Source organism: Plantactinospora sp. WMMC1484, from assembly GCF_049315195.1.
In the GTDB taxonomy this organism is placed as follows: domain Bacteria; phylum Actinomycetota; class Actinomycetes; order Mycobacteriales; family Micromonosporaceae; genus Plantactinospora.
In genome coordinates, this window is sequence record NZ_CP186055.1 from 6,233,616 (window position 1) to 6,348,958 (window position 115,343).

The 115,343-nt window shown below is 71.9% G+C and carries 88 protein-coding genes and 1 riboswitch (1 of these 89 only partly in view); of the genes, 42 read left to right on the forward strand and 46 right to left on the reverse strand.

Annotated elements, in window-relative coordinates:
* Positions 1-191 precede the first annotated feature (191 nt).
* Entirely contained in the window at positions 192-2,408 is a 2,217-nt protein-coding gene (locus tag ACN28C_RS26880) for a HelD family protein (RefSeq protein WP_422774822.1), read from the forward strand.
* Between the two features lie 24 nt (positions 2,409-2,432).
* On the opposite strand, the gene ACN28C_RS26885 is transcribed toward ACN28C_RS26880, so the two are convergent.
* Positions 2,433-2,834 carry a hypothetical protein gene (locus ACN28C_RS26885; protein WP_422774823.1) on the reverse strand — a complete coding sequence of 134 codons (402 nt, stop codon included), beginning with the start codon at positions 2,832-2,834 and terminating at the stop codon, positions 2,433-2,435.
* Between the two features lie 268 nt (positions 2,835-3,102).
* Here ACN28C_RS26885 and ACN28C_RS26890 point away from each other — a divergent pair, with 268 nt between their 5' ends.
* Positions 3,103-3,492, forward strand: a complete 390-nt coding sequence (locus ACN28C_RS26890) for a hypothetical protein (protein WP_422770299.1) — start codon at positions 3,103-3,105, stop codon at positions 3,490-3,492.
* 178 nt (positions 3,493-3,670) lie between these two features.
* Here ACN28C_RS26890 and ACN28C_RS26895 read toward each other — a convergent pair whose 3' ends face one another.
* Positions 3,671-4,609, reverse strand: a complete 939-nt coding sequence (locus ACN28C_RS26895; protein WP_422770300.1) for a sporulation protein — start codon at positions 4,607-4,609, stop codon at positions 3,671-3,673.
* Positions 4,610-4,809: 200 nt separating this feature from the next.
* Here ACN28C_RS26895 and ACN28C_RS26900 point away from each other — a divergent pair, with 200 nt between their 5' ends.
* Positions 4,810-5,703, forward strand: coding sequence for an LLM class flavin-dependent oxidoreductase (locus ACN28C_RS26900; RefSeq protein WP_422770301.1), 894 nt, complete (start codon positions 4,810-4,812; stop codon positions 5,701-5,703).
* A 134-nt stretch (positions 5,704-5,837) separates the two neighbouring features.
* Here ACN28C_RS26900 and ACN28C_RS26905 read toward each other — a convergent pair whose 3' ends face one another.
* Both ACN28C_RS26905 and ACN28C_RS26910 read right to left on the reverse strand, forming a co-directional pair.
* The gene (locus tag ACN28C_RS26905) at positions 5,838-7,271 is read right to left on the reverse strand and encodes a cellulase family glycosylhydrolase (protein ID WP_422770302.1); all 1,434 of its coding nucleotides are present in this window, start codon (positions 7,269-7,271) and stop codon (positions 5,838-5,840) included.
* Positions 7,272-7,450: 179 nt separating this feature from the next.
* On the reverse strand, positions 7,451-8,905 hold the full coding sequence (locus ACN28C_RS26910; protein ID WP_422770303.1) for a M1 family metallopeptidase: 1,455 nt from the start codon (positions 8,903-8,905) through the stop codon (positions 7,451-7,453).
* Between the two features lie 263 nt (positions 8,906-9,168).
* Here ACN28C_RS26910 and ACN28C_RS26915 point away from each other — a divergent pair, with 263 nt between their 5' ends.
* The 3 genes from ACN28C_RS26915 to ACN28C_RS26925 all read left to right on the forward strand — a co-directional run bounded on the left by ACN28C_RS26915 (position 9,169) and on the right by ACN28C_RS26925 (position 13,617).
* A complete protein-coding gene (locus ACN28C_RS26915; RefSeq protein WP_422774824.1) occupies positions 9,169-10,131 on the forward strand; it encodes a TIGR03557 family F420-dependent LLM class oxidoreductase in 963 nt (320 codons plus the stop codon).
* A 5-nt stretch (positions 10,132-10,136) separates the two neighbouring features.
* A complete protein-coding gene (locus ACN28C_RS26920) occupies positions 10,137-10,259 on the forward strand; it encodes a hypothetical protein (protein ID WP_422770304.1) in 123 nt (40 codons plus the stop codon).
* A gap of 244 nt (positions 10,260-10,503) precedes the next feature.
* The gene (locus ACN28C_RS26925) at positions 10,504-13,617 is read left to right on the forward strand and encodes a BTAD domain-containing putative transcriptional regulator (RefSeq protein ID WP_422770305.1); all 3,114 of its coding nucleotides are present in this window, start codon (positions 10,504-10,506) and stop codon (positions 13,615-13,617) included.
* Positions 13,618-13,732: 115 nt separating this feature from the next.
* Here the strand turns inward: ACN28C_RS26925 and ACN28C_RS26930 are convergent, their stop codons facing one another.
* Positions 13,733-17,362: a protein kinase domain-containing protein gene (locus ACN28C_RS26930; protein WP_422770306.1), complete on the reverse strand. Its 3,630-nt coding sequence runs from the start codon at positions 17,360-17,362 to the stop codon at positions 13,733-13,735.
* A 401-nt stretch (positions 17,363-17,763) separates the two neighbouring features.
* Here ACN28C_RS26930 and ACN28C_RS26935 point away from each other — a divergent pair, with 401 nt between their 5' ends.
* The 3 genes from ACN28C_RS26935 to ACN28C_RS26945 all read left to right on the forward strand — a co-directional run bounded on the left by ACN28C_RS26935 (position 17,764) and on the right by ACN28C_RS26945 (position 21,407).
* Entirely contained in the window at positions 17,764-18,261 is a 498-nt protein-coding gene (locus tag ACN28C_RS26935; protein WP_422770307.1) for a hypothetical protein, read from the forward strand.
* 27 nt (positions 18,262-18,288) lie between these two features.
* On the forward strand, positions 18,289-20,649 hold the full coding sequence (locus ACN28C_RS26940; protein WP_422770308.1) for a histidine kinase: 2,361 nt from the start codon (positions 18,289-18,291) through the stop codon (positions 20,647-20,649).
* Positions 20,650-20,735: 86 nt separating this feature from the next.
* On the forward strand, positions 20,736-21,407 hold the full coding sequence (locus ACN28C_RS26945) for a response regulator (RefSeq protein ID WP_422770309.1): 672 nt from the start codon (positions 20,736-20,738) through the stop codon (positions 21,405-21,407).
* 9 nt (positions 21,408-21,416) lie between these two features.
* On the opposite strand, the gene ACN28C_RS26950 is transcribed toward ACN28C_RS26945, so the two are convergent.
* From ACN28C_RS26950 to ACN28C_RS26965, 4 genes are all read right to left on the reverse strand, one after another.
* Positions 21,417-22,283 carry an endonuclease/exonuclease/phosphatase family protein gene (locus ACN28C_RS26950; protein ID WP_422770310.1) on the reverse strand — a complete coding sequence of 289 codons (867 nt, stop codon included), beginning with the start codon at positions 22,281-22,283 and terminating at the stop codon, positions 21,417-21,419.
* A gap of 29 nt (positions 22,284-22,312) precedes the next feature.
* Positions 22,313-23,824: a phosphatase PAP2 family protein gene (locus ACN28C_RS26955; RefSeq protein ID WP_422770311.1), complete on the reverse strand. Its 1,512-nt coding sequence runs from the start codon at positions 23,822-23,824 to the stop codon at positions 22,313-22,315.
* A gap of 60 nt (positions 23,825-23,884) precedes the next feature.
* Entirely contained in the window at positions 23,885-25,081 is a 1,197-nt protein-coding gene (locus ACN28C_RS26960; protein ID WP_422770312.1) for a YhjD/YihY/BrkB family envelope integrity protein, read from the reverse strand.
* Positions 25,082-25,195: 114 nt separating this feature from the next.
* Positions 25,196-26,176, reverse strand: a complete 981-nt coding sequence (locus ACN28C_RS26965) for a diacylglycerol/lipid kinase family protein (RefSeq protein WP_422774825.1) — start codon at positions 26,174-26,176, stop codon at positions 25,196-25,198.
* Positions 26,177-26,362: 186 nt separating this feature from the next.
* Here ACN28C_RS26965 and ACN28C_RS26970 point away from each other — a divergent pair, with 186 nt between their 5' ends.
* Complete coding sequence (locus ACN28C_RS26970; RefSeq protein ID WP_422770313.1) at positions 26,363-26,875, forward strand: DinB family protein; 513 nt, start codon at positions 26,363-26,365, stop codon at positions 26,873-26,875.
* Between the two features lie 59 nt (positions 26,876-26,934).
* Here ACN28C_RS26970 and ACN28C_RS26975 read toward each other — a convergent pair whose 3' ends face one another.
* From ACN28C_RS26975 to ACN28C_RS26985, 3 genes are all read right to left on the reverse strand, one after another.
* The gene (locus ACN28C_RS26975) at positions 26,935-27,519 is read right to left on the reverse strand and encodes a Clp protease N-terminal domain-containing protein (protein ID WP_422770314.1); all 585 of its coding nucleotides are present in this window, start codon (positions 27,517-27,519) and stop codon (positions 26,935-26,937) included.
* A complete protein-coding gene (locus ACN28C_RS26980; RefSeq protein WP_422770315.1) occupies positions 27,519-27,755 on the reverse strand; it encodes a helix-turn-helix domain-containing protein in 237 nt (78 codons plus the stop codon). Before ACN28C_RS26980 ends, ACN28C_RS26975 begins: the two co-directional genes overlap by 1 nt.
* A gap of 68 nt (positions 27,756-27,823) precedes the next feature.
* Positions 27,824-28,372, reverse strand: a complete 549-nt coding sequence (locus ACN28C_RS26985; protein WP_422770316.1) for a CGNR zinc finger domain-containing protein — start codon at positions 28,370-28,372, stop codon at positions 27,824-27,826.
* A 60-nt stretch (positions 28,373-28,432) separates the two neighbouring features.
* On the opposite strand from ACN28C_RS26985, the gene ACN28C_RS26990 reads away from it, so the two are divergent.
* The 4 genes from ACN28C_RS26990 to ACN28C_RS27005 all read left to right on the forward strand — a co-directional run bounded on the left by ACN28C_RS26990 (position 28,433) and on the right by ACN28C_RS27005 (position 33,925).
* Positions 28,433-29,575 (forward strand): epoxide hydrolase family protein, encoded by a 1,143-nt coding sequence (locus ACN28C_RS26990; protein ID WP_422770317.1) that lies wholly within the window; start codon positions 28,433-28,435, stop codon positions 29,573-29,575.
* A 117-nt stretch (positions 29,576-29,692) separates the two neighbouring features.
* Positions 29,693-30,580, forward strand: a complete 888-nt coding sequence (locus tag ACN28C_RS26995; RefSeq protein WP_422770318.1) for a PP2C family protein-serine/threonine phosphatase — start codon at positions 29,693-29,695, stop codon at positions 30,578-30,580.
* A gap of 150 nt (positions 30,581-30,730) precedes the next feature.
* Positions 30,731-31,576: a universal stress protein gene (locus ACN28C_RS27000; protein ID WP_422770319.1), complete on the forward strand. Its 846-nt coding sequence runs from the start codon at positions 30,731-30,733 to the stop codon at positions 31,574-31,576.
* Positions 31,577-31,579: 3 nt separating this feature from the next.
* A complete protein-coding gene (locus ACN28C_RS27005; RefSeq protein WP_422774826.1) occupies positions 31,580-33,925 on the forward strand; it encodes a phosphoketolase family protein in 2,346 nt (781 codons plus the stop codon).
* On the opposite strand, the gene ACN28C_RS27010 is transcribed toward ACN28C_RS27005, so the two are convergent.
* Complete coding sequence (locus tag ACN28C_RS27010) at positions 33,894-34,103, reverse strand: hypothetical protein (protein WP_422770320.1); 210 nt, start codon at positions 34,101-34,103, stop codon at positions 33,894-33,896. The two genes, ACN28C_RS27005 and ACN28C_RS27010, sit on opposite strands and share 32 nt — an antisense overlap.
* A gap of 394 nt (positions 34,104-34,497) precedes the next feature.
* Positions 34,498-35,133: a disulfide bond formation protein DsbA gene (locus tag ACN28C_RS27015; RefSeq protein WP_422774827.1), complete on the reverse strand. Its 636-nt coding sequence runs from the start codon at positions 35,131-35,133 to the stop codon at positions 34,498-34,500.
* A 639-nt stretch (positions 35,134-35,772) separates the two neighbouring features.
* Between ACN28C_RS27015 and ACN28C_RS27020 the strand changes: the two genes are divergently transcribed.
* The 5 genes from ACN28C_RS27020 to ACN28C_RS27040 all read left to right on the forward strand — a co-directional run bounded on the left by ACN28C_RS27020 (position 35,773) and on the right by ACN28C_RS27040 (position 43,283).
* Positions 35,773-36,375 (forward strand): helix-turn-helix domain-containing protein, encoded by a 603-nt coding sequence (locus tag ACN28C_RS27020; protein ID WP_422770321.1) that lies wholly within the window; start codon positions 35,773-35,775, stop codon positions 36,373-36,375.
* Positions 36,376-36,816 carry a hypothetical protein gene (locus tag ACN28C_RS27025; protein ID WP_422770322.1) on the forward strand — a complete coding sequence of 147 codons (441 nt, stop codon included), beginning with the start codon at positions 36,376-36,378 and terminating at the stop codon, positions 36,814-36,816.
* Positions 36,813-37,169, forward strand: a complete 357-nt coding sequence (locus ACN28C_RS27030) for a PCC domain-containing protein (protein ID WP_422770323.1) — start codon at positions 36,813-36,815, stop codon at positions 37,167-37,169. Before ACN28C_RS27025 ends, ACN28C_RS27030 begins: the two co-directional genes overlap by 4 nt.
* A gap of 472 nt (positions 37,170-37,641) precedes the next feature.
* Entirely contained in the window at positions 37,642-41,256 is a 3,615-nt protein-coding gene (locus tag ACN28C_RS27035; RefSeq protein WP_422770324.1) for a discoidin domain-containing protein, read from the forward strand.
* Positions 41,257-41,462: 206 nt separating this feature from the next.
* Positions 41,463-43,283 carry an HEXXH motif domain-containing protein gene (locus ACN28C_RS27040; protein WP_422770325.1) on the forward strand — a complete coding sequence of 607 codons (1,821 nt, stop codon included), beginning with the start codon at positions 41,463-41,465 and terminating at the stop codon, positions 43,281-43,283.
* On the opposite strand, the gene ACN28C_RS27045 is transcribed toward ACN28C_RS27040, so the two are convergent.
* The 4 genes from ACN28C_RS27045 to ACN28C_RS27060 all read right to left on the reverse strand — a co-directional run bounded on the left by ACN28C_RS27045 (position 43,272) and on the right by ACN28C_RS27060 (position 50,608).
* On the reverse strand, positions 43,272-44,495 hold the full coding sequence (locus ACN28C_RS27045; RefSeq protein ID WP_422770326.1) for an effector-associated domain 2-containing protein: 1,224 nt from the start codon (positions 44,493-44,495) through the stop codon (positions 43,272-43,274). The genes ACN28C_RS27040 and ACN28C_RS27045 overlap by 12 nt on opposite strands.
* A 455-nt stretch (positions 44,496-44,950) precedes the next feature.
* Positions 44,951-48,364, reverse strand: a complete 3,414-nt coding sequence (fxsT, locus tag ACN28C_RS27050) for an FxSxx-COOH system tetratricopeptide repeat protein (RefSeq protein ID WP_422770327.1) — start codon at positions 48,362-48,364, stop codon at positions 44,951-44,953.
* Positions 48,365-48,729: 365 nt separating this feature from the next.
* The gene (locus ACN28C_RS27055) at positions 48,730-49,692 is read right to left on the reverse strand and encodes an ADP-ribosylglycohydrolase family protein (RefSeq protein ID WP_422770328.1); all 963 of its coding nucleotides are present in this window, start codon (positions 49,690-49,692) and stop codon (positions 48,730-48,732) included.
* 124 nt (positions 49,693-49,816) lie between these two features.
* The gene (locus tag ACN28C_RS27060; protein WP_422770329.1) at positions 49,817-50,608 is read right to left on the reverse strand and encodes a hypothetical protein; all 792 of its coding nucleotides are present in this window, start codon (positions 50,606-50,608) and stop codon (positions 49,817-49,819) included.
* Positions 50,609-50,884: 276 nt separating this feature from the next.
* On the opposite strand from ACN28C_RS27060, the gene ACN28C_RS27065 reads away from it, so the two are divergent.
* Positions 50,885-53,326 carry an ATP-binding protein gene (locus tag ACN28C_RS27065; RefSeq protein ID WP_422770330.1) on the forward strand — a complete coding sequence of 814 codons (2,442 nt, stop codon included), beginning with the start codon at positions 50,885-50,887 and terminating at the stop codon, positions 53,324-53,326.
* 98 nt (positions 53,327-53,424) lie between these two features.
* Here ACN28C_RS27065 and ACN28C_RS27070 read toward each other — a convergent pair whose 3' ends face one another.
* The 3 genes from ACN28C_RS27070 to ACN28C_RS27080 form a co-directional block, all read right to left on the reverse strand.
* A complete protein-coding gene (locus ACN28C_RS27070) occupies positions 53,425-54,519 on the reverse strand; it encodes a questin oxidase family protein (RefSeq protein ID WP_422770331.1) in 1,095 nt (364 codons plus the stop codon).
* A gap of 84 nt (positions 54,520-54,603) precedes the next feature.
* Positions 54,604-55,281 carry a hypothetical protein gene (locus tag ACN28C_RS27075; protein ID WP_422770332.1) on the reverse strand — a complete coding sequence of 226 codons (678 nt, stop codon included), beginning with the start codon at positions 55,279-55,281 and terminating at the stop codon, positions 54,604-54,606.
* 109 nt (positions 55,282-55,390) lie between these two features.
* The gene (locus tag ACN28C_RS27080; protein WP_422770333.1) at positions 55,391-56,644 is read right to left on the reverse strand and encodes an FAD-dependent oxidoreductase; all 1,254 of its coding nucleotides are present in this window, start codon (positions 56,642-56,644) and stop codon (positions 55,391-55,393) included.
* 207 nt (positions 56,645-56,851) lie between these two features.
* Between ACN28C_RS27080 and ACN28C_RS27085 the strand changes: the two genes are divergently transcribed.
* Positions 56,852-57,316 (forward strand): PPOX class F420-dependent oxidoreductase, encoded by a 465-nt coding sequence (locus ACN28C_RS27085; RefSeq protein WP_422770334.1) that lies wholly within the window; start codon positions 56,852-56,854, stop codon positions 57,314-57,316.
* Between the two features lie 24 nt (positions 57,317-57,340).
* On the opposite strand, the gene ACN28C_RS27090 is transcribed toward ACN28C_RS27085, so the two are convergent.
* The 3 genes from ACN28C_RS27090 to ACN28C_RS27100 form a co-directional block, all read right to left on the reverse strand.
* A complete protein-coding gene (locus ACN28C_RS27090) occupies positions 57,341-57,718 on the reverse strand; it encodes a VOC family protein (RefSeq protein ID WP_422770335.1) in 378 nt (125 codons plus the stop codon).
* A gap of 58 nt (positions 57,719-57,776) precedes the next feature.
* Complete coding sequence (locus tag ACN28C_RS27095; protein WP_422770336.1) at positions 57,777-59,474, reverse strand: sulfatase; 1,698 nt, start codon at positions 59,472-59,474, stop codon at positions 57,777-57,779.
* A 134-nt stretch (positions 59,475-59,608) separates the two neighbouring features.
* Entirely contained in the window at positions 59,609-61,201 is a 1,593-nt protein-coding gene (locus ACN28C_RS27100) for a glycosyltransferase 87 family protein (protein WP_422770337.1), read from the reverse strand.
* A gap of 205 nt (positions 61,202-61,406) precedes the next feature.
* Here ACN28C_RS27100 and ACN28C_RS27105 point away from each other — a divergent pair, with 205 nt between their 5' ends.
* The 9 genes from ACN28C_RS27105 to ACN28C_RS27145 all read left to right on the forward strand — a co-directional run bounded on the left by ACN28C_RS27105 (position 61,407) and on the right by ACN28C_RS27145 (position 70,995).
* The gene (locus tag ACN28C_RS27105; protein WP_422770338.1) at positions 61,407-62,492 is read left to right on the forward strand and encodes a WD40/YVTN/BNR-like repeat-containing protein; all 1,086 of its coding nucleotides are present in this window, start codon (positions 61,407-61,409) and stop codon (positions 62,490-62,492) included.
* Positions 62,493-62,496: 4 nt separating this feature from the next.
* Positions 62,497-62,772: a MoaD/ThiS family protein gene (locus tag ACN28C_RS27110; protein WP_422770339.1), complete on the forward strand. Its 276-nt coding sequence runs from the start codon at positions 62,497-62,499 to the stop codon at positions 62,770-62,772.
* A gap of 323 nt (positions 62,773-63,095) precedes the next feature.
* Positions 63,096-64,256 (forward strand): magnesium and cobalt transport protein CorA, encoded by a 1,161-nt coding sequence (locus ACN28C_RS27115; protein WP_422770340.1) that lies wholly within the window; start codon positions 63,096-63,098, stop codon positions 64,254-64,256.
* Positions 64,257-64,327: 71 nt separating this feature from the next.
* A riboswitch (guanidine-III (ykkC-III) riboswitch) is annotated at positions 64,328-64,387 on the forward strand.
* Between the two features lie 6 nt (positions 64,388-64,393).
* Entirely contained in the window at positions 64,394-64,675 is a 282-nt protein-coding gene (locus tag ACN28C_RS27120; protein WP_422770341.1) for a CBU_0592 family membrane protein, read from the forward strand.
* A gap of 56 nt (positions 64,676-64,731) precedes the next feature.
* A complete protein-coding gene (locus ACN28C_RS27125; protein ID WP_422770342.1) occupies positions 64,732-65,244 on the forward strand; it encodes a VOC family protein in 513 nt (170 codons plus the stop codon).
* Positions 65,245-65,620: 376 nt separating this feature from the next.
* Positions 65,621-66,850: a D-mannonate dehydratase ManD gene (manD, locus tag ACN28C_RS27130; RefSeq protein WP_422770343.1), complete on the forward strand. Its 1,230-nt coding sequence runs from the start codon at positions 65,621-65,623 to the stop codon at positions 66,848-66,850.
* The gene (locus ACN28C_RS27135) at positions 66,840-67,412 is read left to right on the forward strand and encodes a gluconokinase (RefSeq protein WP_422770344.1); all 573 of its coding nucleotides are present in this window, start codon (positions 66,840-66,842) and stop codon (positions 67,410-67,412) included. Before manD ends, ACN28C_RS27135 begins: the two co-directional genes overlap by 11 nt.
* Positions 67,413-67,473: 61 nt before the next feature.
* A complete protein-coding gene (locus ACN28C_RS27140; RefSeq protein ID WP_422770345.1) occupies positions 67,474-68,250 on the forward strand; it encodes a low temperature requirement protein A in 777 nt (258 codons plus the stop codon).
* A gap of 210 nt (positions 68,251-68,460) precedes the next feature.
* On the forward strand, positions 68,461-70,995 hold the full coding sequence (locus ACN28C_RS27145; protein ID WP_422770346.1) for an NPCBM/NEW2 domain-containing protein: 2,535 nt from the start codon (positions 68,461-68,463) through the stop codon (positions 70,993-70,995).
* Between the two features lie 85 nt (positions 70,996-71,080).
* Here ACN28C_RS27145 and ACN28C_RS27150 read toward each other — a convergent pair whose 3' ends face one another.
* Complete coding sequence (locus ACN28C_RS27150) at positions 71,081-72,346, reverse strand: hypothetical protein (RefSeq protein WP_422770347.1); 1,266 nt, start codon at positions 72,344-72,346, stop codon at positions 71,081-71,083.
* Between the two features lie 294 nt (positions 72,347-72,640).
* Between ACN28C_RS27150 and ACN28C_RS27155 the strand changes: the two genes are divergently transcribed.
* The 3 genes from ACN28C_RS27155 to ACN28C_RS27165 all read left to right on the forward strand — a co-directional run bounded on the left by ACN28C_RS27155 (position 72,641) and on the right by ACN28C_RS27165 (position 76,160).
* Complete coding sequence (locus ACN28C_RS27155) at positions 72,641-73,693, forward strand: LLM class flavin-dependent oxidoreductase (RefSeq protein ID WP_422770348.1); 1,053 nt, start codon at positions 72,641-72,643, stop codon at positions 73,691-73,693.
* Between the two features lie 129 nt (positions 73,694-73,822).
* The gene (locus tag ACN28C_RS27160) at positions 73,823-74,407 is read left to right on the forward strand and encodes a hypothetical protein (RefSeq protein ID WP_422770349.1); all 585 of its coding nucleotides are present in this window, start codon (positions 73,823-73,825) and stop codon (positions 74,405-74,407) included.
* A 178-nt stretch (positions 74,408-74,585) separates the two neighbouring features.
* Entirely contained in the window at positions 74,586-76,160 is a 1,575-nt protein-coding gene (locus ACN28C_RS27165) for a serine/threonine-protein kinase (RefSeq protein WP_422770350.1), read from the forward strand.
* Positions 76,161-76,190: 30 nt separating this feature from the next.
* On the opposite strand, the gene ACN28C_RS27170 is transcribed toward ACN28C_RS27165, so the two are convergent.
* Positions 76,191-76,400 carry a hypothetical protein gene (locus ACN28C_RS27170; RefSeq protein WP_421492061.1) on the reverse strand — a complete coding sequence of 70 codons (210 nt, stop codon included), beginning with the start codon at positions 76,398-76,400 and terminating at the stop codon, positions 76,191-76,193.
* 468 nt (positions 76,401-76,868) lie between these two features.
* Positions 76,869-77,417 carry an RNA polymerase sigma factor gene (locus ACN28C_RS27175; RefSeq protein WP_422770351.1) on the reverse strand — a complete coding sequence of 183 codons (549 nt, stop codon included), beginning with the start codon at positions 77,415-77,417 and terminating at the stop codon, positions 76,869-76,871.
* A 174-nt stretch (positions 77,418-77,591) separates the two neighbouring features.
* Between ACN28C_RS27175 and ACN28C_RS27180 the strand changes: the two genes are divergently transcribed.
* Positions 77,592-79,091, forward strand: coding sequence for a DUF2207 family protein (locus ACN28C_RS27180; protein WP_422770352.1), 1,500 nt, complete (start codon positions 77,592-77,594; stop codon positions 79,089-79,091).
* Here ACN28C_RS27180 and ACN28C_RS27185 read toward each other — a convergent pair.
* Complete coding sequence (locus ACN28C_RS27185) at positions 79,055-79,888, reverse strand: hypothetical protein (RefSeq protein WP_422770353.1); 834 nt, start codon at positions 79,886-79,888, stop codon at positions 79,055-79,057. The genes ACN28C_RS27180 and ACN28C_RS27185 overlap by 37 nt on opposite strands.
* Positions 79,889-80,107: 219 nt before the next feature.
* On the opposite strand from ACN28C_RS27185, the gene ACN28C_RS27190 reads away from it, so the two are divergent.
* On the forward strand, positions 80,108-81,406 hold the full coding sequence (locus ACN28C_RS27190; protein WP_422770354.1) for an aldehyde dehydrogenase family protein: 1,299 nt from the start codon (positions 80,108-80,110) through the stop codon (positions 81,404-81,406).
* Between the two features lie 236 nt (positions 81,407-81,642).
* Here the strand turns inward: ACN28C_RS27190 and rhaS are convergent, their stop codons facing one another.
* The 7 genes from rhaS to ACN28C_RS27225 form a co-directional block, all read right to left on the reverse strand.
* Positions 81,643-82,704, reverse strand: a complete 1,062-nt coding sequence (rhaS, locus tag ACN28C_RS27195) for a rhamnose ABC transporter substrate-binding protein (RefSeq protein WP_422770355.1) — start codon at positions 82,702-82,704, stop codon at positions 81,643-81,645.
* A gap of 74 nt (positions 82,705-82,778) precedes the next feature.
* Positions 82,779-83,807 (reverse strand): ABC transporter permease, encoded by a 1,029-nt coding sequence (locus ACN28C_RS27200; RefSeq protein WP_422770356.1) that lies wholly within the window; start codon positions 83,805-83,807, stop codon positions 82,779-82,781.
* Positions 83,797-84,867, reverse strand: a complete 1,071-nt coding sequence (locus tag ACN28C_RS27205; protein WP_422770357.1) for an ABC transporter permease — start codon at positions 84,865-84,867, stop codon at positions 83,797-83,799. The genes ACN28C_RS27200 and ACN28C_RS27205 overlap by 11 nt, the downstream gene beginning before the upstream one ends.
* The gene (locus ACN28C_RS27210; RefSeq protein WP_422770358.1) at positions 84,864-86,489 is read right to left on the reverse strand and encodes a sugar ABC transporter ATP-binding protein; all 1,626 of its coding nucleotides are present in this window, start codon (positions 86,487-86,489) and stop codon (positions 84,864-84,866) included. Before ACN28C_RS27210 ends, ACN28C_RS27205 begins: the two co-directional genes overlap by 4 nt.
* 667 nt (positions 86,490-87,156) lie before the next feature.
* Positions 87,157-88,674, reverse strand: a complete 1,518-nt coding sequence (locus tag ACN28C_RS27215; RefSeq protein ID WP_422770359.1) for an MFS transporter — start codon at positions 88,672-88,674, stop codon at positions 87,157-87,159.
* Between the two features lie 145 nt (positions 88,675-88,819).
* Positions 88,820-91,594, reverse strand: a complete 2,775-nt coding sequence (locus ACN28C_RS27220; protein WP_422770360.1) for a family 78 glycoside hydrolase catalytic domain — start codon at positions 91,592-91,594, stop codon at positions 88,820-88,822.
* A gap of 163 nt (positions 91,595-91,757) precedes the next feature.
* Positions 91,758-95,135, reverse strand: a complete 3,378-nt coding sequence (locus ACN28C_RS27225; protein ID WP_422770361.1) for a family 78 glycoside hydrolase catalytic domain — start codon at positions 95,133-95,135, stop codon at positions 91,758-91,760.
* 203 nt (positions 95,136-95,338) lie between these two features.
* On the opposite strand from ACN28C_RS27225, the gene ACN28C_RS27230 reads away from it, so the two are divergent.
* The gene (locus tag ACN28C_RS27230) at positions 95,339-96,337 is read left to right on the forward strand and encodes an SEC-C metal-binding domain-containing protein (RefSeq protein WP_422770362.1); all 999 of its coding nucleotides are present in this window, start codon (positions 95,339-95,341) and stop codon (positions 96,335-96,337) included.
* Positions 96,338-96,451: 114 nt separating this feature from the next.
* Here the strand turns inward: ACN28C_RS27230 and ACN28C_RS27235 are convergent, their stop codons facing one another.
* Positions 96,452-97,687, reverse strand: coding sequence for a beta-ketoacyl-[acyl-carrier-protein] synthase family protein (locus ACN28C_RS27235; RefSeq protein ID WP_422770363.1), 1,236 nt, complete (start codon positions 97,685-97,687; stop codon positions 96,452-96,454).
* A 70-nt stretch (positions 97,688-97,757) separates the two neighbouring features.
* On the opposite strand from ACN28C_RS27235, the gene ACN28C_RS27240 reads away from it, so the two are divergent.
* Positions 97,758-98,348 carry a TetR/AcrR family transcriptional regulator C-terminal domain-containing protein gene (locus ACN28C_RS27240; RefSeq protein ID WP_422770364.1) on the forward strand — a complete coding sequence of 197 codons (591 nt, stop codon included), beginning with the start codon at positions 97,758-97,760 and terminating at the stop codon, positions 98,346-98,348.
* Between the two features lie 201 nt (positions 98,349-98,549).
* On the opposite strand, the gene ACN28C_RS27245 is transcribed toward ACN28C_RS27240, so the two are convergent.
* The 3 genes from ACN28C_RS27245 to ACN28C_RS27255 form a co-directional block, all read right to left on the reverse strand.
* Positions 98,550-99,935 (reverse strand): FAD-dependent oxidoreductase, encoded by a 1,386-nt coding sequence (locus ACN28C_RS27245; protein ID WP_422770365.1) that lies wholly within the window; start codon positions 99,933-99,935, stop codon positions 98,550-98,552.
* A gap of 238 nt (positions 99,936-100,173) precedes the next feature.
* Entirely contained in the window at positions 100,174-101,646 is a 1,473-nt protein-coding gene (locus tag ACN28C_RS27250; RefSeq protein ID WP_422770366.1) for a family 43 glycosylhydrolase, read from the reverse strand.
* A gap of 268 nt (positions 101,647-101,914) precedes the next feature.
* Positions 101,915-102,055: a hypothetical protein gene (locus ACN28C_RS27255; protein WP_422770367.1), complete on the reverse strand. Its 141-nt coding sequence runs from the start codon at positions 102,053-102,055 to the stop codon at positions 101,915-101,917.
* A gap of 113 nt (positions 102,056-102,168) precedes the next feature.
* On the opposite strand from ACN28C_RS27255, the gene ACN28C_RS27260 reads away from it, so the two are divergent.
* Together ACN28C_RS27260 and ACN28C_RS27265 are read left to right on the forward strand one after the other, a co-directional pair.
* Positions 102,169-103,713 carry an RICIN domain-containing protein gene (locus ACN28C_RS27260; RefSeq protein WP_422770368.1) on the forward strand — a complete coding sequence of 515 codons (1,545 nt, stop codon included), beginning with the start codon at positions 102,169-102,171 and terminating at the stop codon, positions 103,711-103,713.
* A 101-nt stretch (positions 103,714-103,814) separates the two neighbouring features.
* Positions 103,815-105,356, forward strand: a complete 1,542-nt coding sequence (locus ACN28C_RS27265) for a family 43 glycosylhydrolase (protein ID WP_422770369.1) — start codon at positions 103,815-103,817, stop codon at positions 105,354-105,356.
* 59 nt (positions 105,357-105,415) lie between these two features.
* Here the strand turns inward: ACN28C_RS27265 and ACN28C_RS27270 are convergent, their stop codons facing one another.
* A complete protein-coding gene (locus ACN28C_RS27270) occupies positions 105,416-106,762 on the reverse strand; it encodes an endo-1,4-beta-xylanase (RefSeq protein WP_422770370.1) in 1,347 nt (448 codons plus the stop codon).
* A 194-nt stretch (positions 106,763-106,956) separates the two neighbouring features.
* Between ACN28C_RS27270 and ACN28C_RS27275 the strand changes: the two genes are divergently transcribed.
* Together ACN28C_RS27275 and ACN28C_RS27280 are read left to right on the forward strand one after the other, a co-directional pair.
* Positions 106,957-107,310, forward strand: coding sequence for a hypothetical protein (locus ACN28C_RS27275; protein ID WP_422770371.1), 354 nt, complete (start codon positions 106,957-106,959; stop codon positions 107,308-107,310).
* 3 nt (positions 107,311-107,313) lie between these two features.
* Entirely contained in the window at positions 107,314-108,198 is an 885-nt protein-coding gene (locus ACN28C_RS27280) for a cobalamin-binding protein (RefSeq protein WP_422770372.1), read from the forward strand.
* 72 nt (positions 108,199-108,270) lie between these two features.
* Here ACN28C_RS27280 and ACN28C_RS27285 read toward each other — a convergent pair whose 3' ends face one another.
* The 6 genes from ACN28C_RS27285 to ACN28C_RS27310 all read right to left on the reverse strand — a co-directional run bounded on the left by ACN28C_RS27285 (position 108,271) and on the right by ACN28C_RS27310 (position 114,587).
* On the reverse strand, positions 108,271-109,464 hold the full coding sequence (locus ACN28C_RS27285; protein WP_422770373.1) for a carbohydrate-binding protein: 1,194 nt from the start codon (positions 109,462-109,464) through the stop codon (positions 108,271-108,273).
* A gap of 161 nt (positions 109,465-109,625) precedes the next feature.
* The gene (locus ACN28C_RS27290; RefSeq protein WP_422770374.1) at positions 109,626-110,522 is read right to left on the reverse strand and encodes a carbohydrate ABC transporter permease; all 897 of its coding nucleotides are present in this window, start codon (positions 110,520-110,522) and stop codon (positions 109,626-109,628) included.
* The gene (locus ACN28C_RS27295) at positions 110,519-111,445 is read right to left on the reverse strand and encodes a carbohydrate ABC transporter permease (protein ID WP_422770375.1); all 927 of its coding nucleotides are present in this window, start codon (positions 111,443-111,445) and stop codon (positions 110,519-110,521) included. The genes ACN28C_RS27290 and ACN28C_RS27295 overlap by 4 nt, the downstream gene beginning before the upstream one ends.
* Before the next feature lie 6 nt (positions 111,446-111,451).
* Positions 111,452-112,891: an N-acetylglucosamine/diacetylchitobiose ABC transporter substrate-binding protein gene (gene ngcE, locus ACN28C_RS27300; RefSeq protein ID WP_422770376.1), complete on the reverse strand. Its 1,440-nt coding sequence runs from the start codon at positions 112,889-112,891 to the stop codon at positions 111,452-111,454.
* 17 nt (positions 112,892-112,908) lie between these two features.
* Positions 112,909-113,667 (reverse strand): sugar isomerase domain-containing protein, encoded by a 759-nt coding sequence (locus tag ACN28C_RS27305; RefSeq protein ID WP_422770377.1) that lies wholly within the window; start codon positions 113,665-113,667, stop codon positions 112,909-112,911.
* Entirely contained in the window at positions 113,664-114,587 is a 924-nt protein-coding gene (locus ACN28C_RS27310; protein WP_422774828.1) for a MurR/RpiR family transcriptional regulator, read from the reverse strand. Before ACN28C_RS27310 ends, ACN28C_RS27305 begins: the two co-directional genes overlap by 4 nt.
* A 100-nt stretch (positions 114,588-114,687) precedes the next feature.
* Between ACN28C_RS27310 and ACN28C_RS27315 the strand changes: the two genes are divergently transcribed.
* Positions 114,688-115,343, forward strand: partial view of an N-acetylglucosamine kinase gene (locus ACN28C_RS27315; protein ID WP_422770378.1) — the 5' portion only. It continues 355 nt past the right edge of the window; only the first 656 of its 1,011 coding nucleotides appear in the window; the start codon lies at positions 114,688-114,690; its stop codon lies off the right edge, out of view.

The window sequence follows — 115,343 nt, forward strand, 5'->3', positions numbered from 1 at the left end:
CCCGATGGTTGCCGGCGTGGGAAACGCGCTATCGTTTCTCAGTTCAGGGGAAACAAAAAGAACGGCGAAACGCCGTTCTTTGCTGAGACTAGCAATGGGGAGACGGTTTGTCAAAGCAATCCGGTGTTTCGTGCGGCCAGAGTCTCGGCGAGCCGGTCGACGCCATCCCCGGCGAACAGCGGTACGTCTCCATGCTCTACGGGCGCCTCGACGACCTGCGCGCCCAGGCCGGCCGGCGGCTGCGCGACGCGCTGCGCAACGCCGGCGGCACCCAGCAGGAACGCTCGCAGCGCGACGGCACGGTCCGGATGTATGCCGACCAGGTCGACCGGCTCGGCGCGGTGGAGCAGGGCCTCTGCTTCGGCCGGCTCGACCTCGACGACGGCACCCGGCACTACGTCGGCCGGATCGGCCTCTTCGACGACAGCGGCGAACACGAGCCGGTGCTGCTGGACTGGCGCACCCCGGCGGCCCGGCCCTTCTATCTCGCCACCGCCGCCGCGCCGGACGGCGTACGCCGACGGCGGCACATCCGGACCCGGGACCGCGAGGTGGTCGGCCTCGACGACGAGGTGCTCGACCTGAGCGACGCCGGGGAGGCCGGCGACCACGGCGGGCTGACCGGCGAGGCGGCACTGCTCGCCGCGGTCAACGCCAGCCGTACCGGCCGGATGACGGACATCGTCCAGACCATCCAGGCCGAGCAGGACCGGGTGATCCGGGCCGACCTTGACGGCGTACTGGTGGTGCAGGGCGGGCCGGGCACGGGCAAGACGGCGGTGGCGCTGCACCGGGCCGCGTACCTGCTCTACACGCACCGGCAGATCCTCTCCACCCGTGGTGTGCTGCTCGTCGGTCCGAACGCAACGTTCCTGCGCTACATCTCGCAGGTGCTGCCGACGCTCGCCGAGACCGGCGTGCTGCTGCGTACCGCCGGTGAACTCTTCCCGGGGGTCACCGCGACCCGCTCCGAGCCGGCCGGGCTGGCCGAGCTGAAGGGCCGGCTCGACATGGTCGAGGTGCTGGCCGCCGCCGTACGGGACCGGCAGCGGGTGCCGGACGAGCCGATCGAGATCGACATCGAGCGGGACACCCTGCTGCTGGAGCCCGCCACCGTCGCCGCCGCCCGGGAGCGGGTACGCCGCTCGGGCCGGCCGCACAACCTCGCCCGGCCGCTCTTCGACATCGAGATCGTCCACGCCCTGGCCGACCAGCTCGCCCAGCGACTCGGCGCCGACCCGCTCGGCGGGGAGAACCTGCTCGACGAGGCCGACCTCGCCGAGTTCCGACGCGAGCTGCGGACCGAGCCGGAGGTGCAGGCGGTGCTGGACTGGCTCTGGCCGGTGCTCACCCCGCAGCAGGTGGTGGCCGGGCTCTTCGCCTCCGAGCGGCGGCTCGCGGTCGCGGCGGCGAATCTCGGTGCGGCCGAACAGGCGGCGCTGCGGCGCGAGCCGCGCGGCGGCTGGAGCCCGGCCGACGTACCGCTGCTGGACGAGGCGGCGGAACTGCTCGGTGAGGACGACCGCGCGGCCCAGGCCCGCGCCGAACGACAGCGCCGGGCCGAGATCGAGTACGCCGAGGGCGTGCTGGAGATCGCCGCCGGCTCCAGGTCGGTCGACTTCGAGGACGAGGAAGACGAGTTCCTGCGCGTCACCGACCTGCTCGTCGCCGACCGGCTGGCCGAGCGGCAGGCCGACGGGGAGCAGTTGACCACCGCCGAGCGGGCGGCGGCGGATCGGAGCTGGGCCTTCGGGCACGTGATCGTGGACGAGGCGCAGGAGCTCTCCCCGATGGCATGGCGGCTGCTGATGCGCCGCTGCCCCAGCCGCTCGATGACGATCGTCGGGGACGTGGCCCAGACCGGGTCGCTGGCCGGCGCCTCGTCCTGGTCGCCGGTGCTGGAGCCGTACGTCGGCCAGCGGTGGCGGCTGGAGGAGTTGACCGTGAGCTACCGTACGCCGTCGGAGATCCTGGCGGTCGCCGCCAAGGTGCTGGCGGAGATCGACCCGATGCTCACCCCGCCCCGCGCCGTACGCGACACCGGCGTCCAGCCGTGGGATCTGCGGGTCGGGGCCGGCGAGCTGGCCGGGCGGCTCGTCGAGGCGATCCGCACCGGGGCCGCGGAGGTCGGCGCCGGCCGGCTCGGCGTGATCGTGCCGACCGGACTCGCCGACGAGTTGGGCCGGGTGGTTACCGAGGCGGAGCCCGAGGTGGCCCTCGGTGACGACCCGGCGCTGACCAGCCGGGTGGTACTGCTGACCGTCGCCCAGGCCAAGGGGCTGGAGTTCGACTCGGTGCTGGTGGTCGATCCGGACCGGATCGTCGCGGAGTCCCCGCGCGGGCGCAGCGACCTCTACGTCGCGCTCACCCGCGCCACCCAACGGCTGGGCATCCTCCGCACCGGCTGACCAGCCGGGTCGCGGGAGGGCGCGCTATGTGTCGGTGAAGTTGCCGATCTGGCGCGCCTGTCCGGACGCGTCACTGGTCGACCCCGCGGCCGACGGGTTGATCCCGCCGGTGGTCGCGTCCCCGGTGGTGGTCGGTGCGACCTTACCGCCCGGCCGGCGGGGTTGCCGACGTACGTTCGCCGGGCCGGCCCGCCGTCCGGTTCCGGTGGTGGTGCTCACCCCCCGGTTCCGGGTGGGGCCGCCGTCGCGCAGCACGTCCACGTCCCGCGCCCGGTCCGCCGGGTCCTCGATGTCGCGTTCGTGCGCCTCGCGCCCCTCGTCCACCGGCAGGGTGACCTCCTCGACCGCGCCGGGACCGTACTTCCCGGGCCCGATCCGGTCCTCGGTCCGCCGTGCCGACTTCCGCCGTCCGTCCTCGGCGCGCACGTCCATCACCTCGCCCGACTCGTCGTTGTCCGGGGTGTCCCCGGTGCCCGGGTCGGCAAACACCGGTCACCTGTACGTGAAGGCGTTGTCCCGCCGGCAGACGCCTCACGTACAGTGACGGCCCACCGTCTCGCACGACTGCGGCGAGGGTCGTCGGGGCGGCGTTTGTGGGCCACCCGGCCGGGTAGCCAGCGGGTGCCGCCGGCGCGGCAGCGTGCCGTGACCGGGGGCGGTCGGAAGAGATCTCATCGAATCCGAGGAGGAAAAGATGAGTACGCAGACCCCGTCCAGGCAGCCGATGGGCCAGCAGGTGACGGACATGCAGTCGGCACCGACCCGGGAGATGGGTGCCCAGAACATCTCCAACCAGCAGATACAGCAGACGTTGGCGGAGATGCAGCGCCGGATGGACGAGCCGGTACGGCGGAATCCCGGTAACGAGACCAAGCCCGCCTGGCTGAGTACCGAGTTCTACATCTATCTTGCGGCGGTCGGATTCACGCTGCTGGCCGCGGACCTCGTCGGTACGGACGCAGCCGGCGTCGACCCGTTCCGGGCGCAGCAGGCCTGGTTCTTCATCACCCTGATGACCATCGCCTACCTGGGTAGCCGTGGTCTGGCGAAGCTGGGCAACGCCTGGCGACACGGACGACGGTAACGACGCTCGACCGTGCCCGCCCCGGAGCAGGGTCCGGTCGAGGTCCCGAGCAGTGGTGACCTTGCCACGGGGGGTCGCGGTCCCCGCCGGAAACGGCGGGGACCGCGGCCTTTCGCCTTCCGGGGCTTACTCGCCTTCCGGGGCTTACTCGCCTTAAGGACTTACTCGCCTTCCGGGCTTACTCGTCGCCGAAGTCGCCCTCGAAGGCGTCCTCCAGCATCTCGCCGGCGATCATGCCTCCGGCCAGACCGAGCGCGGCACCGGCGACCATGCCACCCATGCCGTGCCCGCCGTGGTGCCCCTGCTTGCCGGGATGCCCGTGGTGCTGCGCGGCGTACCGGCCGTAGCTCTCCACCGTCTGCGCCAGCCAGCCCTCGACCCGCTGCCGCCAGTCGACCTGCTCGACGCCGACGTGCTCGGCCGTGTACCGGCCGACGGTGTCGTGCCCGCTGGTGAACATCCCGCCGCGCTTGTCGCACTCGATGATGACGTCCACGCCGTGCTGGTTGGTGACGAAGGTCAGTTCGACCTCGCGGATCGCGTGCGCGTACTGCGGCGCCGCGTAGAACTCGATCTCCTGATAGAACGGCAGCGTCTGCTGCACGCCGTAGATGTGCCCGCGTTCCAGGTCCGCGCTCTTGAACTGGAAGCCGAGCTGGGCGAACGCCTCCAGGATCTTCTCGTGCACCGGCAGCGGATGCACGGCGACAGCGTCCAGGTCACCCTTGTCCACCGCCCGGGCCACCGCTAGCTCGGTACGCAGACCCATCGTCATCCCGCGCAGGCGCTGACCGTAGACGTCGGTGATCGGGGTCTCCCAGGGGACCGGAAGCTGGAACGGGATCACGAGCTCCTGTTTGGCTTCCAGGCGCATCGCACCGCTCACCGGCAGCCGGTAGAACTCCATGGTGCCGGCGTACTCGCTGTCACCGCCCTCCATCTCGACCCGGGTGACCAGCGCGACGGTGACCTGCTCGATGTCGGCCGCCGCATCTCCGCCACGCAGGTTCACCTGCCCGTCGAGCACCAGGCCGGGCCGGGTGTTGGGATTGGCCAGCACGGTGTCGACGCTCGGACCGCCGACGCCGAGGGCGCTCAACATCTTCTTGAAGACCATAGAGATACTCCTGTTTACGGCGGACGTTGCCGTGGTGTCTGGGCGTGCATCTTCCACGATGGATCGGCACGCCACTCCGGTGACCCTATTAACCGTAGCTGTGAGGTGGCTGAGAGCATTCGCCCGCTACCGATTCGGGTGACCCGCGGCGCTTCGGCACTGGCCGCCCCCCGTCGACCTGCCGGACTAGGCTGACGATCATGCGCATCGGCATCGTCATCCTTCCCGACCGCCGCTGGTCCGACGCCGAGCGCCGGTGGCGGCAGGCGGAGGAGTGGGGGTTCGACCACGCCTGGACGTACGACCACCTGGGGTGGCGGGACCTCGTCGACGGCCCGTGGTTCGACGCGATGGGGACACTGACCGCGGCCGGGATGGTCACCTCGCGGATCGGGTTGGGCACCCTGGTCGCGTCGCCCAACTTCCGGCATCCGGTGCACTTCGCCCGCCAGGTCACCGCGCTGGACGATGTCACTGCCGGCCGGGTGCTGCTCGGGATCGGCGCCGGCGGCGCCGGGTTCGACTCGGCCGTGCTCGGCGGCGAGTCGCTGTCGCCCCGGCGGCGGGCGGACCGGTTCACCGAGTTCACCGAGCTTCTGGATCTGCTGCTCCGACAGGGGCGCGTCACCTGGCGCGGGGACTACTACGCGGCGGTCGACGCGCGGAGCACCCCGGGCTGCGTACAGGTGCCCCGGGTGCCGTTCGTGGTCGCCGCGAACGGGCCGCGCTCGCGGCGGCTCGCCGCCCGGTACGGCCGGGGTTGGGTGACCACCGGCATCCGCGACGGTGACGACCTCGACGCGTGGTGGCGCTCGGTGGCCGAGCTGGCAGCCCGGATGGACGCGGTCCTCGCCGCCGAGGGCCGCGATCCCGGCACCCTGGATCGCTATCTCTCGCTCGACTCCGCGCCGGTCTTCTCGCTCTCCGGCGCCGAGTACTTCGCCGAGGCCGTCGCCCGCGCCGCCGCACTCGGCTTCACCGACGTCGTCACGCACTGGCCGCGCGAGTCGAGCTGGTACGCCGGCAGCGAGGCGGTGCTCGCGGAGGTCGCCACCGAGTTGCTGCCCCGCCTTCGGCAGGACACCCGAGACTGATCGCCGGAGCGTGCGGTGGCCGGACCCGCCCAGGCGGGTCCGGCCACCGGGCCGGCAGGTCCGGCCTGCCGGTTGTGGCGGAAGTCAGCCGGCCGGCGAGGTTGCGGGGGCAACCGGCCGGCGCGGTTGGCGGGTCAGCTGGCGGTGCAGGTCAGCGTCGGGGCGCTGTTGGTGCCGTTCCACGTTCCGATGAATCCGAACGCGGTGCTGGCGCCGGCACCGAGGTTGCCGTTGTAGGAGACGTTCCGGGCGGTCACGTTCGACCCGCTGCTGCTGACCGTGGCGTTCCAGGCCTGGTTGATCTGCTGCCCGTTGGCGTAGCTCCAGGTCACGGTCCAGCCGCTGATCGCCGTGCTGCCGGCGGTGACCCGCACCTCACCCTGGAAGCCACCCTGCCACTGGCCGGTGACGGCGTAGCTGGCGGTGCAGCCCCGGGTGCCGGCCGGCGGGGTGGTCGGCGGCCGGGTGGTCGGCGGAGTCGTCGGGGGCCGGGTCGTCGGCGGAGTCGTCGGGGGCCGGGTCGTCGGCGGAGTCGTCGGGGGCCGGGTCGTCGGGGGGTTCACTCCGCCGTAGACCGTCGCCTCCCGGGCTGTCTGCCGGATCCCGTTGGCGCCGTTGAAGATCCGCTGTCCCCAGGAGGTGAGCTGGTTGACGTTGAAGTTGGTCACCATGTCGAGGTACTCGACGCCACCGCCGTTGCCGCTCCACGACCAGCCGATGTAGCCGATCCCGTTCTGCTGGGTGTACGACATGATGGTGTCCTCGTCCGGGTTGCCGTCCGAGTGGTCGTGGCCGAACTCGCCCACCACGATCGGCAGGTTGGCGCTGCGGAACCGGCCGAGGTAGTCGGTGATCTCGGCGGCGGTGTCGAAGACGCCGTACATGTGGATCGAGAAGACCGTGTTCCGGTCCGGGTCGGAGTTGAAGACCGACTGCGCGTTGTCCCGCATGATGAAGCGCCAGTCCTGACCCCACATCGGCGCGTCGACCATGATGGTGTGGTCGAAGCCGGCGTTGCGCAGCCGGGTGATCGCGTTGCTGGTGGCGGTCGGCCAGGTGGCGCTGACGCTCTCGTTGTTGCCGAACGGCTCGTTGCCGATGTTGAGGATGACGTAGTTCTCCTGGCCGGTCAGTGCGCTCTGGATGCTGATCCAGTAGCTCACCGCCTGGTCCAGGGTGATCGCGGCGCCCTCTTCGCCGTACCCGGTGGTGTCGTGCACCTCCAGGACGCAGATCAGCCGGTTCGCCTTGCAGAGCGAGATGACGTTGGCGACGTCGCTGGCGCTGTTCTGGGTCCACCGGGCACCGCTGCTCAGCACCACCCGCACCGTGTTGGCGCCGAGTGACTTGATGTTGGCGAATGAACCGGTTTGGCTGGCGTACCAGGCGTGGGGGTGGCTGACGCCGCGCATGATGAACTGGTTGCCGTTCGCGTCGAGCAGCCGCCCGCCGCTGACCGTGAACCCGGCGGCCGCCTGGGCCGGCGGGGTTGCCACGACAAGCGTGACGACGGCGGAGACCAGCAGCGCGAACAGCGCCGATCCGGCGGCGTAGATTCGTCTTCTCATGACCTACCTCAGGGAGAAGCCCCGAACGGGGGCAGAAGCAAGGGATCGGTAACCGCAGCCCGACGGTTACCGCCCGACTCCCTGGGACGCACGGATCAGGGTAGGCCGATGGATCGGTCAACGCAACCGGTTAAGTAGTCCCCTCCGGCACCGGCGGCGGAGGGGCCGTTGACGCGCCGTCACCAGGCGGCCGGCTTGCCCGGGGTGTAGAGCCAGGTCTGGAAGAAGGCGTCGAGCTGCCGGCGGCTGACCTTCTCCGCGAGCCGGACGAAGTCGGCGGTGCTGGCCGTGTCGTCGCGGTTCGCCGCGTACCAGGCACGGAGCAGAGTGAAGAACGCCCGGTCGCCGATCGTCGCACGCAGCGCGTGCAGCGTCATCGCACCCTTGGTGTAGACCGAGCCGGCGAAGAGATTGTCGGCCCCCGGGTCACCCGGCGGCGGGTTCCAGAAGCCGGCCGTCTCCGGCCGGGCGTAGTTCGTGTCGAACCGGGCCTGTGCGGTACGCCCGCCGGTGTGCTCCTCCCACAGCCACTCGGCATAGCTGGCGAAGCCCTCGTTCAGCCAGATCTCCTGCCAGCGTGCCGGGCTGACGCTGTTGCCGTACCACTGGTGGGCCAGCTCGTGCGCCACCGTGGACTCGCGGGGCGGACCGGAGTAGATCGGCCGGGTCTGCGTCTCCAGGGCGTAGCCGGCGTCCGTGTCGTCGTCGACGATCGCGCCGTAGGACGTGAACGGGTAGCGGCCGAAGAGCTCGGTGAAGTACTCGATCATCTCGGCCGTCCGGGCCAGCCCGTCGGCGGCCTCCGGGCCGAGGTCCCGGTCGACGGCGTCGATGATGGGCAGGCCCCGCGGCCCGGTGCTGTGGCGCAGGTCGTAGTCGCCGATCGAGGCGGTCGAGAGATAGCTGGCCATCGGGTCGCGGGCCCGCCAGGCGAAGGTCGTCCAGCCGCGACTGGTCCACCGGCCGACCAGTTCGCCGTTGGCGACCGCGGTCTTGCCGGCCGGCACCGTGATCCGGAAGTCGTAACTGGCCTTGTCGGTGGGGTGGTCGTTGACCGGATACCAGGTGGAGGCCCCTTCCGGCTCGTTCGCCACGAACGAGCCGTCCGGGGTGGAGACCCAGCCGTAGAGCGCCCCCTCGATGTCGGTCGGCCGGCCGGTGGTGCCGTCGTACCGGACCACCACCGTGAACCGCTCGCCCCGGCGCAGGCCGTACCTCGGCGAGATCCGCAACTCCTGGCCGTCCCGGTCGTAGTGCGCCGGACGCCCGTCCACGGTCACCGACCGCACCTCGAAGCCACGCAGGTCCAGGTTGAAGCGGGAGAGCCGGCCGGTGGCCCGGGCACTGATCGTGGCGACCCCGGCGAAGGCCCGGGTGGCCGGCTCGTACCGGATCTGGAGTCCGTAGTGGAGGGCGTCGTAGCCGCCGTTGCCGGCGGCCGGGAAGTAGCCGTCACCGACGCCCGGCGCGCCGGGCGCGCCGGCACCCCCGTGACCCACGCCGGCACCCCCGTGGCCGCCGGCACCGGTCGGATCCTGCGTCCGGCCGGTGGCGGCCGTCGCGGGAGCCGCGCCGAGGGTGAGCGTGACGGTCGCCGCCACGAGTACGGCGCCGAGCTGTCGAGAGGTCGCCATGGTCGGTCACGGTAATACGGCCGTTGACCGGACGGAAGGACCGAACGGAGGGCGACGCCCGGGCAGCGTGGTGACCGACCGCCACGGGCGCCGTCATCCCCACCACAAGGATGAAACACCGGTGATCCTTAACCGGTTAAGAGGAACCTACCGCCACGATTGACAGATAGTCAAGAACGTCACTGTATTGGAGACCGGGTTGAGGGTCGTCAGGCGGGGTAGACAACGGGAACCGGACGACGGAGGAGATGGAGGAGGTCGGCATGGTCGGGGTGGGCTACACGCTGATGTGTGAACAGACCGGACCCAAGGAACTGGTCGACCAGGCGATTCGCGCGGAGCAGGCGGGCTTCGACTATCTGGTCATCTCCGACCACTACTACCCCTGGCTGGCCTCGCAGGGCCACTCGCCGTACGCCTGGTCGGTGCTTGGCGCGGTCGCCCACGCCACCTCCCGAGTGAAGTTGATGACCTTCGTGACCTGTCCCATCCGCCGCTACCACCCGGCCGTGGTGGCGCAGAAGGCGGCGACGATCGGAGTCATGTCCGACGGCCGGTTCACCCTCTCGCTCGGCGCCGGGGAGAACCTCAACGAGCATGTCGTCGGCGCCTGGCCCTACGTCCACCAGCGGCACGAGATGTTGGAAGAGGCCCTGCAGATCATCCGTCCACTGCTCGACGGGGACAACCTCTCCTACTCCGGCAACCACTTCGAGGTGCCCGAGGCGTACCTCTGGGACCGGCCGGCCACGCCGGTCCCGATCGCCCTGGCGGCCTCCGGGCCGCATTCGGTCGACCTCGTCACCGAGTACGCCGACGCGCTCGTCGTCGACAACCCGGACGCGGGCGTGGTCAAGATGTACGACGAGCGCGGCGGCGCCGGTAAGCCGCGGTACGGACAGGCGGCGATCTGCTACGGCCCGGACACGGACGACTGCCGCAAGACGGTGCACGACCAGTGGCGGTGGGCCACCCTGAACTGGTCGGTCAAGGCGGAGCTGCCCGGTCCGGAGTCCTTCGTCAGCGCCACCGAGGCCGTCCGGCCCGAGGACGTCGGGCAGACCGTGCCCTGCGGACCGGACCCGGAGGCACACGTCGCGGCGTTCCAGAAGTACGTCGATGCCGGCTTCACCGACGTGGCGGTCATACAGGTCGGAGTCGACAGCCAGCCGATGTTCCTGGACTGGGCCGAACGCGAACTGCTCCCCCGACTCCGCGAGCTCTGATCACCGTGCGGATCGGTCGGGTCGACGTCCGCCCGCTCGGCGGTGGGCCGGGCTGCCTGCTGATGATCCTGATCTCGATACTCGGTTCGATCGCGCTGACCGTACTGGTCAACGTGGCCCTCCGCTGAGTGTGAGCCCGGCCTTGCGGGATCGCCCGCCGCTGCCCGGGGCTCGCCCGGCGTTTCGGGCGATCCTCCCGGCGGCCCGGGTCAGCTGTCCCTGGCTCTGCCCCGGCGGCTCGACCAGGCTCGGCCTCAGGCAGTCGCACGGCTGTCGCGCGGCGACGCGACGGAGACGAGTATGCGGTTCGAGATCCTGGGTCCCCTGTCGGTCGAGATTGCCGGTGCTCCACTTCGAATCCGGAGCGCGCGGGTGTCGACCCTGCTCGCGACCCTGCTCCTGGAGGCGAACCGGACGGTGCCGACCGACCGCCTGATCGAGGCGGTGTGGGGCTGGCACGCCCCGTCGACGGCCCGCTCCCAGCTCTCCATCGTCGTGTCCCAGTTGCGTCGACTGCTCCTCCGGGCGGGTGCGCCCCGGCCGGTGGTGTTCACCGAGACGGCCGGCTACCGGCTCGTCGTGACGGTCGGCGAGGTCGACGCGCTCCTGTTCGAACAGCACGTCACCGAGGCGGAGCGGGCGGTCGCCGCCGGCCGGCCCGCCGAAGCCGTCGCGTCGTTCAGGTCCGCGCTCGGGCTGTGGCGGGGACCCGCGCTGGCGGGGGTGGGCGGCGGGCTGGTCGGGACGGCAGCGACCCTGCTCGCCGAGCGTCGGGCCGCGATCCAGGCCCGCTGCATCGACCTCGAACTCGCCCTCGGCCGGCACGCCGACCTGGTCACCGAGCTGGTAGGGCTGATCATCGGCGACCCGTTCAACGAGCGGTTGCTCGAGAGGCTGGTGCTCGCGCTCTACCGGTGCGGTCGGGTGACCGAGGCGCTGGCGACCTACCAGGGCTTCCGGCAGCGGTTGGCCGACGAGGTCGGCATCGAGCCGGGCCCGAGGCTCGCGGCGCTGCACCGCCGGATCCTCAACCGGGATCCGGCACTCGACCCACCAGTGGCAACACTCGACCCACCAGCGGCAGTCCACCCGCCGGGGGTGGCGCTCCGCCACCGCGCGGATGACATCGGATCCCGGCCCGAAGGTGCCGGATCGCAACCCGGAGATGCCGGATCGCAGCCCGGAGATGCCGGATCGCCGCCGGGAGACGCCGACCCCCGGCCGGCGCGCGTCGAGCCGCGTCCGGGAGGTGCCGACCCCCGGCCGGCGGACGCGGAGCCGCGTTCTGGAGGTGCCGAGTCGAATCGGCCGGGGCGGCGACCGGGCGGCCCACCGGCCCGCCGTCGGATGGCGGGCCGGCCGCCGCGCCGACCGGGCGGAATTCCCCGGCGCCCCGGCGGGCAACCGGGTGGGCCGGCCCGCCGTCGCCCCAGCGGCCAGGACACGACGGCCGCGCAACCGGCCGCAGAGCTGCCGGCGACGCCCCGACAAGTGCCGCCCGCGGTAGCGGACTTCGTCGGGCGGGAGCCGGAGCTGTCCCGGATCCGGTGCCTCCTCGACAGCGACGCCGACAGGTCCGGGCCGGCCGTGGTGGTCGTGCACGGTCGACCCGGAATCGGCAAGACCACGCTGGCGATCCGGGCGGGCCGGGATCTCGACAGGAGTCATCCGGACGGCTGCCTCTACGCCGACCTCGTCGCCGGAGACGGCGTACCGGTGGATCCGCACGACGTGCTCGGTGCCTTTCTGACCGCCCTCGGGGTAGCCGAGGGAGCGGTTCCGAGCGGGCGCACCCAGCGGCGCGACCTGTACCGGTCGATGGTGGCGGGGCGCCGGCTCCTGGTGCTGCTCGACGGTGCGGTCGAGGCAGACCAGGTACGACCGCTGCTGCCCACCGGAGCAGCCTCGGCGGCGTTGGTCACCGCGCGGCGTCCGCCGGCCGGTCTGGACGGGGCCCACCTGGTCGCGCTCGACGTGCTGCCGGTCGAGCCGGCGGTACGGCTGCTGGCCGCCATCGCGCCGGAAGGGGTGGCCGGCGACCTTCCGGCCGCGCACCGGGTGGTGCAGCTCTGCGACCGACTCCCGCTGGCGATCCGGGTCGCCGGAAACCGGCTCGCGGCTAGCGCAGACCGGTCGCTGGCGCAGACCGCCGAACGACTGTCCGACGGAGTACACCGGCTGGACCGGCTCGCCGACGGCGATCGGGACGTACGGCGAGGGCTGCTGCACGCGTACCTGGGGCTCGACACGGCTCCGGCGACGCTGCTCCGGCGCGTCGGCACACTGCCGGTGGCCGAGTTCCCCGGCTGGCTCGCCGTCCCGCTGCTGGACAGCGACCGGAGCACCGCCGAACGGGCCCTCGCCGACCTGGTGGACGCCGGACTCGTGCATCCCGTACCGGACCGCCGCACCGGACTGCCCCGATACCGGGTGCCCGAGCTGGTCCGGCTGTACGCCCGGGAGCGGGTCGACTCCGACGATCCACCGCCGTTGCGGGCGACCGCACACCGGCGGGCGTACTGGTGGCTGCTCGACCTGGCGCTGCGGGCCGACAGGCAACTGCCCGAACAGCTCTTTCCGGCGGGCGCGCTCGGCCTGCCGCCGCGGTACGGGCCGGACACCGAACTCCTGCACGCCGTCGACGCGGACCCGCTCGGCTGGCTCACCGCCGAACGGCACCTGGTGGTCGGTGCCGCCGGGCAGTCTGCCCGGGTCGGCGACACCGAACTGGCCTGGCGACTCGCCGTGGCGCCGACGAACTTCCTGTACCTGCGCGGGCTGGTCGAACTGTGGCAGCGTGCCCTCGAACACGGGCGCGCGGCCGTGCCCGACCGGTCGGCCGGTGGCCGTGGCCCCGCCGGCCACGGCAGGAGCGGTGCCGGCCTCGCGCAGGCTCTGCTCTCGCTCAGCAACGCCCTCCTGCTGCTTTCGGGGGCCGAGACGGCGGCTGCCTGGACGGCGGCCCGTAACGCCCGGCGGCTCTTCGACGAGCTGGACGATCCGAGCCGGGCTGCGGCCTGCGCGACGGTCGGCTGGCTGGCCGGCCAGCCGCGAAGCGGCGGTCCTGCGACAAGTTTGGCCGACCCGCACACCGAGCCGACCGGGGCGTATACGTCGACCGGGACGCCTCGGGAGCTGGCGGGTGCGCGGCCCGCGCCGGTCGCCGGGGCACGCACGAGTCCGCTGGGCGAGCGCGATGTCACCCGGCTCGGCACCGACGGGGCCGCGCCGCCGAGGACGGCGGGGACCCTGCGGGGTATCGTCCGGCGGATCGGCGTCGCACCGCGTGTGGTCCCGAGCCGCTGTCCCACCGAGCAGCCCGAGCCGCTGCCGCGCCGGACGGGTGGCGGCCATCCCGCGCCGCGCCCTGCGCCGGCCCCGCGAGCACCGCAGGGTTCGCTAGCACCGCAGGGCCTGGGAGCGCAGCCCCGGACGACGGCCGGACAACCCCCGGAGGCTCTCTCAGCTGCCCGGCAGCCGCCGTAGCCGAAGGACCCTTCCCGACCACGACCACCAGCAGACCCGTGCATGTGTCGTTCCTGAGTGGCGGTTTCAGTCTGGGTGGGTTCAGCGGTGTTTCAGCCTGAGTGGGTTCAGCGGTTCAGTCCCCGGAGTCGGCCGACACCGACCGGCCGCTTAGACCGGCGCCTGCGGGAACCGGCAGGCGCTCCGGATCGGGGTGGAAGAGCCGGGGGCCACCGACGCGCAGCCGGACCAGGAACGCCAGTTGCCCGGCCGGATCGGGTATGCCGGTGAATGACGATGCTGACCCGTCGAACGACGATGCCGGGCCGTCCCACGACGATACCGGCTGGGCCCACCACCCGTCCGTGAGCGCCGACCGGGACAGCACCGTCGCCGACGTACTCGTGCCGGCCCCACCGGTCGTCCAGCAGCTCGCGGCGACCGCCTCGGCCCAGCCGGCGTACCTGAGGTCGCCGGTGGCGCGGGCGAGGTCGAGCAGGAATTCGCCGTCATCGGCCGGTCCCGCGCCGTCCCCGGGCACGGATCCGTCCCGCCCCAGCTCGTCCGCCGGACCGGGGCCGCCGTACCGGCTCCACCGGCCGCGAATCACCGACCTGGCCGCGGCCACCGCGGTATCCCGGTACCGGACGTCGCCGGTGTGCAGGTACGCGCGGCACAGGAAGGAGCCGATTCCGGCCGGGTCGTCCGAGCGGGCCGGCCAGTGCGGCGCGGCGCCGGAGCGCGGGTGTGGCCAGCGGGCAGCCCCGTCGACGCACCGGGCGGCGTCCAACAGGGTCTCCGCGCAGCGTATGGCGGCGGCGGTCAGATCCCTCCGGCCGAGCAGCTGCCCGACGGCGAGCAGGAACCCGCCGATCCCGGCGGTGCCGTGCCCGAGGTCGTACGAGCGGTGCCCGGCGCGTACGGACTTGAACGAGGGATCGACCGTCCACAGCATCGCGCCGCCGGGGTCGACCGTGTCGAGCAGGTGTCCGGCGGCCGCCGTCACCCTGTCCCGCAGCGCCGGAAGGTAGGTCTGCTGCCACAGATGTAGCAGGCCGGTGCCGAGGCCCGCGACACCGTGCCCGAGCCCCGGGTCCGGCCAGCGCACCGGCAGCCCGAGCGCCAGTTCCACGGCCCGGTCCAGAAGGTACGGCCGGCCGAGCAGCCGCCCGGCGTCACAGAGCGCCCAGACGGCGGCGGCGCAGCCGGCGGAGAGTCCCGGCAGCCGGTGCTGGTCCCGGTCGAGGGAGCACAGCAGCCGGTCCAGCAGGAGTTCCAGCACCCGTGCCGTCCCGCCGGGGCGATCGGGTCGACTGCCGGCCACCCCGACGGTGACATCGAGCTGTTTCTCTGCCACCACCAGCCGGGTCAGCGCCCCTACCGAGCGGGCGACGCCGGCGCAGTTGCGGTCGAGGCCGATCTGCCACTCGGGCCCGCTCGACCGCCAGATCGGCCGGTACGGCTGGCGGCCGTTCCGGCCGTTCCGGCCGTGCCGGGCATACCGGCCATTGCCGGTCAGGGGCGTACGGCGGACCGCGCCGGCATCGGGCCGGCCGCCGGGCGCGAAGACGGGACCCGGCTCGGGTGCCGCACCGAGCCGGGCCACGATCTCCCCGACCAGCCCTCGCCAGGCCGGCTCGGGCAGTGCCCGCGCCTCCGAACGGGCCACCGGCCGGGGCCCGGAGTCAGAGTCACCTCGGCCGCCGCCGATCCCGGGGCCGGAGTCGGTGCCCTGTGCCGCATCCCGTCCAGACGCGCTCGCCTGGCGGGACGCGCTCGCCTGGCGGGACGCCTCGGCGCAGAGCGTGATCACCTCGTCCAGGCCGATCCGGGCGGCCGGTTCCGAGCGCAGCAGACCGGTGACGATCCGGTGCAACGGTGCCGGCACGGGCAGTCCACCGAGGGACGGCTCCAGCAGCTCGCCCACCCACTCCTCCGGTGGCCGTACCGCCGGCGTTCCTAGGCCGGCCGGGGAGACCCGTCCGGCCAGCCACAGCGCCACCATGCCGAGACTGAACAGGTCGGCCACCGGATCCGGCTGCACGTCCCGCCACTGCTCGGGAGCGACGAACCCGACCGAGCCGGAACACCGAATGTCGTGGTAGGACCAGTCGTCCGGTCCACCGGTGCGCAGCGCCGCCAGCTCCAGGTCGACCAGCCGGAGTTCCCCGTCCGGCAACAGCAGCACGTTCTCCGGCGCCAGGTCCCGGAGCACCACCCCGACGGAGTGCACCGATCGGAGCAGTCGGGCCAGCCGGACCAGAAGGTCGTACCAGGCCGGTCGATCGCGACCCGCCGTCACGGGGTCCGGGGCGTCGGCGTGGAGCGGGCGACCCGGCAGCAGTTCCTCGACGAGAAACCGGTGGTCACCGTGTACGAATTCGCGCAGTGGCCGGGGCGTCACGCCGAGCGGAAGCAGGTGCCGCAGCACCCGTGCCTCGTGCCCGAGCAGGTCGCGCACATCCCGGCCACGGGTGTCGGTGCCGACGTACGGCCGCGCTTCCTTGATCAGCACTGCGACGCCGGTACGTAGGTCACGCGCCCGGTAGACGCCGCCCTTGTTCGCCTGCCGGAGGGCACCGCTCACCGCGTACCTGCCGCCGATCAGCACCCCGGCGGGTCCGGTCGGGTCGACAGGCCCCCACGACGCTGTCGACCCGACCGCCCCCGTTGACCCGACCGCCCCCGCCGGCTCCGCCAGGCCCCCCGACCCGGCGGTACCCCCCGACCCCGCAGGCTCCCCCGACCCGGCCGGGCCCCCTGAATCGGCCGAGCCCCCCGACCGATCAGGTACCCCCGGCCCGGCCGGGCCCCCCGGCCCGCCCCCCGCGGACCCGGCCGTCCCCGCCGACCCGGCGACCGGATCGGCGGCGGACGTCCCCAAGACCTGCGTCGGCGCGACCGACCGCCACGACGCGGTCACCTCACCCGGCGCGGTCACCCCACCCGGACCACTCAGCCCGCCCTGATCGAACGGATCGCCTTCCACGCTCAGTCCGCTCAGTCCGCTCAGTCCGCTCAGTCCGCTCAGTCCGCTCAGTCCGGCCGGACCGAGCGCCGCGGTGAACGCCGCCGGCTCCGATCGCCCCGGCAGCGGGCCGAACGGTAGTTCTACCCAAGCCGGGGGCGGGGCGCCTGGCTCGCACCGGTCCTCGACCAGATGGCCGTCCGGATCGACCAGACAACGGCGGTACCGCCCGTCGTTGTCCAGCAGCCCGATGCCGGAGAAGGCGCCGTACCGGTAGTGCACCACCCCGCCCAACCGGTACGGCCGGTCCGAGAGGACGGCCGGCCCCACCATCCCCACCGTCGCCTCGTCGAGCCGCTTCGCCAGCTTCCGGAACACCTCGTCGCTCACCGGGTACGCGGTCAGAAACTTCCCGGACCTTGCCCGCGACGCCCGTGGACCGTTCAGTGCCGCGAGGCCCGCCGCGGTGGCGACGAAACCGAACGCGGTAGCGGTCTCGACCAGCACCGGTACGCAGGCGGCAAGGACCTCTGCCGCGTTCCGTGGCGTAGCCGACACGTGCAGCTTCCACCCCTGCACCCGGTTGTCCGGCACCGCCGGTGCGACCAGGGTGCGTCCGCCCCGCTGCCGGACGGTCCAGCCCGCGAGACTGAGCCGCTCCAGCAGAGGGGTGACGAGGGCGGCCGGCTCGCACTGCCCGGAGCGCGCCGCGTCGGTGACCGGGACATGGAACTGCCCGCGCGGCGGCCCGACGCGACCGGAAGTCCGGCTCGCGATGACCGATGACTCGGGCGTCATGCGTCTCCCCATCTCGCGGTTGATGAACTGCCGGCCGTGGTGAGTGGCGACCGGCACCGCCGACGAGCGTGCCGGTACGGCGTATCGTCCGGGCATCGAGCGGATATCGAGCACCCGCAGGACACGGGCGGACGCTCCGCCGACCCGGAACAAGCGCCGAACCCCCTCCTCCGGTCGGGTAAGCGTCCGGGACGCGGTCGGGTACCGGACCGTAGGCAGACGTGACGAATTTTCCCGAGTGGACTGGGACACCGGTCCCGGGCTTCCGGGACGCCGGACGGGACATGATGCGTTGCCGACGGAGGATCCCGCGCCCCGTTGAAGACCGGGCCTAGGCTGCGGGAGGAAAACCGTCGCCACCAGCGCCTGAACCGTCGAGATTGGATTACGAGGGGAGTGTCATGACCGCTAAGCCGATTCGCCCGGTTCCGGGTACGGAGATCGAACCGATCGTCATCGCCAGCGACAACAGCTTCGCGCACGCCTACGGCAGCGTGGCCGAGATGCTGGGCGAGAAGGACATCGGCGCCAAGGCCCAGGGCGGCCTGGAGTTCTTCGACAAGGCGGGCCGCCGGCTCGCCCCGGTGCTCAGCCACGCCTGGGAACTGGAGGGATTGGTGCCCACGCTCGACGATCCCGAGCCCGAGCTGATCCAGGAGCGGCTGCGGGCCGTGGTCCAGCACGTCGGGGACTACATCCGCCGGCACCCGGAGATCGTCGCCGACTCCGGACTGACCCCCGAGGGGGCGATCCAGTCGCTGCCGCAGCTCGGTGGCGGCACGCTGGCCGAGGATGCCGCGCACTTCCCGGGTGGCGACGCGCCCTCGGGTGGCATGCGGCTGATGGACCGGGGCGGGTGGTTCCACAACTCACTGCACGCCGCCGGCTGGACACACTGAAAACTTGATCGGACAGGGGTCAAAGGGGTGACGTCCACCGAGGACACCACGGGACGATGGTCCGTACGCCGGATCGGCGCACTCGTCGGGGCAGCGATCGTCGTCGCGCTCGTGGTGACCGGGCAACTGATCAGTTCCCGCGGGCTGTGGGTCGAACAGACCGGAGAGACCGCGGTGATCGCGCTCACGTTCACCACGATGGGCGCGCTGGTGCTGGTCGGAACACCCGGCCATCTCGTGGGCCGGCTCATGCTCGCCGCCGGGGGGGCGGCGAGCGTGGCCGTGCTCACGGAAAGTTGGGGAGCATGGCTGCCGCTGGCCTGGCTGAGCCAGTGGACCTGGTGGCCACCGTACGGGCTGATTATCCTTGCCCTGCTGTTCTTCCCGGACGGGCGACTTCCGTCACCGCGGTGGCGGCCGGTCGCCGTGGTGATCGTGGCCTCGGCGACCATCGCCGCCCTCGCTTTTGCGATCGCCGCCCTGGACGATCCCTACAGCCTGGTCAGCGACCCTGAACCGGCCCCGACGCAGACGGCCCGGACGCTGGTCCTGGTCGCGCTACTCGCCATCGGCGTGACGGTGCTCGGGCTGATCGCGGTGCTCGTCTCGCTGGTGCTGCGCTGGCGCCGCGCCGACGGTGAGGTCCGGGCTCAGTTGGCCTGCCTGCTGGCGGCGGCGATCCTGCTGCTGCTCGGGCTCGTGCTGGAGGCTATCAACCTCCCGGGAGCCTGGTTGATCATGGTGGTGGCGCTGCCGATCGGGATGGCCGTCGCGGTGCTGCGTTACCGGCTCTACGGGCTGGACCAGGTCATCAACCGCACCATCGTCTGGCTGGTGATGAGCCTGCTGGTGATCGCCGCCTTCGTCGGGCTCATCGCTGTGCTGCGTGACCTGGTGATGTCGGGCAGCACCTCGAACGCCTCGCTGGTGGCGACCGGGCTGATCGCGGTCGCCTTCGAACCGGCCCGGGGCCGCGTGCAGCGGGGGGTCAACCGGCTGCTCTACGGCGACCGGGACGACCCGTACCAGGTGATCGCGCGCCTCGGCGACCTGCTCGGCCGCACGGTCGAGCCGGGCGCGGTGCTGCCGCTGCTGACCGGCACCATCGCCCGGTCGCTGCGGGTGCCGCACGTGGCGGTCGAGGTCGAGGGGCGGGAGGGGCCCCGGGTCCTCGCCGCGCACGGCACCGCGAGCACCCCGGTCGAGGCGTTCGACATGGTCACCCGGGGGGAACGGGTCGGCCGGCTGCTGGTGGCGAACCGGAGCGTGACGAGCCGGTTCACCCCGGTCGAGCGGCGTCTGCTCAACGACCTGGCGCTGCACGCGGCGGTGGCGGCCGACGCCGTGCGGCTCATCCACGACCTTCAGGAGTCCCGGGAGCGGCTGATCACCGCCCGTGAGGAGGAGCGCCGGCGGCTCCGCCGCGACCTGCACGACGGTCTCGGCCCGACCCTGGCCGGCATGGCCATGCAGGTCCGGGCGGCGCACAAGCTGGTCGCCGGGCAGCCCCGGACCCTCGGGATCCTCGACGCGCTCGCCGCGGACCTGCAGACCTGCACCGCCGAGGTACGCCAGCTCGTCGACCAGCTCCGACCGCCGGCGCTCGACCGGGGACTCGCCGCGGCGCTACGCAACGAGTGCGCCAGGTTCGACAGCCAGAACCTGTCGGTCCGGTTGCAGGTGGACGGCAACCTCCAGGGGCTGCCGGCGGCGATCGAGGTGGCCGCGTACCGGATCGTCGCGGAGGCGCTGAACAACGTGACGCGGCACTCGCAGGCCAGCACCTGCCAGGTCAACGTACGCCGGGACCGGGCGATGACGGTGGAGATCATCGACGACGGCGTGGGGCTGGGCCCGCGTCGGCCGGGCGGCGTCGGCCTCGATTCGATGCGGGAGCGCGCCACCGAGCTCGGCGGGGAATTCGACATCACCCCGACGGATCCGCACGGTACGTCCATCCGGGTGCGCCTGCCGTTTCAGCCAACCACGCCCGACCCGGCGACCGGCACCCCACCGCACGACCGTCCGGCTACTCTCGACCGGGCGGCCACCGATCCACCCGGCACGGAACGTCCCGCCGCCGACCGCACGGGCAGCGACACGGGGACCGATTCCGACTCCGGCGGCCCGGACGGCCGCTGGGCGGTAACCCACCGATCCGCCGAGGCCGACCCGGAGTCGGGACTGCCAGAGCCGCATGGCGGGCTGCCAGAGCCGCATGGCGGGGTGACACAGCCGCGCAGCGGGGTGACACAGCCACGCAGCGGGATGACACAGCCACGTGGCGGGGTGACGGAGCCGCGCAGCGGGGTGACACAGGCCGCCGGCAGCGCCTCGCCGACCGCCGACCGCCAGACACCGGACAGCGGCGCGGACCGGGTCGGCTAGCCCGCTACGCTGAACCCGCGATGGACGGGCGGTCGCGCGGTTCCAGCTCTCTGCCGGGAGCCGCTGCCATCGCCGGAGAACGCGGCGTGCGTGCAGAGGCGGCGACGAGCATGGTGCACGGTGGACGGATCCTTATCGTCGACGACCACCCGGTGGTGCGTCGTGGGCTGCGCACCATGCTGGAGGGCGAGCCCTGGGTGAGTGAGGTCTTCGAGGCCGCCACCTGCGCCGAGGCGGTCAGCGCCGCGGTAGGCGAGCGGATCGAGGTGATCGCGATGGACGTGACGCTGCCAGACGGTGACGGCGTCGACGCCACCGCGCGCATCATCCACTCGCGCCCGGAGACCAAGGTGCTGATGCTGACGATGGCGAACGACGAGGAGATCGTGGCTCGGGCACTTCGCGCCGGAGCCCGCGGCTACGTGTTGAAGGACACCGACCCGGACGCCGTCATCGACGCGCTGCGTACCGTCGCGCAGGGTGGTGTGGTGCTCGGGCCGGGGATCGGGCCGTCGGTGCTCACCGCGCTCAACCGCGGACCGGCCGAGCTGCCCGCACCGTTCAACCAGCTCACCTCCAGAGAGCGGGACATCCTCGGCCGGCTCGCCTTCGGCGACACCAACGCGAAGATCGCCCGGCACTTCGGGCTCAGCGAGAAGACCGTACGCAACCAACTCTCCGCGATCTTCGCGAAGCTCGGCGTCGCGGACCGGGTGCAGGCGGCCCTGCTCGCCCGCGACGTCGGGCTCGGCACCTGAGCCAGCCGGTCAGCGCAGCCGCATGTCGAAGTCGACGACCAGCGGATAGTGGTCCGACGCCGTCTCTGCCGACCCTCCGGTGACCACCCGCGGCTCGTCCGCCAGCCGGGCCAGCGGCGGTGTGCCGAAGAGATAGTCGAGCCGCATGTCGGTGAACTCCACCCCACCGCCGCCGCTGGTCGGCACGGTCTTCGGCGGCTCGTGCCCCGGCTGTCCCGCCGCCCTCTCCTCGGCTCCCGAACCGCCCTCGCGTACCGGCCAAAACAGGTCCACGAATCCCGCCCGGTGCAGCGCGGCGATCACCCGGGTGTCCACCGTCCTGCCGTCCGGCAGCAGGTGCCTCCCCCGGTACGCCGGTGGAAGCCCGGCGATCCGCTCGGTGTGCCGGCCGTCCGGATCGAGCGAGTTCAGGTCGCCCATCAGCAGCACCAGCCGGTCCGGGAGCGGCCTGCGGTCCGGCCCGCCCCGGCCGGCCGCGCCGACCAGCCAGCCGGCCTCGCGCAGCCGGCGCCGCCCGGAGTACGGATGCAGGTGCGTGCCGAGCACGGTCAGCGGCCCCCGGTCGGTCCCGAGCACGACCCGCTGCGCCCCGTGGTGGAACGGCCGGCGGACCGGCGCAGCCGCCTCGACCTCGACCGGCGGCCGCACCAGGATCGCCACCGGCTGCCCGAACCACCCCCCGGCCAGATGGGCCCGCATCCCGAGCCGCCGCGCGATCTCGTCGAGCCGGCGGCGGTCCCTGCGGAAGCCCCGGAGCTCCTGTAACGCCAGCACGTCCGGCCGCTGCTCGGCGACGACCCGGAGCAGCCGGTCGAGTCGGGCTGGATCGGCACCGTCCCAGCCGCCGTTCTTGATGTTGTACGTCATCGCTCGCATACCACCGTCCCCCGCTCCGCATCGACGGGTCAGTCCCGCCGGGCCGACCGGACCAGCTCGTCGTCGAGGTCGGACAGCTCGGCCGGAGCCTGCGGATGGGGGTCAGCGGCGGCGGTTTCCCCGGTGTGCTCGGTCAACTCCTCGTTGGGGCGTACCACCAGCCAGAGCAGGCCGATCCAGAGCCCGGTGAGCAGCATGGCCCCGACGAAGTCGCTGGGATGGTGCATCCCACGGTAGATCCGGGAGGCGGCGACGACCAGCGGCATGACGACGGCGAGCGCCACGGTCAGCCAGCGCCACCTGCTGTCGGTACGCGGCATCACCAGCAGGGCGATCGCCAGCCAGAGACACATGGTCGCCGCGATGTGCCCGGAGGGAAAGGACGAGGTCGGCAGCGGGCCGTCGAGGTGCGGGACGTCGGGGCGGGGCCGGCCCACCGCGTGCGACGACGCGAGGAAGAGGCTCAGCTCGCCGAACATGGTCAGCGCGACGAAGAGTACCGGGCGCCAGCGCCGCCAGAAGGCCAGGGCGAGCGGGCAGAAGACGAGCGAGACCAGCAGGATCGCGTGGGTGTTGCCGGCCATGCTGGCGAGATGACTGACCTGGTTGAGCGTGTCGGTGCGGTGCGCGGCGAACCACGCCGGCACCTCCCGGTCGAGCGTCTCGACGAACGTGCCATCGACGTAGTAGCTGACCAGCATGCCGAAGGCGTACAGCGCCCCGAAGACCAGTACCCAGCCGGTGAGCACCTCGGCGACGGCAGCCCGGGGGTGCGGCAGCACGTGTTCCTCGGCCGGTGCCGGTGCGATCTCCCGCCCCGCCTCCGGCTCCAGTCCGGCGACGAGCGGCCGGAGCGGGCGGCCCCGCTCGCGGCGCCACAACCGGAAGGCGTACGCGGTGACGCCCAGCCAGGCGAGCCCGAGCAGCCAGCCGGCCACGACGTCCGAGACGTAGTGCACGCCCAGCGCGATCCGGGTCAGCCCGACCGCCAGGACGACCGCGATCACGACGGCGATGGCCAGCCGGTGCCAGCGGGGCCGCATCGCGGGCAGGAAGACCAGCAGCAGCGCGCCGTAGGCGACGATCGACCCCAACGCGTGCCCGCTCGGGAAGCTGTTCCCGGGCGCCGAGGCGACCGGGATGTCGACCATCGGGCGGAGCCGGCCCACCAGCTCCTTGAGCGAGGGGTCGAGCAGCAGGGCGCCGACGCCGGTGACGATGAGAAAGACGGCGAGCCGGCCCCGTCGGCGGATCAGCAGGCCCACCACGGCGATGGTGACCAGCCAGAACATGATCGGCCGACCGCCGAGCGAGCTGACCGCCCGGAGCACGGTGACCAGGTCGCCGTTTGCCGAGACCACCCGGTTGAACCAGGCCGCCGTCTCGTGGTCGACGGCGTGCAGCGGCTCCCAGCGGAGGCGGACCAGCAGCAACAGCACGCCGAACCCGACGCCGGCGCCGGTGACCAGGGCCCAGCCGGCCAGGCTCCGCTCGGCGAAGTGTCCGATGGGACGCCGCAAGACTTCGCTGACCGTGGCCACGCCAGAACTCCCTTCGTCCTGGCCAGCCCGGTACCCGCCGCGCGGAGGGCCTACACCCCGTCAGGCGTCGTGCGGCTCCCCCGCGCCGACGGCACCGGTCACCCGCTCACCCGCGGGCCGGGGCGCGGACACGGTTCGGCCGAGCTCCCCGGCCGGATCGATGTCGGCCACGTCGGCGTGTCCCGGCACGCGGTCGGGGTCCCGCCCGTCCGGCCCGGCCTCGTCACGATCGGGATCCCGCCCCTCCGGCCCGGCCTCGTCACGGTCGGGATCCCGCCCCTCCGGCCCGGCCTCGTCACGGTCGGGATCCCACCGGTCCGGCTCGGCCGGTTCGTGGTCGCCGAGGCGCAGCGCCTCCAACTGGGCGGCGAAGGCGAGGCCGCCGAAGAGCGCGATCCCGGTCAGGTTGGCCCAGAGCAGCAGCGCCATCATCCCGGTCAGCGCGCCGTAGGTGGCGCCGAACGCGTCGCTGTAGGAGACGTAGCCGGCGAGCAGCACGCTCGCCAGCCACCACAGCGCGATGCTGAATCCCGCTCCGAACAGCAACCAGGACAGGCCCGGTTGCCGGCGCCGCGGCGCGTGCCGGAACAGCACCGCCACGGCGAAGACGGTCAGCCCGAGGCTCAGCGGCCACCGGACCAGGTCCCAGGCGAGGTGCGCCGGCGGCCCCCACCAGTCGTAGTGCCGCTCCATCGAGCGGCCCAGCTCGCCGCCGCCGACCAGGATGAAGAAGCCGGCCAGCGCCGGTGCTCCGGCCGTGAGCGCCAGCACGGCGGCGCGGACGTACTTCGCGAACGCCGGCCGGTCCCGCTCTACACCGTAGATCCGGTTGGCCCCGCGTTCCACCTGGGCCATCGTCGTCGTCAGCGCGACCAGGCCGGTGAGCAGGCCGAGGGCCAAGGCCAGCTCACCGGCGTCCTCGGTCTGCTCCGAGTCGACCAGCAACTCCGTGACCACCCCGTCGCTGGCGCCCGGCGTCAGCGCGATCACCGTGTCCGCGACGACCAGGCCGCCCTCGTCCGCCCCGAGGTCGCTGATCAGACCGGCCAGCGCGATCAGGAACGGCACCACGGCCAGGCAGAGCTGCAGGGCGAGCGCCCGGGCGTGGCTGAACGCGTCGCCGTACCGGAACCGGATGAAGGCGTCCCGGACCAGGTGCCAGCCGCCGTACCGGCGCAGGGCGTGCCAGGCGTCGTCGGCGGAGAGCTCCTCGTCCGCCATGCACCGCGTCTCGGGGACCAGCCGGGTACTGCTCACCGTGCTGCCTCAGTTCGTGACTGCGGGGCTCGCAACCCCGGCTCACTCCTCGCACTCACCGTGCTGCCTCAGTTCGTGACTGCGGGGCTCGCAACCCCGGCTCACTCCTCGCACTCACCGTGCTTCCTCGACCCGGCGCTCGCCCCGCTCCCCTGCCGCGTCGGCGTCCACCGACAGGTCCGGTTCGGTCTCCGGTTGCGGTACGCAGAGCCAGAGCGCCTGCGGGCGTACCGACACCTTCAGCGAGCGGCCGGGGGGAATGAGGTCGCCGTCCAGTTCCCGCGGTTGGGCCTGGTTGCTGGTGATGACCACGCGCCGGCCGCGCAGCACCTCCATCCTGGGCACCCGCCGGCGGCGCCGCAGCACCGCCCAGCCGAGGGAGAGCCAGTGGTTGAGGGTCCGTGGCGTGAGCACCGCGACGTCCAGATAGCCGTCGTCCGGCTCGGCCTCGGCGAGCAGCCGTACGCCACCCTGCAGGCGCCCGACGTTGGCCACCAGGACCGTCCGGGCCCGGCGCCGCAGGGGCGGGTCGTCGTCGATCCGGATCGACACCCGCATCGGCCGGTCCCGCAGGTGCCGCAGCGCCCCCATCACGTACGCCGGCCAGCCGACCCGGGCCTTCGTCGTCTCGGAGGTGTCGGAGAGCATCTGGGCGTCGAAGCCCATCCCGGCCATCACCACGAAACACTGGTCGCCACAGGCACCGACATCGATGCGCCGCCGGCCCCGTTCCACGGCGACCTCGACACCGGCGACCAGGTCGTCGGAGAGTCCCAGGTTGGCGGCGAGCAGGTTGCCGGTGCCCGAGGGGAGGATGGCCATCGCCACATCGGTGTCGACCAGGGCACCGACGCAGGACATCACGGTGCCGTCGCCACCGCAGACGAAGATCACCTCGGCGCCGGCCTCGATCGCCGCCCGCGCCTGGCCCTGGCCCGGATCGTCCACCGTCGTGGTGAACCAGTCCGGTTCCGGCCAGCCCGCTGCGGCCAGCACCTCGGTGACGGTCCGGCGCAGCCCGTCGAGGTCGGGCTGCTTGGCCGGGTTGACCACCACGGCAGACCGCGGGCCGCCGGCACCGCCCGTCCGGTGCACGGCCGTCGCACCCTGGGTACGTCCCTCTCGCGCCTTCACGGCCGCCAGTGTGCAGCAGCTTGCCGCCGGGGGCGAGCCGGACGGAGGTGACGTGTCGCGCACACCGGCGACGTACCGGCGCCGCCCAGCACGCCGGCCACTACAGTGAACCCCCCGACCCGCAACCGAGAAGGGCCCGACAGTCACATGGTCGATCCGCCGCTGGCACCAGAGGAAGCGGCCTCCACCGGCGGCGAGCGGGCGGTGTGGGAGGCGTTCCTCGACTGCCAGCGGCGAGAGGTCGCCGAAAAGATTGCCGGGGTGTCGGAGGAGGATGCCCGACGCCGGCTGGTGCCGTCGCTGACCACCCTCGGCGGGCTGCTCAAACACCTGTCGGCGGTGGAGCGGAGCTGGTTCCAGCGCCGGCTGGCGTCGCGGGAACCCGCCGACATCGCCGGTTGGGTCGACGGCGGCGACCCGAGCTGGACCCTCGGCCCCGACGACACCGTCGAGCGGCTGCTCGCCGAGTACGCCGAGGCGTGTGAGGAGTCGCGCCGCGTCGCCGCCCGGTCGGCCCTCGACTACTCGGTGCCGCATTCCCGGCTGGGCCGGGTCTCGCTGCGCTGGATCTACGCCCACATGATCGAGGAGACCGCCCGGCACGCCGGGCACGCCGACATCCTCCGCGAACAGCTCGACGCCGCCCGGCCGACCCGCTGAGCCCTCACCGACCCGCTGAGTCCTGACCGGCGGGATCCGGCCCCGAGCAGTCGGGGTTCTCAGGCCGCCCTGTCGCCGAAGGAGCGCAGGGTCCGACGGCGCAGCTCGGCGAGATCCACCCCGGCCTCGGTCAGCACCAGCGCGGCCAGCCCGTTGCCCTCCCGGACCAGGCCGAGCAGAATGTGCTCGGCGCCGATCTCCCGGTGCCGCAGGTTGACCGCCTCGCGCAGGGCCAACTCCAGCACCGTCCTCGCCCGGGAGGAGAAGCGGTTGGAGAGTTCCCAGCCGCGGAACGGCCAGCGCCGGGACGGCCGCGACGGCGGCCCCTCCAGCGCCCCCTCGCCGAACGACTCCTCGAGCTTGGAGCGAACCGCCGCCAAATCGATGCCGATCGACAGGAGCGCCTCCGCGTCGCGGTCGCCGAACTCCGCGGTGCCGCGCCCGACCTTCCGGTCGATCACCTCGGTCACCAGCTCGGTGTGCACGCCGGCCTCGTGCAGCAGTCCGGCAACCGAACTCGTCTTCTCGTCGACCAGGGCCAGCAGTAGGTGCTCGGTGCCGACCGTGCGGTGACCCAACCGCTCCCGCGCCGCCACCGCCCCACGGACCACCTCCCGGGCCTGCGCCGTGAACCGCTCGAACATCACTGCCCTCCCTGGGTACTCGCCGGCGCCCGGCCGGCGTGCTTCTTGTGGACTCCCTGCCTGCTGACCTCGAGTGCGTCGGCGATCTCCTGCCATGACCAGCCCTGCCGCCGGGCGTTGTCGACCTGGACGATCTCCAGGCGCTCCAACAACCGGCGCAGGGCCACCACCGCGCGCAGCCCGACCCGTGGGTCGGTGCTGCCGGCCGCCGCCGCCAGATCCGTTGCCTGACTCATGCTGTCAACTTAGGTTGACAGCACGGCGCTTGTCAACCGCAGTTGACAACAGGGAGGCGAGCCGCCGGTCAGGCCGTCCGTTGCCGCTGCCGGTAGCTGCGGGTCTTGGCGCGGTTGCCGCAGACCGCCATCGAGCACCAGCGCCCGCCGCCGCTGCGGGAGACGTCGTAGAAGACCCAGCGGCAGTCGGGCGCGGCGCAGATCCGCAGCCGGGCCCACGATCCACTCACCACGGCGGTGGCAACGGCCTCGACGATCGGCGCCAGCCCGGCTGCACCGGTCGCGGCGAGCCGCAGCGCCCCCTCTGCTCCCGGAACGAGATGCAGCGGGAAATCGACGAAGACCGCCACCGTCTCGCGTTCCGGCGCCGCCGCGAGCAGGGCCTGCCGCAGCGCGGTACGCAGCCGTATGCCCTCGGCCAGGTCGGCCTGGCGCAACCGGGTGCCGGCCGGCAACAGACCGTGCCCGGCCAGCCATTCCGACAGTGCGGCGGGTGAGGCGAGGCGGTCGCCCCCGGCGTGTGCGGTGCCGTGCCGGCGGAACGTCCGTTCGTCGACGGTGTTGAGGAACTCCTCGATCAGGCGCATGCCGTCGGGCATCTGGGAACGCTCGGTCACGACACCACCATAGCCCCAAGCCGGTGTTGACAACCACGACACCATTGTTATCGTTCACTGGTGTCTGAGACTGAGCTGGAACCGTTCACCCTGCACGTTCGCGAGCCGGAGCTGGAAGATCTGCGACGGCGACTGCGCGACACCCGGTGGCCCGCGCCGATCCCCGGGCCCGGCTGGACGGCCGGCGCCGAGCCGGAAACCATGGCACACCTGGTGCGGTACTGGGCCGACGGCTTCGACTGGCGCGCCCAGGAGGCAGCCGTCAACGCCCTGCCACAGTTCACCGTGCCGGTCGGCGGTGCCCGGATACATCTGGTCCGACTGCACGGCGAGGGCAGCCGGCCGATGCCGATCGTGCTCACCCACGGCTGGCCCAGCACCTTCCTGGAGCTGACCCGGCTCGGCGACCGGCTCGCCAACCCGAGCCGGTACGGCGGCGACCCGGCCGACGCCTTCGACGTGGTGATCCCGTCGTTGCCCGGGTTCGCCTTCTCCGAGCCGCGGCCGGGATGGCCCGCCGAGCCGCCCACCCACGAGCTGTGGCACACACTGATGCACGACGTGCTCGGATACGAACGCTACGGCGCGCACGGCGGTGACCTCGGCGCCGGAGTGAGCAGCCGGCTGGCCGCCGCACACCCGGAGAGCGTGGCCGGCCTGCACCTGCTGGCCGCGATGAACCCGCCGGTCGCGCCGGACGAGCCCCTCGGCGACGACGAGCGGGACCACCTCGCCCAGATGGCGCTGTGGCACGCCGAGGAGGGTGGCTACGAGCACCAGCAGCAGACCAGACCCCGCACGCTCGCCCACGGGCTCAGCGACTCCCCGGCCGGGCTGCTCGCCTGGATCGTCGAGAAGTACCGGGCGTGGAGCGACTGCGGCGGCGACCTGTCGGCCGCGTTCACCGACGACGAGATCCTCACCCAGGCGAGTGTCTACTGGTTCACCAACACGATCGCCACGTCGTTCCGACCCTACGCCGAATACCATCGCTTCGGCCGGGACTCCTGGCGGCGGGTGGAGGTGCCGACCGGCATCGCCGTGTTCCCGTACGACCTGACGCGCCCGCCACGCAGTTGGGTGGAGCGCACCTACCGGCTCACCCGCTACACCGCCATGCCGCGCGGCGGCCACTTCGCGGCACACGAGGCACCGGACCTGCTCGCCACCGATCTCGCCGCGTTCTTCCGCGACCTGCGCTGACTGTGCGGCTGGCCGGGCGATCCGCTCCGCACCCCGGAATCGGGATGAGAACGCCGGTTCGTGGTGATTCGTATATACCGCCCAGGCCGGTAACCAAACCCTGCTAACGTCGCCGCCATGCACCGTAGCCCTGTGACGGGTCCGGACCGGATGCCCGCCGAGGGCGACGTCGCCCGTAGTTATCCGCTCGCCGGCCATCGCCTCGAAGCCGCCGGCGGCAGCCGGGTGGGGAAGCGCTACTCGGCCAACTTCGACGTGCTGCACCTCGATCCGGTGCTGCCCTTCGTCGCGGTGGCCGACGGAATGGGCGAAGGGCGGGGCAGCAGCATCGCCGGCGGCACCGCGATGGAGACGATGGTCGCCGGGGTGCGGACCGCAGCGCCCGACATCGGGCCCGAGCAGCTTCGCGCGGCCATGGCCGAGGCACAGCTCGCGGTCCGAACGGCAGCCGCCGACCTGCCCGAGCTGACCGGCTGCACCTTCACCGGTCTGGTCGCCACCACACCCTTCGCGGAAACGGGATCTCGGCACGGCGCACCGATCGCCCGGTCGGCACCGGGCAGCGACGATCGGGTCCGGTCGGGCGAGCCCTCCGGCCCGCTTCCCGCCTGGATCGTGCAGATCGGCGACTCGCGCGCCTACCGGCTCCGGGACGGCCTGCTCGAACTGCTCACCGTCGACCACACCGCCGCCTGGCTCGGCGCCGTCTACGGCTGGTATCCGGCGGACTCCCCGGAGGCAGCCGCCGCGCGCTACCAGCTCACCCGCTACGTGGGTCACCCGAGCATGCCCGAGCCGGACCTGCTGCACGTCACGCTCCGCCCCGGCGACGTCTACTGTCTCTGCACCGACGGGGTCGCCGAGCAGCTCGACTACCAGCGGCTGGCCAGCCGCCTCGGCACGGGCGCCGGGCTCGCCGAGATGGTCCGGGGGATCCTCGCCGACACGCTCGTCGCGGGCGGCCGGGACAACGCCACGATCGCCGTACTCCGGGTCGGGCGCTGACCGACCATCCACTGTGCGGCCGCAGTACGCCGTACCGGGCTACCCCGTTCCGGTCCCCTGCACCGCGATGCCCGGTTACCCTCGACAGGTGCGGACGATACGCGACCCGGCCGGTGCCGGGCCGGTGGCCGAGGTGACCGCGGGGCGGCGGTGAACGCCCCGTCGGACGCCCTGGTCGTGGTCGGGGTCGACGACTCCCGGCTCAGCCTGAGCGCCGTACGACTGGCGGCCCGGGAAGCGGCCCTGCACTCCCGCGCGCTGCGCATCGTGCACGCGTTCAACTGGGCGGCGAACCCGTCGGAACCGATGCCGGAGGAGCCGCGCCGGCCCGCCGAGGAGTTGCTGGAGCGGGCCCTCGGCACCGCCAGGCGTGTCCAGCCGGAGATCGAGGTCACCACCGCACTCATCGAGGGGCCGGTGATCACCACTCTGCTCCGCGAGTCGGGTTCGGCCGCGCTGCTGGTGATCGGTGACGGCGGACTGGCCCTGGATCCCGACGTACCGGCCGACTCCGACGCCACCTCGGTGCAACTCGCCGCCCGCGCCGGGTGCAGCGTGCTGGTGGCCCGGGAGACGCCCCCCTCCAGCGGGCCGGTACTGGTCGGCGTGGACGGCTCGGCCAGCTCGCTCGGCGCCCTCGACTACGCCTTCGACACCGCCGCCCGGCACCGGACCGACCTGGTCGTGGTGCAGGTCTGTGACCCGGACGGCGCGACCGGCGGCCCGCCACCCGAGATCGTCGAGCAGCTCGCCGAGGCGGTGGCGCCGTGGCAGCGGAAGTATCCCTCCGTCCGGGTCGACCAGCAGGTGCGGCTCGGCGACCCCGAGTCCGCGCTGGTGCAGGAGACGCGCCGGGCCGAACTCGTGGTGGTCAGCGCCCGCGGCGACGAGCCCTGGCGCGGCATGCTCGGCGCGGTGAGCCAGGCGATGCTCTACCACGCGCCGACCCCGGTGATCGTGGTACGCGGCGCGCACGGCCTCTACGTGCAGGAGTGAACCATACTGACCGACGAGAACCTGGGCCGGATCGACGCGTACTGGCGCGCGGCCAACTATCTGAGCGCCGGACAGATCTATCTGCTGGCCAACCCGCTGCTGCGCGAGCCGCTGGCGCCAGAGCACGTCAAGCCCCGGCTGCTCGGGCACTGGGGCACGGACCCGGGGCTGAACCTGGTCTACGTACACCTGAACCGGCTGATCGTGGCCCGCGACCTCGACGCGATGCTGGTGACCGGTCCGGGACACGGCGCCCCGGCCATCATCGCGAACACCTGGCTGGAGGGGACCTTCACCGAGGTCTATCCGTCGGTGGGGCGGGACGAGGCCGGGATGGCCCGGCTGTTCCGGCAGTTCTCCTTCCCCGGAGGGATGCCGAGTCACGTCGCGGCGGAGGTGCCGGGCTCGATCCACGAGGGCGGTGAGCTGGGCTACGCGCTCGCGCACGCCTACGGCGCCGCGTTCGACAATCCTGACCTGCTGGTGGCCTGCGTGATCGGCGACGGCGAGGCGGAGACCGGCCCGCTGGCCGCAAGCTGGCTCTCCAACGCCTTCCTCGATCCGTCCCGGGACGGTGCGGTGCTGCCGATCCTGCACCTCAACGGCTACAAGATCGCCAACCCGACCGTGCTGGCCCGGATGCCACAGGACGACCTCCTTGCCATGCTGCGCGGTCACGGCTACCAGCCGTACCTGGTCGCCGGGGAGGAGCCGGCCCGGGTGCACCGGGACCTGGCGGCCACCCTGGACCGGGCACTCGACGAGATCACCGAGATCCAGCGCCGGGCCCGGCGCGGCGCACCGGTCGAGCGGCCGCGCTGGCCGGTGCTGGTGCTGCGCACCCCGAAGGGCTGGACCGGGCCGGACGAGGTCGAGGGCGAACGGGTCGCCGGGACGTTCCGGGCGCACCAGGTGCCGCTGGAGGAGGTACGCTCCGATCCCGCTCACCTGGCCCAGTTGGAGCGCTGGCTGCGGTCGTACCGGCCGGAGGAGCTCTTCGACGCGACCGGCGCGCCGGTCGCGGCCCTGGCCGAGCTGGCACCGCGCGGCGACCGGCGGATGAGTGCCAACCCGCACACCAACGGCGGCGTCATGCTCCGCGACCTGGTCCTGCCGGACTTCCGCGACCACGCCGTGCCGGTGGAGCGGCCCGGCAGCCCGCAGGGCGGGGCGACCAGGATTCTGGGCGGTTGGCTCCGGGACGTGATCGCGGCTAACCCGGACCGGTTCCGGCTCTTCGGCCCGGACGAGGTGGACTCGAACGGGCTGTCGGCGGTCTTCGAGGTCACCGACCGGACCTTCCTCGGCCGGACCGAGCCCGGCGACGAACACCTCTCCCCCGGCGGCCGGGTCATGGAGGTGCTCTCCGAACACCTCTGTCAGGGCTGGTTGGAGGGCTACCTGCTGACCGGCCGGCACGGCGTCTTCACCAGCTACGAGGCGTTCATCCACATCGTCGACTCGATGGTCAACCAGCACGCCAAGTGGTTGAAGGTGACCCGGGGCATCCCGTGGCGCCGCCCGGTCGCCTCGCTCAACTACCTCCTCTCCAGCCACGTCTGGCGGCAGGACCACAACGGCTTCTCCCACCAGGATCCGGGCTTCATCGACCACGTCGCCAACAAGAAGGCGGAGATCGTCCGGGTCTACCTGCCGCCGGACGGCAACACCCTGCTCTGCACCATGGACCACTGCCTGCGCAGCCGGCACTACATAAACGTCGTCGTCGCCGGAAAGCAGCCCGCCCCCAACTGGCTCTCGATCGACCAGGCCGACCTGCACTGCCGGCGCGGCCTGGGAATCTGGGACTGGGCCAGCACGGACGACGGCACCGAACCCGACGTGGTGCTCGGCTGTGCCGGCGACGTGCCGACGCTGGAGACGCTCGCCGCCGCCGACCTGCTCCGCCGGCACCTGCCCGAACTCAGGGTCCGGGTGGTGAACGTCGTCGACCTGATGCGGCTGCAACCCGCGAGCGTCCATCCGCACGGCCTGACCGACCACGAGTTCGACACCGTCTTCACCCGGGACCGGCCGGTGATCTTCGCGTACCACGGCTATCCGTCGCTGATCCACCGGCTCACCTACCGCCGCGCCAACCACGCCGACCTGCACGTCCGGGGTTATCAGGAGGAGGGCACCACCACCACGCCGTTCGACATGGTCATGCTCAACGACCTCGACCGGTTCCACCTGGTCATGGACGTGATCGACCGGGTGCCGGGGCTGGCCGTCCGGGCGGCGCACCTGCGGCAGGCGATGACCGACGCCCGGGAGGAATGCCGCGACCACACCCGGCGGTACGGCGAGGACCACCCTATGATCGCCGAGTGGCGCTGGCCGGGCTGAGACGGCCGTACCGCCGGATGTCCATGTGGTCGAAGCTGGTCTTCACGGTGCCGTCGGCAAAGACGACGTCCCGGCTGAAGAGGTAGCCGACCATCGGGCCGTTGGCCTTGTAGCTGAGCAGCACCCGGCCGGGCCCCATCCCGGTCTGCGCGTGGCTGTCCTCGGCCGCGGTCCGCACCCGGTTGACCCGTAACTCCAGGCGCCCGCCGAACCCGCCGGGGGGCGAGCGCGGCCACGAGGGCCGCGAAGGCGATTGCTGTCGTGGCGATACGTCGCCGTCGGCCGGTCATTGCGGACACATCGCACTCGACAGGATCCAGCCGCGCTTCTGCGCGTTGCCCATGGGTGTAGTCGGCGCGGGCGGCCGACGCGCCACGGTGAGTCCCAGCAGCACTGCGGTGGCCAGCGCTCGGCGGTGGCGCCCATCACCAGGGCGGAGGGGTCGACCAGCGCCGCCGTTCGGGCGATCCGTCCCATCGAACCGCCACGATGATCGAACGAGCGAGGCGCACGCCCGCAGCCTGCGATCTTGACGATTTGTTGCTGTCGGAGCGACAAGAACTCGTCTAGATCTACTCTCGTACGCGTCCTGGATCGAGCTGCGGGTCGGCGTGCGGGCGACCCTTCAACTCGTGGAAGCCGGGGATTCCGGCAACCAGGAGCGTGCCGTCCCAGAGCCGGCCGGCCGGCTCACCGGTGGGAATGCGGGAAATCACCGGACCGAAGAAGGCGACCCGGGCGCCGTCGACGCCGGTCGCCGCGATGATCGGGGTGCCGACATGCTCTCCGACCAGCCCGATCGCCTCGGCGTGCGAGGCGCGCACCACGTCGTCGTACGCCGAGGAGCTGCCGGCCTCGACCAGTTCGGCCGGCAGGTCGGCGGCGGCCAGCGCGGCGTGCAGGTCGCCCAGCCAGTCGCCGTCGCCCCTGGCGGTGGTCCACATCGCCGTGTAGAGCCGGGCCATCGCCTCCGGGCCGTGCTGCTGGCGCACCGCCGCGCAGATCCGCACCGGCACCCAGAGGTAGCCCTCGGGGTCACCCTCCGGATCGTCGTCCCGCCCCTCGTTGAGCACCGACAGGCTCATCAGGTGCCAGCGCGGCTCGACCGGCCGGACCTTCGCCACCTCCAGCAGCCAGCGCGAGGTGGTCCAGGTGTACGGGCAGGAGGGGTCGAACCAGAAATCCGCGATCGTCGTCTCCGCCGTCATCGGCTCCTCTCCCGTCTCCTCGGAGCCTAGCCGGAGGCGGTCCCGGGCGATTCGCAGCCGGGGTGCCGCCCAGCCCAGGAACCGCTGATGCATCGCCTTCGGATCGGGACCGGGATGCGGGTGGAGCCGGTGCAGGTCGGCCATTGCCTCCTGCATCAGCCCGGCGAGGTAGACCGCCAACCCGACCGGGTCCGCGACGTAATCCAGCGGCAGCAGGGTGCGGGCCGTCAGGCACGGCCAGTCGGTGGCGCAGATCCGGCAGAGCCAGATCGGCCGCCGCGGCAGATGCGGCCAGCCGCACCGGTCGGTCGCGGGCAACGGGGGACGCCGTGCCGCCGCCGATGCCCGCCGCGCCTCCTGGTGTCGCCCGGGGACCGGGTGTCCGTTCCGGAGACTGTCGAGCTGCCCCGCCTGTGCACCCGCCGGCTCCGATTCGTGGTGTCCATCGGTGCTCATCCGCGTCTCTCCTCTCATCCCGACCCTGACTACGCCTATGCACCGCCCGGTTGGGCGCCGGCCGAGTAGAGGCGAGCAGCTCAGCGATATCGACCGGACGCTTGCGTTCCAGCCTGGAGGCGAATCGCATACGCTCGGGAGTCGAACCCATGCGGCAACAAACGTGCGGCAACCGGAGTAAGGATGAAGACCGGGGCACAACTGCGCCAGGCGAGACGGGCCGCAAATCTCACACTCGCCGAGGTCGCGCGGCTCGGCGGGCTGTCCGCAAGCCATCTTTCACGTATCGAATCCGGGGAACGGCCGGTCACCCCGGCCACCGTGGACCTGTACCAGCGGGCGATACGGGGAGCCCTCGGCGGGGTTCCGTCGCCTACCGTGGACGACGTGAGACGATCGAATTTTCTGGCGCTCGTCGGCGCCACCGCCGCAAGCGTCGCCGCAGGCACGCCATCTGCCGCCGATCCGGATGAGTGTGCTCGGTGGATCGCCTGGGAGATGTGGCGCGAGGGCGGCGAACTGCACGAGAGCCAGATACCGGCCGACCTACGGCCTGCCCTGGTCCAACTCGTCCAGCGCCGACAACTGATCCAAACCGTTACTGGAAACGTACGCTTCTCGCATCCTGGCCTGCTCGATTTCCACTTGGCGTGTCGCGTGTTCGACGGAATCGCATCGGGCACGAGCAGACGACTCGAGACGGTGCAGACGAGCCATGCGACCGACCTTGTGATCCGGGAGTTTGTTCAGGAGGACGCGGCCAGCGAAGCGACCCTCGACCGCTAGATGACGAAGGACTCAACCGAGGTACTCCGAGTGAACGCGGCTGGCATCCTGGCGAAGGTCGACGCACCCGGGACAGTCGACCGGGTGATCGCAGCGCTTCGCGGGGACGAAGCGATGCGGGTGCTGTACCTGACCGCGGTCGCCAGCCGGGTCCTCGGCCTACCATGGGCACTCGCCACGCAACTCGCCCAGGGCGCGGCCGTTCCCGGGCCGGACGCAACATCGAAGCTCGCCGAAGAGCTGCGTAACCCTCACGACGCGGCGGCGAGGTGGTGTAGCGCGATCCTCCTACACCGCGCCGGCGCATCGGGCCGTGAGCCGGTGAGGGCGGCCGTAGCCGACGCCCTGGGGGTCGAGACCGCACCCGAAAACCTACGCGCCATGGCCGCGCTCCTGGCCGGTGCCGACCCGATCACAACGACAGCAGAGAGGCACCGATGATCCTCGTTTCCGTCCAGCCCGGACAGGAAGTCATGGCAACGCTGACGGCCGAGCTTCGGGCACGCGGCGTGGCCAACGGCGGCATCGTGTCGCTGATCGGAGCCGTCGAGGGTTGCGCGATCTCAACGATGGCGACCGACGACCACTCGAAGGACATCGTCACGGAGTACAGCGAGCCGATGGAGTTGACCGGGACCGGCGAGGTGCGGGACGGCGAGGTTCACGTCCACGTCGTGCTCGGTCGCCAAGGCGACGAAGCGAAGGCCGGACACCTGCACTGGGGCAAGGTCGAACACTTCTTCGTCAACGCCTACGTCGTCCCCCTGTCACCCGAGGGCATCCAGGTCGGCTGATCCGATCTGCGCTCCCCGGTCGTGGTTGATTACCACTCCGTCGGCGCGGACCACCGGCAGGGAAGCCCTCGCGAGGGCCGGCAACCTTCGCCGGGAGTGCCGGTCTACGCAAATGACGATCGGTCCAGATAAATCTCGCTGAACCGTCCGCATCGACCCGGACTGATCGGGCCGTAGGTGTTGACGGCGACATAGCATGTCTGCAACATTACGACGACAGCACGCAAGTTTCGGGTGATCGGTTGCTGGATAGCTTCCTGGTCTCCGGAATTTCTGGACCGGCGTTCTCTGTGCTCCTTCCCCGGCTGCCTCGGGGATCGACCCTCGGCGGGGTCGTGGCGGCGGTGGGCGGGCGGACGGACGGCGCCACCGCTCGCCTTCGGCGGCGGGCGGCAGCCGGGTCAGCCGCCGACCAGGCCCGGCCGCTCGCAGCACCTCCAGTCGGTTCCGACCAGCGCCAAGGACACCGCAGATGAGACAGCTACCACCACTACCGCGCCCGGTCGCGGCGACGCTCGCCACCGGGCTGCTCGTGGCCGCCGGATCGCTCTTCCCGACCCCGGCCGCCGCCCGTCCGGACGACGGGCCCGCGCCCCAGATCGCCGTCGCCGCCAGCCTGACCGCCAGCAGCTCGCATCCCGAGTATCCGGTCGGAAACGCGGGCGACGGCAACCAGGCCAGCTACTGGGAGAGCGCCAACAACGCATTTCCACAATGGATTCAGGCCGATCTGGGCTCGGCCGTCGCCGTGAACCGGCTCGTGCTCAAGCTACCCACCGGCTGGGGCACCCGGACCCAGACCCTCTCCGTGCAGAACAGCGGCAACGGCACGAGCTTCAGCACCCTCGTCGCCGCCGCCGGCTACACCTTCAACCCCTCCAGCGGCAACACCGTCACCGTCAACCTGCCGGCCACCACCACCCGCTACCTGCGGCTGCACATCACCGCGAACACCGGCTGGCCGGCCGGGCAGCTCTCCGAGCTGGAGGTGCACGGCCCGAGCGGCGGCCCGGACAACCAGGCCCCGACCGCACCGACCAACCTGGCCTACACCCAGCCGGCCAGCGGACAGATCCGGCTCACCTGGAACGCCGCCAGCGACAACGTCGGGGTCGTCGGTTACGACGTGTACGCCAACGGCGCGCTGCGGGCCAACGTCGGCAACGTGTTGACGTACACCGACAACCAGCCGGCCAGCGCGACGGTCTCCTACTACGTCCGGGCCCGGGACGCCGCCGGGAACGTGTCCGGGAACAGCAACACGGTCACCCGCACCGGCACCGGCAACCCGCCGGCCGGCACCAACCTGGCGGTCGGCAAGCCGATCACGGCATCGTCGACAGTGCACACCTTCGTCGCCACCAACGCCAACGACGACAACGTGGCGACGTACTGGGAGGGGGCCGGCGGGGCGTACCCGAGCGTGCTCACCGTGCAGCTCGGCGCGAACGCGACCGTCAGCTCGGTGGTGGTGCGGCTGAACCCGGATTCGGCCTGGGGCCCGCGCAGCCAGACCATCCAGGTGCTCGGCCGCGAGCAGAGCAGCTCGTCCTTCACCTCCCTCGCTGCGGCGACCTCCTACAACTTCAACCCGGCCAGCGGCAACAGCGTGACCATCCCGGTCAGCGGGAACGTCGCCGACGTCCGGCTCGCCATCACCGCGAACAGCGGTGCCCCGGCCGGCCAGGTCGCGGAGTTCCAGGTCTTCGGGGTGCCGGCACCGAACCCGGACCTGACCGTCACCGCCGCCACCTGGAGCCCGACCAACCCGGTCGAGACCACCGCGATCACCGTCTCGGCCACGGTCCGCAACGCCGGCACCGCCGCGTCCGGCGCCACGAACGTCAACTTCTACCTGGGTACGACGCTCGTCGGCACCGCCGCCGTCGGTGGACTCGCCGCCGGGGCCAGCAGCACGGTCACCGCGAACGCCGGGCCCCGCAACGCCGGCACGTACCAGTTGACCGCCAGGGTCGACGAGTCGAACACGGTGGTCGAGCAGAGCGAGACCAACAACAGCTTCACCAACCCCTCCGCGCTGACCGTCTCCCCGGTGGCCAGCTCGGATCTGGTGGCGACGCCGAGCTGGTCGCCGAGCACCCCGGCGAACGGCCAGACCGTCACCTTCTCCGTCACCATCCGCAACCAGGGCACCACGGCCTCGGCCGGTGGGGCGCACGGGATCACGCTGACCGTGCTGAACGCCAGCGGCACGGCGGTGCGTACCCTGACCGGCTCCTACTCCGGCACCATCGCGGCCGGGGCCGGCACCGCACCGGTGAACCTCGGCACCTGGACGGCGGCGAACGGCCGCTACACCGTCCGGACCGTGCTCGCCGCCGACGGCAACGAGCTGCCGGTGAAGCACGAGAACAACACCAGTGACACCCCGTTCTTCGTCGGGCGCGGCGCCAACATGCCGTACGAGATGTACGAGGCCGAGGACGGCGTACTCGGCGGCGGCGCGGCCATCGTCGGGCCGAACCGGACCGTCGGTGACCTCGCCGGTGAGGCGTCCGGCCGGCGCGCGGTCACGCTGAACAGCAACGGCGCCTACGTCGAGTGGACCACCCGGGCCCCGACCAACACCCTGGTGACCCGCTTCTCGATGCCGGACGCCCCCGGCGGCGGCGGAATGAACTCGTCGTTGAACATCTACGTCAACGGCAGCTTCCACAAGGCGATCGACCTGACCAGTCGGTACGCCTGGCTCTACGGCGCCGAGGCGAGCCCGAACAACTCGCCCGGCTCGGGAGGCCCCCGGCACATCTACGACGAGGCGAACGTGATGCTCAACTCGTCGATCCCGGCCGGCAGCCGGATCCGGCTGCAGAAGGACCCGGCCAACAACACCACGTACGCGATCGACTTCATAAACCTCGAACAGGTCTCGCCGAGGGCGAACCCGGACCCGGCCCGTTACACCACGCCGGCCGGCACCAGTCACCAGGACGTCCAGAACGCGCTGGACCGGGTCCGGATGGACACCACCGGCAACCTGATCGGCGTCTACCTGCCGCCCGGCACCTACAGCACGTCCAACAAGTTCAACGTCTACGGCAAGGCCGTCCGGGTGGTCGGCGCGGGCATGTGGTACACCCGCTTCCAGACCCCGCAGACCGGCTCGAACACCAACGCCGGCTTCCAGGTGGAGAGTTCGGCGAACGGCTCGACCTTCGAGCACCTCGCCTTCTTCGGCAACTACGTCGAGCGGATCGACGGTCCCGGCAAGGTCTGGGGCGAGCTGATGAACGTCTCCAACCTGACCTTCGACAACGTCTGGGTCGAGCACACCGTCTGCATGTTCTGGGGCGTACACGTCAGCAACATCACGATCAAGAACTCGCGGATCCGGAACACCTTCGCCGACGCGGTCAACATGACCAACGGCAGCACCAACAACCTGGTCAGCAACGTCGAGGGACGCGGCAACGGCGACGACGCCTTCGCGCTCTTCTCGGCGACCGACTCGGGTGGCGGGGCCAACACCGGCAACGTCTTCGAGAACCTGACGGCGACGCTGACCTGGCGGGCCGCGGGCGTGGCCGTCTACGGCGGGCAGGACAACGTCTTCCGCAACATGTACATCGCCGACCAGCTCGTCTACTCCGGGATCACCATCAGCTCACTCGACTTCGGCTATCCGTTCGTCGGGTTCGGGCCGGGGCTGACCCGGGTGGAGAACGCCTCGATCGTCCGGTCCGGCGGCCACTTCTGGGGCGCGCAGACCTTCCCCGGGATATGGGTCTTCTCCGCGTCGAAGGAGATGCGCGGGATCCGGGTCAGTGACGTCGACATCGTGGACCCGACCTATCACGGCATCATGTTCCAGACCAACTATGTGGGCGGTCAGCCGCAGTTCCCGGTCACCGACACGATATTCACCAACGTCTCGATCAGCGGTGCGCAGCGCAGCGGCGACGCGTACGACGCCAAGTCCGGCTTCGGCATCTGGGCCAACGAGATGCCGGAGGCGGGTCAGGGCCCGGCACGCGGGTCGGCGACCTTCAACAACCTTCGGATGAGCAACAACTACCAGAACATCCGCAACACCACGTCCACCTTCACCATCACCGTCAACCCGTAGCCCGAGCGGTGTGGGGTGTTCCGGAGGCAACCGCCTCCGGAACACCCCACACTCGCTTCGGGGGAATGTCGCCGAAGTGCCACCGAGCCGTTATCTGATCGTCGACGCTCGATGTATCGCCCCACTGGGTGACGGCGGTAAAGTCTCCTGCACGGACCATGGACGTGACAGCGCTGTCCACGCAGGACGAGGCGAGGAGCGAGTCAGTGGTGGATCCTGTCGAGCCGCAACCGAGCCTCCCGCACCATCGCCTGTCCCGCAGACATCTCGACGCGCTCTGCGCCGGCGGCGGCGGACCCGACCTGGTCCGGCAACTGTGGCAGACCCAGCGCAGCCGACGGCTTCTCCTGTTGCACGCGGTCGTCGAGGCGGCCCGCGCCGAGCCGCGGCTGCTGGGTCCCTTACCGACAGCCGACACCGCCCTGGAGGCACTGGTCCGTGCCGAGCAGGCGGCGCCGGCCGAGTTCACCGAGTTGCTACTGCAGCCGCAGATCGGCAACTGGGCCGCGTACGCGCTGCGCCGCCGTCGCGGCGGCGCACACACGCATGCACCGATCTGGATCGACTTCGGCGCGCTGCACTCGGTGGCGCTGGTGGCCGCCGCCCGAGCCGGCCTGCACTGGCGTACCCGGCTTCCCGTGCGCACCGGTCGCGTGATGCTGCCCTCGCTCGGGATGGCAGTACTCTCCGAGCGGACCGGTTGGGGCCAGGTGGTGGCGGAATGCGCCGACGGCACCATCCGGATCGGTGCCCGCGGCGAGGGGCCGACCGTCCCGGTCGCCGCGATCGAGGAGGCCATCCCTGGGTGGTGGAACCTGCGGCAGCTGACGATAGGTTCCGATCCCGGACTGCGCATCGTGCTCGACGACATCGACCCGTACCGCGAACTCGCCGACCCGGTCGCCCCGGATCGGCTCGATGCTACGGCCGTCGCGCGTTGGTCGGACCTCCTGGCCGGTGCCTGGCGGATCCTCTGCACCCAGCACGGGGAAGACGCTGAAGCGATCGCCGCCGGTCTGGTCTCCGTCGTGCCGCTGCCCGGAGACGACAACGCCGAGACGCGTAGTGCGTCGACCGGTGAAGCGTTTGGCCTCGTCCTGGTATCGACACCACCGGACGAGTTGGCCCTCGCCGTCTCGCTGGTCCACGAGTTCCAGCACATCAAACTCGGCGGCCTCATGCATCTGCTCGCCCTCAGCCACGAGCCGGACGACCAGACATGTTACGCGCCCTGGCGCGACGACCCACGGCCGCTGAGCGGCCTGCTACAGGGTGTCTACGCGTTTGTCGGCATCACGAGGTTCTGGCGCGCCCGACGGCTGAACTGTTTCGGTACGGAGCGACAGATCGCCGACCTGGAGTATGCCTACGCACGTGCGCAGGTACGCGAGGCGCTGGTCGGCGCCCGGCAGTGCGGCGGCCTGACGCCCTGGGGAGAGCGGCTCCTCCTCGGTCTGATCAACCGGATCGAGCCCTGGCTGGGCGAACCACTGCCCGCACGAGCCGTGCGGGCTGCCGAGCTCGTCGCCGCCGATCACCGCACAGGGTGGCGGATTCGTCATCTGCATCCGTCACGTGATGACGTCCGACGGCTGGCGCGGGCGTGGTCGGATGATCGCGGCATCCGTCTCGACTCCTACCGGCCAGATCTCATCCCGCACCAACAGGCCCGCTGGTCGCAGGGATTGCTTGCGCTGGCCCGGCGGTACGTCGCAGGTGATTCGCTCGCGCTCGGTCCCCGACTCCGTGCCTCTGGGCTGTCCGAGGCAGATGTCGTGCTCCTGCAGGGCGACGACGCCCGCGCCCGAGACGGCTACCGGACCCGGATCGCGGCGGACGCCGACGACCTGCGGGCCTGGGCCGGGCTCGGCCTCACCGACCTCGGCGTCGACCCCGGCTCCGTCCTGCTACGCCATCCGGAACTCGTCCGCGCCGTGTACCTCGAGGCCGTCGAAGCAGGAGCCGCACCGGATCCGATCGATCTGACCGCATGGTTGGAACATGCTACTGCGACGCTAACGGCCTGACCAGTGACGCAACACGACCGCGCCGACCCGCTGGAACTCCGGATCGTCCGGCCCGAGGGTCAGCCGGAGCGCGTCGAGCAGTGCGCTCCGACCGTCCGGGAAGTACTCACAGGTTTGCACGATCCCGATCACGTGCAGTCGGCCGCGCACACTGTCCGGCACGGCGTTCCGAATGTGCGCCGGCAGAAGGGCGATGATGGCTCGTCGCTGGTAGTCGTCACGGATGGCAGGAATCTCCAACAGGGCGTCGACGACCAGCTGGAGTTCGGTCGGCGTCCAGCCGCCCCGATGATGGCGCTTCGCGCCGAACGGCGACGCCTCGGAAAGCAGTGCCCGGACGTACGCTGCGGCAACAAGTGCCGCGTACGGATGCCAGGCGTCGGTCTTCGTCCTATCGTCACAGTGGTCAGCCACGCCACGGACCATGAACCACTGCCGCTCGTTCAGGTCGGCAGCGACCGCGATTCCCGAGCCCTCCATCTCGACCGCCCGGATCGAATGCTTCAGCGCCAAGGCGTCCCGGCGAGCCGCGTCGCGCAGGAGCCGATCGGCGCTACCGATTGCGCCACGGTGCACCCGGGGTGACCCGTCCGCCCTTCCATCGGCCGTGTCCAGGTGCGGGCCAACCGGTATGTCGGGAGAACCTCGACCGGAGTTCCGGCCAGGCCGGCTGAACATCGATCCGCGAATCTCCGTCCTGTCCAGCAGTCCACGCAGTGGCTGTTCGCCGGTCAACTCCTTGATCTGCAACTCCCGGTCCGCTCGCAACAGTGTCGTCGACGGCCGCTGTACCGGCCGACGAACCGTTTCGGCCCCATCGACGGTCCGGACGTGGTCGTAGTCGACCACGCCCCCGGTCGCCACCACGACATCGCCGAGCCGCACGTGTCGATCGGGATGATGGGGTGCCGGCACGCCACCGGCTATTCCACACATCACGAACACCGCGAGGCCGGGGAAGCTACGGGCCATGTCGGTACAGATCGCCGCGGCATTACGGGTACCGTCCTCGGCCTGAACGGCGACGACAACCCGGTGCGGGTGTTCGGAATCCCTACTGGGCAGCGTTCCGACCCGATAGTGGTTGAGGTCGCCGGGCACAACAAGATCAGCCAGCCCGTTGACCATCAGCCGCACCGCGGCGCATTCCACGGGTAACGCCGTCACTATGCCGACCCCGACGTCGCCGGACGGGTCAGAAGATCTCGACATGAGGCGGCCTCCAAAACCAGCATCCCACTGGATCCTCCAAAAAAACAGGGCGCCTGCGACGACTGGCGTGGACCCGGCATGTGGGAAACTGATGAAACCGCCCGGCCGAGGTGATCAGCTCCCGCCACCGACGGCCGCTACCCCAGCCAACTGGCGATCATGCGGCCTCTGTCAGCAGGAAGGAACGGCGAGTGGATAAGTCCCTCACCCGAGACATCGAGACGGAGCTGGTCGACCTCGGCGATGGCTCCCTGGCCGCATTGGCTGAATGTGACAAGGAGCTACTCGCGGGCCCGCTCCGACGGGTAATGCGGCAGGTCGAGCGCCCGCGCAGCAACATCGGTGGTAGCGGCCCTCCCGGGCGGGTGGACTAATCGACACCCCTCGGCCTCGCTCCTTCCGGCAGGAACTGGCCAGAAGGTTTGGATCACCAGGTCCGGCGGGGCCCCGATCTGTCACAACGGCATGGGATCGACGTCGCAGTCGGCCCGCACACTCTGAATTCCATTGAGGGTCGCAGGGTGACGCTCGCCCAACCCCCGCCGGAGCCTGGCCATGGTATCAGCGAGAATCTTGTCCGCCTCGGCGGCCCGCGCCAACGCGCGCAGGTCCAATGCCAGGTTGACACTGCAGGCGAGGGTGGATGGATGTTCGACCCCGAGGACCCGTTCGGACCTGGCGAGGGTGTCCGTGTCGCATTCGTAGGCCTCTTGCGCGCCACCGAGGGCGTAAATGTCACTGGCGAGGTTCGTGGCACACGTCAACGTGACCGGATGATCATCTCCTAGCGTGACCCGAAGCAGTTCCAATGCCTCTCTGTTCTGTTGGTACGCGGCCTCGACATCGCCTTTCAGGCGTAGCACGATTGCAAGGTTCGTCTGGGCAGACAGTGTGTAGGAGTGGCGTGCACCGAACATCCGGTTATAACGCTGCAGGGTCACCTCACCCAACTCGAGGGCGGTGGTCAGATCGCCCGCGTGTCGCAGATCGATGGCATAGTTAACCGCCGTCGCAATGGTGTCCGGGTAATCGTCGTCGTAACGGCGGCGATACTTCTCCAGAGTCTCCTCGGCGAGCGTGCGTGCGCGGGAATGGTCGCCAGCCTTGCGACGGGCCACCGCCAGCGTACGGGCGGCGCGGAGCGTGGCCGGAGCGTCCGGACCGAACACGGCCAGGTGCCGGGAGTACAGCCCCTCCTGCCGCCGACGAGCCTCGAGGTACGCTCCCGACTCGCGTATGTCGATGAACAGCCCGTTGAGAGTGTTCAGGGTAGCTTCGTCGTCCGGCCCCAGGACGGTCGCCCTGCGATCCGCGGTGTCCCTGTCGACCTCGGCGGCGCGCTTGAACTCGCCGGTGAGCCGCAAGCTCACGGCGAGGCTGTTCGCACAGACGAGCGTCGCCGGGTCATCCTCGCCGAACTCTCGACGGGCGACCGAGAGCGCTCGCTCGTCCAGCTCTCTGGCCTTGACGAACTCTCCGCTGGTCCGGAGGTCGATCGACACCATGTACATGGCGTCGATGGTGCCCTCGTCCTCGTCGCCAAGCGTCTGGCGATACAACTCGAGATTGTGCCGGTTCAGATCCCGGGCCTCGCGATATTTGCCGTTGATCCAACGCATCCAGCCGAGCCACTTGGCCAGCCGGAGTGTCTCGGGGTCCGTCTCACCGCGATTGCGCTTCCACAACCCGTGCGCTTCTTCGGCCAACTGCTCACTGCCGGCGTGATCGCCCCAGTGGTAGAGGAACTGCACCAGACCGAAGACAAGCTCCTGGACTCGCGGATCGCTCGACTCCACGGCTCTCGACACGGTGATGTGTGGCCGAATTGCTTGATAGTTCTGCCATTGATCACGGCGGCTCGGATTGTTTGGGTTACCGTTCGCCAGCAGCGTGTGAGCGCCCCGGCGCATCAGCTGCCGCTCGTCGTCGTCCATACCACCGACCAACACGGCCTGGATCAGTCGGTGAATCTGCAACGTGTTCCGGCTATGATCGATCTTGGCGAGCGCGTAGCGGTGGATGTCGCGGATCGCCCGGCTGAGCCGAAACTTGTCACTCAGGGTCGCGTCGAGCGCGGACGTGATGGGAGCTGTCGGTGAGCCCGCGAAGAGGTCGCGTGAGATCGGCTCGGGGGCGAAGAAGGCACATACCTGCAGAAGCTGAAATGCGCCTTGGTTGACGTCGTTCAGCTTTTCCAGTGACAGTTTCCAGGCCGCCGCGACGGACCGCTTGTAGTCGGGTGACGGGGAAGCGTCGAGCAACTCGAGGCGCTTCTCCTTGAGAAGCGCGAGGTAGTCGTCCACCGGCATGCCGGTCGCCGCCCGCCAGGCCGCGGCCTGCTCGATGGCGAGCGGCAGATCTCCCAGCGCCTCCGCGAGCCGGTCTGCGTCGGCGTCCGACAACTCAGGGTTACGCCTCCGCAGGAACGCCTGACTCTCCTCGCGGGTGAACACGTCTACCTCGATCGCCCGACTCACCCGTGCCCAGTCAAGGTCGCGAGAGGTGACGAGGATCTTTCCCGCCCCACCCGTGGGGAAGTATCGCTGCACCTCGTTCGGCGTCTCCGCGTTGTCGAAGACGAGCAGCCACCTCTCGTACGGCACCTGACCAGTGCTCAACGCCTCACGTACGGCGGGCACCGCGCTGTTCGCCTCGGGACTCACGTCGAGATCCAGCCGCTGCGCGAGTTTGGTGAGGGACGCGAGAATCTGGCCCTCCTGTTCGGAGGGGACCCACCAGATCAGATCATAATCACCGCTGTGCTGATGCACGTATTCGATGGCGACCTGTGACTTGCCTACGCCACCCATACCGTGCAGTGCCTGCGGCAGCACCGCAGTCTCACGCGACGTCTGCAACTCGTCGTGCAGATGTTCGAGCAGAGCCTTCCGGCCGGTGAAGTTGGGATTCCGTTGTGGCACGTCGCCCCAAACCTGCGGGAGCTGGACTGTGGCCCGCTGTGTCGGGGCGACGGGAGGCATCGGATCTCCTCGCAGTAGGCTCACGTCGCTCTCGAATGACACGGACAGGTCGGCGACGTCGGTCGGTCCAATCTGTGCCAGCCCGACCGATTCGTCCGGACTGTTTGTGTGGATTGTATCAATCTTGCCCGTATCAGGGGGGCCCGCTGCAATCTCGACAGCCTCGTCCTCGCAGTGCGACGGCGACGGACCGGCCGGCGCCGCAGCGTACGATGTTACCGGCCGATCCGACTCGGCATGGCCGTCGAACGGTTGCCGGAGTAGGTGGAATTCGTCGAGCACTTCCAGTCGTTCGGCCTGTCCCTCGGCCCAGCTCGACAACTCGACCGCGATCGGACCGTCGAGCTGCGCCGCGACGTCATTGACCAGAAGCAGGGCTGTCGGCACACGTTGCTGCCCGTGCGACTGGCCGGCGAGGTAGTCGAACGCCACCGGTAGGCTGCTGACCGTCTCCGGCAGTTGCAGGAGGGACGGGTCCAGAGCCGGACGCCACCAGCCCGTCTCCGCACGCCCCTCCTCCGCCCTGCGCAGCAGGTCGTGCACGCGTTTGACATCGCTGTCCGACAACAGATTCAGCAACGCAGCCGATTCGATCAACTGGATGACGCGTTTCGTGGCGGGGGCATCGGGAGCCATGGTCGACAGCGCGGTCACCAAAGCTCGGAGGCCGCCTCGATTGCCCAGGCAGGCCAACACGATGTCGACCACATGCAGCCGAGCGTCGGGGCGTTCCTCGATGTCCGGGAAGTAGGTGACGTCGCGCCTGACAAGATTTATGAGTAACCGCCGGTCGGGAAGCGCATTCATGAATTGCACGTCGATCAGCGCGGCTACCAGGGCACCTCGCAGCTCCGTTGCCGGATCCTTCTTGATCGCGCCCTGAGCCACGCTCTTCCCCCATCAACTGCTCGGAACAGCCGGACCGGATAGCCCATGATGCACCGACGCAAAGGTCCAGGGCAATTGACCGAGCGCATCGAGTATGTGCATGCACCTCCTGTGGCATGGAGCTTAGGGGTAGGGCATGCAAAGGTCCAGAGATCGCCGCCAGCACCACCCGCTCGAACTGAACCAGGCCACAAAAGACGAGGCCAGCCTCTGGTTACGGATTCGACTCGCTCCCATCGCACGTCCAAGTCTCGGAACGGCCGTACTACGGCTGCTCGTGCCGTGGCGCCGACGCCATGCGTGACGCGCCTTCACCGTTGGACAGGCCGATCCCAAACATGGCTGCCCTGGACGGCCGGGCCCGGTCAGGCTTCGCCGGCCGGCTCCGCCTCCCGCCCGGCCCAGTCCGGCAGCGGCTCGCGGGCGGCCAGCCATGCCGCCGGCACGCCGGCCACGTCGGGCCGGTCACCGAGCCCGGTGTACGCGCCGACCACGCCGCCGACGATCGCCCCGGTGGTGTCGACATCCCCACCGGCGGCCACGCAGGCGGTGATCGCGGCCGGATAGGCGGCCAGCCGCGTAGCGGCGACCCAGAGCGCGAACGGGACGGTGTCCTGGGCGGTCACCCGGGAACCGTTGCCCAGCTCGTACGCCGCCTCCGCGACGCTCACCCCCGTGCCGGTGAGCATCCGGCGGGCCCGCTCGACTCCCCGGCGCAGCTGCCCGTCCACCAGATACGGCTCCAGCCGGTCGATGAACGTGCGGGCGGACGGGCGTACCCCGTCGAGCCGGGCCTGCGCCGCGTACGCGGCGGCGACCGCGACCAGGATCGCCCCGGCGATCCCCTCGGGGTGGGCGTGCGTCACCTCGGCGGACCGGATCGCCTGCTCGGCGGCGTGGCGCGGCCGATCGGCGTGGTAGGCACCGAGCGGAGCAACCCGCATCGCGGCGCCGTTGCCGCAGGAGCCCTCCCCGCCGAACGCGGCCCCGGCCGCGTTCCGCCACGGCACGCCGTCCCGGATCTGGTGCAGGATCGCCACCGCACCCGCCCCGTAGCCCCGGTACGGTTCGCAGCGCTCCGCGAACGCGGCGGCGAGCCGGTCCTGCCCGATCTCGCCGTGCGCGCCGAGTTCGGCAACCACCGAGCAGGCCATGTGGGTGTCGTCGGTCCACTCCCACGGGCCGGCCGGCGGCCGACCTGCCGCCAGCTCGTCGAGCGACCGGCCGATCATGAAGAACTGGGCACCGAGCGCGTCGCCGACGGAGAGCCCGTGCAGGCTGTCGTAGCAGAGGTCGAGGCGGGCCGGCTCGCGCAGGACGAATGACATCGCATCGATGATGCCCCACCCGGCGCGGCCCGGCCGGCGCCGCGCCCGGAACCCGGTCCCGAGGGCGACGGGTCCGCCGCCTGGCAGGCGGCGGACCCGTCGCGGGTGGGCCAGGGAGTCGCTGTTACTGGAGCATCGGCAGGACGGTGAGGGCCACCGCCCGGCTGGTCTGGTTGCTCGTCGCGTCCACGATGTGGGCGTACGCGCTGTAGGGGATCGAGAGCGGTCTGCCGCGTTGTCCCTGGACGATGATGAAGTCGGTAGTGCTGGCGCCGGGGTACGAGGTACATCGCACGTTCACCTCGACCGGTCCCCAGCCCGGTGACGCGTCGCCCCAGAGCGGGGTGAACGTGCACTGCGGTTCGAGCTTCGGGATGACCGTGCCGTTGGCGTGCCGCAGCGTGCCGAGCAGCCCGTCGGTGCTGAATCCGGCCCTGGCCCGGGCCGCCAGGGCGATCGGGCCGGCCGTGTTGAGCGCCAGGCCGAGCAGGTCCGCCTGCGCCTTGTCGCCGACCACGTCGATCAGGCTGTCGATCCTGGTCACGCAGCCGGTGGCGTCCTGTGCCCACCGTTGCAGCGTCTCGGGGCTGAAGCGCTCGATGTCGGCGAACTCGATGACGTGGTGCCGGGCGCACGCCCGCGCGTCGGCGGTGGCGATCGCGTCGATGTGCGACAGGATCTGGGTCTTGGACGCTTCGATCGCGGCGAGGATCTGGCGGACCGCGTCCTTGATCGCCTCGTCGGATCCACCGCCGCCGAGGACGTCCTTGATCAGCGAGTACGCCCTACTCGCCAGGTCGAGATACTGCGTGATGACGGCCGGGTTGAACGCCTGCGCCGGACGGGCGCCTCCGGGCAACGTGACGACGATCGCCATGAGCGCGGCGGCCACCACCCGCAGCAGTTTCTTCCGCATCGGACCTCCTGTCTCTCCACCGGTGCCCAGCCTGGGCACCAACACCCTTGTCCGCCCGGGTATCCACGGTGTTCCATGACGGACAGATCCGGCGGGGGCGCCGGACCGTGCTGGTTGCCGGCGCCGGCGTCGGCCGCCGCACCGGACAGCGCCGGACAGCGGTCTTCACCCCGGCGGACGGCGGCGGACCGGGTCGCGGCGGACCGGGTCGCGGCGGACCGGGTCGGCGGACGGGCGGTTCGGGGAGGGGAAGCCGGTGCGGGGAGGGAGAAGCTGGTGCAGGGGGACGTGTCCCAGGCGATGTTGCAGGAGCTCTGTGCCGATCTGCGGCTGACCTGGCGGCAGGCGGGCGGCCCCGGCCTGCGTACCCTCGGCGCGCAGGTGCGCCTCGGCAAGAGCCAGGTGGGCGCGATCCTGAACGGACGGATCCGGCAGCCGCCGGCCTGGGACGTGGTGCGGAGCCTGATCGACAGCATCCAGACGTACGCCCGGGAGCATGGCACGCTGTCGAACCTGTCGCTGCGGATGGGCGTGGAGGAGTTCTGGAGGCCGCGCTACACCGTATTGGAGCACGCTTTCCGGCAGGAGCAGCGGCGGGTCGGCGGGCGTCTCGCGACGCCCGCCGCGGGCCTGGCGGGCGTCGCCCGGCCCGGTCCACCCGGGCGTGGCCCGGCAGTGGTGCCCCGGCAACTGCCTCCGGTGGTACGGAACCTCGCCGGGCGGTCGGCCGAACTGCGGGCACTGACGAGCCTGACGGATCGTTCGACAGCGCCCGCGGAGGCGACCGTGATCGCGATCATCGACGGCACGGCGGGGGTCGGCAAGACGACCCTGGCGGTCGCCTGGGCGCACCGGGTAGCCGACCGTTTCCCGGACGGGCAGTTGTACGTCAACCTGCGCGGCTTCGACCCGGCGGCCCCGGCAATGGACCCCGCCGAGGCGATCGGCGGCTTCCTGGACGCCTTCTACGTCCCGGCACAGCACGTTCCGGCGAGGCTGACCAGCCAGGTCGCGCTCTTCCGCAGCCTGGTGGCGGGCCGACGGCTCCTCGTCGTGCTCGACAACGCCCGGGACGCGGACCAGGTACGTCCGCTGCTGCCCGGCGCACCGGGCTGCCTCGTCGTGGTCACCAGCCGCAACCGGCTCACCAGCCTGGTCGTGAGCGAGCAGGCCCACCCGATCACGTTGGGGCTGCTCTCCGGGACCGAGGCGCGGGACCTGCTCGCCGGCCGGGTCGGCGCGGAGCGGGTCGCGGCCGCACCGGATGCGGCGGAGCAGATCGTCGCCGCGTGCGACCGGCTACCGCTCGCGCTCTCCATCGTGGCCGCGCACGCGGTGACGCAGCCGGCGGTGCCGCTCGACCGGATCGCCGCCCAGCTCCACCGGGCAGCCAGCAGGTTGGACCTGCTGGACAGCGGCGAACCGGACGAGGATCTGCGGGCGGTCTTTTCCTGGTCGTACCGGACCCTCAGTCCGCCGGCCGGCCGGCTGTTCCGGTTGCTGGGGCTGCCCGTCGGGCGGGAGATCAGCACCGTCGCGGCGGCGAGCCTCGCCGGCATCCCCGTCCGGCAGGCGAGCCTGGCCCTCGCCGAGCTCCACCAGCGGCACATGGTGGGCACGCCGGCTCCGGGCCGGTACGCGCTGCACGACCTGTTGCGCGCCTACGCCGCCGAACTCGCCCAGCAGGTGGAGCCGGCCGTCGAACGCGACGACGCCGTACGACGCCTGCTCGACCACTACCTGCACACCGCGTACGCGGCCGTCCGGCTGTTGTACCCGCACCGCGGGCCGGTCGACCTGGTGCCGGCCGGTACGGGGGCCGTCGTCGACGCCCCTGCCGGGATCCCGGCGGCGCTCGCCTGGTTCGCCGTGGAGCACGCCGTGCTGACCGATGCCATCCGCTGTGCCGCCGACGCCGGCCTCGGCGACCACACCTGGCAGCTCGCCTGGAGCGTGTCGGACTTCCTCCAGCGTCGCGGGCACTGGTACGACTGGCTGACCAGCCTCCGCACCGGGCTGGTCGCCGCCCGGCGGCAGGCCGACCTGCCGGGCCAGGCGCATCTGCACCACCATCTCGGTCTCGCCTGCGCGATGCTGGGCCGGCACGACGAGGCGCTGGCCCACCTGCGTCAGGCGCTCGAACACTTCGCCGGCCTGGGTGACCGGGCCGGAAGCGCCGCCACCCACCTCGGCCTGGGCAGCCTGCTGGTCCGGCTGGGCAGCTACGACGAGGCGCTCGACCACGACCGGCGCGCGCTGCACCTGTACCGGGTCGCCGGACACCGGGTCGGGCAGGCGCTGACCCTGAACAACACCGCATGGAAGCACACCCAGATCGGGCAGTACCGCAGAGCCATCGAGTACGGCGAGCAGGCGCTCATCCGGCACGACGAGGCCGGCAACCCGCAGGGCGCCGCCGATGCCTGGGACACCCTCGGCTACGCCTACCACCGTCTCGGCGAACACCGGCGTGCCGTCGACTGCTATCTGCGGGCGCTGGATCTGTTCCGTGGGCGCGGTGACCGCTACTACGAGGCGGGGACGCTGACCCGGCTCGGCGACACCTACGCGGCCGCCGGAGACGGCGGGGCGGCCCGTACCGCCTGGGAGGAGACGCTGGACATCCTCCACCGCATCGGGCATCCCGACGCCGACCAGGTGCGCGCCCGGCTCCACGCGGGATCGGCGGTGGGTACCGCGACACGGGCGGCAAGCTGACACGACAGCGGCCGACACGACAACGGCTGGTACGACAGCGGCTGGTACGACAGCGGCCGACACGACAGCGGCTCCGGGGGCGCCATTCACCGGACAGCTCACGACTCCGTCAGCGGCCGGATCGACTCGGCGACCAGTCCTGGCAAAGTGCCGTCGCCGCTGCGGGCGTAGGTGTCGGCAGCGGTGTCGACAAACTTGATCGCGTGCTCGTCGCCGGAACGCACCGCACGGCGCCACACCTCGTCGAACCCCCGGTCCGCGCGTTCCTCAAACCGCCGGTCGGCGCGCCCGTCCCCGACCGGGCGGGGCCCGGCCGGCTCGCTTGCCCCGGTGACCGCGCGGGGCCCGGCCGGCGAGTAGGCGGCGGTCACCGCCGCCGTCGCGGCCCAGGCGGCGGCGAGACTCGGCTGCCAGAGCGGTACCGGCAGCGCGGGCAGCGTCCGGAGCACCGCGTTCGGCGCGGTCGCGGCGTGCACGAGCATGACCGGGCTGGCGTAGCCGTGGCTGCCGTACCGGAGGACGGCGGCGTCGACGATGGCCGCCAGCCGGGCCGGCACGGTCGCGTCCGGACTCCCGGGGACGGTTCCGGCGGTGGCCGGCCACTCGGGCACTCCGGCGAGCTGGGCGAGTCGGGCCCGGATCCCGAAGCGTTGGTCGGGGACTCTCGGCACCCGATCGAGCGCGGTGCGCGGATCGGTCGCCGGGTACGGCCCGGCACCGGGCGGAGCGAGCGGCTGCCACCGGGCCGCCCAGTAGCCCAGTCCGGCGCCGAGTTCGGCCACCCGGGCCGGCGTCTCGGCGTCGAGCAGCGCACGAACGGCGTGCCCCACCCGGATGACACCGTGGGTGGCGCCGGCGGCGATGCCGGGCAGCAGGCGTGGCCACCAGCGCGCCAGCACCGCCCGCCAGGGCTCGTCGGCGAGTTCCCTGGCGAAGTAGTCCAGCCAGTCGCCGGTGCGGGTCGGGTCGCCGAGCGGATCCCGCCACTGTGCGGCCGGAATGGCCGCGATTGCACGGGGTCGCTCCGTCAACCGGTCGGCGTACCGGTCCAACCAGCGGTGGACCTGCGCAGCGTACCCGTGCCGGACCAGCGCCTCGGCCGCCATCGGAGCGTGGTTGGAGAGCCAGCCGTCGCGTTCGGGACCGGTGTGCCGGAGCCGCTCGTACGCCTCGTCGATGGTGAAGTTTTCCATGCTCACCAGGCTGCAAGGTGAAGCGGACTCGAAGTCAACCCGGCGGAACCGCAGGTCCGCCTCCAGGCTGGAGCCGGTCGAGGATCAGCGCCGGCAGGCCCTGAGCGGGGTGCTGGTCCGGGCCGTCCGGGTCGAGCCGTCCCTGAACTTGGCCGTCGCGGTGACGGCGATGGTGCCGCCCGCCGCGTTGCGGGGCTCGGCCCGGAACGGTCCCAGCATGGCCAGCCAGCTCTCCCCGCCGTTGCCGATGCTCCGGGCGGAGCCACTGCCGTCGAAGCGCACCGGGGTGTTCACCTGGTAGCGGAACGACACCGACGAGACGTTGTCGCCCGCACCCACCCCGATCTGCACCAGCCCGAAACTGGGGTTGCCACAGCCCTCCTGGTGCAGGCCGCTGAAGTTCTGCGACTGGCCGAAGCCGCCACTCACCCGCGCCGTCATAGTCGTCTGGTCAGCCATGGTGCGGGCCCTGCGGGTCGACGCGGCCTTGGTCGGCGGCCGGGTGGTGCGGGCCACCGTGGGCCGGGGCGTGGGGGTGGGAGTCGGAGTCGCCTCGGTCGGGGTGGGCAGGTCCGACGAGCCATCGGTGGCCGGAACGCCGTCGGCCCACTGTGGGCGCTCGACGCCGCGCCCCGCGCAGCCGGCCGAAAGCGGCAGGAGCATCGCGCCGGCCACCGCGAGTGCGACGCCTGATCGGGTACGCCGGAGGTTGAGGAGTGTCACGGTGATCCCGTCGGTCGTGTTGGCCCCATTTCGCGGCATCAGCCGGCCTTGACCGTAGTGCCATCGCTCGATGGCGCCAAATCCAGACCGGAAAGTGGGACAAGTCCCCACCGGTCGGGCCACTTTCTTCGCCGTGCACGCAATCGGGCTACTCGTCTTCGCCGTGCACGGCAATCGGGGGTCGCCGGGCGAACGGTGGCGCGTGCTCGGGGCGTACGCCGACGCCGATCAGGTAGGCCGGGCCGAGCGAGACGGCCGGAATGCGCCGCAGCACGGCGAGCACCGGCCGGGGCGGACCGGCCCGCCGCCCCTCGACGATCGGGGCGACCAGGTTCCGGTGCAGGAAGTGCTGCAACCGCTGCACCAGGATGGTCGGCAGCAGCCGTCGGGAGCGGACGGCGGCCAGGTCGGCCTCGGTGACCGCGCCACGCCGGAGCGGCTCGGCGAGCAGCGTCGCGGCGGCGACCGCGTCCTGGATGGCGAGGTTGATCCCGACCCCGCCGACCGGTGACATCGCGTGCGCCGCGTCGCCGAGACAGAGCAGCCCGGCGGCGTGCCAGCGGTCGAGCCGGTTCAGGCGTACGTCGAGATGCTTGACCTCGTCCATCGAGGCGATCGCGTCGACCCGGCCTGCGAAGTCGGGCGCCATCCCGGCGACGTTCCGCCGGAACTGTTCGACCCCCTCGGCCCGCAGCCGTGCGTCGACGCCCTTGCGGGCGATGTAGGCGATCTGGAGGTAGCCCTCCCGGGGGATGACCACCGCGAACCGGCCCTGGGCGGCCCGGGGGGTGAGGCCGGCCGGCTCGTCGTGCGGGTCACGCGGCAGCCGGAACCACCAGGCGTCGATCGGCACCGGAAACTCCCGCACCGGCAGCTCGGCCTGGGCCCGGGCGAGCGACCAGCGGCCGTCGCACGCCACGGTCAGGTCGGCGTGCAGCTCGGTCGTCGTGCCGTCCGCCGTCCGGTAACGCACGCCCCGGACCCGGCCCTCCGCCCGGATCAGCTCGGTCACCTCGGCCCGCATCCGCAGCGTGAAGGTGGGCTCGTCGGCCCCCGCCTCGGCGAGCAGGTTGAGCAGATCCCACTGCGGCACCATCGCGATGTACGGGTGACGGACCTTCAGCCGACGAAAGTCGGCGATGACGACCTGCCGGCCGTCGGGCAGCGGGAAGGCGACCTCGTCCAGCCGGCTCTGCGGCAGGGCGGCGAACCGCTCCCCCAGTCCCAACTCGTCCAGTAGTTGCAGGGTGGACGGATGCACGGTGTCGCCCCGGAAGTCACGGAGGAAGTCGCCGTGTTTCTCCAGGACCGTCACGTCGACACCGGCGCGGGCGAGCAGCAGGCCGACGACCATTCCGGCCGGCCCGCCACCGATGACGACACAGGTCGTGCGTTCGGGCACCGTGATCACCTGACTTCAGACAGACGGCATTCCGACGGGTTGGCATGTCACGACACTAAATTTCAACGGATGAATTTCAACGGACGGTGAATTATATGTCCCACCGTACTCGCGGGGCGGCGACGACCGCAACCGTCCGCGCCGCGCCGGCTTCCGCCCACGCCCCCGCCGGTGCCCTGCGGTGGGCGACGCTGATAGAAACGGGCAATGAGCCGCTCCATCGCCACCAACAACCGGGTCGACCGGGCCGAACTCCTCGACTTCCTCCGGACCCGGCACCGCGCCATCCTGATCACCACCCGTCCGGACGGCCGGGCGCAGTCCTCCCCGGTCACCTGCGGCGTCGACGCCGACGGCCGGATCGTCATCTCGACCTACCCGGAGCGGGCGAAGGCCACCAACGCCCGGCGGGATCCCCGGGTGTCGGTCTGCGTCCTCTCCGACGACTGGAACGGTCCGTGGGTCCACCTCGACGGCACCGCCGAGGTGCTCGACCTACCGGCCGCGCTGGAGCCGCTGGTCGAATACTTCCGCTGCATCTCCGGCGAACACCCGGACTGGGACGAGTACCGCGAGGCCATGCGCCAGCAGGGCAAGTCGTTGATCCGGGTCACCATCGACAGCTGGGGGCCGGTGGCCACCGGCGGCTTCCCCGCCCGCCTCGCCGACTGACGGCGTGGACGTGCCGCCGGGAAACTAGCCGAGATAGAGGCAGAAGGGGTGGCCGGCCGGATCGAGATGCACGAGGACATCGTCCTGCGGCTGGTACTCGGCGCGGGTGGCGCCGCACGCCACGGCGTGCGCGGCGGCGCTCTGCAGGTCGTCGACCTGGATCTCCAGGTGCATCATCATCTGCTGGTCACCGGGGCGGGCCGGCCAGATCGGCCGGGCGTACGCCGGCTCGGTCTGCACGGCCAGCCCCACCCCGCCCGACGGGTTGCGCAGCACCACCCAGTCCGGCTCCTCCTCGGTGATCGGCCAGCCGAGCAGGCGCTCGTAGAAGCGGGCGAGCGCTCCCGGATCGGGAGCGCTCAGGTTGACGGTGGTCAGCGTCAGCGCGGGGCTGTCGGGCATGTGCCGGTCCTCCAGACGATGTCGACCTGTCGAGACGATCGCTACGACCCGAGGACCGCTACGACCCGAAGGCGGTCAGGAAACGGTCCCGGAAGTCGCTCATCCGCCAGACCGGGGTCTGCGGGCCGGGCTTCAGGCCCTCCTGCCAGCCCCAGCCCGAGATCCGGTCCAGCACGGCCGGGTCCCTGGCGACGATGGTGATCGGGACGTCGTGGCTGGCGTTCTCACCCGTGACCAGCGGCGCGGGCTGGTGGTCGCCGAGGTAGACGAAGACCATCCGGTCGTCGCCGTACCGCTCCAGATAGGAGACGATGCTGTTCAACGAGTACTGGACGGCACGCCCGTACTGGGTACGCACCCAGCTGTTGTCCTGCCAACCGTCGCCAGGCGAGTCACCGGCGCGGGCCATCGGGCCGAAGATCGACCCGTCGCCCAGTTCCTCCCAGTCGACGAGTTCCGGCAGCGGGTTCCAGGGTGCGTGGCTGGACACCAGCGGAATCGTCGCCATCACCGGCGGGTGGTCCGGCCCGGCGTGCTCGCGCTGCTCGAAGACGGAGAGCGTGTACTGGTCCGGCATCTGGGCCCAGCTGAACTGCGGGCCACGGTAGCCGAGCTCCTTCGAGGCGTGCACCTCGTCGTAGCCGAAGAAGTTCCCCTCCGGCCAGGTCTGGGTGATGCCCGGCATCACGCCGACCGTGCGCCAGTCGGCCCGCTGAAAGGCACGGTTGAGGGTCATCCGGTCGGTGGCGACGAGGTGGGTGTAGCGGAACTGGTTGTCGATCCAGAGACCGGAGAGCAGCGTGGCGTGGGCCAGCCAACTCCCGCCGCCGGTGGTCGGTGAGGTGAGCCAGCCGCTGCGGGCCGCGTAGCCGGCCGCGCGGAGCCGGGTGTAACCGGCGTCGAGGGTCGTGCCGACCTGCGGGGCGAAGAAGGGGTCGTCCACCGCCGAACGGCCGTAGCTCTCGACGAAGGCGACGACCACGTCCTTGCCGCGCAGGCCGGTCAGCAACTGCTCGCCCGGAGTGTCGCGGAACGCGTCGACCCGGGCCTCGGCGGCGAAGACCTCGTGGTCACGCAGGGCCGCGCGCACGTGCTGCACCCGATCGTAGGTCAGGGTGCTTACCGGCACCTCGGGCACGATCTGCACCCCGAAGACGGCGCAGACGACGCAGGCGGCACCGAGCACCGCGACGGTGTGCGTGGCCACCCGGCGGTGCCGGGCCACCAGCCGGGTCAGGCGCAGCACGGCGAGCGTCATCAGGACGAGCAGCCCCACGGCGAGCAGCGCGGCCCCGACCACCGCGACGACGGCGCCGGTCCGGCCGTACGACTCCTCGACGAAGTCGGTGCCGGCCTCGAACGAGATCCAGTCGAAGACCGGGTTGAAGGGCCGGGCCAACACCGCGAAGAACCCCATGTCGATGACCTTGACGATGGCCAGCAGGCCGAGGAGCACCCCGACCGGCACGGCCACGGCCCGGCGCGCCCAGGCCGGCAGGACGAGCACCAGCGCGACCACGAAGAGCGCCTCGACCGGCAGCCGCAGGAACGCCCACGGGGTGAAGAGGCTGAGCTGGTTGGGCGCGAGCAGGGCGAAGGCGATCAGCAGCAGCGCCAGGATGCTGGTCAGCCAGGCCGCGACGCTCCGGACCCGGCCACGCCGGCCGCCGCCGTCCGCCGATGCTCCGGCCTCCGGGTCGGTGGGGGTCGGCGCGGCGGCCGTGGTCGACGGAGCGTCGCCCGACAGCCGTCGCAAGCGCGTGAAAACCGACAACCGAAAAGCCCTTCCCTGCGAAGTCGGTGACGCCCGCTCGCCACTGGATGACCGACCCGCGCCGCCGTCGTGAGCCGCGGGCCACGGTAACAGACCCGTCTGACCCGAACCCGACCTCACCGGACGGCGAGTTCCTCGCTGTAGACCGCGATCGGGTGGCCGTCCGGGCCGTACGCGGTCAGCCGCCCGTGCGCCAGGTTGGCCGAGCGGAACGAGAAGAGCCACTGCCCCGGATAGACCTCCAGCAGCGGGATGCTCCGGGCGGCACCACCCGGCGCCGACTGGTACTCCAGCCGGGCCACCCGGGCGTCGGTCACCCCGTTCACCCGTACCTTGGTCTTCTCGGCGGTGACCCCGAAGGTGATGGGCGCGCCCGCGCCGTACGCCGCGCACTCCGCCACGCTGCGGCAGACGAAGAAGTAGCGCGGGTTGTGCACGTCGGCCATCGAGTACGCCTTGAAGGTGGGATCGGCCCCCGCCGGCAGTGGCTGTACGGCGAAGAAGGCGATCGCGCCCACCGCCGCGCCGGCCACCCGCAGCCAGCTCCGGGCTGTCGGCGTACGCCGGCCGGTGGCGACCGCCGCGACCGTGACCCCGCCGACCCCGGCCAGGCAGACCGTGATGGTGGCGAGGGCGCGGGAGTTCTCGAAGAGGAACTGGAGTCCCGGCGTCATCGAGACCTGGCTGAGCAGTGCGCCCAGCGACAGCACCATCACGACCAGCAGCGCGACACCTGCCACCCGGCGCGCCACCCCGTACGCCCCGATCAGGAGCATCGCGGCCAGCACCGGCCAGATCTGGTGGTGCGTCCAGGAGACCGGGGAGGCCGCCACCGTGGCGCAGCCGACCAGCACGGCCGCGTGTGCCGGCTGCCCGGAGAGCGCCATCTGCCGCGCGCGCAGCAGCGCCATGCCGCAGACGACCAGCACGAGGCCGGCCCAGAGCAGCGGGAAGGTCTCTCCGGCGGCACCGGCCCGCAGCAGCATGCCGTGCAGGGACTGGTTGCCCAGCGAGGCGAGGTTGCCGATCCGGGAGGTGTTGAGGAAGGTCCCGGTCCAGAAGGTCCAGCTCTCCGCCGGTAGCACGACCGCGCCGACCAGGCCGCAGGTGACGAAGGCGGTGACGGCCCGGCCGGCGTCCCGCCAGCGGCCGGAGACCAGGAAGAAGAGCACGAACAGCAGCGGGGTCAGCTTGATCGCGGCGGCGGCCCCGACCAGCACGCCCCGGTACCGGGCCGGGGTGAGCCCCATCCCGTCGACCAGGGCCAGCAGCACGATGAAGACGCTGACCTGACCGAAGCGGAGGTTGCTCTGCGCCGGCGCGGAGACCATCAGCGCGCAGGCGATCGCCGCCGCCACGACCGGTCGCGGGTAGCGGGTCGAGGGGACGGCGCGACCCGCCGCGACCGCGATGGCGGCGATCGCCGCACAGGTCAGGACGAGCCAGCACAGTTGGACGACGCCCTCGGGCAGCAGTCCGATCGGCGAGAGGACCAGGGCCGCGAAGGGCGGGTACGTGAACGGCCCGCCGTTCGCGGCGACGTAGTCGTAGAGCGGTTGGCCGGCGTGGAGGTGGCGGATGGCCCCGTGGTAGATGTGCAGGTCCGACAGGCGATCCCAGTCGGGCCGGTGCCAGACGAGCACCGACGAGACGACCGCGATGAGGCCGAAGACGATCCAGGCTGCCGCTGCCACCCCTCGATCGCGCACGGCGTGAGTCTAGATCGCGCATCGCGCGAGACGGGCGCGAGACGGGACAGTCGGGCGAGCCGGCCGCTCCGGCCGACAATTCCCCCACCACTCTCCCCCACCACTCCGCTGTCACCGGCCCGGTCGGGCCGGATTCTGTCGGTGCCGCTCGGCATACTGGCCGCCGGACGACGACGGCACACCTCTGCCCACCGGAGGGATGATCATGACAGCCTTGTTGGCGATCGGCACCGCCAAGGGCCTCTTCCTCGCCACCAGCAGCGACGGACGCAGGAGTTGGCAGGTCGACGGCCCGCACTTTCCGATGACCGGGGTCTACGCGGTCGCCGTCGACAGGCGGCGGGCAACGCCCCGGCTGCTCGCCGGGGTGACCAGTTCGCACTTCGGCCCCAGCGTCGCCACCAGCGACGATCTCGGCGTCTCCTGGCAGGAGCCGGCGGAGCCGCCGGTCGCCTTCCCGGCCGGCGCCGGGGCGAGCCTGGAACGGGTCTGGCAACTCGCCCCGGGCCCGGCCGACGAGCCCGACGTGGTCTACGCGGGCAGCCAGCCGTCCGCCCTGTTCCGGTCGGTCGACGGCGGCATCCGCTACGAGTTGGTCCGGTCGCTCTGGGACCACCCGCACCGCGAGCAGTGGGGTGCCGGGTTCGGCGGGCAGGCGATCCACAGCGTGCTGCCGCACCCGGACGATCCGGCGCAGATCCTGGTCGCCATGTCGACCGGCGGGGTCTACCGCAGCGGCGATGCCGGCGCGAGTTGGCAGCCGCAGAACACCGGCATCCGCGCCTACTTCCTGCCCGACGAGTGGCCCGAGTTCGGGCAGTGCGTGCACAAGGTCGCCCGGGACGCGGCCGACGCCGACCAGCTCTACGCGCAGAACCACCACGGCGTCTACCGCTCCAAGGACGGCGGGCTGAGCTGGCAGTCGATCGCCGACGGGCTGCCGAGCGACTTCGGCTTCCCCATCGTCGCCCATCCGCACCGGGGCGGCACGGTCTACACCTTTCCGCTGGTCGCGGACGCGGAGCGCTTCCCGGTGGACCGGCGCTGCCGGGTCTTCCGCTCGACCGACGCGGGCGACACCTGGCAGCCGCTGAGCGCCGGGCTGCCGACCGGGCCCTTCTATCCGGCGGTGCTGCGCGACGCGATGTGCGTCGACGACGCCGAGCCGGCCGGGGTCTATTTCGGCACCCGCTCCGGCGAGGTCTACGCCAGTCGTGACGACGGGGACTCCTGGTCGCTGGTCGCCGCCCACCTGCCCGACGTGCTCTGCGTCCGCGCCGCGCAGGTCTGAGCCGGTGGCCACCCTTCTGGTGCCCGCCGCGCTGCGCGCCGAGACGGCCGGTGTCGGCCGGCTGGATGTCGGCGCGGCGGGCACGCTGCGGGCGGTGCTCGACGAGGTCGCCATCCGGTGGCCCCGGTTGGCCCGGCGGATCCGGGACGAGCAGGGCGAGCTGCGGCGATACGTCAACGTCTACGTCGACGGCGAGGACTGCCGACAGACCGGCGGCCTCGACACCGCCGTACCCGAGCGGGCGGAGATCCAGGTCATCCCCTCCGTCGCCGGCGGCTGACCACCCGCACCACCCCGGGGCCGGACCGACCGTTGTCCGCGACTCGGGGTGCGAACGCCCGCCGCTCCGCCTACCGTGGGGTTGGTCGGCGTTCCGTGCCGTCGGCCGGCGCTCTGCCGTCCCTCGGCCGGAGGCTCTGCCGTCCTCCGCCGGAGGCTCTGCCGTCCTCCGCCGGCCGCTGTCGTCCTCGCCAGGGGCGGGCGTGGGACGGGGCGGCGGTCCGGGCAGGTGGTCGACCGGGACGTGATCCACTCTTCCGTGGGGTTCCCGCACGTGTCGGTCCCCGCACCTGTCGCATGTCGTCGTCGCTGTGGAGGCTGCCCGTGTCCGACTGGCGTTCGCGTGCCCTGCGTCCGGCGAAGCGGGCCCTGCGCCGCTCCCAGGACCGGTATCCGCAGTCGCCGCCGGAGCTGTCGATGGATCCCCGGGCGGGCGAGCCGGGCAGCGCGCCGGCGCCGGTGGAGGAGAGCGTCGTCACCTCCGCGATCTATCGGGACGGGCACCGGATCGACGGCCCGCCGAACCTCGCGGAGACCTGCCAACGGCTCCGGGAGCAGCCCGGGACGATGGCCTGGATCGGGCTGTACCGCCCGACCGAGGCGCAGCTGCTCACCGTGGCCGAGGAGTTCGGGCTGCACGAGCTGGCGATCGAGGACGCCATCGTCGCGCACCAGCGCCCCAAGCTCGAACGCTACGGTGACACGCTCTTCGTGGTGCTCCGGGCGGCCCGCTATCTCGACGAGGCCGAGGAGGTGGACTTCGGCGAGGTGCACGTCTTCGTCGGGGCGAACTTCGTGCTGACCGTACGGCACGGGCAGGCACCCGATCTGACCGCCGTACGCCGCCGGATGGAAAACGACCCCGACCTGCTGCGGCGCGGCCCGGAGGCGGTGCTCTACGCGATCCTGGACAGCGTCGTGGACGGGTACGCCCCGGTGGTCGGCGGACTGCAGAACGACATCGACGAGATCGAGACCGAGGTCTTCGGCGGCGACCCCCGGGTGAGCCGCCGGATCTACGAGCTTTCCCGCGAGGTGATCGAGTTCCAGCGGGCCACCCGGCCGCTGCTGGACATCCTCCAGGGGCTCACCGCCGGCTTCGAGAAGTACGGCACCGACGAGGAGCTGCGGCGTTACCTGGGCGACGTGGCCGACCACGCCACCACGGCCTCGGAGCGGGTGAGCGAGTTCCGGCAGATCCTGGCGGACATCCTCACCCTGAACGCCACGCTGGTCTCGCAGTCGCAGAACGAGGAGGTCAAGAACCTCACCGTGGCCAGTTACACCCAGAACGAGGAGATCAAGCGGATCTCCGCCTGGGCCGCGATCCTCTTCGCACCGACCGTGATCGGCACGGTGTACGGGATGAACTTCGACCACATCCCCGAGCTGCACTGGGTCTTCGGCTATCCGTTCGCGCTCTTCCTGATGCTGGTGGTCTGCACCACGCTCTTCGTGGTCTTCAAGCGCCGCGACTGGCTCTGACCTGGAGCGCTCTGGACCGGCTCCGGGGCACCCGGCGCCACCCGAGCTATCATCGGTCGTCAGGCGGCGCCCTTCCGCGACCGCCCCGGACGAGAGCGCTGCCGTACCCGGCCCCGCAAAGACGGCGCGCAGAGATCATGACACCTGTCGACCTGATCGAGATCGTCGGTTCGCTGCTGATCCTCTCGGCCTTCGCCGCCGCCCAGACCCGCCGACTCTCCCCGCACTCCGCCCGCTACCTGCTGCTGAACATCGCCGGTTCGGCCGTACTGGCGGTGATCGCTCTGCTGCACCGGTCGTGGGGCTTCCTGCTGCTGGAGGCGAGCTGGGCGGTCATCTCCACCGTGTCGCTGGCCCGGCGGCACGGCCGGGACCGGCGGCACGGGCACGAGGCGGAAGGCACCGGTTTACACCCGTGAGACCCCGGGAACTCCGCCGCGACCCGGCTGCCTACAAACCCGCCGGAGGAGGCACGATGGGTAGCGCCGTTCCCGATCCGTCGACGGTGTCGATCGGACTCGACACGGCCGCGCACGTCGGGATCTCCGTCGCCGACCTGGACCGCTCGGTCGCATTCTATCGGGCGCTCACCGGAATCGAGCCGGTGGTCCGGGACGAGAGCATGCACGGCGCCGGGTTCGCCGCCGCGCAGGGGCTGCCCAGCACCCGGCTGCGGTACGCCACCTTCCGGCTACGCAACCTCGACATCGACCTGATCCAGTTCCGGGAACCGGCCGGCGAGCCGGCCCAGGTGGCCGCGAACCGGCCGGGCTCGATGCACCTCTGCTTCGAGGTCGACGACCTGCCGGCCGTCTACGACCGAATGCGGGCCGCCGGCATCGACTTCCTCGGTCCGGCCTACACGTTCATCCCGGACGAGGTCTCGCCGCCGGACGCCGCCGGCACCCGGGTCGCCTACTTCGACGACCCGGACGGCACCAACCTGGAGATCATCGCCCCCCGGGGCGGTTTCGCCCGGCCGGACTGACCGTCCCGTCCGCCGGGCCGGCCGTTCCGGCGGCTGGAGCGGGCTCCGGCCGTTCCGGCGGCAGGGAAGGGCTCCGGCCGTTCCGGCGGCCGGGTCGGCGCTGCCTTCCCGACATCGTGCCGCTGGATCGCCCGGGCCACGTCGGAGTGCAGTTGTGGCGCCCGCCCGTGCGGATCGTGCGGCCTCAGGTAGTAGTCGGGTCGCCCGCCCAACCAACCGGACCCCCGGTGCATGTCGGCGGGATCACCGGGGTCCGTAAAATCGCCGCACCGGCCGGGGTGTACGACGTACAGCTCGGGCCGCACTGCCCGCTCGGGCTGCTCGCGCTGGCCGAACCTCCCGCGTGACCCTGCACTGCAGCGCAGAAAGGCAAGTCGTGAAGATCGTCGCCGCCGACGTGAACGTCACCAGTCCGGACCGCAACTTCGTCACGCTCAAGATCACCACCGACGAGGGGATCACCGGGCTCGGCGACGGCACCCTCAACGGACGCGAGCTCTCCGTCGCCTCCTACCTGGCCGACCACGTCGTACCACTGTTGATCGGGCGGGACCCGCACCGGATCGAGGACACCTGGCAGTTCCTCTACCGGTCGGCGTACTGGCGGCGCGGGCCGGTCACCATGGCCGCGATCGCCGCCGTCGACGTCGCGCTCTGGGACATCAAGGCGAAGGCCGCCGGGATGCCGCTCTACCAGCTCCTCGGCGGCGCGTCCCGGACCGGGATCATGGCGTACGGGCACGCGTCGGGCCGGGACATCCCCGAGCTGTTCGACTCGATCCGGCACCACCTCGAGCTCGGCTTCCGGTCGATCCGGGTGCAGACCTCGGTCCCCGGCATCAACGCGGTCTACGGCGTCGCCACCCAGCCGAGCGTCGGCGGCACCCGCTACGACTACGAGCCGGCGCAGCGCGCTCCGCTCCCGGCCGAGGAGGACTGGGACACCCGCTCCTACCTGCGGCACCTGCCGACCGTCTTCGAGGCGGTCCGCAACGAGTTCGGCCCGGAACTGCCGCTGCTGCACGACGGGCACCATCGGATGACCCCGATCCAGGCCGCCAGGCTGGGCAGGGCGCTGGAGCCGTACGACCTGTTCTGGCTGGAGGACTGCACCCCGGCAGAGAACCAGGAGGCGCTGCGGCTGGTCCGGCAGCACACCATCACCCCGCTGGCGATCGGCGAGGTCTTCAACACCGTCTGGGACTACCAGACGCTGATCCGCGAGCAGCTCATCGACTACGTACGCTCCGCCGTCACGCACACCGGCGGGATCACCGCGATGCGCAAGCTGCTCGACTTCGCCGCGCAGTACCAGATCAAGTCCGGGATACACGGGCCGACGGACATCTCCCCGGTCGGGATGGCCGCCGCGCTCCACCTGGACCTGGCGATCCACAACTTCGGCATCCAGGAGTACATGCGGCACGGCCCGTTGACCGACGAGGTGTTCCGGCAGTCCTTCACCTTCACCGACGGCTACCTGCACCCGGGTGAGCGGCCGGGGCTCGGCGTCGAGCTGGACGAGGAGGCGGCGGCCCGGTTCCCGTACCAGCCGGCCTACCTGCCGTTCAACCGGCTGCAGGACGGCACCGTCCATGACTGGTGAGGCCGGCGCCGGGTCGTCCGGCGGCGCTCCGGTCCCCGGTGCGGCGACCCGACACGTGGTGGTGATGGGGGTCTCGGGATCGGGCAAGACCACCGTCGCCGTCGGGATCAGCGCGGCGACCGGGCTGGTCTTCGCCGAGGCGGACGAGTTCCATCCGGAGTCCAACGTGGCGCTGATGCGCGACGGGGTGCCGTTGGAGGACGTACACCGCTGGCCCTGGCTGCGCGAGCTGGCGAACTGGATGGCCGGCCGGGCCGCCGAGGGGGTCTCCACCGTCCTGGCCTGCTCGGCGTTGAAGCGTTCCTACCGGGACCTGCTCCGGCAGGGGCCACCGAGCGTCGAGTTCGTGTTCCTGCACGGGTCGGCCGAGGTGATCCGGGAGCGGATGTCGCGGCGGACCGGACACTACATGCCGGCCAGCCTGCTCGACTCGCAGCTCGCCACCCTCGAACCACCGGGGCCGGACGAGCACGTCCTCACCCTCGACGTCGCCGCGACCCCGGAGGATCTGGTCACGGCCGCGGTCGACGGCCTCGACCTGAACCGCATCGTCCCGGGCTAAGTCCTACCCGCCCGTCGATCGTTCGGATATAGGTGGGCGAAGGCAGCAGGGCGAACGGCGAGTGGTGGCGCGGCAGCTCGATGCCGAGCGACGAGGCCCGCAGGCTGTTGCGCTCTCCGGGGCACTCTGGCTGGCCGGCGCGTTCCTGCCGAACTCGGCCAGGATCGTGCTCTGGGGCGTCGCCCTGCTGATCGACTACGTCGCCGCCGTGCTGCGGTATCCGACTCCCCGGCTCGGCCGGGTGCCGCTGGACCAGTACGAGAAGGCCAGCGTGCATCTCGGCGAGCGTTACCAGCAGTTCGTGATCCTCGCGCTCGGCGACATCATCCTGGTGCCGCTGCTGCTCATCAACCGGATCGACCTCACCGTCACCCGGATGGGGATGCTGCTGCTGGCGTTCGTCACCATGCTGTTGCTCTGGCAGATCTACGTGCAACGCGCGGGCTCGCTCCTGCAGGTGGCGATCAGCGAGCGGCCGGCCCGGGCGACCCGCTGGGCGCCGTACACCCATCTGGTCATGGTGGCCGGGATCGTCTCCACCGCTGCCGGTTTCGAGATGCTTGTCGGCCACTCCCGTGCCCGGGCCGGGTTCGGCCTGGTCGCCGTGGTCATCGGCGGGCCGACCCTCTTCCTGCTCGGCCGCATCGTCTTCGCCTACCAGGTCTTCGGCCGGATCGCCTGGTCCCGCCTGGGCTGGCTGGTGCTGCTGGTCGGCACGGCGCCAGCCTTCCTGTCGCTCCCCCCGATGGCCCTGGCCGGTTACACCGTCGCGGTGCCGCTCGGGGTGGCCGCTTCGGACACCGCCCGTACGCTCGGCAGGCGCGAGCACAGATATTGATGGGCGTTACTGGCAAACATATTGACGAGCGTTGAGGAAAGCGCTTACCGTTTGGCGCATTGTGGATCCACCACGGTACGGGCCCAGAGTCGCACGCGCCGATGGCCGCCGTCCGGGACACCACCCGTGCCTCCGGCAGCCGTCAGTCCACACCACTTTCCCGACGCGACCGCCCGGTCGGCGGTCGCCGCCCTCCGGAGGTGCTGTGCGATGCACGCAGCCAGGTCCCGAACACTGGCCGTCCTGGCCCTGATCCCGTCCCTGCTGATCTCCGCCACCGCCGCACCCGGCGCCGTGCGCGCCGGCGCCGCACCCGACCCGCCGCACGCCGCCACGGCGCCCGGATCCACGCCCCGGACGCTCGCCCCCACCCCGCCGATGGGCTTCAACAACTGGAACGCCTTCGGCTGCGACGTCAGCGAGACCCTGATCAGGGAGACGGCGGACGTCCTCGTCTCCTCCGGGCTCGCCGACGCCGGCTACGAGTACGTCAACATCGACGACTGCTGGTCGCTGCGGGAACGCGGTCCGGACGGCCGGCTGGTGCCGGACCCGGTGAAGTTCCCGAACGGGATCGCCGGCCTCGCCGACTATGTGCACGGTAAGGGCCTGAAGCTGGGCATCTACGGCGACGCCGGCACGGCCACCTGTGCGGGATACCCCGGCAGCCTGGGACACGAGATGATCGACGCGCAGACCTGGGCAGACTGGGGCGTCGACTACCTGAAATACGACAACTGCAACAACCAGGGTGACGGATCGCAGCAGGACTTCGTCCGGCGCTACACCGCGATGCGCGAGGCGCTCGACGCCACCGGGCGACCGATCGTCTACGCGATCTGCGAGTGGGGCCAGTCCCAGCCCTGGACCTGGGCCGCCGACGTCGGAGACCTGTGGCGGACGACCGGTGACATCAGCGACAACTGGGCCAGCCTCCGATCGATCATCGCGCAGAACGCAGCGCTGGCCCCGTACGCCGGGCCGGGCAACTGGAACGACCCGGACATGCTGGAGATCGGCAACGGTGGGATGAGCGACCTCGAGTACCGCACCCACATGAGCATGTGGGCGATGATGGCAGCGCCGCTGCTGATCGGCACCGACCTGCGGACCGCCACCCCGGAGACGCTGGCGATCCTCGGCAACCGGGACATCATCGCGATCGACCAGGACCGGCTCGGCGTGCAGGGCGCCGTCGTCTCCGACCAGGGCGGGCTGATGGTGCTGGACAAGCCGCTGGCCGGCGGCGACCGGGCGATCGCGCTCTACAACTCGACCGACGCGTTGGCCACGGTCAGCATCCCGGTCCGGGAGACCGGGCTGCGCCGGGCCGGTGCGTACCGGTTGCGGGACGTCTGGACCGGGCAGGTGACCCAGGCGGAATCGGTGATCTCGGCCGGCGTGCCGGCGCACGGCACGGTGGTCTACCGGGTGCGACCGCTGGCCGACCCGGCGGCGGTGCCGCCCCAGGTCGCCGTCGGCGGCACGCTCGGCAACCTGATCCCCGGCGGGCTCGGCGACGGCACCCTGGTCGGCACGGTCACCAACCGGGGCGTCGGCGCCCTGCGTGACGTCCGGGTCACGGTCTCGGCCCCCGGGGGCTGGACGGTCGACGCCATCGGCGACACCAGGCGGCGCAGCCTGGACAGCAACGCCTCGTTGAAGACCACCTGGACGGTCCGGGTGCCCGAGCAGACCACCGCCGGCCGCTATCCGATCGTCGTCACCGCCGACTACCGATGGGGTCCGCGACAGCGTACGACCAGCACCGCCAGCACCGTCGTCTCGGTGGTGATCACCCCACCCGGGCCGGGTCGGCGCCACCTGAGCACCGTCGCTCCGGTCAGCACCGGCAACCGCGAGGGTCCGGTGGAGACGGACCAGAGCAACGGCGGCGGCGCCGACAACGACGGCAACCTGATCACCATCAGCGGCCGCGTCTACCACCGGGGACTCGGCACCACCGCACCCAGCGAGCTCGTCTACCTGCTCGGCGGCGCCTGCACCCGGCTGGTCACCGACGTCGGGATCGACGACGGGTCGACCAGCGGCACGGCACCGGTCACCTTCACCGTCTACGTCGATGACACGGCGGTGGCAAGCAGCGGCCCGGTCAGCCTGGGCGCCGCCCCGGTCACCCTGACCGCCGACCTGACCGGGGCGCTCTGGCTGCGCCTGGTCACCACCGGCGGCGACGGCGGCACCGGCGGCGCTGCGCATGCCGACTGGGCCGCGCCGATCCTGAGCTGCGGCGACGCCGGACCGGACGATCCGGTCCTGCCCACGGAGCGCACCATCTACTCGTTCGAGTCCGGCACCGAGGAGTTCACCGTCGCCAACCCGGGCTCCGGCGGCACCGTGGCGCAGACCAGCACCTTCCACACCGAGGGAAGCCACGGGCTGACCGTCTCGACCCCGAAGGACGGAAACTGGTTCGGGCGGACCTTCGCGGAACCGCTGGACCTGAGCGGAGCGGACCGGCTGCGCTTCGACGCACGAGCCGGCGGGCTCGGCACGGTCGGCGAGATCGCCGTACAGGTCGGCCCCGACTTCGCCTGGTGCCAGGGCGGGCTCTGGACCTGGATCAACCCACACGCCAGTCGGACCGTCACCGAGGAGGTGTCGGACCTGAGCTGCCCGGCCGGGGTGACCCTGGACCTCTCCCAGGTACGGGCGGTCTGGATCTTCCTCAACGGCGGCGGGGAGGTGCACGTGGACAACGTCCGGGCGGAGTACCCCGAGTAACGGCCGGCAGAACCGCAGGAGGTCGAGTCCGCACCGGGATCCCGACGCCGGTGCGGACTCGACCCTTCCTGCGGGCGGAGGTGCTTCAGCTCACCGTGATCGCTCCGCTGCCGGAGCGGACGCAGGAGACCGCCCGGTTCGGGGTGACCGCCGCGCCGCTCAAACACTGCCCGAGCACCGCGTGCCCGGCCGCGTTCGGGTGCCACGACTCCTGGCAGGTCTGGAAGTACGTGACACAGGCGTTGGCGATCCGCTGGATGGCGATCTTGTCGTAGCCGGAGAGGCTGGTCACCGGGACGCCGGTCGGCCCGTCCTGCAACCGGATCGGGGTGGCCAGCGCACCGGTCGGGCTGGATCCGGTCTCGCAGAGCCGGGCGCCGTCGAAGGCGCGCTGCACGTTCAGATAGACCAGATCGTCGCCGGGGAACTCGCTGCGCATGGCGCCGTGCACCGACTGGACCAGAGTGCCGAGGCCGGTGGAGAAGAGGTGACCAGCGGCCAGACTTGCCCGGTGCACCGGGCAGCCGGCCGCGTACCGCTCGGCGCCCAGCGCCCGGAACTTGTCCCGGCTGTCGTCCCGGTTGTCCTCCTCGTGGAACCGCGCCTCGAAGTCGAACGGAAGCGGGTTGGTGTAGTCCTGGAAGACGATCCGGTGCTGCCCGTCCGCGTCAACCTGGTCGAGGGTGGTGAGCAGTTGCCGTACCGCGGCAGTGGTCTCGGCGGTCGCGGCCGCGAACTCGGCCGGCGTGCCGAGATCGTTCCCGGCACACGGCGCCTGCTCGACCGGACCGCCGAGATACGCCCAGAACTCCCACCAGCCGGTCCAGGCGTCCGCGATGAAGCGGTTGGCGCAGTCGGAGGCGACGTCTCCGAAAGTGAACGAGCTGTTGTTGGAGCCGAGCCCGAGCAGCACCAGGTCGATGTCGTGGGTCTGTGCCACCGCCCGGAGCTGGTCGAGCTGCGCGGCGACCGTCCGCCCCTTGGTCCGGCCAACCGAGGCGTTGGTGATGTCGTAGGGCTGCCCGCCGGAACAGGCCAGGTTGAACCGGGCCTGGATGCCGGGCAGGCTCGCCCGGTGCAGCGAGGCGTTCGCCGACCGGTGGCAGAAGAAGGCGTTGCTGTTCGGCGCGGACCAGCCGGGGAAGCTCTGCGCCGTGCCGTTCATGTCCACCACGGGCTGGTAGCCGCCGGCTCCCTCGCCGCTGACGAAACTGTCCCCGAGCGCGACCGCGGCGGTCGGCAGCGCCGCCGTGGCCGTACCCGGAGCGGTGACGATGCCCGCGAGCGTGCCGGCCGAGGCAAGGCTGAGCGCCAGCGCTGCGGCGAGCGCGGGTCGACGGAACCGGTACATCTTCGACCCCCAGGAGCATGTGATCGGATATCGAGGTTCGTGCGTCCGCGAATTTGATCACGCACCCGACCAGGGGTCAACGAATGGCACCGATCCCGGCCGACGTCCTCGCCGCACCAGCGGCAGCAGTCCGGGCTTCGACAGTCCGGGCTTCGAGAGTCCGGGCTTCGTTCGGATCGACCCAGGTGGCGTTTCGCACACCCTCAGGCGGGAATGCGGTCATCTGCATCGCCGTTGCACGGCCCGGAGAGCCGGTCGCACGGACCCGACCGGCGACCGGTGAAGGAGGACGAGATGGCGACCGCCGTGGAGTTCGGTCTGGACAGCTTCGGCGACGTCACCGCCGGTCCCGACGGCGACAGGGTGTCGTACGCCCAGGTGATCCGCAACGTGGTCGAGGAGGCCGTGCTGGCCGACCGGCTCGGCATCGACGCCTTCGGGCTCGGCGAGCACCACCGGGACGACTATGCGGTCTCGTCTCCGGAGATCGTGCTGGCCGCGATCGCAGCCCGGACCGAGCGGATCCGGCTCGGCACGGCGGTCACCGTGCTGAGCTCCGACGATCCGGTACGCGTCTACGAGCGGTTCGCCACCCTCGACGCCCTGGCCCGCGGCCGGGCGGAGATCATCCTCGGCCGCGGCTCGTTCACCGAGTCGTTCCCGCTCTTCGGTTACAACCTGGCCGACTACGACCGACTCTTCGAGGAGAAGGCCGAGCTGATGGCGGAGCTGCTCACCGAGGACGCGGTCACCTGGCAGGGCACGGTCCGGGCGCCCCTGGCGAAGCAGCACGTCTATCCGAAGACCGACTCCGGCCGGATCCGCACCTGGATCGGCGTCGGCGGCAGCCCGGAGTCGGTGGTCCGGGCCGCCCGGCTCGGCTTCCCGCTGGTGCTGGCCGTGATCGGCGGAGAACCAGCCCGGTTCGCCCCGTATGTCCAGCTCTACCATCGCGCCCTCGCCGAGTTCGGCCGAGAACCGCTGCCGGTGGCGGTGCACGTGCCCGGCTTCGTGGCCGACACCGACCAGGAGGCGGCCGACCTGCTCTGGCCGCACGCCCGGGCAATGCTCGACCGGATCGGCGCCGAACGCGGCTGGCCGCCGATGACCCGACAGCGCTTCGACAACGACATCTCCAACGGGGCCTGGCACGTCGGCTCGGCCGAAACCGTCGCCCGCAAGGTCGCCCGTACCATCCGCGTCCTCGGGGTGCAGCGCATCGACCTCAAGTACTCGGCCGGCACCCTGCCACACGAACACCTGCTGGAGACGATCGAGCGGTACGCCGCCGACGTGGTCCCCCGGGTCCGGAAACTACTCGCGGCGGAGACCACCTCGACGTCCTGACACCGGGCGCGCCGCCCTCGCACTCCGTGGGTGCCACCTGTCGGGTTTCCGGCAGCGACGGGGCCGAACAAACCATGCCGCCGCAGGGACTAACCGGATGACAACACCAGTCAGACCGGAGGGTCCACCATGTACAGATCAGCACGACGTCGCGTTGCCGGCCTGGGTCTCCTGCTCGCCGGACTCCTCGTCCTCGTCCCGGTCGCGCCGACCGGGGCCGCTGCAACGCCCACGACCGAGCCGGCCCGCACAGCCGTGAGCCGGCCCGCGCTCACGGCCAACGGCATCGGTCCCTACCGGATCGGGGTGTCGACCCGGACGGGACTGGTCGCCACGGGTCGGGTGATCAACGTCGAGGAGGCGCAGACCTGCGCCGGTTACTACTACGCGGAGGCCACCGGCCGGTACGCCGGCAGCCTGCTCCTCAAGTTCCAGGGCAACCGGCTGGTGCAGATCATCACCACCGATCCGGCGATCCGGACCCGGGCCGGTGGACGGGTCGGCATGACGCTGGCCGAGCTGGAGATGCGGTACGGCCAGCGCGGCGCCGTCGAGCACGGCAAGTGGACGCTGCGCGCATACGTGGTGCCGGGCGGCGGCGACCGGATCATCGCCTTCTTCGAGGGCTTCTCGAGCGAGTACGTCCACCAGGTTTCCAGCGGTGAGCGGGATCGGGTGCTCGCCTCCTTCGTCGGCGGCGACGACCAGTGCTGACGCTGGCCCGATGAGTCCGGAGCCGCTCGGATGTGGAGCATCGCGGCGGTACACCACTTACCGCCCAGACCGTCCCGACCACATCCGAGCGGTCCGCTCGCCTGGAAACCCGGCGTTATCCTGGCCGGGTGACCAGCGGTTCTCGCCTGGTGACCCACGACCGCCACCGGCCGTTCCCGTGAATCCGCCCCGGCGGATCGGACCCTACCGGGTCGAGCGGCTGCTGGGCTTCGGTTCGTTCGCGACCGTCTGGCTGGCACACGACCCGGCCCTGGACGCCCGGGTGGCGATCAAGGTGCTGGCCGAGAACTGGTCTCACGACCTGCGGGTCCGGGAACGTTTCCTGGACGAGGGCCGCCTGCTGTGGCGGCTCGACCACGAACGTCTCGTCCGGATCCACTCGGTCGGCGAGTTGGCGGACGGCCGACCGTACCTGGTGATGGCCTGGGCGGCGGGGGGTAGCCTGCGGGACCGCCTCGCCGCCGGCCCGATGCCGGTCGAGCAGGCTCTACGGGTACTGCGCGAGATCGCCGCCGGGGTGGGCGTGCTGCACGCGAGCGGCGTCGTGCACCGGGATCTGACCCCGGGCAACGTGCTGTTCCGGGCGGTACCGCCCGGCGGCGCACCGGCCGGCGCCGGGTCCGGTCCGGCCGGACCTGCCGAGTCGGTCCTGATCGCCGACCTCGGGCTCGCCAAGGCGCTCGCGGCGGCCTCGGGGCTGACCGCCCGGGCCGGTACTCCCGGATACATGGCCCCGGAGCAGGACTCCCCGGCTGCGCTCGTTGACGCCCGGGCCGATGTGTTCGGGCTCGGCCGCCTCGGCGCGACGCTGCTCTGCGTCTCCGATCCGGTGGAGACCACCGATGCCCCGGTGCCGCCGCCGCTGCGGGCCGGCGTACCTCCGGCGGTCGCGACCGTGCTCCGCCGGGCGACGGCACGGTCACCGGCGGAGCGCTATCCGGACGCGAGCGCCTTCGCCGCCGCGCTCGACCTGGCGACCGGCGGCGGACCGGCCGGACCGCCGGACCGCCGGACGGCACCCCGGCACGGGCGCCGACCGCTCCGGGCCGCCGCGGTACGGAAAACCGCCGTACGGCGCAGAGGCGCTCTCCGGCGCAGGGCCTTCGTACTGCGCAGGGCCTTCGTACTGCGCAGAGCCCGCGTACTGCGCAGAGCCCGCGTACTGCGCAGAGCCCGCGTACTGCGCGGCGTCGCCGTGTCGCTGGGAGCCACCGTGCTCGCGGGGGTGGCGTTCGCCACGCTCGGCCCGGGCTGGCCGGATCGGCACAGCCGGTTCGGCACGGACTCGAGCGGCCGGATCACCGTCGCCCTACCCGAGGGCTGGCGCGCCACGGGGTCGGGCTGGATCGGCCAGCGTGGTCCGGACGGCGCCCTGGAGCCGGCCCTGGTGATGTCGCCGGACCCGGAACGCTGGCCGACGGATCCCAGGGTGCCCGGGGCCTTCGTCGGGCTGTCACGGAGCCTGGCCGAGCGGCACGATCCGGCCGGGTACGTCGCCGAGCATCCGCACGCGGAGTGCCTCCCGGCACCGGTACGGAGCGTACGGCGTGGCACCGTCGACTGGTACGTCGCCAGGTTCACCGCCTGCCGCACCGGCAAACCGGTGATCGTCGAGGCCGCCGGGATCGCCCCGGGCGGGGCCGGCCTGGTGTACGTGCAGGTCGCACCCCCGACGGACGCATCGACGGACTTCGTCGACACGCTACTGGCCGGAGTACGGCTGCGTCCCTGACGCGCCCCCCGTAGGCGGTCGACCCGCCGGTCACTCGACCACCAGCACGGTGATCGTGTGGCTGCCCTGCTCGCCCGCCACCTCGACCGTGACGGTGCCCGGACTCAGCATCCGACAGTCGACCACGCCACCCTCCCAGTGCCGGGCGACCTTCTCCGCCGGTACCGCCGTCACGGTTCCCGGCCCGACGTTCTGCACCCGCAGGATCGCGGCCACCGTCAGGCAGAGCGCCCTGGGCATGGCTGCACTGTCCGAGCCGTCCACGGTGTAGATGACGGCCGGAAGGCAGGCCGGGGAGAGTCCGGCGGTGGGAGACGTCCGGGGCGGCGTACTGCCACGGGGACGGCGGGGTGTGCCGGTTGCGGGCGGAACGTCGGCAGGACTGGCCGCCGGTCGCCCGGCGTCCGCCCGGGACGGAACACCGGTCGGCGGGCCGCCGGCCGCCGGGCCACCGGTGGCGCTGACGGGAGGCGTACGGCTCGGCCACTCTCCGGGCAGTGGTGCGACCGGCGGCGAACCGCATCCGGCCACCACCAGCACCGGGGCCACGAGCAGGCCCAGCACGCCCGGCGCGCTGCGGCGGGCACCACCGACGGAGCCGCCGGAGCCCGGAACCGGGCCGGTTGCACCGGAGAACCAGACTCGGCGGGCTCGCCGGGCCGGCGGGCGGTACATCGACAGGCGGCACCACGGCGGGCGGCGCACCTGTCACGCCCCTGTTTCGGTGAGCCGCCCGCGCAACTGCCGCCGCCCCTGGTGGATCCGCGACTTGACGGTGCCCTCGGGAAGGTCCAACAGCACCGCGATCTCCCGGTAGGGCAGGCCCAGGACGTCCCGCAGCGCGACCGACTCGGCGAGCTCGGGGCCGATCGCGTCCAGCGCGTCGAGCAGGTCCAGCCGGGTACCGGCGACCACGCTGGTGCGGCGCGGATCGGGTAGTTCCGGCATCGGCTCGTGGTGTGCCTCGGCCTCGAACCGCCGGCGCAGTGCCGCGTACGTCGAACGGGCGCGGTTGGCGGCGACCCGGTGCAACCAGGTCCGGAACGCCGACCGGCCGTCGAACCTGGTTATCCCCCGGGCCACCGCGAGCAGGGTGTCCTGGCACGCCTCCTCGGCATCCTCCCGGTTTGGCAGGAAGCGCGCGGACATCCGTAACACATCGGGGCGAACCGCGACGAGAAGGCGGTCCAGGGCGTCCCGGTCACCGTCGGCGGCGGCCCGGGCCAGCACGTCGAGGTCGGTGACTCCGGAGGACACGAAGCCGAGTCTAGGTAGCCACGTCCAGCGTCAGATCTGCTCGGCCCGGTTGCGGCGAACCCGGAAGCCGGTCCGGCCGGACGGACGATTGGCCGCCTTGACGCCGTCTCGCAACATCAACGTGGCGACCGCCAACTGCCCGGCAGGTCCGTCCGAAACGGAAAGGTGATGCCCGTGAGCGCCGCCGACCTGGCGGTCGAGGCCGGTCTGCCGGCGATCGGCCTCGCCGTCTGGATCGCCACCTACTGGATCGCCCGGCTCGCCACCCGTCCGGCGAGGATCACGCCGGGCGCGCCGACAGCGGATCCGCCCGGTCCGGAGTCGCCCGCCGTGGTTAGCCTGCTCGCCAACCGGTGGCGGTTCACCCCGGACGCTGCCCGCGCCACCCTGCTCGACCTCGCCGCACGGGGACATCTCGAGCTGCGGCAGGCCGGCTCGGATCCGGCCGGGACCACGGTGCGTCCCACCGGCCGCCCCACCGACGACCTCAACCGCTACGAGCGGCTCGTCCTCGCCAGGGTCGTCGAACGCGCGGTCGGCGGTACGGTGCCGCTGACCGCCCTCGCCCTGCATGACGAGCGTCGGGCCGGGTCGTGGACGACCTCGTTCCGCCGGCTGGTGGTCGCCGACGCCCGGCGCCTCGGGCTCTCCCGACGACGGTTCCCCGCGTCCCTGGTCGCCGCGCTCGTGGCGCTCGGCTGTGCCGCCTCGCTCACCGTGGGGGTGGCGGTCTGGCACTACCTGGCCCGGACCGGCGGCACACCGGACGGCGCCGAGGAGGGCAACAGCGCGTTCGTCGGGATCGCCGCGCTCGTGCTCGGCGCGGTCGCGCTCGGCACCGTCGCCCGACGGGACCTCGGCGAGCGGGACACCCCCGCCGGCCGTGGCGTCGCCGCGCGCTGGTCCGGGCTGCGGGCCTGGCTGGCCGGGCAGCCCGGCTTCGCCGATCTGCCACCGGCGGCCGTCGCCAGCTGGGGGCGCCGGCTCGGCTACGGCACCGCGCTCGGGCTCACCCGGGTGGTCTCCCGGATCGTCCATCTCGGACTCGCGCGCCGGGAACTGCTCTGGTCCGCGTACGGCGGAGGCTGGCGGCAGGTCCGGGTCGACTATCCCGGCAACCGTCTCCGGTACGGGCAGTCGCTGGGCTGGATCGGGTTCCGGGCGTTCCTCGCCGCGATGGTGGGCGGCACGTTCACCGGCGTGCTCGGCTCACTCTCGCTGGACCCGAGTGGCGTGCGCCCGGACGCCGGAGACTCCGGCCTGGTCGGCGAAATCCTGGCGCGGTTCGCCGGCGACCCGATCGTGCTCGGGTTCGCGCTCGCCGGAGTCCTCGCCCTCGGCTACGCCGGATACCTCGCCATCCGGGTGCTGCTCGACCTGGTGGCGCCCGTCGGCGTGACCGGCGAGGTGATCTGGCACCAGGTCTGGCAGCGCAGGGTGGTGGAGGGAAGCGGCCGGACCTACGTACCGGTGAACCACTACCTGGTGATCGACGACGGCCGCTCGGGCCGGACCCGTGCCTGGGTGCTGCCCGAGGAGATCGCCGGCCGCTGTCGCCTCGGCGACGTGGTCACCGCCCAGGTTCGGCCGTGGACCCGTCGGGTCCGGGACGTCACCGTGCACTCCCGGCCGACGGCTCACTCCCGGCCGACGGCGCCGACCGCCGCCAGGTAGTCACCGACCGATCCCGGTCCCACCACGGCGACCCGGCACCAGTCGACGAGCAGCAGGTCAGCCTCCTGCATCACCCGCGCCAGCCCGGTGACCAGACCCGGCTGCGGCGCCGGGTCGGGTTCGGCCTTCACGGCCAGCACGGCGACCGAGTCACCGTCGGTGAGGCCGTAGAGCCGCACCCGACCCACGGCCACCGCGAAGGAACTGGGCACGATCCCCCGCTGACCGCGGAAGCCGATCCCGCCGAGGTCGCGGGCGCCCGGCGGCAGCAGGTTCAGCAGCCGGTTCCGGGAGACCGGCCTGGACAAGGGCCGGACCGGGCGGGTCCGGACGTGGATGCCCCGGAACCCGTGGATCCGGCCCTGCTCGTCGCGTCGGGCGTGCTCCTCGAAGCTCCGTCGTACCGTTCGCAGCTCGGCCTGGACCTCGTCGCCGAGATCGGCGCTGACCAACTCCACCTGCCGCCAGTCGTCCTCGTGCAGTTCGAGGCGGTCGGCGCCGGCCGGCGCCGCGGCAACCGCCGGCAGGGTGGCGCAGAGCGTCGGCAGCGAGTACAGGATGTCGTCGACCGGGACGGACTCGATCCGGCGCAGCGTCAGGGTGAGGGCGCCGGTCGCGGCGAACTGGGCCGCGGTCGGCGGCTCGGCTCGTTCGACGACCCAGGTAGCGTCGGCCAGCTCCAGGGTGGTCGCCGGTTGGAACGTCTCCGGCAGTTGCCCGACGGGCAACTCGGTACGACCGATCCGCGCTCCGGTGTCGGCGTCGATGAAGACGACCCGCACCAGGTTCTTCGACATGGCGGGGACCCTATCCGTACGCCGATCTTGTACCTCCGCAGGGCTTGGACCGGCCGGTGACCGATCGGCGGGTGGGCGGCGAATCGGCGGCGAGTGGGCGGGTCCTGAATAGCGGACACCATTGCTCCCTCGTTGAACAAACGTGCCAGACTCGGTGGCTGTCATCAGCGCACGGAGCGCGTGGCGGCGGCGGACGAGGACGGCGAAGGAGACCGGACAATGGTGTCGAGCGAAGCGACCGGCGAGGCACCGGGTGGCGGGGACGACCAGGTCCAGGCGCTGGTCGCCGAGTGTGGCCGGCGGGCCCGGGCGGCATCGGCCGGACTGACCGAGGCCCCCGACCAGGTCGTCGATGCCGCGCTGGGCGCGATGGCCGAGCACCTGGTCGCCGCCGAGAGCCGGATCCTCGCCGCCAACCAGCAGGACGTCGAGGCGGCCGGCGCCGCCGGGATGAGCCCCGCCCTCCAGGACCGGCTCCGCCTGGACGCGGCCCGGCTGAAGGGCATGGCCGACCAGCTCCGGCTGCTCGCCGAGGCGCCGTTCCCGGCCCGGGAGACGCCGCTGCGGTCCCTCCCGGGCGGGCTGCGCCTCGCCGAGCGGCGCCGGCCGGTCGGCGTGATCGGGGCGAACTTCGAGGCCCGCCCGAACGTGACCGTCGACGTCGCCTCCCAACTGGTGAAGTCCCGCAACGCCGGAGTGCTGCGTACCGGCTCTGCCGCGCTCACCTCGGCCGAGGCCCTCTACCGGCACGCCATCGCCCCCGGGCTGCGCGACGTCGGCCTCGATCCCGACCTGATCCAACTGCTGCCGGACGCGAGCCGGGCCAGCGCGGTCGCCCTGGTCCGGCAGACCGACCTCATTCCGCTTGTCATCCTCAGAGGCAGTGGTGACGCCACCCGCTCGTTGGGCGCCGAGGCGGCCCGGCACGGCGTGCGTACGCTCGCACACGCCGACGGCGGCGGGGTCCTCTACGTCGACGCCGCCGCCGACCTGGCGGTGGCGACCCGGCTACTCGTCGCCGGCCTGGACCGGCTCGGCGTCTGCAACCGGGTCAACCTGCTGCTGGTCCACCGGGACCTCGCCGGGGAGGCGGTGCCGCACTTCGGGTCGGCAATGGCCGAGCTGGGCGTGCGCGCCTCGCTCCCGCCCCATGACCACCCGGTCGGCTACGAGTGGGCGCTGGACAGCGGCCGGGAGGCGACCGTGACCATCGCCGAGGTGGCCGACCTGGCCGAGGCGGTGGCGATCGCCAACACCGAGACTTCCGGACTCGCCGCGACGATCGTCACGGAGGACCGGGCCGCCGCCGAGCGGTTCATCGCCTCCGCCATCGGCACCGGGGTCTTCTGGAACGCCTCCACCCGTCTGCTGGACGGCTTCAAGCTGCACGGAGTGCCGGAGACCGGGATCAACGTGGACCACGTGCCGGGTCCGCGTGGGCCGGTCACCTTCCAGGATCTCTACCTGCGGCAGTACGTGGTCACACCGGCCGGTCAGTCCGGCGGCCTGCCGGACTGACCGGCCGGGCCGCCGGACCGACGGTCTCGGCAGCCCCTTGGCGAGCAGGCGTAGCAGGGCCGGTTCCGCTCCGTCCGGTTCCGCTCCGTCCAGCCGATGTCGTTTGCGCGACCGGTACGGTCACGGACGCCATTCCTTCCTCACGGAGTGTCCTGCCCGGAGCCGCGGGCCGGACCCCGGAGCCGCGGGCCGACCCCCGGCACCGCAGGACGGCGGTCGGCGGCACCCGGAGGAGGCTAGAAGTCGAACTGGTCGATGTTGCCCGCGTCGAAGACGGTCGGCGGGCCGAGCACCACGACGCCGTCGGCGCCGACCGTGTACTCACCCAGCTTGCCGGCGGTGAACGTCTCGCCCTCCTTGCCCGTGATCATCCCGGAGGCGAGGGCGGCCCCGGCGTACGCGGCCAGATAGCCGAGGTCGGCCGGGTTCCACAGCGCGAAGCTCTGCACCGTGCCGTTCTTGACGAACTCCCGCATCTGGTTCGGGGTGCCCAGGCCGGTCAGGGCCACCTTGCCCTTGTACTGCGATCCGGAGAGGTACCGCGCCGCCGCGGCGACGCCGACGGTGGTCGGCGAGATGATCCCCTTCAGGTCGGGGTGGGCGGAGAGCAGTCCCTGGGTCTCCTGGAACGACTTCTCGTCCTTGTCGTCGCCGTAGACGGTCGCGACCAGCTCGATCCCGCCGTACTCCGGCTTCTGCAGCTCGGTCTTCATCAGCTCGATCCAGGCGTTCTGGTTGGTCGCGTTCGCGGTCGCCGAGAGGATCGCGATCTTGCCCTGACCACCGATCGCCTCCGAGATCAGCTTGATCTGGTTCTCCGCGATGCCCTGCCCGGTCACCTGGTTGACGAAGAGGTCCCGGCAGTCCGGGTTGGTGTCGGAGTCGAAGGTGACCACCTTCGCACCGCCCTGCCGCGCCTGGTTGACGGCCCCGCAGATCGCGTTCGGGTCGTTCGCCGACACGACGATCACGTCGCTGCCCTGCTGCGTCAGGGTGTTGAGGTAGCTGACCTGCGAGGAGGCGCTCGCCTCCGAGGGACCGACCTCCTTGTACTCGCCCTTGAACTCCTCCACCGCCGCCTTGCCCCCGTTGTCCGAGACGGTGAAGTACGGGTTGTTCACCTGCTTGGGCAGGAAGGCGACGCTCAACCCCTCCTTGATCGAGTCGCCGCCACCGGCGGAGGAACCGCCGGACGGGGTGCCGTCGTCGTCACTCGCACAGCCGGCGGCGAGCACCAACGCCGCCAGGGTCGCCGCGGCGGCGCCCATCCGTACGCCTCTGGATCGCAGAACGGTCATGACCGGTCCTTCCTCACATCGCACTGCCCACATTCGGGCCGGTGAAAAGGGGTGGTTACAGGGTTGGAAAGTGGTCAGGCGCCTTCGGCGCCCGCCACCGGCGGTGCGGTGGGTCGTCGGCGGCGCATCCGCGCCCGGAGCATGCCGGCCACGTTCGGCCCGACGACGGAGACGATCAGCAGGGTTCCGGTGACCACGGTCAGGGTGTCGGCCGGCACGTCGGCCAGTTGCAGGGCGTTGCGCAGGGTCGTCAGCAGCAGTACGCCGGCCAGCACGCCGACCAGCGTCCCCCGCCCGCCGAAGATGGAGACGCCGCCGAGCAGCACCGCCGCGACCACCGCCAGTTCGAGCCCGCTCCCGTTGTCGGCGCGGGCGCTGGCGTACCGCATGGTCCAGAAGACGCCGGCGAGGGCGGCGATCGCGCCGGTGCCGACGTAGAGCCAGAACTTGGTCCGGGCCACCGCGATGCCGGCGAAGGTCGCCGCCTGCTCGTTGTTGCCCATCGCGTAGAGGCCCCGACCGATCGGGGTGGCGTGCAGCAGCACTCCGAACCCGATCGCGAGTACGGCAAGCGGCACCACCACCCAGGGCACCGTCGTGCCGGGCAGCGCCTCGATGGAGTTGCCGGTCCAGCCGATCGGGAAGTCCGCGACCGCCCGGTCGCCGAGCACCACGTAGGCCAGGCCCCGGTAGAGCGCGAGGGTGCCGATCGTCACCGCCAGCGACGGCAGGCCGAACCCGGCGACGAAGAGTCCGTTCACCGCTCCCAGCACGGCACCGAGCAGCACCACCAGTGGTACGGCCAGGGCCAGCGGCACCCCGGTCACCCAGAGCTGGCCCAGTACGGCGCTGGAGAGGCCGAGCATGCTCGCCACCGACAGGTCGATCTCCCCGGTGATCACTATCAGTGTCATCGGCAGGGCGATCAGCGCGATCGGGACGATGTCCAGCAGCAGGAAGCCCCAGAACCGGGCGGTGGCGAACCCCTCGACGAGCACCGACGCGCCGACCACGACCAGGGCCAGCACGACGACCACCAGGACATCCCAGGTGCCGAAGGCGGAAAGCCAGCGGGCCGGCCGGCCCGTCCTCTCAGGCGCCACGGGCCCTCCTTCCTCGTAGCCGTCGGGCCACCCGCGCGGCGAGCGCCCGGTCCAATCCGATCGCGGCCAGGATCAGGGCCCCGACGACCGCCTGCTGCCAGAAGGGGTTGACCCGCAGCACCGGCAGGGCGCTGCCGATGGTGCTCAGCAGGACGGCGCCGAGCGCCGCTCCGTACACCGAACCGCTGCCGCCGAAGATCGCGACTCCGCCGACCACCACCGCGGCGACCACGCTGAGCTCGATCCCGCTGCCGGCGGCGGCGTCCAGGGTGCCGAACCGGGCCGCGTAGAGCACCCCGGCCAGGCCGGCCAGCCCACCGCTGACGACCAGGGCCCCGAAGACCCGCCGACCCACCGGGATGCCGGAGAGCCGGGCCGCCGCCGGGTCGGAACCGATCGCGTACAGCTCCCGGCCGCTACGGTACGACCGCAGGTAGAAACCGGCGACCAGGAGCACGGCGACCGCGAAGAGGGCGAGCAGCGGGAAGCCGAGCAGGGCGGCGCTGCCCATGCTCTTGAAGCCCTCGGGCATGTCGGCGGCGTTGATCTGCTGGCCGGCCGCCCAGGAGTAGTCGATGCCCCGGAACACGTAGAGGGTGCCGAGGGTGACCACCAGGGCCGGCACCCGGGCCACCGCGATCAGCGCCCCGTTCACCGCGCCGCAGAGCAGGCCGACCCCGATGCCGGCCAGGATCGCCAGCACGATCGGCGCGTCCGGCATGGCCAGGAAGAGCTTTCCGGTGGCGAAGGCCGCCAGCCCGAGTACCGAGCCGACCGAGAGGTCGACGTTGCGGGTGATGATCACAATGGCCTGGCCGACCGCCAGCACCACCAGGATGGTCGCGCCGAGCAGTAGATCGCGCCGGCCCTGACCGGAGAGGAAGCGCGGGTTCACCGCCGTGGTGATCCCGATCAGCAGGAGCAGCGCCAGCCCGATCCCGACCTCGCGGGCCACGAAGAGCCGGCGGCCGAGTCTGATCCCGGCCCGGCCACCCCTGGCCCCGGGCCCGGTCTCGGCGTCCGCATCCGACGCCGCCTCCGGACGGATCGTGGTCGTCACAACTGTCCTCCCTGGCCGTGGCCTCCCTGGCCGCCGCCTCCCTGACCGCCGCCGATTCCGGTGGCACCGATTCCGGTGGCACCGACCCCGGTGGCACCGACCTTCTCGGCGCCGGCGGCGGCACCGGTCGCGGCGAGCATCACGGACTCCTCGGTCGCCGCACTCCGGGAGAGCTCGCTGACCAGCCGCCCCTCGTGCATCACCAGCACCCGGTCGGCCATGCCCAGCACCTCGGGCAGCTCGCTGGAGACCATCAGGACCGCGACGCCCTCGGCGGCGAGCTGCGACATCAACCGGTGCACCTCGGCCTTGGTGCCGACGTCGATCCCCCGGGTCGGCTCGTCGACGACCAGCACCTTGGGCGTGGTGGAGAGCCACTTCGCCAGCACCACCTTCTGCTGGTTGCCACCGGAGAGCGTGGAGACGGGGTCGGCGAGCCGCGCCGCCTTCACCCGCAACCGCTCGGACCAGGTCTGCGCGGCGGTCCGTTCCGCGCCCCGGCCGAGCAGGCCGAACCGGGCCAGCGGCCAGCGCCGGGTCAGCGTGGCGTTCCGCTCGATCGACAGCTCCATCACCAGCCCTTGCTGGCGGCGGTCCTCCGGCACCAGCGCCACGCCGGCCGCCATCGCCGCCGCCGGCCTGCGCCCGGGCAGCCGTACGCCGTCGACCAGCACCTCGCCCTCGTCGTACGGGTCGATGCCGAAGACGGCCCGGACCACCTCGCTGCGACCGGCTCCGACCAGGCCGGCAAGGGCCACGATCTCGCCCCGGCGCACCTCGAAGCCGACGTCGGCGAAGACGCCGCGCCGGGTCAGACCGCGCACCTGGAGGATCACCTCACCGGACTCGGTCTCCTGCTTCGGATAGAGCTGTGCCACCTCCCGGCCGACCATCCGGCGTACGACCTGGGCCACGTCCAGGTCCTCCGTCGGGTCGGTGGAGACCCAGCGCCCGTCCCGCATCACGGTGACCCGCTGGCTGAGCGCGAAGACCTCGTCGAACCGGTGCGAGATGAACAGGATCGCCGCGCCGGCCTCGCGCAACGACCGGACGACCGCGAAGAGCCGCTCCACCTCGACGCCGGAGAGCGCCGCCGTCGGCTCGTCCATCACCAGCACCCGGGCCTCGAAGGAGAGCGCCTTGGCGATCTCCACGAGCTGCTGGTCGGCGATGGAGAGTCCGCGCGCCGGTCGGTCCGGATCCAGCGGTACGCCGAGCCGCGCGAAGAGCTCCGCCGTGCGCCGACGCATCGCTGCGCTGTCGATCCGTCGCAGGCCGCGCAGCGGTTGCCGGCCCATGAAGATGTTCTCCGCCACCGACAGGTCCGGGAAGAGCGTGGGTTCCTGGTAGATGACGGCGATCCCGGCCGCCCGGGCGTCGGCCGGTCCGTTCAGGATCAGCGGCGCACCATCCATCCTGAGCACCCCGGTGTCCGGGGTGTGCACGCCGGCCAGGATCTTCACCAGGGTGGACTTGCCCGCGCCGTTCTCTCCGACCAGTGCGTGCACCTCGCCGGCCCGCAGTTCGAGGCGCCCGTCGACCAGTGCGTGCACCGCCCCGAACGACTTCCGCACGTCGGCCAGGACCAGTCGTGCCACACCCTGGTCCGCACGCTCGGACATCGGGGCCCTCCCAGTCATGAAACGTTTCAGACGACGTGATGAAGACGCTAGAGGCAGCCTTCCGGGCCGGTCAAGAGTTTCACGGCGGTTACCGAATCGTTACTCGCCAGTAAGCCCTTTCCTGGTCCCAAAGCCGCTCTGGGCAGGGCTCTTCCGCCGGCTGTCACCCACACCGGATCGCACTACATCCCGCTCCGGCCGTCCAGTTGCGCCATGCGCCGCCGCGCCGCCGACCACCCCCGCCCGGCCACCCTCCGCCGCCCGATCCGAGCGGCATCCTTGACACGATTCAGTCGCGGGATCCCGAACAGAGGAGCACGACGGCGTCCCGCACCCACTCACCTGTACACCAGAGGCATTGTCAGTGCGTGGTTACGCCTCTGGTGTACAGGTCGGAGCGGGAGGACTGCCTGTGATGGTCGGTCCGCGCAACCGGCAGCGTGGGAAGCGGGCCCATGCGGGAACGGGTCAGGAGTCCGGGCCGACCGGCAGCGTCAGCCGCAGTTCGGCAAGCCGCCAGGCACCCGGGTCCGGTGCGCGTCGCGCCCCGCCGTAGGTCAGTGCCAGCACGGGATGCCACGTTCGGCCCCGACGCGCGGCCCCGACGTTCAATGCCGGCGCGCACCCCGACGCCCAATGTCGGCGCGCAGCCCCGACGCTCGGCACGCTACCGGGCCGCGCCGGACGGGCTCAGCTCCCCCGAGCCCGCGTCCGGATCCGAGGCCGCGTCCGGATCCGAGCCCGCGTCCGGATGATCCGGGGTGTCCGGCGATCCCGCCGCGTACCGCCCGCTCAGCCGCCGGTAGGGGCGGCTGCGCAGCGCCAGCCCGGTGGCGATCATGCCGACGATGCCGGTCAGCACGAAGACCAGCGCGAGCCCGCGGTCGGCGCCGGTGCCGAACCAGCCGCCGATCGCCCGGGCACCCGCCCCGTCCGTCATGAACGGGATGAAGAAGAACTGCGCGATCGGGGAAATCAGGAAGGCGGTCAGTGGCGAGGCCGCCTGCTCGACGCTCTGCGCGAAGCCGAAGACCCGGCCCTGCCGCTCGTACGGCACCACCTTCTGCAGGATCGTCTGCTCGGCAGCCTCCGCATACGGCACGACCAACATGTAGACGTACATCCCGGCGGTGAGCAGGACGATCGAGGACTGTAGCGGGAAGAGCAGCGTGACGGTCCAGAGCACCATGTTGACCAGCAGCAGCAGCCGGACAGGGTTACTGCTCAGACCTGTCCGGGCGATGAGCAGCCCGCCGACGATGAAGCCCGTGCTCAACAGCCCCCAGAGCAGGCCCCAGGTCTGCACCGAGACCAGCGACAGCCCGTAGGCATCCATCAGCGCCATGAAGATGCCGCCGAGGAAGTTGTTGAAGGTCGAGAAGAGGATCAGGGCGGTCAGTCCCGGCACCTCGCGGATCACCCGGATGGTGCCCCGCAGGTCCACCGTCCGCTTCGCCGCCACGGCCGGCTCGGCGCTGACCGCCGGAGCGGTGGCACGCGGCGGCTCCCCGGTCAGCGGTGACGCGGCGGCGATCGGTGCGGGGGCGGCGGGCGTCGCCTCGGCGGCCGGTGCCGCCGGACGGTGTGGTATCGGCACGAGGGCCAGGTGCGCCAGGGCGACGGCCAGCACCACCAGCGCCAGGACCAGCACCCAGAACATCCCGCCGATCGCCACCAGGAGACCGCTGATGACCGACGTCACCAGGAAGGTGACCCCGGAGGTGGTGCCGACCAGCCCGTTGGCCCGGTCCCTGGTCTCCTCCTCGATCAGCACGGTAACCAGGGTCGGCAGCGCGATCGTCCGGATGTTGCCCGCAATCACGCCGAACATCAGCAGGACGATCATCACCCAGAGCGGGACGCTCGCCGGATCGGTGAACGACTCTTCCGGGGTGACCTGGTAGACGGCCAGCGCCACGGCGTAGAGCGTGAGCGACACGGCCGCCGACGCCTGCATCACGGTCTTCTTGGAATGGTGGTCGACCAGGCTGCCGAACCAGATGCCGGTCAGCGCCGTCAGCACCAAGAAGATCCCGGAGACCACGCCGGTGGCGAAGACCGAGCGGGTCTGGAGGTAGACGTAGAAGGTGATCGCGAACCAGACGGTGAAGTTGATCACCGACACCAGGAGGGTGTTGACCAGCAACTGGTAGAAGGTCTTCCGGTCTCCCCGGATTGTGCTCATGGACCTGACCCTAGGATCTCAAGCGAGGTTGACGTCCAGGAATTTACGGGTCAGGTGCGACACTCTGGCCCGGCAGGCCCGACCCGCACACGACGGTGGCCCGACCCCGCGCGAGGCTGGGCCGGGCCACGACGGCGGAAGTCGATCAGTGGCTCCGGCCGGTCGGGACGAAGCTCGACCGGCCGGAGCCGACCTCGAAGAGCGCCCGGCCGTCGTCGACGCCGACGAAGGTCGCCCGGCTCGGCCCCGACGCCCGGTACGCGCTGCCCGGCGCCACCGGCAGCGCAACCCGGGCCGTGACGTTGACCGGCACGTCCAGTTCCACCCGCACCCCGGCACCGCTGCGCCGCCACTGCACGGTTACCGGACCTCGCTGGGTGTGCACCGTCCCGGTGGCGTACGCCAGGCCGGTCGCCGGGGGCACGACGTCGACCCGACCGGCACCCGGGGTCGCGGTGCGCACCCCGAGCAGGGTCTCCTGCACGTCGACAAGCGCCTGCGCGCCCCAGCCGTGCGACTGGCTGAAGTTGGTGCCCGGATCGAGGGTCCAGGCCTCCCAGGTGAAGGTGCCGCCCTGGGCGAGGATGTTCGCCCAGCCCAGGTCGTCCGGATCGGTCAGCAGGTCGAGTACGGCGTCCGCCCGGCCCGCCTCGCCGAGTGCGGCGAGCAGCCAGTGCGCCGTCATCGGCCCCTGCTTCATGCCCATCGACGCCAGATGGCCGGCGAGTGCCGGACGGTCCGCCTCCGGTGCCACACCGTGCGCGATCGCGTACGAGGTGCTGTGCTGGCCGGCGTGCGTGCTCTGCTCGCCGGTGGCGGAGAGGCCGTCGACGTAGACGCCGTCGGGGCGGCGCAGCCTGGCGTTCATCGTCTCGATCAGCGCCTGCGCCCGGGCCCGGTAACCGGTCGCCTCCCCGGCCGGTCGGCCCAGTGCCTCCGCCATCCGGGCGGCGGTACGCAGCACGTCCACGCCCTGGGCGTTGATGGTGGTCCGGGCGGCGGCGCTCATGTCGTAGCCGAACCGGCCCGGCTCCGGCCAGTCGACGATGCCGTACTGGTAGGCGCCGCTGCCGCCGGAGAGTCGGGTCACCAGGCCGGCGGTCGGACCGTCGGCCGGGATGTGCCGGAGCACGTAGTCGGCGGTGTGCCGGATCGACGGGTATGCCTCGGCGAGCAGCCCGGCGTCCCCGGTCTCGGAGTAGTAGCGCCAGACCCAGTCCACGAACATCAGCGAGTAGTCGGGGATGTCCCGCTTGCCGTCGCCGTTCGGATAGACCGCGTTGTAGCGCCCCAGATCGTTGCCGCTGTTCCAGAACCGCTCCGCCGATCCGAGGAACTCCCGGATCGCCTGCTGGGTGGCGTCCCGCTCGGCGAAGCCGCCCATGGTGGCGTACGAGATGTCGGCCGCGTCGCCGAGGAACTGGCCCTTCTCCCGGGTCGGCGTGTCGACGAACGCCTCCTGCACCGAATAGATCGCCGACCGCTTCAGCATCTCCCACACCCTGTCCAGGGTGCGGTCGGAGCTGCGGAAGCTGCCCTCCCGGCCGGCCGGGGTGTCGGTGTGCACCAGCACCGCCGAGACGTCGCGCCGGTCGATCCGCTCGCCCGCGTCCGGGATCTCCAGATAGCGGAAGCCGAGGTGGGTGAAGGCCCGGAACTCCTGCCCACCCTCCTTCTGCGTGTAGGGGAAACTCATGTCGGTGCCCTGGGAGAGCAGGGTGGAGGTCTCGACCCGGCCGGTGGCCGGGTTCAGGTTGTAGCCGGCCCGGATCGGCACGGTCCGGCCGGCGACACCGGCGTCGAACCGTACCGCCGGGCGGGCCGGGACGACGACGCCGAAGTCCGCGACCACCGTGCCGTCGGCGGCGGTGGTCAGCGCGACCGGTGCGACGGTCCGCTCGGCCAGCCGCGTCTCCTGGCCGATCAGATGCGGGTACTCCGTCGTCGGGTGCGCCCCGACCACCACCGCCGGTGCCCAGGACGCGGTCGAGTCGTCGTACCCGGGTGAACTCCAGCCGACGATCTCGGCGCGGGCGTCCTGGCGCTCGATCCGGTCGCCCTCGCCGTTGCGCCGGCCGGAGCCGGCCGGGAAGAGTCCGTCCCGGGTGACCCGCCACGACCCGTCGGTGACGACGACCCGCCTGGTGCCGTCGGCGTGCTCGACGACCAGCTTCATCAGCACCCCGGGAGCCCCGGCGGGGCGGCCCTGGCCGCCGCCGTACCAGTGGTAGCGGATGCCGATCGCGAGCGGCCTGCCGGCCCTGACCAGGTCGGTGACGTCGGCGGCCTGGTAGTAGTCCTCGCCGGGGTAGCCGAACGAGGTGCCCCGGTCGGCCCGCCGGCCGTTCAGGTAGAGCTCGAAGGTGTGGTCGGCGGCGGTGTAGGCGCGGGCCCGGACCACCCGGCTACGCCCGATCGACACCTCGGTGCGGGCCAGCGTGTAGTCGTCGGCGTCCCCGGTGACCCGGCGGATCCAGTTCGCCCCCTCCCACTCGGCGTCGGAGATCCCGGTCTCGAAGCTGCCGCCGGCCGGCGGCGAGCTCCGGTCGTTCCGGTCCCAGGTCCGGACGCTCCACCGGTACGCCGTGCCGGGCGCCAGCGCCGGGCCGGCGTACGGCACGTAGGACTGCGCGGCGGAGCGGACCTTGCCGGAGTCCCAGACGAGCCTGCCGCCGGCGGTCGAGACCGTCAACCGGTACGCGGTCTGCACCTCGCCCGGGTCGCGGTCTCGGGGCAGCCAGCCGAACCGGGGCATCCCCTCGACGTTCAGCGGCCGTGCCCGGTCGTCCACGGTCAGCCCGGTCGGCGCGTCCGGCGCGTGTCCCCGGCCCGGCGTGCCCGGCCCGTGTCCCCGGGTCGCCATCGCCGGTGGCGCACCGGCGAGCGTGCCTCCCGCCAGGAGTACGGCGGTGACCAGCAAAGCGCTGCCCAGCCTGGCGAATCGTCGTCGTGCGAATCGCCGTCCTGCCAATCGCTGTCGTGCCAATCGTCGTCCTGCCACTGGCTCTCCTCGGTGCGGTGCGGGTCGTAACCGTCTCGGGGTGCGGGGTCGTAGCGTCGCGGACCTGGTGCGGGCGGGCCGCTCAGCGTCGGGCTGGCCAGGTGAGCTCGGTCGTGCCGGGCTCGACCCGGGTCAGCACGAGCCGTCCGGCGGCCACCTCCCGCTCCGGTGCCCGCCCGTCGGAGCGCACCCGGAGCCGCCGGACGTCGACGACGCCGAACACGGCGAGGTCGAGCTCGATCCGCCCGGTCACGTTCGGCGGCAGTGTGACGGTCAGGTGCGATTGCTCTGGCCGCCCGGGCTGTCGCTCTGGTCGCCCCGGCCGCCCAGGTTGCCGGTCGAGCCGCACCCGGACCGGTCCGCGTACCGTCGGGACGGTCGCGCGCAGCCAGCGCAGCGGGCCGGGCTGCGGGGCGACGAGCAGCTCGCGGGCGCCGGGGGCGAGCGGTCGTACCCCGGCGACGAACCGGGGCACGATGTTGGCCGGCGCCGAGCCCCAGGCGTGCGAGAAGGTGGTGTTCGGCTTGATCGACGGGTCCCACGCCTCCGTCAGGATCGTCGCGCCGAGGTCGTCGATCATGTGCAGCCAGGAGGACTGCTCCCGGCTGGTCAGCAGGGCGTGGGCGGCATCGGCCAGACCGGCCCGGTAGAGCGCCTCCAGCAGGAACTGCGCGCCGTAGACGCTGACCCGCATGCCACCGGCGGCCAGCCACTCACCCAGCGCCCGGACGTGCCGCTCCTCCGCGACCCCGAGCGCGAGCGGGAACGCGGTGGCGTGCTGCGCCCGGTGGTCGGTGCCGATCCCGTCCCGGTAGGCGCCGACGTCCGGATCGAGCAACTCGGCGTTGAGCGCGCCGCGCAGCCGAGCGGCCAGCCCGGCGTAGCGCTCCCGGTCGGCGGGGCGGTCGAGGACTCCGGCGATCCGGCCCAGCGCCTCGAAGGCGGCGTACTGCCAGGCGTTGACCACGGTGTTGACCCGGGTGAAGACGTACCCGTCGCGGTTGCTCGCCGGCCAGTCGACCAGGTCGGCGTTGGACTGGCTGGAGCTTCCCGGGTCCTTCTCCACCAGGCCGGCCGGGTTCAACGCCTCGTCGAGCTGCCGGTCGACGAAGAGGTCGTAGTCGGCGGCCAGGTTCGACGGGTCACCCGTGGCCAGGTAGTCCTGCCAGGCGGTGAGTACGGTCTGCAATCGGTACTCGGCCGGCCAGGTGGGACGCCGGGCCAGGTAGGAGGTGGAGTACCGGGCCAGCGCGTACGACCGCTGGGTGGCGTACTCGGAGAGCTGGTTGACGATGGCGTCACCCTCGTACGGGCCGCGTTCCCGGGTCGGGGTGTCCTGGTAGAGGTCCTGCCGGGTCGCCTCGATCGAGTACCGGCACATCTCCCAGACCCGGTCCAGGTCGGGGTCGGAGCTCTCGAACGCCGCATCCCCGTCCCGCCACGGCAGGGTCAGCACCGCCGCCTCGACCGAACGGGTCAGCTCCAGCGCCGGGTCGGCGACCAGCTCGACCCAGCGGAAGGCCCGGTAGCCCCAGTGTTCGAGCCGCTGCCAACCGTCCCGCAGGGTCCAGACCTCCCGATAGGTCTGCCCCGCCCGCAGCTCGTACCGGGCACCGGTCTCGGTGCGTTCCTCGCCGAGCCGGACCTCGACGGTCTGCCCGGCCGTGCCGGCGACCGAGAGCCGGAGGCCACCGACCACCTCCCGGCCCAGGTCGAAGAGCCAGCGCCCCGGTTCGAGCCGGTGCACCTCGACCGGGCCCCGGTAGCGGTATTCCAGGTTGCCGACCCAGGCCGGCTCCAGCGGCCGGGTCAGCGGGGCGGCCGCCGCCGGCTGCCAGCCGGAGTCGTCGAAGCCGGCCCGGGTCCATCCGACCGGCTCCCGCCGGGCGTCGAGGTACTCCTGCGGCGCCTGGTAGTAGCCGCCGCCGGTGAAGCCCGCCGGTGGCCGCCACGACCCGGCCCGGCGGGCGCGCCAGCTCTCGCCGGTGCCGAAGACCTGCCGGGTGCCGTCGGTGTAGACCACGACGAGTTGGGCGAGGAAGGCTCGTTCCCGGGCGGAGTAGCAGAGCGCGGCGAGCGCGTTGCGGCCGGGCCGCAGCAGCCGGGTCACGTCGTGGGTGGCGTAGCGGGCCTCCCCCGCCATCGCCCGGACCGGGCCGACCCCGGCGATCTCGTCGTTGACCCGGAGCTGGTAGACGTACTGCCGGGCCGGCTCGGGCGACTGGCCGGTCGCGTAGACGTAGCCGGCGGCCACCGGCTTTGCCGGCAGCACCACCTCGGTACGCAGCAGCGCCCAGTCGTTGCTCTCGCCGAGCGTCGCCAGCACCGAACGGCCCCGGTCGAGGACCAGGTCACCCTCGCTGACGGCGCCGCCACCGGGTGCGAACACCCCCGGTCCGGTCGAGAAGTCCTCGTCGACCAGCACCGCACCGGTCGGGTCGGTGAAGGTGGCGGAGTGGAACCGCTGCGCCTCGGTGCTGCCGTTGCGGAATCCGATACTGCCGGCGCCGTACGTGCTGTCCACGGTGGTGTCGACGAGCACGTCTCCGAGGTAGGTCCGGATGGTGGGGCCGGCGAGGTCGACCCGCAGCCGCAGTGGCGTCCCCACCGGCACGGACTCGGGCAGCGGCCTGTCGGCCAGCACCGTGTAGCTGCCGTTGCGCTGCACGTGCGTACGCAGCACCCCGGGCGTGCCGGCCCGGAGTTGCCAGAGATAGTTGTTGGCGGTGTCCTGCGCCCGGAACCAGAGGCTGGCGGCGACCGAGGTGATGGTCACCGAGACCTCGAAGGTGCCGTCGCCGAGTCGGAGCGTGCCGTCGGGGGCCCAGATCGGCTCGGCGGCCCAGGTGTCCCCGGCGGCGGTGACGACCCGCTGCGGCGCGGACCACGCCGAGACCCGTCCCGGGTCCGCCCAGGTACGCACCCGCCAGTGGTAGACCGAACCGGGACGCAGCGGGGGCCCGGCGTACGGCACGGCGGTGGAGTCGGCGGAGACGACCCGGCCGCTGTCCCAGACCACCCCGCCCCGGCGGAACAGTTCGGGCGCGGCATGCGCGACCTGCACCTGGTAGGCGTACTGCCGGGGCGCGCGGCCGAGCGCCGGCACGATCCAGCTCAGCCGGGGACGGTCGGCGGCGATCCCGAGTGGATCGTCCAACAGAGAGGTCAGCAGCCCCGCCGGGGCGGACGGTCCGCTGGGACCGGTGGCTCCGGCAGCGGTGGCCGGGGTGACGGCGGTGCCGAGCACGGCTCCGGATGCGACGGTGGCGCCGAACGCGGATCCGGAGGCGGTGGCGCCGATGGCGAGGGCACCGCCGGTGCCGAGCAGCCCTCGGCGGGACAGCCCCGAGGTCGCAGCGGCGGCGCGCTCGGCGCTCCGGTCAAGGCCCTGCGGGCGGTTCTGCTCAGGGTTCTGCGCGCGGTTCTGCTCAGGGTTCTGGGCGGCGTTGGGCTGGTACACCCCGACCTCCTGCCTGAATCGTTTCAGGCAGGTTAACGCCGCGGGCGGCTCCGCCGGAAGACGCCGGGCTGGCCGGATCCGGCCAGGCCCCGGCAGCCGCCGGCCGTTGCGGCGCTCCGCCGCGGCCTGTCGCAGGGGCCACGTGAGGCGGGTTACCTCCGGACCGGGCCGGCCGGGCCGGTTTGCCGCAGTACCGTGAAGCCGTGCCAACGAAAGACGTTCTCACCAGCGCAGACCTGACCGAGCTGCAGCAGTCCGCACTCGGCACGGCCGACCCGCTGGGCATCGCCGCCGAGCTGGCCGAAGCGGTCGAGCAGGGGCGGCTCGCCGACCCGGCCGACACCGGCCGGGCCCTGACCCTGGCCGCCGAGATCGCCGAGACCAGAGCGAGGCTCGACGCCGCGCTGCGGTACGCGGACCGCGCCGTGCAGGCGTACGCGGAGCACACCGGGCCGGACGCCGGTTTCGCCCGGGCCCTGCACGCGCGGATCCTGTTCCGCACCGGCCGGTCCGACGAGGCGCTCGCCGAACTCAGCGCGCTGCGCCCGCTGCTCGACTCGCAGCCGGACGCCGCCGCCTACCTCAGCGCCGCGCTGGAGGTCGGCGGCCGGACCGACCTCGCCGAGCAGTGGCTCACCGAGGCGGTGGAGACCGCACTCCGCGACCGCACCGCCGAACCGACCGCGCAGGAGGCGGCCGGACTGCTTTTCTTTCTGCTGCAACAGCGGCACCGGGTGCGCCGCGAACTCGCCCTGCCGCACGACCAGAACGACAACCTGGCCGACCGGCTGGAGAACGAACTGTTCCGCACCGCCACCACGGCGACCGAGCCGGACCCGGCGGAGCGGCTCTTCCTGCCCCGCGAGGAGTTCGGGGCGCTGCTGGCGCGCTGGCCCGGCTCGGTCGAGGCGTACGGGCGGGACTGGGACGAGCACCGGGCCCGGATCCAGCGGGAACTGGTCCGGTTGGCCGACTCGGGCCGGGTCGGGGTCGGCCCGCTGCGCGGCGAGGTCGACGGGCTGGCCGGGCACGCCGAACGAACCGGTGCGGATCCCGCCGGAACGTCGACCCGGGCCGGCTACGCAGCCGAGCTGGTCGGACGAGGGGCGCAGCTCCCGTGGCCGCCGGAGCGGAACGAGGCGTGCTGGTGCGGGTCGGGTCTCAAGTACAAGAAGTGCTGCCTGCCGCGTACCCGAGGGTAACGGCGACCCGTTCGTTCCTGCCTGATCGGCGCGGCGTGGGACGAGCGCCCCGCCGCGCCCGCGAGGCGCCGGGTCCAGCACGGCATCTCCGGCCCGGCCGGCCGCGTGACCGGGTCAGTTGGCGGTGAAGAGCAGCGAGACGTTCTGCCCGCCGAAGCCGAACGAGTTGCAGAGCGCCGCGTCGATCCGCTGCTCGCGCGGCGCACCGCTGACGACCTCCAACTCGACCTCCGGGGCCTTGTGGTCGAGGTTCAGGGTGGGCGGGATGACGCCGTTGGTGACCGAGAGCAGGGTGAGGATGCCCTCCACCGCGCCGGCCGCGCCGACCAGGTGACCGAGACTGGACTTCGGCGCGGTGAGCACGACCTCGACACCGAGCGCCTGCTGGATGGCGCTCGCCTCGCCGACGTCGCCGACCACGGTGGAGGTGGCGTGGCAGTTGACGTGGCCGACGTCGGCCGGTTGCAGCCCGGCGTCGGTCACGGCGTTACGGATCGCCCGGATCTGTCCGGCGCCGCTCGGGTCCGGACCCGTGATGTGGTGGGCGTCGGCGGTGATGCCGTAACCGGCCAGCCGGCCGATCACCCGCGCGCCCCGCGCCGCCGCGAAGTCCGCCCGCTCCAGGATCATCACCCCCGCCCCCTCGCCGAGCACGAAGCCGTCCCGGTCGACGTCGAAGGGGCGGGAGGCCCGTTCCGGCTCGTCGTTGCGCTTCGACAGCGTGCGCGCCTGGGCGAAGCCGGCGATGGTCAGCGGTGCGATGGCCGCCTCCGCGCCACCGGCGATCACGACATCGGCCTCGCCGGAGCGAATCAGCCGGACGGCCAGCGCCAGCGCCTCGGCGCCGGAGGCGCAGGCGGAGACGGTGGTGTAGACGCCGGCCCGGGCGCCGTACTCCAGGCTGACCCAGGCCGCGGGTCCGTTCGGCATCAGCATCGGCACGGTGAGCGGGGAGATCCGGGCCGGCCCCCTCTGCTCCAGCACGTCGTCCTGGGCCAGCAGCGTGGAGACGCCGCCGATCCCGGTGCCGATCACCACGGCGAGGCGCGCCGGATCAACCTCGGGGCCGCCGGCGTCGGACCACGCCTGCCGGGCGGCGACCAGCGCGGCCTGCTGGCAGCGGTCCATCCGGCGGGCCTGCACCCGGGGCAGCACCGAGTCCGGCGCGACGGCCATCGGGGCGGCGATCTTCGTCGGCAGGTCCTCGGTGTGTGGGAAGGAGGCCATCATGTCGTCGACGCGGCGTACGCCGGAGCGGCCGGCGAGCATCCCCTGCCAGAGAGAGTCGACATCCCCGCCGAGCGGGGTGGTGGCGCCGAGTCCGGTGACGACGACCTCCCGGCCGCTCATGCTGATCTCCTCGTCGTGTCCGCGGTGCGTCCCCTTGTCCTCCGCAAGTTGTATCGCATACAACTAAGAGATGTCCACCGAGCCGCCCAGGGCCCGTGGCCGGCGTACCCGCGCGCAGATCCTCGAACATGCCGCCGCCCTCTTCGCCGAGCGCGGCTTCGACGCCGTCAGCGTGGCCGAGATCGCCGCCGCCGCCTCGGCCCACCCGCACCAGATCACCTACTACTTCGGCTCCAAGGACGGTCTGTTCGTGCACGCCGCCTTCATGCTGCTGCTCCGGGACGCCGAGCGGTTGGAGCCGGTCGGCCTGCGCCGACGCACCCCGGCGGCGTTCCGCACGGCGCTGGCCCGCAGCGCGCTGACCCTGCCGGCGGTCCCCATCGCGGTGCAGGCGATGTCGATCACCAGGCGCCGCCGCGAGCTGCGGCCGGTGGCCGAACAGAGCCTCGCGGTGCTCTTCCGCAAGGCACAGAGCTACCTCGCCGCGATCCTCGACCGGCACGGCTGGGTCATCGACCGCCCGGCCGACGTGGAGGCCCGCACCTTCTGGAGCACCGTCCTCGGTGCCCGGTTGATCTCGGAGTCCGGTTTCGACGGCAGCGCCGACGACATCGACCTGGCCGGCGTGCTCACCGTCCGCGCGCCGACCGATCCGGACTGACCGGTGGGCTGGGCGCGATCCGGATTGACCGGTGGGCTGGGCCGCGACCGAATTGACCGGTGGGGCCGGCAGCGGTGCTACCGGCGCGCCAGGTTACCGGCGCGGCGACGGCGAGGTCACCTGCGAGGCGGGGCCAGGGCGTGACGACAGCGGGGCTACCGACGTGACGACAGCGGGGCTACCGACGTGACGACAGCGGGGTTACCGGCGTGACGACAGCGGGGTTACCGGCGGGGCCGACAGTGGCGGGCGCGTCGGGCCGCGGAGCACCCGCAGCGCCACCCTCGGGTGTGCCAGCGCCGCCGGCGGCCTGACCAGGTGCTGCACGTCGGTCAGCACCCGCAACACGTACGGGTCCCGGTCGGCCACGTCGGAGGCCCGGTCGAAGTACCAGTGCGAGAGCCGGCCACGGCGCCCTGGCCGGACCGCTCCGGCGGCGGCGAAGCGCAGGTCCGTACCGGTGGCGATGGTCCACGCGGTGGCACTGCACCCGGCCACGGTGACCTGGGCGGCCCGCCCGAACCGCCCCCGGTGGGTCCGAAGGTGGTCACGGAGCACCACCGCGGTCTGCGCGGCGACACTCATGCCCTGGCCGTAGACGGGGTTGAAGGCGCAGGCCGCGTCCCCGACCACCAGGAAACCCTCCGGCCAGCGCGGCATCGTCTCGTAGTGCCGGCGGTGGTTGGCGGTCCGCCGGAAGCCGTGGATCGGCCCGTCCGGCTCGGCGTCCCGGATCGCCTCGTAGATCAGTGGACTGCGCAGGTTGCGGGTGAACTCCAGGAAGCCTGCCTCGTCGGTCGGCGGCGCCTCGGCCCCGAAGCCCCCGAGGGTGACCATCCAGCGGCCGTTCTCGATCGGATAGAGGACACCGGCGCGGCTGATCTGCGGCGGCTTCGGCATCACCATGATGTTCTTCCAGCCGTCGGCGACACCCGGAGCCAGCCGGTACCGTCGGCTTGCATAGCCGAGCCCGGCGTCGATCCGGGTCTCCTCCGGGCGCCCGTAGCCGAGCCCCGCCAGCCAGTCCGGCGTACGGGAGCCTCGGCCGCTGGCGTCGACGACCAGGTCGGCGACGCAGCGGAGGGTCCCGGACCCGCCGTTGCGGACCCGGAACTCCACGCCGACGATCGACGCGCCGTCGTCGCCGGGGAGCAGCCCGACCACCTCCCGGGCGGCGAGGAACCTGATCCGGGGGTCCGCCGACAGTCGCTGCCGAATGGTCCAGTCCAGCAGTTCCCGGCTCGCGCCGACCAGGGTGTGGGTGGCCGGGAAGCGCTCCCGCCACCCGTTCGGACTCAGCGACAGCAGGTCGGTCGGCGCGGCGACCGGGACGGCACCCCGGTCGTACAACTCGGCCATCAGGCCGGGGAAGAGCCGGTCCAGGGCCCGCTGCCCGGAGGTGATCAACACATGCAGGTGCCGCGCCTGCGGGATGCCGGTACGCAGCCGCGGTCCGTCCGGAAAGCGGTCCCGGTCGAGTACGGTCACCTGCTCGACATGGTCGGCGAGGGTACGCGCGATGCAGAGACCGGCGAAGCTCCCACCGATGACCACGGCGGAACGGGGCTTTGACAGCGGCGATGACATACCTCCATCCTTACCGACACCGGCCCCCACCAGCACAAACCCTCATCGACGACGTGCCGGAGAGTCGTGATGCCGACTCTCCGGCACGGTGCGCAACCTCGTCGGCGGACCTCTACGGCGGACCCGCGCCGGCGCTACGGCGCACTCGGGTCACCGCTACGGCGGACCCGCACCGCCGCTACAGCGCATCTGCGACCGCTCGCGAGGTGGACGGAGCCTCGCCGGGGGCGCACGGACGTCACTCCAGGTGGAAGGTGGCGGATGCCTGTTCGGCGCTGCTGCTCACCGGCTCGACGTAGACCAGCCCGGACCGGTGCCGTAGGTACCTGCCGGCGAAGTTCCCCGCCTCCAGCGAGATCCCTGCGCTGCTGGCCAGGCCGGCCCGGCGGGTGAAGCTCGCGTCCGCGCGGAACTGCGCCGAGCCGTCGTCACGCTCCACGAAGACCTCGTAGTTGCGGTGCCGGAGGTAGTAGCCGGGGAAGTTCGTCGACTCCAGCGACACCGAGCCGGAGCCGGCGAGGCCGGAGACGATCCGGAACTGCGAGTCGGCCAGCGGCGACACGTTCGCCTCGACCCGCGCCCGGTAGTCGTAGTGTCGCAGGTAGGAACTGCCGAGATCCTGCGGGCGGAGCCGGACCGGAGTGGCGCCGTCCGGCACCGGAATGCCGAAGTTGGGGGTGCCGTCGGCGTTCCAGTACACCTTCTGGATCCGGGTACGCCGGTTGGGGTCGTTCAGCGGGTCGCCGTTGATGTCCCGGTAGCTGCGGTCGTGGTAGACGAGGATGTCGCTCTGGCCGTCCTCGGAGACGGTGAAGGAGTTGTGCCCGGGGCCGTACTGGCTGGTCGCGGCGTTGCTGGCGAAAACCGGGGTGGAACTCTTGGTCCAGGCGGAGGCGGAGAGCAGGTTCGCGCCCGCCGAGGCGGTCAGCAGGCCGACGCAGTAGTTGGCGTCGGTGGCGCTGGCCGAGTACGTCAGGAAGATCCGGCCGTTGCGCTGGATCACCGCCGGCCCCTCGGCCACCCGGTAACCCCGGGTCTCCCAGTCGTACGTCGGCACCGTCAGCCGGGTCACGGTGCCGGTGATCTGCCACGGGTTCGCACCCATCCGGGCGAGGTAGAGATTGGAGTTGGTGTTGATCCCCGGCTCGGACTGCGCCCAGACCAGGTAACGGACGCCGTTGGCCACGAAGGTGGAGGCGTCCAGCGAGAAGGTGTCCCAGGGGGTGCTGATCCGGCCGCGTTCGGTCCACGAGCCGGTCAGCGGGTTGGCGCCGGCGTTCTCCAGCACGTACATCCGAATCCGCCAGACGTCGTCGGAGCGGCCGGCGGCGAAGTAGACGTACCAGCGGCCGTTGATGAAGTGGATTTCGGGTGCCCAGATGTGCGCCGCCATCTCCCCGCTGGTGTGCCGGCGCCAGATCGTCGTCTCGGTGGCGCTGGCCAGTCCCTGCAGGGTGGTGGCGCGGCGGAGCACGATCCGGTCGTACTGCGGGACGGTCGCGGTGAAGTAGTAGTAGCCGTCGGTGTGCTTGAAGATGTGCGGGTCGGCGCGCTGGTTGGCCAGCGGGTTGGTGTAGTTCACCGCCGGAGCGGCGGCGGCCGGCGTACCGACCGGCAGCCCGGCGAGCAGCGCCAGCACCATCGCCAGCACGACGAGCAATGGCGTCGCCGTCCGTCGTCGCGGAGATCCGCTGCGGCACTTCGGCGTCATGACCAGCAACCTTTCGTCGATTCCGGCGAGCGTCCGGCCTGTTACCCCGGCATTACGGGAGAGTGTTACCGCTAACATGCTGGGCAGTCAAGGTTATCCATGGATCGTGAAGAAAACGCATTCCGGCTTGACATCGAAGAGTGTGACCGCAAACATCATCGATAGTCCGGGCCCAGCAGTGCCAGCAGCTTCCGCAGTCCTGGCCGCCGTGCCAGCGCCCCCGGCACAGGCAGCGGTGCCAGCACACCACGTGGTGCCGCAGCGCGTGTCACCGCAGCGCGTGGTGCCGCAGCGCGTGGTGCCGTACCGCGCGGCGCTGCGGCGTGGTGCCGTACCGCGGCGCTGCGGCGTGGTGCCGTACCGCGGCGCTGCGGCGCGCGCCTGGACTGGAGACTGCGTGGCGCCGCATCGCGTGCGGGCACTGACACACACCTCGACACACCTGTCAACCCGCGGCGTGCCGCCGTCCCCGGCGCCGCGGGCCGGCACCGTCCACCGGACGGACCGACGGAAGGAAGACTCATGGAGGCTCGCGCTTCCCTCCGGCCCGCCCCGCCGGGCCGGACCGGGCTCATCCGCACCACCACCGCGCTGGTGGTCGCCACCGCGCTCGCCGTCGTCGCGATGACCGTACCGACCCGGTCGGCCTCGGCCGCCACCGTCGACCCGAACGCCTGGTACGTCCTGCTCTCCCGGCACAGCGGCAAGGCCCTCGACGTCTACGACCGGTCCACCGTCGACGGTGGCCGGATCGTCCAGTGGAGCCGCAACGACGGCAACTGGCAACAGTGGCGGTTCGTCGACGCGGGCGGCGGCTACTACCGGGTGCAGTCCCGGCACAGCGGCAAGGTCCTCGACATCCGGGACTCCTCCACCGCCGACGGCGCGGAGGTGATCCAGTGGACCGACCAGGGCAGCACCGACCAGCAGTTCCGGCTCGTCGACTCGGACGGTGAGCACGTCCGGCTGATCAACCGGAACAGCGGCAAGGCCCTCGACGTCTGGGAGTGGTCCACCGCCGACGGCGGCCGAATCAGCCAGTACGCCGACCAGGGCGGCGCCAACCAGCAGTGGCGACCGGTCCGGGTCGGCTCGACCGGCGGGCCGGGAGGCCCGACCCCGACCCCCGGGCCCGGCACACCCACCCCCACCACCGGGCCGGGCACCCCCGGCTCGCCGCCGGCCGGCTATCCGGCGCCGATGCGGGTGACCGGTGACGTCGGGGTGCACGACCCGACCGTGGTCCGCCGGCCCGGCGGCGACTACCTGGTGGCGCACACCGGCAACAACATCTCGCTGAAGACCTCCACCGACCGGGTCGCCTTCCGTAACGCCGGATCGGTTTTCCCGAACGGCGCGCCCTGGACCACCGGCTACACCGGGGGCAGCCGCAACCTCTGGGCGCCGGACATCTCCTACCGGAACGGCCAGTACTACCTGTACTACTCGGCCTCGACCTTCGGCTCCAACCGGTCGGCGATCTTCCTGGCCACCAGCCCGACCGGCGCCTCCGGCAGTTGGACCGACCGGGGCCTGGTGATCGAGTCGCAGACGTCCGACAACTTCAACGCCATCGACCCGAGCCTGATCGTGGACGACCAGGGTCGCTGGTGGCTCGCCTTCGGATCGTTCTGGTCCGGACTCAAACTGGTCGCCCTCGACCCGGCGACCGGGAAGCGCTCGGACAACACGATCCGGGCCATCGCCGGTCGGAACGGCGGCGCGATCGAGGCACCGACGCTGGTCAAGCGGGGCTCCTACTACTACCTGTACGTCTCCTTCGACCGCTGCTGCCAGGGCGCGTCCAGCACCTACCGGGTGATGGTGGGTCGCTCCACCAGCGTGACCGGCCCGTTCGTCGACCGGAACGGCACCGCGCTCACCTCGGGCGGCGGCACGCAGGTGCTCGCCTCGCACGGCGACATCCACGGCCCCGGCCACCAGACGGTGCTCGCCGACACCGACGGGGACTTCCTCGTCTACCACTACTACGCCAACAACGGCGCCTCGCTGCTCGGCATCAACCGGCTCGGCTACGACCAGGCCGGCTGGCCCTTCGTCTACTGAGAATCCCCACCACGACCGCCGGCCACAACTGCCACCGCACCGCGAGCACGACATATCGAACCCGCGCATCGACCACCGCATCGACTACAGGGAGCATCACCATGACAGCGCTGGATCCCCGCCGGCTCGTCCCGGCCCGGCGGCGAGGCTGGCGAGCCGGACTCGCCGCCGGGCTGGCCGCCGTGGTCGCCGCTGCCGGCATCCTCGTCGCCGGCCCGCCGGCCTCGGCCGCCACCGCCGACCCGAACGTCTACTACGTGCTGGTCAACCGGCACAGCGGCAAGGCCCTCGACGTCTACGACCTGGCCACCGGCGACGGCGCGCCGATCAACCAGTGGGCACGCAACGACGGCAACTGGCAGCAGTGGCGGTTCCTGGACGCCGGTGGCGGCTACTACCGGGTGCAGTCCCGGCACAGCGGCAAGGTGCTGGAGCTGCCGAACTCCAACGACGGCGTGCAACTGGTGCAGAACGCCGACGACGGCTCCACCCGGCAGCACTTCCGGCTCGCCGACTCGGCCGGTGGCTACGTACGCCTCGTGAACCGGGCCAGCGGCAAGGCCCTGGACGTCTGGGAATGGTCCACCGCGGACGGCGCGATGGTCTCCCAGTACCAGGACCTTGACGGCGCCAACCAGCAGTGGCAGATGGTCAACGTCGGCTCGGTCGGCGGCGGCAACCCGAACCCGACCCCCGGCACCTTCACCAACCCGATCAAGCGGAACGGGCCCGATCCGTGGCTCCAGCACCACAACGGCTACTACTACCTCGCCACGACCACCTGGAACTCGACCATCACCATGCGCCGGTCGCGCACCCTCGCCGGCCTGGCCAGCGCCGCCGACCAGGTGGTTTTCAACCTCTCCGGCCGGCCGAACGGCTGCTGCAACATGTGGGCGCCGGAGTTTCACCTGATCAACGGACCGAACGGCAACCGGTGGTACCTGTACTACGTCGCCGGCCAGAACGTCAGCGACTTCAACCCGACGCAGCGGCTGCACGTGCTGGAGAGCGCCGGCAGCGACCCGATGGGGCCGTACACCTTCAAGGCCGACCTGGGCAGCGACTGGCAGCTCGACGCCAGCGTGCTGCGGGTGAACAACAACCTCTACCTGCTCGGCACCTACAACGCGGGCGGCAGCTACGGGCAGAGCCTCTTCATCACGCCGCTCAGCAACCCCTGGACGATCAGCGGCTCCCGGGTCAGGCTCTCGTCGCCGACCCTGAGCTGGGAGCGGCAGACCCATCCGGTGAACGAGGGCCCGGAACCGCTCTACCGCAACGGCCGCACGATGATCGTCTACTCCGCCAGCGCCTGCTGGGGCCCCGACTACAAGCTCGGCCTGCTGACCCTCACCGGCAGCAACCCGCTGAGCGCGTCGTCCTGGACGAAGAGCGCCAACCCGGTGTTCCAGCGCAGTGACGCCAACAGCGTCTTCGCGCCGGGCCACAACGGCTTCTTCAAATCACCGGACGGGACCGAGGACTGGATCGTCTACCACGCGAACGACTCGGCGGGCGGCGGTTGCGACATGAACCGCTCGACCCGGGCCCAGAAGTTCACCTGGAACAGCGACGGCACCCCCAACTTCGGCGCCCCGGTACGGCTCGGCACCCAGCTCCCCGCCCCCTCCGGCGAGTAACACCCAGGTGTAAGAAAGGGCCCCCGCTACAACAGAAAACGATATGCGGGGGCCCTTCCTTACACCTCGACGGTGAGGGCCGTCGTGCCTGGCTCGTCGAGGCGGAACGTCGCGGTGCGGCCGGCGGCCGACACCTCGTATTCGCCGAGGAAGCCGGTGAACCGGAGCCGGCCGTGCTCGTCGGTGCCGAGGGGGGTCGGTGGCAGCCACCACTCGTCCCGGACCAGCGAGCGGAGTGCGGCGTAGGACGGCTTCGGCGTGCCGTCGGCCCGGACGAAGCCGCCCGGTGCTCCCAGCCAGCCGCCGTCCACCATTCCCCAGTACGTGCTCGCCCGTACCGACGGGTGGGACAGCAGGGTCTTGTAGTGCCGGACGATCTCGTCGGCCTGCCGCTCCTCCCCCGCCGGGGTGCTGGGCCACTCGGTGGGCTGGTAGTCGTTGAGGTCGATGATCTCCGGCGGCATGAGGTGGCCGGAGAGCAGCGTCGTCTCGGTGAAGTGGATCGGCAGGCCGTAGCGGGCGAACCTGTCGACGATGCCGAGCGTCTTCTCCTCGCCCCAGTAGCCCTGGTGCATGTGGCTCTGCAGCCCGAGCGCGTCGATCCGGATCCCGGCCTCCAGCACCCCCTCGATCAGGCACTCGTAGGCGGCGGACATGTCGAAGTCGTTGAGCAGCAGGGTGGCGGACGGGTTCGCCTCGCGGGCCGCGTCGAAGACCATCCGGACCAGCGGGATGCGGCCCAGCTCCCGGCAGATCCGGGTCAGGCCGTTGTCGTACCTGTCGAAGATCGGCATGATCACGACCTCGTTGATCACGTCCCAGGTGTCGATCAGGCCGGCGAAGTCGGTCACCTCCCGGCGGATCCGCTCCAGTTGCACCTGCGTGATCTCGGGGTTGGTCAGCTCGGTCAGCCACTCGGCGGTCACCGTGTGCCAGGCCAGCGGGTGTCCCTTCACCAGGCAGCCCCGGTCGGTGAACCAGCGCGCCGTCTCGCGCAGCCGGCGGGTGTCCGGCCGGCCCCGCTCGGGCTCGAAGCGTCCCCAGTAGAACGGCAGGGTGGCGAAGTTGAACAGGTCGAGCCACTGCTCGGCCAGCCGCTCGGCCGGGCCCGTTCCGGCCTCCACCGGACCCGCCCCGGCCTCCACCGGACCCGCCCCGGTCTCCACCGGACCCGCCCCGGTCTCCACCGGACCCGCCCCGGTCTCCACCTGGCCCACCCCGGCCTGGAGCAGCTCGCCGTTCGCCAGCGGGATGAACTCGAAGCCCGTGCAGCCGAACAGGAACGCGTGTGCGCGCTGGGTGACCACCACCTCCTGGCCGGCGAGCGGGACTCCCCCGCTGGTGACGGTCAGGGTCGCGGCGGCTGTCCGGTGCTGCCGGATCAGGGCGTCGGTGTCGGACGGCATCGCGGTCCTCCATCGGTCGGTAGACGATACGGCCGGCCTACCGTACGCCGGGTGAAGCCACCGTCGACCGGTGCGCGGCCGGATGGGCAATGATCGGACGCGAGTCGTCCGGCAAGTGCAGATGCACGTGCATCTGCACTTGCATCGATCTTTCGACGCCGGCAGAATTTCACCATGTCGATTGAGGGAACCGGATGACCGCGACGCGGACACCGCAGCGTACGGGGACGGACGGATCGGCTGGACCGACGGCACGGGCCGTGGCCGTCCTGCTCGGCGTCGAGTTGCTGCTGACCGCGCTCGCCATCGGCGCGGCCGCACTGGAACAGCCTGCCCTGGCCGTCATGGCCGGCACCGCCGCCATCACCCTGGCCGGCGAGATCGTGCGCCGGTTCCTGACCCCGCCTGCCGCCCTGACTCCGCCGGCCACGGAGAGACAGGGCGGCCCGGCCCGGGCCGAGACCGACCAGGTAGCGTCGACCGGCGTGGGCGACGCACCGGACCCGGGCCGTGGTGCCGGTGGACCGGCGCAGGGCAGGAGCGGCTGAGCCATGCGCCTGGTGTCGCTGCTCCCCTCCGCGACGGAGATCGTCTACGCCCTCGGCCTCGGCGACGATCTCGTCGGCGTGACGTTCGAGTGTGACGAGCCGCCGTCGGCCCGGACCGACAAGACCGTCGTGGTCGGGGGTCGGGACACCCGCGGCATGACCCCGGCCGCGATCGACGACTATGTCAAGGCGCAGATGGCGGCGGGTGCCGACCTCTACACCCTGCACGCCGACGCGCTCGCCGGCCTGGCGCCGGACCTGATCCTGACCCAGGACCTCTGCCGGGTCTGCGCGCTGCCGTCCGGCCACGTCACGGACGCCCTCGACCATCTCGGCTGCCGCGCCGACGTGCTGTCACTGGACCCGTACTCGCTGGAGGAGGTCTTCGGGACCATCCTGGCGGTGGGCGAGCGGACCGGCGTGCCGGATCGGGCCGAGGCGCTGCTGGCCGGGCTCCGGGACCGGCTCGCGGCGGTGGCCTCGGCCGTGCGGGGCCGGCCGCGGCCCCGGGTCGCGGTGCTGGAGTGGGTCGAGCCGCCCTTCACCGCCGGGCACTGGGTGCCGGACCTGGTCCGGGCGGCCGGTGGCGAGCCGGTCGCCGCCCGGCCCGGTGCCCGCTCGGTGCAGACCACCTGGCAGGAGTTCGCCGACGCGGCGCCGCAGGTCGTGCTCGTCACGCCCTGCGGCTTCCACCTGGCGGGCGCGGCCGAGCAGGCGGAACCGGTGGCCGGCCACCTGCCCGGCGTCGCGGTGTGGGCGGTCGACGCGGACGGCCTGGTCGTCCGCCCCGGCCCCCGACTGGTCGACGGCGTCGAGGCGATCGCCGCGATCCTGCATCCGGACGCCGTGCCCGAGCCGCCCGAGGGCGCTGTCCTCCGGATTGCCTAGTGGCGACCTGCCGGCCCTCCCCCCGCCGGCTCTCGCCGTGGGGCCATGGGGGGAGAGCCGGTCGGCATTCGTTCAGCAGGGGCCGAGGTCACGCCACTGGGCGGTCAGCCCCGGCTCGGATCCCTGGGTCCACCAGTTCGCCTGCCAGAGTCGCCCGTTGTGCCGCACCCGGGCGCCCTCCAGGTAGACCGTTCCCCAGTTCCACGCGGGCGCACCCGCGCAGTTGGCCGGCGGCGGGGTGGTCGGCGGAGTCGTCGGCGGCCGGGTGGTGGGCGGTGGCGTCGTCGGCGGCCGGGTGGTCGGCGGAGTCGTCGGGCAGGCACCGCCGCTGCCCACCGTGTCGACGTGGCCGGTCCCGGCCGACCGGTACGCGGCGACCCGGTTCTTCGCCTCGGCGGTGCTGATCACCTCCCGGTCGGTGTAGTAGAGGTAGTCGACCTGCTGGATGTAGCTGGCCAGCCCGGTCCCGGTCCGTCCGGTCAGGTCGATGAACCAGAGGTTGAAGTTGATCGACATGGGGGTTTCCGGGTAGTACCGGTCGCCGTGGTCGGCCACCTGCTGGCCGTCCACGTAGTACTTCACCCGCCCGCCGGAGACGGTGAAGACCAGGTCGTGCCAGCCGGCGAAGCTGGACCGCTGGGCGGTGTGCGTGTTGTCGGCCTGCCAGGGCTCGTTCTGGTAGGTCTCCCAGGTGGTCTGGTAGAAGATCGGCCCCTGCTCGCCCCACCCGCCGTTCGGCAGGTACTCGAAGTCGATCTCGCCGTAGTTCGGGTCGAGCGGCCGGTCCAGCGGCGTGATGGTGAAGAACGTCTCCACCAGGTGGTCACCGTCCGGCCCGGACTGCGGTGCGTCGGTGAACCGGACCCGGCTGGCATAGGTGCCCTCGTAGAACTTCCGCTGGTGGAAGAACTCGGCGTGGCTGGTGCCGCCGGCCGTCCCGTCGGTCCGGGCGGCGAGCTGGAGGACCTTCTGCCCGCCGTCGGTGGGGAAACTGACGTTCGACGCCGGCCAGGCCGCGCCGGGCACGCCCGGACCGCCGGCGTTGGTGCGGACGGTCCAGCCCCGCGCGGAGATCGCGGGGTCGGACGCCGACGAGTAGCCGAAGTCGTCGAAGAGAACGCCGCAGGTGGCGGCGGCCGGCGCGGCGGCCGGTACGGCACCGGCGGTGGTCGCGGTGATGCCGGCGAGCGTGCCGGCGGCCAGCATGGCCGCGGCGCCGGCCGCGAGACTTCGCGCGCTGGGTCTGGGTCTGGGTCTGGTTGACACGAGGACTTCTCCTCCCGCTGGGGGTGACAAAGGGGGTGGCCGCGGCGCCGGCCGACGGTGCCCGGCACGCGGATGGTGACCAGGTGGGAGAGGTGCGACGGTGGGAGAGGTGCGACGGTGGGAGAAATGCGGCAGTGGGAGAAATGCGACGGTACGGGTGCCTAGCGGACCGCCCCGGCGGTGAGGCCGGTCCTGATCCGGCGTTGGAAGAGCACGTACGCGGCCAGCACCGGCAGCATCGCGATGGTGAGGCCGGCGAAGAGACCGCTCCAGTCACTGCGGTAGCCCTGACTCACGGAGAGGGCGGCGAGGCCCTGGGCCAGCACGTACCGCTCCGGGTCGGGGTTGAGCACCAGCGGCAGCAGGTACTGGTTCCACAACCCGAGAAAGTTGAAGATCGCGATGCTGACCAGCCCCGGTCGGGCCAGTGGCAGCATCACCCGGAAGAAGACGCCCCAGTGCGAGCAGCCGTCCAGGAAGGCCGCCTCGGCCAGGGCCGAGGGCAGCGACCGGAAGAAGCCGTGCAGGAAGAAGACGGTGAACGGCAGGGCGTAGGCGGTGTAGACCAGGATGAGCCCCGGATAGGTGCCGAGCAGGCCGAGTTGGCGTACCACGAAGAAGAGCGGCACCAGGGCGAGGAAGACCGGGAAGAGCAGACCCGCGACGAACAGGTAGTAGAGCAGTCGGTTTCCGGGGAACGCGTACCGGGCCAGGGCGTACGCGACCAGCGCGCCGAGCAGCATGGTCAGCAGCAGCGCGGTGCCGACCACTATCGCGCTGTTCAGGAAGTAGCTGCCGATCGACGCCTCGTTCCAGGCCCGGGACCAGTTGTCGAACCGGGGCGTCGCCGGCACCGTCCACGGGCTGGTCAGGATCTCCTGGTCGGTCTTGAGCGAGCTGAGCACCGCCCAGAGCAGCGGCACGGTGACCAGCCCTGCCCAGCCGACCAGGAAAAGGTGCGCGGCGGTGTCACCGAGCCGCCCGGTGCGGCGGTGCGGGAGGCGGACCGGCGCGGCGGGCGGCCGGCGACGCGCCGGGCGGTCGACGACGGTCGTCATGCCAGCTCCACCCGCTCCCGGCGGCCGGCCCGCAGCGCCAGGACGGCGAGGGCCAGGGTGAGGAAGAACAGCGCCACGCCCATCGCCGCGGCGTAGCCGAACCGGCCGTAGGTGAAGGCGTTGCGGTAGAGGCCGAGCCCGATGACCTCGGTGGCCCCGTCCGGGCCGCCGGGCCCGACCGTCATCACCTGGACCACCGCGAAGCCGTCCAGGGCCAGCACACCGAGGTAGACGAAGGCGACCTGCACGTTCTCCCGGAGCAGCGGCAGCACGACCCGGCGCAGCACGGCGAGCCGGCCGGCGCCGTCCAGCACCGCCGCCTCCAGGACGTCGCGCGGGATCGTCTCCATCGCGGCGGAGAAGAGCACCATGTAGAAGCCGACCGACGACCAGACCAGCACCCCGGCCACCGCCCAGAGCGCCAGGTGCGGGTCACCCAGCCAGGGCCGGGCCAGGAGGTCGAGGCCGACCGCCCGGAGCGCGCCGTTGAGCACGCCCTCGTTCGGGTGGTACACGAACTGCCAGAGCACCGCGATGATCGGCAGCGAGAGCAGTTGCGGGAAGAAGTAGGCGACCTTGTAGAACTCGCCGCCCCGGACCCCGCCGAGCACCGCGCTCCCCCGCCGTCCACCGAAGTTGACAAGCGCCGCGAGCAGCAGCCCGAGCCCGATGGTGACCGCCGGCACGACGAGCAGCAGCAGGGCGTTGTTGCGCAGCGCCGCCAGGAAGAGCGGGTCGTCGACGAGCCGCCGGAAGTTCTCCAGCCCGATGATTTCCACCTGCCCGGAGACCCCGGTCCAGTCGGTCAGCGCCAGATAGAACGCCTGCGCGTACGGGGAGAGCACGAAGACCGCGTAGAGCAGCAGTCCGGGCAGGATCGCCCCGGCGAGGAAGCGGTACTTGCCGTGCCGCAGGGCCGCCATCGCGGGCTACCGGGTGTACTTGGGGACGGCGGAGTCGGCGGCGACCGCGTCGGCGGCCTTCTGGATCCGGTCGGCCCACTGCTCCGGGGTGATCCGTCGGGTGGCGAGTTCGCCGGTGGCGTCGTCGACCGCCTTGCCGAGCGGGGCGTACCAGGTGCGGAAGCGATAGGTGACGGTGTTGGCGCCGGCGGCCTGCACGGCGGAGCGGACCGAGCCGAGCCCGGTGCTGACGGTCAGCCCGTCGGTGGCACCGGCGACGCTGGGCAGCGTGCTGTTCAGCTCGGCGAACCGCCGGGCGCTGCCGCGGGAGAAGAGCACCCGGAGGAACTCCAGCCCGCCGCGCGGGTTCTTCGCCCTGGCCGGCACGAGGAACGACTCGCTGCTGGCGGCCTGGATCGTCCCGTACGGAAGCTTGTCTGCCGCGCCCAGCGACGGCACCGCCCCCATCACCATGTCGAAGCCGGCCGGCGTCACCGGCTGCTGTTCGGCCTCCAGCCAGGAGCCGCATGGGATGATCGCGGCCTTGCCCTGCGACCACGCGGCCTGTGCCTCGGTGTGCGACAGCGCCTCCGAGCCGGGCAGCAGGTAGCCCCGGCCGGCCAGTTCGGCGATCGCGCTTGCCGCGTCCCGCAGCGGCTGCTGCTTCCAGGCGCCCGGCTCGAGGTTGTCCACCGCCGTCACCAGCTCCGGCCCGCCGGCCTTGGCCGCCATCGCCAGCAGCGGATCGTTCAGGTATTCCGGATACTTGCCCTGGTAGGTCCAGGGCGCGATGCCGGCCTTCTTGATCTCGGCGCAGAGCGCCAGCATGGCGTCCCAACTCGTCGGGTACGCCCAGCCGTGCCGCGCGAAGAGCGGCCGGGAATACCAGAGTCCCCAGACCGTGTAGGTGAGGTTGAGCGTGTAGACCCTGCCGTCCAGGGTGCCGTCGGCGACGACGCCGGGCAGCAGGGTGTCCCGGACCGGGGTGCCGGGGTCGTCCAGCGACGGCGCGTCGAGCAGCTCGGTGAGGTCGGTGAGCTTGCCGGCCGCGACCAGGGTGGCCAGGTCGAGCCGGCCGGCGCCGGTGTTGTCGACCACGTCCGGCGGGGTGTCGGCGACGAACCGGGGCTGGAGCGCCTCGCCGACCTTCTGGATCGCCTTGTGGTCGATGGTGGTGCCCGGAAAACGTCCCTTGTAGATCGACTCGGCGTGCCGGGCGTACTCGTCGCCGTAGCCGCCGTCGAAGATGACCACCTCCAGCGGGGTCGAGGCCGGCACCCCGAGCGGGTTCTCGGCGCTGGTCTCGCCCCTGGCCACGGTCGGCTGGCCGTCGTCGCCGCCGCTGGTGACGCAACCGGCCAGGGCCGGGGCGGCGGCTCCGGCGGCGGCGGCCCGCAGCAGGGTGCGTCGGCTCGGGCCGGTGGTCGTCGGTGCCGGCCGGGGTCGGGCCGGGCGGAAAGTGTGCATGGCGCCTCGCCTTCTTCTCAGGCGGTGCGCCGGATGCGTCCGGCGTACCGCGCCTCTAGCTCGCTGTTCTGTTCCCGGCCGCCGGGGACGTTCGCCGAGAGGTAGACCGGTGGCCGGGTGCCGGCGTCGAGCAGCCGGGCGACGACCTCGGCGACCACCTGTTGGGCGAGCAACGCACCGGTGATCGAGGAGATGGCCCCGACGGCACCGCCGCCGGGCAGGGGCAGCGCGGCGTCGCCGTAGGGTGCGCCGTTGTCGAGGACGACGTCGGCCAGGTCGGCGAGCCGGTGCCCCGACGGGTGTCCCGGGTGGACCCGGGAGGTGTGTGCGAGCGAGGTGATGCCGATCAGGTGGTGGCCGTGTTCCTTCACCAGCAGGGCGAACTCGACGATCACCCCGTTGACGCCGGAGTTGGAGGTGAGCACGAAGACGTCGTCGGGCTTGACCGGCGCGAGTTCGTAGAGCCGGTGCGCCACGGTCGGATCGCGTTCCAGGAGCGGGTCTTCGAGGACGGCGCGGTCGGCGCCGCCGTAGAGCACGAGGTCGCGCAGCGCGATCCGGTTGCTGGGCACCAGCCCGCCGGCCCGGCCGGCGATCTCCATCGACAGCGCTTCGGAGTGCCCGCAGCCGAACGCCTGCACCACGCCGCCCCGGTCGAGCGCGGCGGTGATCAGGTCGGCCGCCCGGCGTACGCCGTCGGCCTGGGTCCGGGCGACCCGGTCGATCGCGGCGCCGACGGCGGCGAGGTAGGCGGGTGCGCCGATCTCCGTGGTCATGTCCCCTCCGTGGTCTTGAGCTGCCGGCGTGCGGGCCGTGGCGACTCGTCCGGTATCCGGTGCGCGTCCACGGCGCGGGCGGTGACCTCGAACGCCTCGGTGGTGCGCTGGTAGGTCCGCTGGGCCACCGCGACGTAGATCAGGTCGAGGACCAGCAACTGGGAGTGCAGCGCGGAGAGTGCGGCCAGCCGGAAGGTTGTCTCCTGGACGGCGGTGGTCAGCACCACGTCGGCGACCTCGGCCAGCGGCGAGCGGCGGAAGGAGGTGACCGCGACCGTCATCGCGCCGTGGTCGGCCGCCTCGGCCAGCACCTCGATCACCTCCCGGGTACGCCCGCTGTGCGACAGCCCGATCGCCACGTCACCCGGGCCGAGCAGCGCGGCGTTGGTGAGCGCGGTGTGCGGGTCGGCCCGGTGCCAGACCGGGATCCGGATCCGTTCCAGCCGGAAGGCCATCTCCCGGGCGGCGTTGCCGGAGCTGCCGAGCCCGAAGAGGTCGACCCGGTGGGCCTGTGCGACGGCCTCGGCGACCCGGTCGACGGCGGCGAGGTCCACCTGGCCGGCGGTGTCCTGGATCGCCCGGGCGTCGGCGCTGGCCACCACGCCGAGCAGGTGGTCGAGCGGGTCGTCCGGCCCGATCTCCCGGTCGATGTCGGTGTCCCAGCGCGCCTGGGCGGCCCGGCCGATCTCGGTGGCCACCGCCACCCGGAGCTGGGCGTAGCCGCGGTAGCCGAAGACCCGGCAGAACCGGGTCACGGTCGCGGTGGAGGTGCCGGCGCGCTCGGCCAGGTCGATGATCGTGGCGCGGGCGGTCTCCTCCGGCGCGATCAGGATCTGCTCCGCGACCCGCTGTAGGGCGACCGGCAACGTGGCCAGCTCGGTCCGCAGCCGGCCCAGCAGCCCGCTCTCCTCCATCAACATTCCTTTCACGACTTCCAGGTGATGAAAAAACTTATGACCGCTGGAGGTATCGAGTCAATAGGTTTGACATTTTCGATCGGTACCCCGCACCATCGGCAGCGTGACCGACGGCAACGTCACCGATCCGCTCGTGCTCGGCGTCGACTGTGGCGGCACCGCCACCCGGGCGGTGCTGGCCACCATCGACGGCCGGATCGTCGGGCGCGGCCGGGCCGGCGCCGGGAACCCGGTCGCCGCCGAGCCGGCGCGGGCCGCCGCCGCGCTCGGCGACGCCGCTCGGGCCGCGCTGCACGGGCACGACCCGACCCGGGTGGCCGGCGCGGTGGTCGGGCTGGCCGGCGTGGCCAGGCTCGCCGAGCCGGAAGTGGCCGCCCGGTACGCCGCGCAGTGGTCACGGCTCGGGCTGACCTGCCCGATGCGTACGGTCGGCGACGCGGTGGTGGCGTTCGCGGCCGGCACGGCGGCGGAGCGCGGCTCGGTGCTGATCGCCGGGACCGGCGCGGTCGCCGCCGAGGTGCGCGACCACACGGTCGGCCGGACCGCCGACGGCCTCGGGTGGCTGCTCGGCGACGAGGGCTCGGGGTTCTGGCTCGGCCTGGCCGCGGCGCGGTCGACGGCCCGGGCGCTCTACCGGGGCCCGCCGAGCGGTCCACTGGCCCGCGCCGTGACCGACGTGCTCGGCACGACCGACCCGGACACCTTCGTGAACCGCGTCCACCAGCTACATCACGACCGGCGGGCCGGGACAGCGGGGCT

Bases quoted from the DNA above. Each gene is read 5' to 3' on its own strand.
- ACN28C_RS26880 (WP_422774822.1), top strand. From the start codon at position 192: ATGCTCTACGGGCGCCTCGACGACCTGCGCGCCCAGGCCGGCCGGCGG.
- ACN28C_RS26890 (WP_422770299.1), top strand. From the start codon at position 3,103: ATGAGTACGCAGACCCCGTCCAGGCAGCCGATGGGCCAGCAGGTGACG.
- ACN28C_RS26895 (WP_422770300.1), bottom strand. From the start codon at position 4,609: ATGGTCTTCAAGAAGATGTTGAGCGCCCTCGGCGTCGGCGGTCCGAGC.
- ACN28C_RS26900 (WP_422770301.1), top strand. From the start codon at position 4,810: ATGCGCATCGGCATCGTCATCCTTCCCGACCGCCGCTGGTCCGACGCC.
- ACN28C_RS26905 (WP_422770302.1), bottom strand. From the start codon at position 7,271: ATGAGAAGACGAATCTACGCCGCCGGATCGGCGCTGTTCGCGCTGCTG.
- ACN28C_RS26910 (WP_422770303.1), bottom strand. From the start codon at position 8,905: ATGGCGACCTCTCGACAGCTCGGCGCCGTACTCGTGGCGGCGACCGTC.
- ACN28C_RS26915 (WP_422774824.1), top strand. From the start codon at position 9,169: ATGGTCGGGGTGGGCTACACGCTGATGTGTGAACAGACCGGACCCAAG.
- ACN28C_RS26930 (WP_422770306.1), bottom strand. From the start codon at position 17,362: ATGACGCCCGAGTCATCGGTCATCGCGAGCCGGACTTCCGGTCGCGTC.
- ACN28C_RS26935 (WP_422770307.1), top strand. From the start codon at position 17,764: ATGACCGCTAAGCCGATTCGCCCGGTTCCGGGTACGGAGATCGAACCG.
- ACN28C_RS26950 (WP_422770310.1), bottom strand. From the start codon at position 22,283: ATGCGAGCGATGACGTACAACATCAAGAACGGCGGCTGGGACGGTGCC.
- ACN28C_RS26970 (WP_422770313.1), top strand. From the start codon at position 26,363: ATGGTCGATCCGCCGCTGGCACCAGAGGAAGCGGCCTCCACCGGCGGC.
- ACN28C_RS26975 (WP_422770314.1), bottom strand. From the start codon at position 27,519: ATGTTCGAGCGGTTCACGGCGCAGGCCCGGGAGGTGGTCCGTGGGGCG.
- ACN28C_RS26980 (WP_422770315.1), bottom strand. From the start codon at position 27,755: ATGAGTCAGGCAACGGATCTGGCGGCGGCGGCCGGCAGCACCGACCCA.
- ACN28C_RS26995 (WP_422770318.1), top strand. From the start codon at position 29,693: ATGCACCGTAGCCCTGTGACGGGTCCGGACCGGATGCCCGCCGAGGGC.
- ACN28C_RS27015 (WP_422774827.1), bottom strand. From the start codon at position 35,133: ATGACGGCGGAGACGACGATCGCGGATTTCTGGTTCGACCCCTCCTGC.
- ACN28C_RS27020 (WP_422770321.1), top strand. From the start codon at position 35,773: ATGAAGACCGGGGCACAACTGCGCCAGGCGAGACGGGCCGCAAATCTC.
- ACN28C_RS27025 (WP_422770322.1), top strand. From the start codon at position 36,376: ATGACGAAGGACTCAACCGAGGTACTCCGAGTGAACGCGGCTGGCATC.
- ACN28C_RS27030 (WP_422770323.1), top strand. From the start codon at position 36,813: ATGATCCTCGTTTCCGTCCAGCCCGGACAGGAAGTCATGGCAACGCTG.
- ACN28C_RS27035 (WP_422770324.1), top strand. From the start codon at position 37,642: ATGAGACAGCTACCACCACTACCGCGCCCGGTCGCGGCGACGCTCGCC.
- ACN28C_RS27045 (WP_422770326.1), bottom strand. From the start codon at position 44,495: ATGTCGAGATCTTCTGACCCGTCCGGCGACGTCGGGGTCGGCATAGTG.
- ACN28C_RS27055 (WP_422770328.1), bottom strand. From the start codon at position 49,692: ATGTCATTCGTCCTGCGCGAGCCGGCCCGCCTCGACCTCTGCTACGAC.
- ACN28C_RS27060 (WP_422770329.1), bottom strand. From the start codon at position 50,608: ATGCGGAAGAAACTGCTGCGGGTGGTGGCCGCCGCGCTCATGGCGATC.
- ACN28C_RS27070 (WP_422770331.1), bottom strand. From the start codon at position 54,519: ATGGAAAACTTCACCATCGACGAGGCGTACGAGCGGCTCCGGCACACC.
- ACN28C_RS27075 (WP_422770332.1), bottom strand. From the start codon at position 55,281: ATGCCGCGAAATGGGGCCAACACGACCGACGGGATCACCGTGACACTC.
- ACN28C_RS27085 (WP_422770334.1), top strand. From the start codon at position 56,852: ATGAGCCGCTCCATCGCCACCAACAACCGGGTCGACCGGGCCGAACTC.
- ACN28C_RS27090 (WP_422770335.1), bottom strand. From the start codon at position 57,718: ATGCCCGACAGCCCCGCGCTGACGCTGACCACCGTCAACCTGAGCGCT.
- ACN28C_RS27105 (WP_422770338.1), top strand. From the start codon at position 61,407: ATGACAGCCTTGTTGGCGATCGGCACCGCCAAGGGCCTCTTCCTCGCC.
- ACN28C_RS27120 (WP_422770341.1), top strand. From the start codon at position 64,394: ATGACACCTGTCGACCTGATCGAGATCGTCGGTTCGCTGCTGATCCTC.
- ACN28C_RS27125 (WP_422770342.1), top strand. From the start codon at position 64,732: ATGGGTAGCGCCGTTCCCGATCCGTCGACGGTGTCGATCGGACTCGAC.
- ACN28C_RS27135 (WP_422770344.1), top strand. From the start codon at position 66,840: ATGACTGGTGAGGCCGGCGCCGGGTCGTCCGGCGGCGCTCCGGTCCCC.
- ACN28C_RS27145 (WP_422770346.1), top strand. From the start codon at position 68,461: ATGCACGCAGCCAGGTCCCGAACACTGGCCGTCCTGGCCCTGATCCCG.
- ACN28C_RS27150 (WP_422770347.1), bottom strand. From the start codon at position 72,346: ATGTACCGGTTCCGTCGACCCGCGCTCGCCGCAGCGCTGGCGCTCAGC.
- ACN28C_RS27155 (WP_422770348.1), top strand. From the start codon at position 72,641: ATGGCGACCGCCGTGGAGTTCGGTCTGGACAGCTTCGGCGACGTCACC.
- ACN28C_RS27160 (WP_422770349.1), top strand. From the start codon at position 73,823: ATGTACAGATCAGCACGACGTCGCGTTGCCGGCCTGGGTCTCCTGCTC.
- ACN28C_RS27170 (WP_421492061.1), bottom strand. From the start codon at position 76,400: ATGCCCAGGGCGCTCTGCCTGACGGTGGCCGCGATCCTGCGGGTGCAG.
- ACN28C_RS27185 (WP_422770353.1), bottom strand. From the start codon at position 79,888: ATGTCGAAGAACCTGGTGCGGGTCGTCTTCATCGACGCCGACACCGGA.
- ACN28C_RS27190 (WP_422770354.1), top strand. From the start codon at position 80,108: ATGGTGTCGAGCGAAGCGACCGGCGAGGCACCGGGTGGCGGGGACGAC.
- rhaS (WP_422770355.1), bottom strand. From the start codon at position 82,704: ATGACCGTTCTGCGATCCAGAGGCGTACGGATGGGCGCCGCCGCGGCG.
- ACN28C_RS27210 (WP_422770358.1), bottom strand. From the start codon at position 86,489: ATGTCCGAGCGTGCGGACCAGGGTGTGGCACGACTGGTCCTGGCCGAC.
- ACN28C_RS27215 (WP_422770359.1), bottom strand. From the start codon at position 88,674: ATGAGCACAATCCGGGGAGACCGGAAGACCTTCTACCAGTTGCTGGTC.
- ACN28C_RS27235 (WP_422770363.1), bottom strand. From the start codon at position 97,687: ATGAGCGGCCGGGAGGTCGTCGTCACCGGACTCGGCGCCACCACCCCG.
- ACN28C_RS27240 (WP_422770364.1), top strand. From the start codon at position 97,758: ATGTCCACCGAGCCGCCCAGGGCCCGTGGCCGGCGTACCCGCGCGCAG.
- ACN28C_RS27245 (WP_422770365.1), bottom strand. From the start codon at position 99,935: ATGTCATCGCCGCTGTCAAAGCCCCGTTCCGCCGTGGTCATCGGTGGG.
- ACN28C_RS27250 (WP_422770366.1), bottom strand. From the start codon at position 101,646: ATGACGCCGAAGTGCCGCAGCGGATCTCCGCGACGACGGACGGCGACG.
- ACN28C_RS27255 (WP_422770367.1), bottom strand. From the start codon at position 102,055: ATGCGGCGCCACGCAGTCTCCAGTCCAGGCGCGCGCCGCAGCGCCGCG.
- ACN28C_RS27260 (WP_422770368.1), top strand. From the start codon at position 102,169: ATGGAGGCTCGCGCTTCCCTCCGGCCCGCCCCGCCGGGCCGGACCGGG.
- ACN28C_RS27265 (WP_422770369.1), top strand. From the start codon at position 103,815: ATGACAGCGCTGGATCCCCGCCGGCTCGTCCCGGCCCGGCGGCGAGGC.
- ACN28C_RS27270 (WP_422770370.1), bottom strand. From the start codon at position 106,762: ATGCCGTCCGACACCGACGCCCTGATCCGGCAGCACCGGACAGCCGCC.
- ACN28C_RS27275 (WP_422770371.1), top strand. From the start codon at position 106,957: ATGACCGCGACGCGGACACCGCAGCGTACGGGGACGGACGGATCGGCT.
- ACN28C_RS27280 (WP_422770372.1), top strand. From the start codon at position 107,314: ATGCGCCTGGTGTCGCTGCTCCCCTCCGCGACGGAGATCGTCTACGCC.
- ACN28C_RS27290 (WP_422770374.1), bottom strand. From the start codon at position 110,522: ATGACGACCGTCGTCGACCGCCCGGCGCGTCGCCGGCCGCCCGCCGCG.
- ACN28C_RS27295 (WP_422770375.1), bottom strand. From the start codon at position 111,445: ATGGCGGCCCTGCGGCACGGCAAGTACCGCTTCCTCGCCGGGGCGATC.
- ngcE (WP_422770376.1), bottom strand. From the start codon at position 112,891: ATGCACACTTTCCGCCCGGCCCGACCCCGGCCGGCACCGACGACCACC.
- ACN28C_RS27305 (WP_422770377.1), bottom strand. From the start codon at position 113,667: ATGACCACGGAGATCGGCGCACCCGCCTACCTCGCCGCCGTCGGCGCC.
- ACN28C_RS27310 (WP_422774828.1), bottom strand. From the start codon at position 114,587: ATGTTGATGGAGGAGAGCGGGCTGCTGGGCCGGCTGCGGACCGAGCTG.